This is a genomic window from Zoogloea sp. GDB6 (genome assembly GCF_056724105.1).
This window is the reverse complement of record NZ_CM161497.1, coordinates 5599233-5714575: the sequence shown is the minus strand read 5'-3', so window position 1 is coordinate 5714575 and position 115343 is coordinate 5599233. Positions and strand designations below refer to the sequence as shown.

At 62.5% G+C, this 115343-nt stretch carries 87 protein-coding genes and 3 tRNA genes (1 of these 90 only partly in view); 52 read left to right on the top strand and 38 right to left on the bottom strand.

Annotated features, from left to right (window positions below; all coding sequences use genetic code 11):
* The 3 genes from AC1PQG_RS26020 to AC1PQG_RS26010 all read right to left on the bottom strand — a co-directional run.
* Positions 1-447 carry the 5' end (the start) of a DnaJ C-terminal domain-containing protein gene (locus tag AC1PQG_RS26020; RefSeq protein ID WP_481123061.1) on the bottom strand. The gene continues 501 nt to the left of window position 1, outside the view, so only the first 447 of its 948 coding nucleotides appear in the window; the start codon lies at positions 445-447; the stop codon falls past the left edge of the window.
* Between the two features lie 2 nt (positions 448-449).
* Positions 450-1520: a flavodoxin family protein gene (locus AC1PQG_RS26015; RefSeq protein ID WP_481116765.1), complete on the bottom strand. Its 1071-nt coding sequence runs from the start codon at positions 1518-1520 to the stop codon at positions 450-452.
* A 167-nt stretch (positions 1521-1687) separates the two neighbouring features.
* On the bottom strand, positions 1688-10501 hold the full coding sequence (locus AC1PQG_RS26010) for a GH36-type glycosyl hydrolase domain-containing protein (RefSeq protein WP_481120611.1): 8814 nt from the start codon (positions 10499-10501) through the stop codon (positions 1688-1690).
* A 366-nt stretch (positions 10502-10867) separates the two neighbouring features.
* Here AC1PQG_RS26010 and AC1PQG_RS26005 point away from each other — a divergent pair, with 366 nt between their 5' ends.
* Positions 10868-11575 (top strand): hypothetical protein, encoded by a 708-nt coding sequence (locus AC1PQG_RS26005; RefSeq protein WP_481116763.1) that lies wholly within the window; start codon positions 10868-10870, stop codon positions 11573-11575.
* A 140-nt stretch (positions 11576-11715) separates the two neighbouring features.
* Positions 11716-11865 (top strand): lmo0937 family membrane protein, encoded by a 150-nt coding sequence (locus AC1PQG_RS26000; protein WP_481116762.1) that lies wholly within the window; start codon positions 11716-11718, stop codon positions 11863-11865.
* 28 nt (positions 11866-11893) lie between these two features.
* On the opposite strand, the gene AC1PQG_RS25995 is transcribed toward AC1PQG_RS26000, so the two are convergent.
* Both AC1PQG_RS25995 and AC1PQG_RS25990 read right to left on the bottom strand, forming a co-directional pair.
* The gene (locus tag AC1PQG_RS25995; RefSeq protein WP_481120610.1) at positions 11894-13534 is read right to left on the bottom strand and encodes an ABC transporter ATP-binding protein/permease; all 1641 of its coding nucleotides are present in this window, start codon (positions 13532-13534) and stop codon (positions 11894-11896) included.
* A gap of 132 nt (positions 13535-13666) precedes the next feature.
* The gene (locus tag AC1PQG_RS25990; protein WP_481116760.1) at positions 13667-14155 is read right to left on the bottom strand and encodes a hypothetical protein; all 489 of its coding nucleotides are present in this window, start codon (positions 14153-14155) and stop codon (positions 13667-13669) included.
* Positions 14156-14412: 257 nt separating this feature from the next.
* Here AC1PQG_RS25990 and AC1PQG_RS25985 point away from each other — a divergent pair, with 257 nt between their 5' ends.
* Entirely contained in the window at positions 14413-14814 is a 402-nt protein-coding gene (locus AC1PQG_RS25985; protein ID WP_481116759.1) for a DUF4398 domain-containing protein, read from the top strand.
* Between the two features lie 23 nt (positions 14815-14837).
* Positions 14838-15686: an OmpA family protein gene (locus AC1PQG_RS25980; protein ID WP_481116758.1), complete on the top strand. Its 849-nt coding sequence runs from the start codon at positions 14838-14840 to the stop codon at positions 15684-15686.
* Positions 15687-15740: 54 nt separating this feature from the next.
* On the opposite strand, the gene AC1PQG_RS25975 is transcribed toward AC1PQG_RS25980, so the two are convergent.
* From AC1PQG_RS25975 to AC1PQG_RS25965, 3 genes are read right to left on the bottom strand one after another with little or no spacing between them, the layout of a single operon-like run.
* Positions 15741-17855, bottom strand: a complete 2115-nt coding sequence (locus tag AC1PQG_RS25975) for a putative bifunctional diguanylate cyclase/phosphodiesterase (RefSeq protein ID WP_481120609.1) — start codon at positions 17853-17855, stop codon at positions 15741-15743.
* 19 nt (positions 17856-17874) lie between these two features.
* The gene (locus tag AC1PQG_RS25970; protein WP_481116756.1) at positions 17875-18099 is read right to left on the bottom strand and encodes a CsbD family protein; all 225 of its coding nucleotides are present in this window, start codon (positions 18097-18099) and stop codon (positions 17875-17877) included.
* A gap of 56 nt (positions 18100-18155) precedes the next feature.
* Positions 18156-18377 (bottom strand): ElaB/YgaM/YqjD family protein, encoded by a 222-nt coding sequence (locus tag AC1PQG_RS25965; protein WP_481120608.1) that lies wholly within the window; start codon positions 18375-18377, stop codon positions 18156-18158.
* A gap of 238 nt (positions 18378-18615) precedes the next feature.
* Between AC1PQG_RS25965 and AC1PQG_RS25960 the strand changes: the two genes are divergently transcribed.
* Together AC1PQG_RS25960 and AC1PQG_RS25955 are read left to right on the top strand one after the other, a co-directional pair.
* On the top strand, positions 18616-18951 hold the full coding sequence (locus tag AC1PQG_RS25960; protein ID WP_481120607.1) for a DUF1840 domain-containing protein: 336 nt from the start codon (positions 18616-18618) through the stop codon (positions 18949-18951).
* A 345-nt stretch (positions 18952-19296) separates the two neighbouring features.
* Entirely contained in the window at positions 19297-19740 is a 444-nt protein-coding gene (locus AC1PQG_RS25955; protein WP_481120606.1) for an antitoxin Xre/MbcA/ParS toxin-binding domain-containing protein, read from the top strand.
* A gap of 324 nt (positions 19741-20064) precedes the next feature.
* Here AC1PQG_RS25955 and AC1PQG_RS25950 read toward each other — a convergent pair whose 3' ends face one another.
* The 6 genes from AC1PQG_RS25950 to AC1PQG_RS25925 all read right to left on the bottom strand — a co-directional run bounded on the left by AC1PQG_RS25950 (position 20065) and on the right by AC1PQG_RS25925 (position 27495).
* Positions 20065-20655, bottom strand: a complete 591-nt coding sequence (locus tag AC1PQG_RS25950; RefSeq protein WP_481120605.1) for a malonic semialdehyde reductase — start codon at positions 20653-20655, stop codon at positions 20065-20067.
* Between the two features lie 37 nt (positions 20656-20692).
* Positions 20693-21862 (bottom strand): LLM class flavin-dependent oxidoreductase, encoded by a 1170-nt coding sequence (locus tag AC1PQG_RS25945; RefSeq protein WP_481120604.1) that lies wholly within the window; start codon positions 21860-21862, stop codon positions 20693-20695.
* Positions 21863-21932: 70 nt separating this feature from the next.
* Complete coding sequence (locus AC1PQG_RS25940; protein ID WP_481120603.1) at positions 21933-22616, bottom strand: class II aldolase/adducin family protein; 684 nt, start codon at positions 22614-22616, stop codon at positions 21933-21935.
* 35 nt (positions 22617-22651) lie between these two features.
* Positions 22652-23938: an MFS transporter gene (locus tag AC1PQG_RS25935; RefSeq protein WP_481120602.1), complete on the bottom strand. Its 1287-nt coding sequence runs from the start codon at positions 23936-23938 to the stop codon at positions 22652-22654.
* Entirely contained in the window at positions 23935-24969 is a 1035-nt protein-coding gene (locus AC1PQG_RS25930; RefSeq protein ID WP_481120601.1) for an ABC transporter substrate-binding protein, read from the bottom strand. The genes AC1PQG_RS25935 and AC1PQG_RS25930 overlap by 4 nt, the downstream gene beginning before the upstream one ends.
* Before the next feature lie 81 nt (positions 24970-25050).
* Positions 25051-27495: a TonB-dependent receptor plug domain-containing protein gene (locus AC1PQG_RS25925; protein WP_481120600.1), complete on the bottom strand. Its 2445-nt coding sequence runs from the start codon at positions 27493-27495 to the stop codon at positions 25051-25053.
* A 337-nt stretch (positions 27496-27832) separates the two neighbouring features.
* Between AC1PQG_RS25925 and AC1PQG_RS25920 the strand changes: the two genes are divergently transcribed.
* On the top strand, positions 27833-29005 hold the full coding sequence (locus tag AC1PQG_RS25920; RefSeq protein ID WP_481120599.1) for a sigma-54 interaction domain-containing protein: 1173 nt from the start codon (positions 27833-27835) through the stop codon (positions 29003-29005).
* Positions 29006-30280: 1275 nt separating this feature from the next.
* Here AC1PQG_RS25920 and AC1PQG_RS25915 read toward each other — a convergent pair.
* The 3 genes from AC1PQG_RS25915 to AC1PQG_RS25905 form a co-directional block, all read right to left on the bottom strand.
* Positions 30281-33220 (bottom strand): hypothetical protein, encoded by a 2940-nt coding sequence (locus AC1PQG_RS25915; RefSeq protein ID WP_481120598.1) that lies wholly within the window; start codon positions 33218-33220, stop codon positions 30281-30283.
* Positions 33195-35252, bottom strand: coding sequence for a hypothetical protein (locus AC1PQG_RS25910; RefSeq protein WP_481120597.1), 2058 nt, complete (start codon positions 35250-35252; stop codon positions 33195-33197). The genes AC1PQG_RS25915 and AC1PQG_RS25910 overlap by 26 nt, the downstream gene beginning before the upstream one ends.
* 994 nt (positions 35253-36246) lie before the next feature.
* On the bottom strand, positions 36247-37119 hold the full coding sequence (locus tag AC1PQG_RS25905; RefSeq protein WP_481120596.1) for an alpha/beta fold hydrolase: 873 nt from the start codon (positions 37117-37119) through the stop codon (positions 36247-36249).
* 317 nt (positions 37120-37436) lie between these two features.
* Here AC1PQG_RS25905 and AC1PQG_RS25900 point away from each other — a divergent pair, with 317 nt between their 5' ends.
* The 8 genes from AC1PQG_RS25900 to AC1PQG_RS25865 all read left to right on the top strand — a co-directional run bounded on the left by AC1PQG_RS25900 (position 37437) and on the right by AC1PQG_RS25865 (position 47429).
* A complete protein-coding gene (locus AC1PQG_RS25900) occupies positions 37437-38540 on the top strand; it encodes an alcohol dehydrogenase catalytic domain-containing protein (RefSeq protein WP_481120595.1) in 1104 nt (367 codons plus the stop codon).
* A gap of 9 nt (positions 38541-38549) precedes the next feature.
* Positions 38550-39104 (top strand): cupin domain-containing protein, encoded by a 555-nt coding sequence (locus AC1PQG_RS25895; RefSeq protein ID WP_481120594.1) that lies wholly within the window; start codon positions 38550-38552, stop codon positions 39102-39104.
* Positions 39101-40054 carry a 3-carboxyethylcatechol 2,3-dioxygenase gene (locus AC1PQG_RS25890; RefSeq protein WP_481120593.1) on the top strand — a complete coding sequence of 318 codons (954 nt, stop codon included), beginning with the start codon at positions 39101-39103 and terminating at the stop codon, positions 40052-40054. The genes AC1PQG_RS25895 and AC1PQG_RS25890 overlap by 4 nt, the downstream gene beginning before the upstream one ends.
* A 386-nt stretch (positions 40055-40440) precedes the next feature.
* Positions 40441-41418: a WD40/YVTN/BNR-like repeat-containing protein gene (locus AC1PQG_RS25885; RefSeq protein WP_481120592.1), complete on the top strand. Its 978-nt coding sequence runs from the start codon at positions 40441-40443 to the stop codon at positions 41416-41418.
* A gap of 66 nt (positions 41419-41484) precedes the next feature.
* Complete coding sequence (locus tag AC1PQG_RS25880) at positions 41485-43851, top strand: efflux RND transporter permease subunit (protein ID WP_481120591.1); 2367 nt, start codon at positions 41485-41487, stop codon at positions 43849-43851.
* A gap of 98 nt (positions 43852-43949) precedes the next feature.
* Positions 43950-45575 carry a DUF1302 family protein gene (locus AC1PQG_RS25875; RefSeq protein WP_481120590.1) on the top strand — a complete coding sequence of 542 codons (1626 nt, stop codon included), beginning with the start codon at positions 43950-43952 and terminating at the stop codon, positions 45573-45575.
* A 19-nt stretch (positions 45576-45594) separates the two neighbouring features.
* Positions 45595-46860, top strand: a complete 1266-nt coding sequence (locus AC1PQG_RS25870; RefSeq protein WP_481120589.1) for a DUF1329 domain-containing protein — start codon at positions 45595-45597, stop codon at positions 46858-46860.
* A 101-nt stretch (positions 46861-46961) separates the two neighbouring features.
* On the top strand, positions 46962-47429 hold the full coding sequence (locus AC1PQG_RS25865; RefSeq protein WP_481120588.1) for a GlcG/HbpS family heme-binding protein: 468 nt from the start codon (positions 46962-46964) through the stop codon (positions 47427-47429).
* A 55-nt stretch (positions 47430-47484) separates the two neighbouring features.
* Here AC1PQG_RS25865 and AC1PQG_RS25860 read toward each other — a convergent pair whose 3' ends face one another.
* The 7 genes from AC1PQG_RS25860 to AC1PQG_RS25830 form a co-directional block, all read right to left on the bottom strand.
* Positions 47485-48222 (bottom strand): aspartate/glutamate racemase family protein, encoded by a 738-nt coding sequence (locus tag AC1PQG_RS25860; RefSeq protein WP_481120587.1) that lies wholly within the window; start codon positions 48220-48222, stop codon positions 47485-47487.
* A gap of 41 nt (positions 48223-48263) precedes the next feature.
* Positions 48264-49022: an SDR family NAD(P)-dependent oxidoreductase gene (locus tag AC1PQG_RS25855; RefSeq protein ID WP_481120586.1), complete on the bottom strand. Its 759-nt coding sequence runs from the start codon at positions 49020-49022 to the stop codon at positions 48264-48266.
* Positions 49023-49048: 26 nt separating this feature from the next.
* Positions 49049-50503, bottom strand: coding sequence for an indoleacetamide hydrolase (gene iaaH / locus AC1PQG_RS25850; RefSeq protein ID WP_481120585.1), 1455 nt, complete (start codon positions 50501-50503; stop codon positions 49049-49051).
* Between the two features lie 41 nt (positions 50504-50544).
* Positions 50545-51933 (bottom strand): amidase, encoded by a 1389-nt coding sequence (locus tag AC1PQG_RS25845; protein ID WP_481120584.1) that lies wholly within the window; start codon positions 51931-51933, stop codon positions 50545-50547.
* Positions 51933-52814 carry an alpha/beta fold hydrolase gene (locus tag AC1PQG_RS25840; protein ID WP_481120583.1) on the bottom strand — a complete coding sequence of 294 codons (882 nt, stop codon included), beginning with the start codon at positions 52812-52814 and terminating at the stop codon, positions 51933-51935. Before AC1PQG_RS25840 ends, AC1PQG_RS25845 begins: the two co-directional genes overlap by 1 nt.
* Positions 52815-52889: 75 nt before the next feature.
* The gene (locus AC1PQG_RS25835) at positions 52890-54215 is read right to left on the bottom strand and encodes a M20 family metallopeptidase (protein WP_481120582.1); all 1326 of its coding nucleotides are present in this window, start codon (positions 54213-54215) and stop codon (positions 52890-52892) included.
* Positions 54216-54230: 15 nt separating this feature from the next.
* On the bottom strand, positions 54231-55259 hold the full coding sequence (locus AC1PQG_RS25830; RefSeq protein WP_481120581.1) for an FAD-binding oxidoreductase: 1029 nt from the start codon (positions 55257-55259) through the stop codon (positions 54231-54233).
* A 608-nt stretch (positions 55260-55867) separates the two neighbouring features.
* Between AC1PQG_RS25830 and AC1PQG_RS25825 the strand changes: the two genes are divergently transcribed.
* The 16 genes from AC1PQG_RS25825 to AC1PQG_RS25750 all read left to right on the top strand — a co-directional run bounded on the left by AC1PQG_RS25825 (position 55868) and on the right by AC1PQG_RS25750 (position 69029).
* On the top strand, positions 55868-56872 hold the full coding sequence (locus AC1PQG_RS25825; protein ID WP_481120580.1) for an AraC family transcriptional regulator: 1005 nt from the start codon (positions 55868-55870) through the stop codon (positions 56870-56872).
* Between the two features lie 183 nt (positions 56873-57055).
* Positions 57056-58393, top strand: a complete 1338-nt coding sequence (locus tag AC1PQG_RS25820) for a Rieske 2Fe-2S domain-containing protein (protein WP_481120579.1) — start codon at positions 57056-57058, stop codon at positions 58391-58393.
* Between the two features lie 171 nt (positions 58394-58564).
* Positions 58565-59386 (top strand): alpha/beta fold hydrolase, encoded by an 822-nt coding sequence (locus AC1PQG_RS25815; RefSeq protein ID WP_481120578.1) that lies wholly within the window; start codon positions 58565-58567, stop codon positions 59384-59386.
* Between the two features lie 48 nt (positions 59387-59434).
* The gene (locus AC1PQG_RS25810; RefSeq protein WP_481120577.1) at positions 59435-59860 is read left to right on the top strand and encodes a lipocalin-like domain-containing protein; all 426 of its coding nucleotides are present in this window, start codon (positions 59435-59437) and stop codon (positions 59858-59860) included.
* Between the two features lie 12 nt (positions 59861-59872).
* Positions 59873-60751, top strand: coding sequence for a VOC family protein (locus AC1PQG_RS25805; protein WP_481120576.1), 879 nt, complete (start codon positions 59873-59875; stop codon positions 60749-60751).
* Positions 60752-60815: 64 nt separating this feature from the next.
* Entirely contained in the window at positions 60816-61610 is a 795-nt protein-coding gene (gene dmpE / locus AC1PQG_RS25800; protein WP_481120575.1) for a 2-oxopent-4-enoate hydratase, read from the top strand.
* Positions 61611-61744: 134 nt separating this feature from the next.
* On the top strand, positions 61745-62659 hold the full coding sequence (locus AC1PQG_RS25795) for an acetaldehyde dehydrogenase (acetylating) (RefSeq protein WP_481120574.1): 915 nt from the start codon (positions 61745-61747) through the stop codon (positions 62657-62659).
* Between the two features lie 10 nt (positions 62660-62669).
* Positions 62670-63800 carry a 4-hydroxy-2-oxovalerate aldolase gene (gene dmpG / locus AC1PQG_RS25790; RefSeq protein WP_481120573.1) on the top strand — a complete coding sequence of 377 codons (1131 nt, stop codon included), beginning with the start codon at positions 62670-62672 and terminating at the stop codon, positions 63798-63800.
* 102 nt (positions 63801-63902) lie between these two features.
* Positions 63903-64880 carry an AraC family transcriptional regulator gene (locus AC1PQG_RS25785; RefSeq protein ID WP_481120572.1) on the top strand — a complete coding sequence of 326 codons (978 nt, stop codon included), beginning with the start codon at positions 63903-63905 and terminating at the stop codon, positions 64878-64880.
* Positions 64881-65040: 160 nt separating this feature from the next.
* Positions 65041-66270 carry a styrene monooxygenase/indole monooxygenase family protein gene (locus AC1PQG_RS25780; protein ID WP_481120571.1) on the top strand — a complete coding sequence of 410 codons (1230 nt, stop codon included), beginning with the start codon at positions 65041-65043 and terminating at the stop codon, positions 66268-66270.
* Positions 66271-66345: 75 nt separating this feature from the next.
* Positions 66346-67527, top strand: coding sequence for an OmpP1/FadL family transporter (locus AC1PQG_RS25775; protein WP_481120570.1), 1182 nt, complete (start codon positions 66346-66348; stop codon positions 67525-67527).
* A gap of 118 nt (positions 67528-67645) precedes the next feature.
* Complete coding sequence (locus tag AC1PQG_RS25770) at positions 67646-68152, top strand: flavin reductase (RefSeq protein ID WP_481120569.1); 507 nt, start codon at positions 67646-67648, stop codon at positions 68150-68152.
* Positions 68153-68209: 57 nt separating this feature from the next.
* A complete protein-coding gene (locus AC1PQG_RS25765; RefSeq protein WP_481120568.1) occupies positions 68210-68650 on the top strand; it encodes a bacteriohemerythrin in 441 nt (146 codons plus the stop codon).
* Between the two features lie 130 nt (positions 68651-68780).
* Positions 68781-68856, top strand: a tRNA-Asn gene (locus AC1PQG_RS25760).
* Between the two features lie 9 nt (positions 68857-68865).
* Positions 68866-68941: transfer RNA gene (locus AC1PQG_RS25755), tRNA-Gly, on the top strand.
* Positions 68942-68953: 12 nt separating this feature from the next.
* Positions 68954-69029, top strand: a tRNA-Lys gene (locus AC1PQG_RS25750).
* A gap of 37 nt (positions 69030-69066) precedes the next feature.
* Here the strand turns inward: AC1PQG_RS25750 and AC1PQG_RS25745 are convergent.
* Positions 69067-70725, bottom strand: coding sequence for a SulP family inorganic anion transporter (locus tag AC1PQG_RS25745; protein ID WP_481120567.1), 1659 nt, complete (start codon positions 70723-70725; stop codon positions 69067-69069).
* Positions 70726-70965: 240 nt separating this feature from the next.
* Between AC1PQG_RS25745 and AC1PQG_RS25740 the strand changes: the two genes are divergently transcribed.
* The 5 genes from AC1PQG_RS25740 (at position 70966) to AC1PQG_RS25720 (ending at position 74869) form a co-directional block, all read left to right on the top strand.
* Positions 70966-71784: an alpha/beta fold hydrolase gene (locus AC1PQG_RS25740; protein WP_481120566.1), complete on the top strand. Its 819-nt coding sequence runs from the start codon at positions 70966-70968 to the stop codon at positions 71782-71784.
* A 62-nt stretch (positions 71785-71846) separates the two neighbouring features.
* A complete protein-coding gene (locus AC1PQG_RS25735; protein ID WP_481120565.1) occupies positions 71847-72347 on the top strand; it encodes a hypothetical protein in 501 nt (166 codons plus the stop codon).
* Between the two features lie 205 nt (positions 72348-72552).
* Positions 72553-73032: a hypothetical protein gene (locus tag AC1PQG_RS25730; protein WP_481120564.1), complete on the top strand. Its 480-nt coding sequence runs from the start codon at positions 72553-72555 to the stop codon at positions 73030-73032.
* An 8-nt stretch (positions 73033-73040) separates the two neighbouring features.
* A complete protein-coding gene (locus AC1PQG_RS25725; RefSeq protein WP_481120563.1) occupies positions 73041-73577 on the top strand; it encodes a DUF1697 domain-containing protein in 537 nt (178 codons plus the stop codon).
* A 101-nt stretch (positions 73578-73678) separates the two neighbouring features.
* Positions 73679-74869, top strand: a complete 1191-nt coding sequence (locus AC1PQG_RS25720) for a hypothetical protein (protein WP_481120562.1) — start codon at positions 73679-73681, stop codon at positions 74867-74869.
* A 48-nt stretch (positions 74870-74917) separates the two neighbouring features.
* On the opposite strand, the gene AC1PQG_RS25715 is transcribed toward AC1PQG_RS25720, so the two are convergent.
* Positions 74918-76870, bottom strand: a complete 1953-nt coding sequence (locus AC1PQG_RS25715; RefSeq protein WP_481120561.1) for a PhoX family protein — start codon at positions 76868-76870, stop codon at positions 74918-74920.
* 132 nt (positions 76871-77002) lie between these two features.
* Here AC1PQG_RS25715 and AC1PQG_RS25710 point away from each other — a divergent pair, with 132 nt between their 5' ends.
* Complete coding sequence (locus tag AC1PQG_RS25710) at positions 77003-77443, top strand: GNAT family N-acetyltransferase (RefSeq protein ID WP_481120560.1); 441 nt, start codon at positions 77003-77005, stop codon at positions 77441-77443.
* A gap of 196 nt (positions 77444-77639) precedes the next feature.
* On the opposite strand, the gene AC1PQG_RS25705 is transcribed toward AC1PQG_RS25710, so the two are convergent.
* Positions 77640-78107, bottom strand: coding sequence for a DUF2846 domain-containing protein (locus AC1PQG_RS25705; RefSeq protein ID WP_481120559.1), 468 nt, complete (start codon positions 78105-78107; stop codon positions 77640-77642).
* Between the two features lie 308 nt (positions 78108-78415).
* Here AC1PQG_RS25705 and AC1PQG_RS25700 point away from each other — a divergent pair, with 308 nt between their 5' ends.
* The gene (locus AC1PQG_RS25700; protein ID WP_481120558.1) at positions 78416-78913 is read left to right on the top strand and encodes a DUF3015 family protein; all 498 of its coding nucleotides are present in this window, start codon (positions 78416-78418) and stop codon (positions 78911-78913) included.
* A gap of 101 nt (positions 78914-79014) precedes the next feature.
* Positions 79015-80880 (top strand): Lnb N-terminal periplasmic domain-containing protein, encoded by a 1866-nt coding sequence (locus AC1PQG_RS25695; RefSeq protein ID WP_481120557.1) that lies wholly within the window; start codon positions 79015-79017, stop codon positions 80878-80880.
* Here AC1PQG_RS25695 and AC1PQG_RS25690 read toward each other — a convergent pair whose 3' ends face one another.
* Positions 80881-81864, bottom strand: coding sequence for an alpha/beta hydrolase (locus AC1PQG_RS25690; RefSeq protein ID WP_481120556.1), 984 nt, complete (start codon positions 81862-81864; stop codon positions 80881-80883). It abuts the gene before it with no gap.
* A 239-nt stretch (positions 81865-82103) separates the two neighbouring features.
* Between AC1PQG_RS25690 and AC1PQG_RS25685 the strand changes: the two genes are divergently transcribed.
* Positions 82104-83069 carry a hypothetical protein gene (locus AC1PQG_RS25685; RefSeq protein ID WP_481120555.1) on the top strand — a complete coding sequence of 322 codons (966 nt, stop codon included), beginning with the start codon at positions 82104-82106 and terminating at the stop codon, positions 83067-83069.
* Positions 83070-83484: 415 nt separating this feature from the next.
* A complete protein-coding gene (gene blaOXA / locus AC1PQG_RS25680) occupies positions 83485-84258 on the top strand; it encodes a class D beta-lactamase (protein ID WP_481120554.1) in 774 nt (257 codons plus the stop codon).
* Between the two features lie 102 nt (positions 84259-84360).
* Here blaOXA and AC1PQG_RS25675 read toward each other — a convergent pair whose 3' ends face one another.
* Both AC1PQG_RS25675 and AC1PQG_RS25670 read right to left on the bottom strand, forming a co-directional pair.
* Positions 84361-86940: a PAS domain S-box protein gene (locus AC1PQG_RS25675; RefSeq protein WP_481120553.1), complete on the bottom strand. Its 2580-nt coding sequence runs from the start codon at positions 86938-86940 to the stop codon at positions 84361-84363.
* A gap of 110 nt (positions 86941-87050) precedes the next feature.
* Complete coding sequence (locus AC1PQG_RS25670; protein WP_481120552.1) at positions 87051-88100, bottom strand: substrate-binding domain-containing protein; 1050 nt, start codon at positions 88098-88100, stop codon at positions 87051-87053.
* Between the two features lie 440 nt (positions 88101-88540).
* Between AC1PQG_RS25670 and AC1PQG_RS25665 the strand changes: the two genes are divergently transcribed.
* Positions 88541-89518 (top strand): restriction endonuclease, encoded by a 978-nt coding sequence (locus tag AC1PQG_RS25665; protein ID WP_481120551.1) that lies wholly within the window; start codon positions 88541-88543, stop codon positions 89516-89518.
* Between the two features lie 360 nt (positions 89519-89878).
* A complete protein-coding gene (locus AC1PQG_RS25660) occupies positions 89879-91882 on the top strand; it encodes an ATP-binding protein (protein ID WP_481120550.1) in 2004 nt (667 codons plus the stop codon).
* A 334-nt stretch (positions 91883-92216) separates the two neighbouring features.
* On the opposite strand, the gene gstA is transcribed toward AC1PQG_RS25660, so the two are convergent.
* Positions 92217-92822 carry a glutathione transferase GstA gene (gstA, locus tag AC1PQG_RS25655; RefSeq protein ID WP_481120549.1) on the bottom strand — a complete coding sequence of 202 codons (606 nt, stop codon included), beginning with the start codon at positions 92820-92822 and terminating at the stop codon, positions 92217-92219.
* A gap of 312 nt (positions 92823-93134) precedes the next feature.
* Here gstA and AC1PQG_RS25650 point away from each other — a divergent pair, with 312 nt between their 5' ends.
* The 4 genes from AC1PQG_RS25650 (at position 93135) to AC1PQG_RS25635 (ending at position 97616) form a co-directional block, all read left to right on the top strand.
* Positions 93135-95300 (top strand): TonB-dependent receptor, encoded by a 2166-nt coding sequence (locus AC1PQG_RS25650; RefSeq protein ID WP_481120548.1) that lies wholly within the window; start codon positions 93135-93137, stop codon positions 95298-95300.
* Between the two features lie 81 nt (positions 95301-95381).
* Positions 95382-95654, top strand: a complete 273-nt coding sequence (locus AC1PQG_RS25645; protein WP_481120547.1) for a hypothetical protein — start codon at positions 95382-95384, stop codon at positions 95652-95654.
* 1 nt (position 95655) lies between these two features.
* Positions 95656-95946, top strand: coding sequence for a hypothetical protein (locus tag AC1PQG_RS25640; RefSeq protein ID WP_481120546.1), 291 nt, complete (start codon positions 95656-95658; stop codon positions 95944-95946).
* A gap of 14 nt (positions 95947-95960) precedes the next feature.
* Positions 95961-97616, top strand: a complete 1656-nt coding sequence (locus AC1PQG_RS25635) for a PepSY-associated TM helix domain-containing protein (RefSeq protein ID WP_481120545.1) — start codon at positions 95961-95963, stop codon at positions 97614-97616.
* A gap of 32 nt (positions 97617-97648) precedes the next feature.
* Here the strand turns inward: AC1PQG_RS25635 and AC1PQG_RS25630 are convergent, their stop codons facing one another.
* Positions 97649-98500 carry an SDR family oxidoreductase gene (locus tag AC1PQG_RS25630; RefSeq protein ID WP_481120544.1) on the bottom strand — a complete coding sequence of 284 codons (852 nt, stop codon included), beginning with the start codon at positions 98498-98500 and terminating at the stop codon, positions 97649-97651.
* A 91-nt stretch (positions 98501-98591) separates the two neighbouring features.
* On the opposite strand from AC1PQG_RS25630, the gene AC1PQG_RS25625 reads away from it, so the two are divergent.
* Positions 98592-99020, top strand: a complete 429-nt coding sequence (locus tag AC1PQG_RS25625; RefSeq protein ID WP_481120543.1) for a winged helix-turn-helix transcriptional regulator — start codon at positions 98592-98594, stop codon at positions 99018-99020.
* 3 nt (positions 99021-99023) lie between these two features.
* Here AC1PQG_RS25625 and adeC read toward each other — a convergent pair whose 3' ends face one another.
* The 3 genes from adeC to AC1PQG_RS25610 are packed head-to-tail and all read right to left on the bottom strand — an operon-like array spanning position 99024 to position 104802.
* Positions 99024-100418 carry an AdeC/AdeK/OprM family multidrug efflux complex outer membrane factor gene (gene adeC / locus AC1PQG_RS25620; protein ID WP_481120542.1) on the bottom strand — a complete coding sequence of 465 codons (1395 nt, stop codon included), beginning with the start codon at positions 100416-100418 and terminating at the stop codon, positions 99024-99026.
* Positions 100419-100428: 10 nt separating this feature from the next.
* Positions 100429-103593: an efflux RND transporter permease subunit gene (locus tag AC1PQG_RS25615; protein ID WP_481120541.1), complete on the bottom strand. Its 3165-nt coding sequence runs from the start codon at positions 103591-103593 to the stop codon at positions 100429-100431.
* Positions 103594-103605: 12 nt separating this feature from the next.
* Positions 103606-104802, bottom strand: coding sequence for an efflux RND transporter periplasmic adaptor subunit (locus AC1PQG_RS25610; protein ID WP_481120540.1), 1197 nt, complete (start codon positions 104800-104802; stop codon positions 103606-103608).
* Between the two features lie 206 nt (positions 104803-105008).
* On the opposite strand from AC1PQG_RS25610, the gene AC1PQG_RS25605 reads away from it, so the two are divergent.
* The 3 genes from AC1PQG_RS25605 to AC1PQG_RS25595 all read left to right on the top strand — a co-directional run bounded on the left by AC1PQG_RS25605 (position 105009) and on the right by AC1PQG_RS25595 (position 108536).
* Positions 105009-105671, top strand: coding sequence for a TetR/AcrR family transcriptional regulator (locus AC1PQG_RS25605; RefSeq protein ID WP_481120539.1), 663 nt, complete (start codon positions 105009-105011; stop codon positions 105669-105671).
* Between the two features lie 99 nt (positions 105672-105770).
* A complete protein-coding gene (locus AC1PQG_RS25600; protein ID WP_481120538.1) occupies positions 105771-106265 on the top strand; it encodes a phasin family protein in 495 nt (164 codons plus the stop codon).
* 303 nt (positions 106266-106568) lie between these two features.
* Positions 106569-108536 carry a multiheme c-type cytochrome gene (locus tag AC1PQG_RS25595; protein WP_481120537.1) on the top strand — a complete coding sequence of 656 codons (1968 nt, stop codon included), beginning with the start codon at positions 106569-106571 and terminating at the stop codon, positions 108534-108536.
* 217 nt (positions 108537-108753) lie between these two features.
* Here AC1PQG_RS25595 and AC1PQG_RS25590 read toward each other — a convergent pair whose 3' ends face one another.
* Both AC1PQG_RS25590 and AC1PQG_RS25585 read right to left on the bottom strand, forming a co-directional pair.
* Positions 108754-109200, bottom strand: coding sequence for an SRPBCC family protein (locus tag AC1PQG_RS25590; protein ID WP_481120536.1), 447 nt, complete (start codon positions 109198-109200; stop codon positions 108754-108756).
* Positions 109201-109264: 64 nt separating this feature from the next.
* Positions 109265-109504 carry a hypothetical protein gene (locus tag AC1PQG_RS25585; protein WP_481120535.1) on the bottom strand — a complete coding sequence of 80 codons (240 nt, stop codon included), beginning with the start codon at positions 109502-109504 and terminating at the stop codon, positions 109265-109267.
* A gap of 277 nt (positions 109505-109781) precedes the next feature.
* Here AC1PQG_RS25585 and AC1PQG_RS25580 point away from each other — a divergent pair, with 277 nt between their 5' ends.
* A complete protein-coding gene (locus AC1PQG_RS25580; RefSeq protein ID WP_481120534.1) occupies positions 109782-112928 on the top strand; it encodes a hybrid sensor histidine kinase/response regulator in 3147 nt (1048 codons plus the stop codon).
* Here the strand turns inward: AC1PQG_RS25580 and AC1PQG_RS25575 are convergent.
* The gene (locus AC1PQG_RS25575) at positions 112885-115167 is read right to left on the bottom strand and encodes a response regulator (protein WP_481120533.1); all 2283 of its coding nucleotides are present in this window, start codon (positions 115165-115167) and stop codon (positions 112885-112887) included. The two genes, AC1PQG_RS25580 and AC1PQG_RS25575, sit on opposite strands and share 44 nt — an antisense overlap.
* Positions 115168-115343: the final 176 nt, after the last annotated feature.

Sequence of the window (115343 nt, the reverse complement as noted above, 5' to 3'; positions counted from 1 at the left end):
GCGAGTCGCTCCCGTATAGGCATCTTCCAGGTCGATCTGCACGCGGGCGTGGTGGTCCTGGCCACGGGCGTGAAAACCACCTCCAGTGCGATACCCGCCGTGGGCACGGCGACCGTAGAGCGACGCAAAGAAATCGCTGAAATCACTGTCTTCGCCATCTCCGGCCAGGCCATCCGAAAACTCGAAGCCCGCGCTTCCGCCCGGCGGTGGCCGAAAGTCCTGGCCGGCTTTCCAGTTGCTCCCCAATTGATCGTAGGCGGCCCGCTTCTCCAGGTCCTTCAGCACCGCATAGGCTTCTCCGAGTTCCTTGAAACGGCTTTCGGCATCGGATGCCTTGCTGACGTCGGGATGATACTTGCGCGCCAGTTGGCGATAGGCGCGCTTGATCTCGTCCTGGGTCGCATCCCGCGCCACCCCCATGATCTTGTAGTAGTCCTTGAATTCCATGCTCACTTGGCGCGCGGACGCGACAGCCTGGGCTGCACCGCCTGGAGTCTTCCGGCCCGCAGCTCCTCGACAGCCTTGGCCACCGCGCGTGCCACATTGCGCACGTCCTCCTGCATGGGCTCATCCCAGTCCAGGGTGTTGTGGCTATCGGCGTAGGGCGCGTAATAGCCGATGAAACGGTCCAGGCGCGCCAACGGGCCGGCATCGATGAAGCCCATCCAGTCGAGCCAGTCCGACAGGCCGCGGCGGGAATCCTCGATGCCAGCCACGTCTCCATGGACCACCACCCCATAGACACGCCCGGCCAGATGCTGTGGATAGTCCCAGCCCGCCATCTCCAGTGCCTTCGCCTTGTCCGCATCCTTGCCCGAAGTCGTCGTCGGGTCCGGGTTGCCGCCATCGGCGCACACCAGACGGTCGATCATCAACTTCAGGGGGCTCGGGCTCTGGTACCAATACACCGGCGTGACGATGATCACCCCGTGGGCCGCGGCCCAGCGCTCGTAGATCTCGGCCATCCAGTCGTTGGTCTGCCCGAGGGCATGGTTCGGGTAACAGCTGCACGGCCAGTGGCACAGGGGCATCGCGGTGGACACGCAGGCCTTGCAGGGGTGGATCTTGCGGCCGTATTCGGAGGTAAGCAGGCTCAGATCGAGCACATCGGTGACGATGCCTGTCTTGTCCAGCAAGTCCCGCGCGATCTGCACCAAGCGGAAACTTTTCGACATCTCGCTCGCGCAGGACCCGTCGTTGCGCGCCGATCCGCACACCAACAAGACCCGCGAAGGGCTCGCCGGGTCGGCTTGGCGCGCCTGGGCCGCCTCGATGCGCTGCCGGGTCGCCACCCATTCAGCGGACAGGGACTGGGCCGGGTCTGCGTAATCGGGCCCGGCCATCTGCTGAAAGGGCGACTTACGCCCCTCCACATAAGCCTGCCAGGCGATCTCCTCCAGCCGCGCCAGGGCTTCGTCCTCCTCCCTGAAGGCCGGATCGGCGAAGGAGGCACGGAAGCGCTCCGAAAATACTGCCCGTGGCAAGGGCCCCGGGGCCTGCCCCTCGCGAACACGGATCATGCCGGGCTCACTCCGCCCGCTCATCGACGGACGTGACATGGGATGGTTTGTGGGTGGCACGAGCCGTCTCCTCACAGGATGAAGAACACCGGGAGCCGACCGTAACAAGGCGCGAGCCCGACCGTCCGTGCGCTCGCGAACACAACACGCGGCGTGCGGAGCCTCTTTCAGCCCTTCAGACTCAAATAGACCCGATGCACCCGGCCATCATCGACCAGATGAACCCGGCCGTCGTGTTGCGCGATGCCGTCCACGAACAGGCCTTTTTCTGCGTACTCGGCGCCGGCGGCCGTCTGCGAGACGTTGATGTGGAACTCCGTTTCCCCGTAGCGGTAACGGATCGTGTAGCCGGGCCAGTCGGCAGGCAGACGCGGGGACAGACGCAGCACGGCGCCTTCCCGCTGCAGCCCGAGCAGCGATTCGACGATCAGCCGGTACAACCAACCGGCGGCGCCGGTGTGCCAGCTCCACCCACCGCGCCCGACATGAGGCACCGCCGCATAAACGTCGGCCGCGATGACGTAGGGCTCCAGCTTGTAAACCGCCACACCTTCCGCCGAGCGACTGTGGTTGACCGGATTGATCAACCCCAGCAGCGACCAGGCGCGCTCCGCGTCGCCCAACTCGGCAAAGGCCATTGCGGCCCAGACCGCCGCATGGGTGTATTGCCCGCCGTTCTCGCGCACCCCCGGCACGTAGCCGCGGATGTAGCCCGGCGCCAGGGACGAGGTATCGAAGGGCGGGGCGAGAAGCTGGACCAGGCCATTCACGCGACTCACCAAGTAGGTATCGACGGCCTCCATCGCCATGCGCGCCCGCCCAGGATCGGCGGCGCCGGACAGCACAGCCCAGCTCTGTGCCACCGAGTCGATGCGGCATTCGGCATTGCGGCTGGAGCCCAACGGCGTGCCGTCGTCAAAGTAGGCGCGGCGATACCACTCGCCCTCCTCCCCATCCCAACCGTGCTCATCGAGCTTGGCGCGCAAACGCGCGCTTTCGCCTCGGCACTGCGCGGCGAAAGCTGCATCGCCATGAGTCTCGGCAAGTCCGGCGAAGTGGCCGAGCACTGCATACAGGAAGAAGCCCAGCCAGACGCTCTCGCCCTTGCCGTCGATCCCCACCTTGTTCATGCCGTCGTTCCAGTCGCCGGAGCCCATCAAGGGCAGGCCGTGGACGCCGAAGCGCAGGAGGGTGCGCCGAATAGCGCGCACGGCGTGCTCGTACAGGCTGGCGACCTCGGCCGAGGGGGCCGGCTGGTCATAATAGGAGTCCTCTCCCGGATTGACCGGGCGGCCTTCGAGAAACGGCACCGTCTCGTCGAGCACGCCCGCGTCGCCCGTCACCGCGACGTAGCGGCACACCGCCAGCGGCAGCCACAGGGCATCGTCGGAACAATGGGTGCGCACCCCCCGCCCCAGCGGCGGATGCCACCAGTGCTGGACGTCGCCCTCGACGAACTGGCGGCTGGCGCAAAGCAGCAGATGGGCCCGTACGCGGGCTGGTTCCGCATGGACCAGGGCCATCACGTCCTGCAGCTGATCGCGAAAACCGAAGGCGCCGCCCGACTGGTAATAGCCGCCGCGCGCCCACAGCCGGCAGGCCAATGCCTGGTAGATCAGCCAGCCATTGACCAGCACATCGACCGCGGGGTCGGGCGTTTCGATGTGCACCGCGCCGAGCGTGCGGTGCCAATAGTCATGCACCGCATCGAGAGCCCGGTGCGCTTCACCGACGCCCTGGACCCGCGCCGCCAGACGGTCGGCCTCCTCTGCGTCGCCGGCGACACCGAGACGGAAGGCGATTTCCCGCGCCTGGCCGGCGGCCAGTTCGAAGCCCGACTGGATCGCCGCGCAGGGGTCCAGCCCACCGCCGACCCGCCCCGACAGCCCGGTACGCTGCATGGCCGCGGGTTTGCGCAGGGAACCGTTGCGACCGATGAATTCGCTGCGATCGGCACTCAGGCCGACCACATCGTCCGCGTGAAAGAAGGCAATACGGCCAGGGAAGTCGATGCTGTAAGCGTTGCGGGCAGACAGCGCACCGCTGCGCGGCGCGACCTCGGTGATCACGTGCATGGCCGATTTTTCGCGCAGATCACCCAGCACCCATTCCACGTAGCCGGTGGCCGAAAGGTAGCGCCGCCGCCCAGACTCGTTGCTCAACTTCAGCAGCGAAAACTTGACCGCCATGTCCACCGCAACAAACACCGTGAGTTCCGAGTGGATACCATCCACGTGGGTTTCAAAGACGCTGTAGCCGAAGCCGTGACGGATCGTGTAGGTCGCGTCCGCCGGCACCGGCAAGGGCGTGGGAGACCACACCCGGCCACTTTCCTCATCGCGCAGGTAAATCGCCTCGCCGCTGGGGTCGCACAGCGGGTCGTTGTGCCACGGCGTCAGGCGGAATTCGTGAGCGTTCTCGCTCCAGGTATAGGCACCGCCGCTTTCCGAGATCAGCGTCCCGAAGTGCGGATTGGCCAGTACGTTCGACCACGGGGCCGGCGTTGGAGCGGCAGCGTGCACAGTGATGACGTATTCGCGGCCATCCGGGGTGAAACCGCCGAACCCGTTGGAGAGGATCAGCTCATCGTCTGCCGACGGCACCCGGCCCGGCGCTTCGGGACGGTAGGGGCGGATCGGCACCAGCGGCGGCATGTTGGTGAGCGCCAGCATCCGGTGATCGAGCTGCTCGGCCAACGTGCCCCGGCAATCGGAGAGGATGACGCGGGCGACGGCCTGGAACAGCAGCCGGTCCTCGACGGAAATCTGCTCCACCGGGCGGACGAATATGTTCCCCGGCCGGTCGCCCAGGCCGCCGCTGCCCGAGGCGACGAGGTCGATGATCTGCTCCTGCAGGCGTTGCCGGTAACCGGCGTGGTCCTCGTTCCAGATCACCAGGTCCACCGCCAGGCCCTTCAGACGCCAATAGGCGTGCGCCTGCACGAGCTGGCGTACCAGCTCGATGTTGGCGGCATCGCCGATCTGCAGCAGCACGATCGGCAGGTCGCCGGAGATGGTGTAGCCCCACAAACCCGACTGACCGCGGCGGTTCTTGACGAGGAGCGCGGTGTCGGCGCGCAGTGCCGGGCTGGCGTACAGCACCGCACCGGCCAGGCGGGCATAGAGCCGGGCATCGGCCTCCACCGCGTTGAGCTGCTGCAATTCGACCTCGCTATGGGTCCACGCCAGGTCGAAGACGCGGTCGGCGAGATGGCGATCCCGATACTTGCCGGCCAGGCACACGGCCGCATCGCGGCTGTCGGCCATGCCGGTGACGATGTCGACGCTGGCAGACTGCTCCGGATCGAGGAAGAAGCGCTGGCGGATGGCGACGATGGGATCGAGCACCGGCCCCGCGCTACCGGACAATGCGCCGGTTTCGCTCAGGGCCATGGGAGCCGCGGTGGTCCGCGTGCGTCCGATGAAGCGGGCGCGGTCGGTCTCCCACGATACGGCATCGGCATCGACTTCCACGCCATGCACGGCCATCCCATGCAGCATCCACGGCGTCGCCTCCTCCGGGGAGCGCGGCCGGCGCATGCACAGGATGGCTTGATGCTGCGGCAGGATCTCCGTCTGTACGAACAGCTTGCTGAAGGCCGGGTGAAGGGCATCGGCGGCCGGCGGAGCGATCACCACTTCGGCGTAGCTGGTGATCTCGACCTCCCGGCGGCGCGACGAGCGATTGGTCAGACGCACGCGGCGCAGCTCGATATCGTCCTCCGGCGAGACGACGATCTCCGTATAGGTTTCGATGTCGCCGTCGGGCTCGACAGGATCGCAGCGCCGGAACTCCACCCGCCCTTCCGAGAGGATCGCTTCGTAATCGGTCGGCCGGTGGCAGGTCGGCTGATGGGCGGTGGACCAGAACAGGCCACTGGCCACGTCGCGGATGTAGCAGAACGAGCCCTGGTCGTCGCACGCGCCGTCTTCCCGCCAGCGGGTGACCGCCAGATCGCGCCAGCGGCTGTAGCCGCTGCCGGCGTTGTTGATCATCACCTGATAACGGCCGTTGGACAGCAGCTGAACTTCGGGTGTGGGGGTGTCCGGCGTAGTGAACATCCGCACCGGCGCGGCCTGCGGCACGATCCGCGCGCGCAAGCCCGAGAGCTCGGCCGCATGGGAGAACAGGCCCGCCGCCCGCGGAACGCGCTCCTGGAGCAGCGGCATGACCGCCTGGAACAAGCGCTCCGACTCGAAGCGACGCTGCATCGGGCGATCCAGAATGAGCCAGGCCAGGGCCAGCAGGCTCATGCCCTGGTGGTGGGCCATGAAGGCCCGCACCACCGCCCTGGCCTGCCCGCGGCGCTGGCGGGCAGGCGTGTAATCGATGGCCTCGAAGAAGCCGAACTGGCCCATGAAACCCTCGGCGGCCAAGCGCTGGAGATTGGCGCAGGCGGCCACGGGGGCGACCATCAGCGCCATCACCGAGGCGTAGGGAGCGACCACCAGATCTTCGACCAGGCCGGGCTTGAGGCCCAGCCCGGGCACGCCGAAAGCGCGGTACTGGTAGATCAGCTGGGCATCGACGGTGTTGTAGGCCGATTCGGACATGCCCCAGGGCACCCCGCGTTGCCGGCCGTATTCGATCTGGCGGGTGACCGCCGCCCGGCTGGTCTGGTCAAGCAACGTGCGTTCGTAGGTCGGCATCACCAGCTGGGGCATCAGATATTCGAACATCGACCCGCTCCACGACAGGAGCACCGGCTCGCCGCCGGCCCGGGTGAGCAGGCGCCCCAGGGCAAACCAGCTTTCCTTCGGCAAGGCCCCCTGGGCGATGCCGACGAAACTCGCCAGGCGTGCTTCCGAGGCCAGCAAGTCGTAGCAACTCGCATCCGCGCGCCGGTTCTGCACGCTGTAGCCGATGCTCAGCAGGTGCCGCGAGGCGTCGAACAGGAAGTCGTAGTCCATTTGTGCCAGCGCCACGCACTGCTGCGCCAGGGCTTCGATGACGGCCATGCGCTCAGCGGCGCGGGCGCTCCCTTCTGCGAGCGCGTGCTGGAGATCCATGAGCCAGGTACGCTGGGCTGCGCTGCCCGCGCCGTCGAGCCGCGCCTGCAGCGGCGGACCGAGCACACGGTCGAGCGTCACCAGCGTGCGCAGGGTCGGCAGTCCGATCTCGCCGAGCAGCCAATCGGGCACGTCGTCCAATCCAGGGGGCGGCTTCCCGAGGACGAGCCACGGGGCCAGAAACTCGATTTCGCCCCGTGCGCTCTGGAGCGCCCCGGCCAACGCCTGGGCCCAGCGGCTTGCGTCCTGCGCGGAAGGGCCCGAGTCGCCACCGGCGAGCCAGCTTGCGGTGTGTGCCACGATGCCGTCGGTTCTGTCGCTCAGTTCATCGAGAATCGCCCGTAGTAGCGGCAAGGTGCCAGGCGGCGTAGCCGCCGCCGCGTCCAGCGCGTCCCGCAACGCCGTCACCAAACCCTCCGCGGCCGGGGCGATGGTCTCGGCAAGCAGCGCGGCGGTGTCGCCAAGGCCGTCGAACATCTTGGGCGACGCGATCCGTTCATCGGCAAGGGCCAGCAGCCCCGCCCTCAGGGTCAGCAGATGCCCGGCGAGGTTGCCGCTGTCCACCGTCGACACGTACAGCGGTTGCAGGGCCTGCAGGGTCTGGGTGTCGTACCAGTTGTAGAAATGGCCCCGGTAGCGCTCCAGCCCCTCCAGCGTGCGCAGGGTATTGGCGGTCCGTTCGACGAGCGGGCCACCGGGGATGTAGCCAAAGTCGTAAGCGGCCAGATTGGCCAGCAGCGCCAGCCCGATGTTGGTCGGTGAAGTGCGGTGGGCCAGCGTAGCAACGCGATACTCCTGGTAGTTGTCGGGGGGCAACCAGTGATCGGCCGGGCCGACGAAGGTATCGAAGAACGACCAGGTGCGCCGCGCCAGCCCGCGCAAAAAACGGGTCTGCTCGGCGGTGAGCACAGGCTTTCGGACCGCCAGCGGACGACTGATCCACCAGGCCAGCGCTGGCGACACAAACCACAGCAACAACACCGGTCCGGCCACCCACAGGGCGGCGGGTGCCGCCGCGACCAGGCCGAGCGCAATGGCCACGCTCAGCAGCGGAGCGCTCGACATCCGCCGGTAGGACGCGCTCAGGCTGTTGCGGGACCGGGTGTCCAGCACGCGCTCGATCTCGCTCGACGGACACCATTCGAGCAATCTGCGGTGGCTCGCCCCCATGCGCCACAGGGTGCGGGCGATGGCATCCAGGCTGAAGGAAGCCTCGTAGGGCAGGCAGGCAAACTCGAAGCCGAGTTGGGCGAGCCGACGGGACACGGCATTCAGCACGGCCGCCAGGTGCTGCATGAGCAGCATTTCCTCCGGCCGGCGCAGCAGGTCGACGATGGTCGCGCACAGGCTGGGCAACAGCAGGATACCGAGCAGCGACGCCGTCCACTGCAGGGATGGTTTCAGGAACAGCCAGCCCAGCACCAGCAGGAACAGCAGCGCGCCCGGAACGAGGCTGCGCCGCAGATTGTCCGCCAGTTTCCACTGGGACAGCAGCGACAGCGGATTGGCCTGGCGGTGGGCCGCGCCCCCCCTGGCGCCCTCGGAGCCGTCCTTGCAGGCGCAGGGCACCTTGGGCAGCAGCCAGGCCAGAAGCTGCCAGTCGCCGCGGATCCAGCGGTAACGGCGGCTCACGTCGACGTTGTAACTGGCCGGGTAGTCTTCGTAGAGCAAGCTGTCGCTCAACAGCCCGGCCCGGGCATAGCAGCCTTCCAGCAGGTCGTGACTGAGAATCCGGTTGTCGGGAAAACGGCCGCCCAGCGCGCGCTCGAAGGCGTCCACGTCGTAGATGCCCTTGCCGATGAAGGAGCCTTCGCCGAACAGATCCTGGTACACGTCGGAGACGACCCGCGTATAGGGGTCGACGCCCGCCTCGGCACCGTACAGTTGGGCGTAGCGCGACCGGTTCGCGCCGGGCAGGCTGATACCCACGCGGGGTTGCAGGATGCCGTAACCGGCCACGACCCGCCCTTTCCGGTCGTCGTAGACCGGCCGGTTGAGCGGATGGGCCATGGCGCCGACGAACTGGCGTACCGCGTCCTGGGCCAACTGGGTGTCGGTGTCGAGGGTGATGACGTACTTCACACCGGCCAGGATCGCCGTATCGCCGACGATGGTCGCAAAGCCCTCGCCGCCGCTGCCGCGCAACAGTGCGTTGAGATCGGCCAGCTTGCCGCGCTTGCGCTCACTGCCCATCCAGCTGCGCTCCTGCGGGTTCCAGCGCCGTGGCCGGTGGAACAGGAAGAAGATGTCCTGCCCCTCCGTGGCATAGCTCGCATTGAGGGCCTCAATGCCGGCGCGCGCCTGCGCCACCAGCGCATCGTCCGCAGGGAGCGAGGCCTGCGGTGCATCGAGGAAATCGGTGAGCAAACCGAAATGCACGCTACCGTCCCGGTTGGCCAGGAAGCGGACCTCCAGCGCTTCGAGCAGGTTTGCAACGCCCGCCGGGTTGCTCAACATGGTCGGCACCACCACCAGACTGCGGCATTGCGGCGGGATACCGGTCGAGAAATCCATCCGTGGCAAGGAACGTGGCTTGACCAGCAAGGTGGCCAGCCAGTTGCTCAACGCTACGCCGAGCTGGCTGGTGACCGGTAGCGTCAGCAGCGCAAACGGCAACAGCGCCCAGACCGGCCATTCGACCGCCAGGGCTGCGTACAGCAGCGCGGCGCTGACGATCATAGTAATCAGCGCGATGGCGCCCAGGTACAGCGGCAGCGCCGCGCGGGATGCCACCCGGCGCAGGCGCTCCGCGGCACCGGCGTGGGTCCCTGCGACCCGCTCCAGTTCAGGCCGCCCGGCATCGATGAGGTAATAGCCGACATGGGCCGTCCTTCCCCCTGTGCTCGATGCCGCAGCCCGGGCCAGGTCCACCGCCTGCCGCGCCACCTCATGCTCGCTCAGGGAGCTCGCCTTGGCGATCTCCTCGGTAGCGTGGCGATAACGGTCGCGGGTTGCGAAGTCCATCCGGGCATAAACGCCGCCAGGATCGTCGCGCAAGGTCTTCTCGACCAGGCTCAGGCTCTCGACGAAATCCCGCCAGTCCATCGCCCCCAGTACGCGCAGGCTGCCGATGCTGTTGCTGATGGAGACCTGATCGGCGGCCTGGCGCTGGTTCTCCGCTTGCACCACACCGGCGATGGTCAGGCCGGACTGCGCCAGGCGCTGCTCGACCCAGCTCAGCGGTAGGGCCAGTGCAGGACCCCGTCCCTGCAGGCGGCGCGCCAACTCGGCGACAAAGGCGCCGGCCATCGGTGGCTCCGAGCGGACCATGTCGGCGACAACCAGGATCAGGTCCTTCCCATCGGTCTCAATGGCCTCGCTCATCCGGTCCGCCCAGCTACCGGCCAGTGTCCTCTCGCCCCAGCCGGCTGCGATCCCCGCACTGACCCGCCGTAGGTTCTCGATGACCGCCAGGCGCAGCATGATCGGAATCGCCCACAGCTCCCCCAGCTTGAGCGGCGCGACACGCTGGTAGCTGGCGACGAAGCGGCCCAGGCTCTCCGCATCCACCCGGCCATCGCCATGGGCAACGGCCTCGAGGGCGATGTCGTACACCCGTGGCCGCCCGGCCAGGACCGCGGCGCCATTCAGGTGCGGAAGTTCGCGGCTGTACCCCTCCGGCAGCAGGCGCCGGGCCATGCGGATCTGCTCTTCGATGAGATAGAAATTGTCGAGCAGCCACTCTCCGGCCGGCGCAATGCGCCGATTGTCGGCGACCGCCTCGGTGAGCAGACGACACACATCGAAGAGCGTGCGCTCATTGTCTGCCAGGCGGGCCAGCAACCTGTCGGGCACGAACGGCCCGCGGGCCAGGGTGTGGGCACCGGCAAGCGCGTTGCCGTGCAGGGCCATCTGGTCGGCGCTGAATAATTCGGCCCGCAGCGGGGGCTCGTCAACCACAGACTCGTGGTCCTCGAGCTGACGGACGAACAGCGTCTTCAGCGACCTGTAGCGCATGTTTGGTGCGCTCACGGCAAGACTGCGTGCGACAAGACCTCGAGCGCGAGGAGTGCCGCCCCAGTCATCCACCAGGACAGTAAGAGCATGTTGTCGTACAGACGGGCGGGGGACGACGGGTATCGGAGCAGGATTGTCGGCATCGGGAACCTTCCACCGTTCGCCATACAACGGCTGGCGATGGACCGGAGTGCCTGGCCTTCGACCGCGCTTGCGGCAAACAGGCATGTTCCCCGCGCTACGGCTGGGCCAACCCGCAGCCGTCGTAAAAGCGCATGCGAGCATGGCAAAACCTCCCGCGAAGCCTATCGCTACACCCCGCGTGGGTCGGTGCGCTCTCGCACATAAGGATGGCGTGCGGATGCGGGAGTCATTGCCTGTGTGTTCCAACGCACCGACCCCACCAAGACCAGGCCCCATTCTTCAACTGCGCCGCAGAACCGTATCGGGCACAAGCACCGAACGGTCTCCGGATGCATCACATCAATGCGTAGCCATAAAGGATCGACAATGAAAAACCTCAAACTCGCTACCGTCGCAACCAGCCTCTGCCTCGCCTTCAGCGCCGCCGCCATCGCCGCACCTCTGACCAAGGCCGAATACCAGGCCGCCAAAGAGGAAGCATCAAACAAGTACAAGTCCGACAAGGCCGCCTGCAAGTCCATGAGTGGCAACGCCCAAGACATCTGTATCGAAGAAGCCAAAGGCCGGGAGAACATCGCCAAGGCCGAACTCGAAGCAAAGTACGAACCGTCCGCCAAGCACAGCTATGAGGTCCGCCTGGCCAAGGCCGAGGCCGCCTACGCCGTGGCGAAGGAAAAGTGCGACGACGCAGCCGGTAATGCCAAGGACGTGTGCCGCAAGGAGGCGAAGGCTGCCTATGTGACCGCAAAGGCCGACGCCAAGGTGGCCGAGAAAACCTCCGATGCCAACTCGACCGCTTATGAAAAAACCAGCGGCGCCCGCCAGGATGCGGCGACAGAAAAACGCGATGCCGCCTACGCCGTGGCGAAGGAAAAGTGCGACGCCCTCGCGGGTGATGCCAAGGCAAGCTGTATCAGCGCGGCCAAGACGCGTTACGGACAGTAAGCACCGAGATCCCCGTCCGGGCATCCACCTGACACGGGAGGAGCAATCCAGGGTGGATAGCCAGTCTGGTCCTGTTCCCCCATTGGTGGACGGACGGGCCGCCCGACAGATACACCACAAGCTCAACAATGGAGGACGCCATGCTCTATACCATCGCCATCATACTGCTCGTCCTGTGGCTGCTCGGCCTGGTCACCTCGACCACCATGGGGGGCTTCATCCACATCCTGCTGGTGATCGCCATCGTTGTCGTCCTGCTCCAGGTGATCAGCGGACGCCGCAGCGGCTAATGCACGTCCGCTGGACTCACGGCCTGGTTCAGGCCAGGGGATGAACTGACTTACTGTAGCGCGCCCCCTGCAACACCCAGCGTCCTGCTTCGCCGAACTCCAATATCTGGCGATGGTATGGCCGGATCGAGGCGCGGTGGGCGACGCTGACAAAGGCAATTCCACTGGCGGCGAGCAACCTGTAGAGATGCTCCTCGTTGGTTGCATCCAGCGCACTGGTTGCCTCGTCGAGGATGACGTAACGGGGAGCGAGAAGCAGTACACGGGCGAAGGCGACCCGCTGCTGCTCACCCATCGACAGCACCTTCGTCCAATCCAGCTCCCCGTCCAGGCCGCCGACACGCGCAGCGAGATCCGGCAGGTTGGCCTGTGCCAGTACATCCAGCAATTCCTCGTCCGACACGGGCCGATCCTGCCGCGGGTATAGCAACTGGTTGCGCAGGCTGCCCAGCAACATATAGGGACGCTGGGGCAGGAACAGCATGTCCCCGGCAGCCGGACGGGCTATGCGCCCCGCGCCGGCACGCCACAACCCCGCAATGGCGCGGAGCAAGCTGCTCTTTCCGCAACCGCTGCTGCCGACGATCATCAGGCTCCCGCCTGGCTCGACTGACAGGGAAAGATCGACGATCAGCTGCCTTTCCCTGTTCGGTGTCCATAGGGTCAGGCGGTCGATCACCACCCGGGAATCCTCGACGATGGCAATCCCCTTCTCCATGGGCACCTCGGCCCGTCCATCCATCACGCCGGCAAAGCTGTCCAGGCGCTCGATTCCCGCCGCAAATTTGCTGAAGCTCTCGAAGTTGTCGACGATCACGGTGAGAGCAGCCAGGATCGCCGCGAAGGCGCCCGCAGCCTGGATCGCGCGCCCGACCTCCAGCTCGCCGGAAATGACCCGGTCGGCAATGATCGCGCTGGGCAGGATGATGGTCATGAAGCTGTAGGCGTACTGGAAGATGTTCAGGTTGAGCTGCACCCGGATGAGCCTGCTGAAATTGCTGAACACCTCGCCGAAATTCCGCTCGACCTGCTGGGCCTCCAGTTTCTCGCCGGCGTAGAAGGCAATGGCTTCCGCGTTCTCACGGATGCGCACGAGGCTGAAGCGGAAATCCGCCTCCCGTTTGAGCTGGTAGAAGTTGAGCCCGATCAGCACCTGGCCGAACAGCACGACGGTGATGAACGTCCCGATGAAAGCGTAGATCACCAGGAAGAGAACCAGGCCCCGGGAGATGGACCACAGCACGCCGGCGAAGGCCGCGAGCTGCAATACGGCGCCAGCCAGCACCAGCAGGAACTGGAGTGACTTCTGGGTGAAGGTGTTGATGTCTTCGGCAATCCGCTGATCGGGATTGTCGATCCCCGAGCTGGCATCGAGCCGGAAATAGACACCGTTTCCCAGGTAGGAAGCGAGGTAGGCCCGGGTCAGCCAGCGCCGCCAACGAAGACCCAGGGTGTCCCGCACGTAATAGTAGAAGGCATAAACCGGGACGCCCAACAACAGCACCCCGAAACACCGCTCGATGGATGCCCAGAACCGCGCCCCATCCTTCGCCGCCAGTGCGGAGGTGAACTCGCCGGTCTGCCCGTTGAGCATTACCGCGAACAGAGCCTGACCCAGCAGGAGCAGCACCAGCAGGGCCAGCAGCGCCAGCAGCGCCCAGGCGCGCATTTTCTCTTCACTGAACCAGTAGGGGGCCGCAATCGCCCGGAAGCTTGCCAGGAGCGCCCGGTCAAGGAGAATCGTCCGCTTTAGCAAGGCACCTCCCCACGCCCGACCAAGCCCCTGCGCCATGTACTTCGATCACCGGCCTGTCGCCACAAACGACATCCGCACGGGCTGCCCGGTCGCATCGACCTGGAGACGCTGGCGCTGCCATACACCGTCGATACGGGCGGACACCCGGTAGTCTCCTGGTGGTAGCTTGAGATAAAGCAGCGGCCCTTCGCTGACGGCGGTATAGCTGCGCCGCCCACCCGTCCCCTCCACGGTGAAGGGAATATTCGCCAGATAGTGACCACTGCGGTCGCTGAACACCACCCACACATTGTAGGCCGCAGCCGACTTGCGCATCTCGTCGCGATCCGCCTCTCCCACCCCGCCACTCATCCATCCGACGCTCTCCGACGGGGCGCTGACCACGGCGCTGCGGATAAGCGGCGGACTCCCTTCGCCAGCCTGCACCCGGGCGCCGCAGATCAAGGACAGCAAACCGACCAGCCCGGCCGGTACGGGCCGCCGGAGCCCTACCCGGCACAAGCGAAACCAGAACCCCGATAGCTTGATTTTCATCGTTCGCTCCTGAAGGTGTCGGGTATGGATGGTTTGACTTGCTGGATGCATTCACCCGATGGCGCAAGCCTAAGCCTGGCCTCGGAGAGGCTCTGTCTGGCGCCGAACATAGGCGCGTCGTCGCTGCACCGTGTACGCCAGCGTACCGACCCGCGATTGCTTCCCACCCATGCTGCGTCAGTGATCCCCCGCGGAAACGAGCCTCACCCTCTGCGATCAGGCCGATCACCCGATTAACTCCATGAAGGGAACAGACCATGAAGACGCTTTGCAGGCCAAAGTGCTACCCCGGCACGGGGCGAACAGCTCTGCCGGTCCTGATCCTCGGCGCATCGATGCTGCTGGCCGGCTGCGCGAGCACCCCGGCACCAACCGAGCAACTGGCCGTTTCGACGGCGGCGGTCAGCCGGGCCGACAACGCTGGCGCTGCTGCGCTGGCCCCCGCCGAGATGCAGATGGCGCGGGAAAAACTCAACCAGGCCCACGCGGCAATGACGCGGGAAGACTTCGATAGGGCACGCAACCTGGCCCAGGAGGCCCAGGTGGACGCCCAGCTGGCCGAAGCCAAGTCCCGCTCCGGTAAGGCCCGTAAAGCCGCCGAGGAATTGCAGGAAGGGGTTCGCGTGCTGCGCGAAGAACTCGACCGCAAGAACCAGTGATTACCCGGACAAAAGGAACGACCATGACCGAACACCGGATCTTCGTAATGACCCTCATCGCGCTGGGCACCCTGGCCAGCTGCTCATCGCCGCCACCGAGAAACGCCCTGTTGGAACAAGTCCGTGGCGACTACCAGATGGCCCAGGGCACCCCCGAGGTGAGCGAGCTCGCCAGCGGCGAGCTGAAGCAAGCCAGCGACGCCTTGAATCTGGCCAACGAGGCCGCCGCACGGGGCGAAAACTCTGCCGAGGTGGATCACCTGGCCTACCTGGCCAAGCAGCGGATTGCCATCGCCCGAGAGGCCGGCAGCCAGAAGGCTGCCGAGCGGACGGTGAACAACGCCGAGGGCGCCCGCGACAAGGTACGCCTGAGCGCCCGCACCACCGAGGCCGACATGGCGCACCGCAGCGCCGACGATGCCCGCATGGATACCCGCGACGCCCAGGCCCGGAACCTTCAGCTCGAAAGCCAGCTCCAGGCCCTCAACGCCAAGCAAACGCCCCGCGGCATCGTGATCACCATCGGTGATGTGCTGTTTGACACCGACCGTGCCGAGCTCAAGGCCGGCGGCATGCGCAATATGGAAAAACTCGTCGCCTTTCTCAAAGACAATCCACAACGCAAGGCGATGATAGAAGGGTTCACCGACAGCTCCGGCAACGACAGCCATAATCAGGCGCTGTCGGAGCGGCGCGCGGATTCCGTCATGAACGCGCTGGTGAGCATGGGGATCGGCAGTGAGCGCCTCAGCACCCGGGGCTATGGCAAGGGCTACCCGGTGGCAGGCAATGACAGCGCCAGCGGTCGCCAGATGAACCGGCGCGTCGAGATCATCCTGTCGGATGAAAGCGGCAATATTTCTTCCCGTTGATCGAGCCGTGGCCTCCCGCTTTGCCCGCCGACGCCGGGCAGCGGGGCCCAGATCTTAAGCAACCGGCGGACTCAACGGGTGCTTTCCATTCGCCAACAAAGCCCCGAAATCCACGGCACCCAGGGGATGGCTGAACTGGAAACCCTGCCCTTCGTGGCAATGCTGGGCGCGCAGAAAGGCCAGCTGTTCAAGGGTTTCCACCCCTTCGGCGACGACCCGCTGCTTGAGGTTACGCCCCATGCCGATCATCGCGCTGACAATGGTGGCGTCGTCCGCGTTGGTGGCGACATCTCGGATGAAGGACTGGTCGATCTTGAGGGTGTCGATGGGGAAACGCTTCAGGTAACTGAGGCTTGAATAGCCGGTCCCGAAATCGTCGATGGCCAGGTGCATGCCCATGGCCTTGAGAGCAATGAGGACCACTGCCGACGCTTCGGCGTCATGCATCAGAATGCTCTCCGTCAGCTCCAGTTCGAGCAGCTGTGGCGCCAGGCCGGTGTCTGCAAGGATCAGGGCCACGCCCTCCAGAAAACCCTTGTGACGGAACTCCATCGCCGAGATGTTCACCGAAATCGGAACGGTCCTCAAACCGGCGTCCTGCCAGACCCTCAGTTGCCGGCACGCCTCCCGCATGACCCAGCGCCCGATCGGCACGATCAAGCCCGACTCCTCCGCGATGGGCACGAACTGTGCCGGCTGGACGAGGCCCTGCTTCGGGTCCTGCCAGCGGATCAAGGCTTCGGCACCGGTCAGCACCCCCGACATCAGGTCGATCTGCGGCTGGTAATGGAGCACGAACTCATCCTGCCGCAATGCACGGCGTAGGCTGCTTTCGATGAACTGACGCTGCACGGCGCGGGTGTTCATGTCTCCGCGGAACAGCTGCCAGTTGTTCCGGCCGCTGGCCTTGGCGTGGTACATGGCCGTGTCGGCGTTCTGCATCACGCTTTCCGGATTGTCGCCATCATCGGGAAAGACACTGATGCCGATGCTCAAGGTCACGTGGAGTTCATGCCCGTCGATCAGCTGCGGCTGGGAAAAAACCTGGAGCAGCTTGTCGGCAACCCGGGTGGCGTCCTGGAGGTGCTCGATCTCCGACAGCAGGATGACGAACTCGTCGCCCCCTTGCCGACAAACCGTATCGGTGATGCGCACGCAGGTCATCAGGCGCTCCGCCACCGATTTCAGCAGCTGATCACCGACCGCGTGCCCAAGGGAATCGTTGATGTGCTTGAAGTAATCCAGGTCCAGAAACAGCAGCCCCACCTGCTTGTGCCGGCGCCGGGCCAGCCCGATGGCCTGGGCCAGGCGCTCCGTCAGCAGGGCCCGGTTGGGCAGGCCGGTCAGAAAATCGTGGTGAGCCAGATGGAACATCTTGATCGCCATGGCGCGAGATTCGCTGACGTCGTGAAAGACGAGTACGGCGCCCACCACCTGGCCGTCCCGGTTGTGGATGGGTGCCGCCGAATCCTCGATGGACGCCTCCGCACCATCCCGCCGCACCAGCATGCAGTCCGCCGCCAGCCCGACCGTGCGATCCTCGTGCATGGCCAGGTGGGCCGGGTTGGCCGCTATTTCTCCGCTGCTGCCGTCGACGATGTGGAACACTTCGGCCAGCGGTCTCCCGATGGCCTCCTCCCGCGACCACCCGGTCATCCTCTCCGCCACCAGGTTCATGTAGGTGACGTTGCCCGGGATGTCGGTCGTGAGCACCGCGTCACCGATGGAATTGAGAGTCACCTGGGCCCGCTCCTTCTCGGCAAACAACGCTTCCTCCGCCACCCTCAGCACGCTGTCGGCAGACTTGCGATCCGCGATGTCCTCCACCGTCAGCACATGTCCAAACGGCGGCCCCACGCCATGCCTGGCCGCGTTCAGACGTATCCACGCCAGGCTGCCGTCGGCACACAGCAGGCGAGCCTCCACCCGGAAAGGCTGGTGCTCTTCGGCAGCCGCCCGCCATTCAGCCAGAACGCGCGTCTGATCCTCCGGACAGATGAAGCTGCGCCAATCGCGGCCCAGCAACTGCGCCTCCCCGAAGATCCGTCGACAGGCGGGATTGGCATGGACACACAACCCTTCGGCATCGGTGACCAGAACACCCAACGGGATGGCCTCGACGATGCCCCCTAAATCGCCCCCCGAAGCGACGGCTGGCTGCGTGGTCATGGCGACGGCAACAGCAGGATCAGGACGGGCTTTTCGGCGTGGCATCCTTGTTGAGCTCCTCAAAGCGCTTGATCTGCGCCTCGGCCTCATCCTTGGTGACGCCGTAGGTCTCCTGGACCTTGCCCACCAGCTCGTCGCGCTTGCCGGAGATCACATCCAAATGGTCGTCGGTGAGCTTGCCCCACTGCGCCTTGACCTTACCCTTGAACTGCTTCCAATTGCCCTCAACGATATCCCAGTTCATTTTCGACTCCTCATGTTCATAAAACGGACGGCAGGATTGCCGACCGAAGCCGCAGATCAGCGGCGACTGAGCAGAAAACCGATCAGGAAGCCGGCGACGGCCGCGCCGCCCAATACCTGCCAGGGATTCTCCTTGACGTAATTCTGGGTGGCATCGGCAGCACGGTGAGCGTGGTTTGAAAGTCGGTCCCGGGTGCCGTCGTAGCAGGCTTGAGCCTTGTCGAGCACATCACGGATGCTGGAGTCGGTACCCGGAGCTGCGGTGGTTTCAGTAGTCATCATGTCTCCTCATAGGGATGGAACGATGGAACGCATGGGCGAACGGCGGAGCGACACCCATGACGACACCTCGGCAAATCGTCCTACCGCAGCATCAGCGTGTCGGTACGCAAACGTACAAAGTTGGAATGAATGTGATTTCGAGCAAGCGCGCCGGGGGCTCCATGTGCGCTAACGAACGGATGGTATCCATGGGCTGCGGTCACAATGAGCCGTTGCCGAATGGAGGAGCCACGCCATGCTGATCATCTTCAAATCCGCCGCCTGCAGCGACCTCATCACCTTCGAGAAGGACGCCCGGCAGATGCTCGACGTACTCGGCAAGGACAGTAACGACGGGCAGGGCATCGTGACCGTGGAACAGCTGCCCGCCGCAATCAGGCAACTGCGTCAGGCCATTGATGAAGACGTAACTGTCTGCGCAGCAAAAGGCAGCAAGATGCCGCTATCGACAGCCGACGAAGGTAGTGACAAGGACGGCGATGCCGTCAGCTTCCACCAGCATGCCGTACCTCTGCTTGAATTACTGGAACGCTCGTTGAAGGACCAAGTTCCAGTCACGTGGGGCGTGTAGCAGAGCGAAGTTGCCTTCACAGACCGTGGCTTCGGCCGAGATTCTGCACAACCTGCAGGCGCTCACACCTCTTCAGACTGCAGTGCTGCGCGGCTTGCCGAGAGTGGTACGGACTGTCATACATTCAAGGCCGCCCCCTGGGAAGATATTTTAGGGCCGACGTTTCGTCCGAGGCTGCGGCATAGGTCGATGTCCCCTCGATACTGGCTGCACTCTGGGGCTTAGAAGAACGATCCCTTGTCTGGCGTACGTCACATGGCATCTATGATTGGGAGGATCCCGCAGTACCGGATATCTTACTCGTGCATACTCTGAGAAACTCAGTTATCAGAAGCGGAGATGGCTTTGGAGCCCGACATCACCACGTTTGCGAAAACCCTCTATCGAGCCTCGCCGGCTGAACGCGTCAGCCTCATCCATGCCAGAGTGCCAGCCTCCCGCATCCAAGAGCTCGTGGCGACGATGCAGGTCTCGCGAGAAAGCCTACTGCGCATGCTCAATCTGCCTGAAGCCTCAACCAGACAGAAGCCCCGTCAAAGAGCCATGCTTTCGACGGAGCAATCCGAGCGCGTAATCGGGCTGATGCAGCTGATTGGTCAGGTCGCGTTCATGGTGAACGACACCGGCGACGCAACTGACTTTGATGCCGCCCGATGGGTCGGCGAATGGCTTGAGCAGCCGGTCCCCGCGTTGGATGGAGCAAAGCCGTCAGACTACATGGATACGACGACAGGACAGAGGCTTGTCTCCAACCTGCTTGTACAGTCGCAGCTTGGCGTGTTCGCGTAATACGGGGGACGGGCTGATCGTCTGGGGATTTGTGCTCGGGGTTATCCACCACGTCTATTACGGCGGATGCCGGAATCCGAACGCTGGATGGATATGCTCGCCGTCCTTAACGGCGGACCGGGACACCGATCTGTGACGCGAAACTCGGCGCTCATGACCTTTACGCAGCCCGTGTTGTCCGAATTTCCGTCGCAAAAGGTGCCAGCACACCGTACTGCTCGGTGATGCCACTGCTATTAGCAGCGGCATCACCGAGCCAGACGCCAAGGACGCTCAGTGCCACGTTGGATCGGCCCCGTCGGGTAGAGCTCGGAGCAGCACCAATCAGAGCACCTGCACAACTTCGTCGAACGCCAAACGCTCAGCCCGCTCCCGAACCGATGCCGGATCCCCATGTCCCAGATTGGCGATGAAATTGACCTTGTAACGGCCATCGGGGAAAAATGCACGGTCAAGCGCATCCGCATCGAAACCACTGATCACGCCTACACCAAGTCCCAACGCCCGTGCAGCCAGGATGAGATAAGCCCCCTGCAGTGAGCCGTTGCGCAGCGCCGTCGGCTCCACGATGTGTGGAGCTTTCTCAAATAAAGCCTTGGCGTTGGGCGAGGCACTTAATCGAGGTAGATGCTCAAAGAAATGCGAGTCGTAAGCAACGATCACATTCAAGGGTGCCGACAGGGTCTTCTCACGGTTGCTGCCATAAAGAGTAGCGGCAAGCTTCGTCTTCGCCTCATCCGAACGCACAAAAACGTAACGTGCGGGCTGCGCGTTGAAAGCAGTCGGCCCCCATTTGACGAGTTCATATAACTGCCGAATGGTTTCATCCGGGACGGGGTCTGGATGGAACCCGCTAAAGGTCCGGGCATTGCGGAAGAGTTGGTCAAGAGCCGCGTCGTCGAGACAGATACCCATGTCTGTTCCTTCTACTGATCACTGAAGTACCCGGCGCCTATACGCGGGGACGGGCGAGAACGGGTGCCGGATGTTCAAGCGGCAACAACGGGAGCAACAAGTCCTTTATCCACTGGGCCTCTTCGATCAAGGGCCAGCCCGACAGAATGAAGGCATCAACCCCGAAATCGTCGCGCAGTTCGAACAGCCGTTCAGCCACCTGGCGCGGATTGCCCACGATATAGGTACCCGGCCCCTTGTCGAGGAGGTCAAACTGGTTCCACGGTGCCAGACCTGCGTAAGTGTTGGTATGGACCTTCAGCTCATCCAGCGTCGGCAGGTGGCCGCTGCGCAAAGCCTCGATGCGGGCCTGGACCTGTGGGTTGTCGCTGGACAGACGCTCAAGCCCACCAGGCACGCCAACCCGGCTTTCCAGGCTCACGTGGATCTGCCTTGCCAACTGCACCGGATCGCTCTGGCGCAATAGCCACTGGAAGTGGGCCAGAGCCTCCTCCTCTGTGTTTCGCACGATAACGCTGGTCAGCACACCAAGAGTAAAGCGACGTCCCTCCGCGGCAGCGGCAGCCTTCGCTGCGGTGAACTGCTCGCGCAGCTTCTCCGGGCGCTGGAGGAAAGCGAGATAGGTATCCACTACCTGCGCCGCGTGCTTCAGGCCCGCCGGCGATGCACCAGCCCCCCATAGGGGCAGATTGGGTGCTTGCACCGGCCCTAAGGGCAGCTGGGTGGGCTGAAATTCCCTGTCACCCAGGCTCGCGAGATTGAAATACTTGCCCTTGTGCCGGACAGTCTCGCCAGCATAAAGCTTCTTGAAGAGCTGCCAGTATTCAGCGCTCAATTCATAGCGCTCATCATGGGGGGCATGAACACCGTACTGTGCCAAGGTGCTATCGGTGCCATTCACCAGGTTGAACAGCAAGCGTCCACCCGAGTAGTCGTCGAACGTGAGGGCCTGCTGAGCGAGCAGAGCCGGCGGTGTAACACCCGGGTAGACTGGAATGAGGAAGCGCAACTTCTCCGTGAAGGGGAAGAGCGAGGTAACGGTCGTGAACACATCGTGGGCATAGGTGCCGACGAGAGCGCCAAAGTAGCCGGAACGATCAAGCAGATCTGCCAGGCGGCGCAGGCGATGGTGGTCCACTGGATAGCGACCCACATCAAGCCAGGGATAGCGCCCGTCTACCGGACTGATGTACCAAAGAACCTTCACGGGGGAATCCTTCAATGAAAGGCCCGGCAAGCGACCGGGCAAAAAATGAAATCAGATGAACAGCAGAAACTCAGGCAAGTGCTTCGATGGCGTTACGGATACCAGCCTGGATGGATTCGTAGGCCCCTTCTGGCAAAGGCTTGCTCCCCCCCAACTGCTCAGCGAGAAACAGGATGCGGGCACCCTCTTCGAGGAAAACATTCACCCGGGCGGCCTCCGAGATGGACTTGCCGAACACAAAAACACCGTGATTGGCATGCAGCACAGCCGGGGCATCTGACGCTTCTGCCAGGGCGCCGGCAATCGTGGTGCCGTCATAGCGGGTGCTCCAACCAGCCAGTGGCACCTCAGTACGCACACCGAAGCGCGGCAGAGAGAGGTGGTGGTTGGGCAGGGCACGACCAGCCACGGAGAAGGCCGCTAAATAGGGAGTATGAGTGTGCACAATGGCCTGCACATCGGCGCGGGCCTTGAAGGCAGCGCTGTAGATGGGCACAACCTCGAACAGGCCAGGGTTGATCCGTCCCTCAACGACCTTACCGTCGAGATCGAGAATCACCACCTCCTGAACCTTCTCGACCAAGGGACCGTTGAGACTACCAATAGCGAAGTGGTCCGGCTCGCCAGGCAGCCGCCAACCACCATTGCCGATCAATACAGGATAGCTGCCGGACTCCCTGAAGATACGGGTGGCCTCAATCAGTTCCGCTTCGACAAGCGCCTTGAAGGCGGAGCGGGTCTCGGGGGATGTCATAGTTTTCTCCAGGATGTGAAAGGAAATGAAAGAGTTCAACGGGACACCGGAGCACCAACAGTGACCGGAGCAAACTCGGCCAGCCGGCGCTGGCGCACAGCCAGCACCAGCCATAGACCCACGGAAAAGGTAAAGAAGGCCGGCACTAGGAACATCGCCGTGGCCAAGCCGTAACGGTCGGACAGATAGCCCATGACCTCGGTCTGGAGCAGCGTGCTGCCTACCATAGAGATCGAGATCACCAGCGACTGGGCGGTGGCTCGCAATTGCAGAGGCACCAGTTCGAGCAACAACGGCGTCGACACACCCAGCCCGGCGGTGGAAAAGAAAATCTCCACGAAGAACCAGATTTTGGCCGTTCTGGCATCCCCCGCCAACAGGGCTGGGATCACCGTGGCCACGCAGACGGCAGCCACCAACGCCGACCAAGCGGCGTAGGCCCCCGCAAAACGACGACGCAAGGCACCGGCGACAAAGCCCCCGGTCAGTGTGCCGGCCACCCCCGCCAAGCCAAAAGCGAGCCCGAAGAAAGCCGTGCCCTCCTGGTTGCTAAGCCCGTAGACCCGGTGCAGCAATGCCGGCCCCCAGAAACTGACGCCACCAAGGGCATACAGCTGGATGGTGCTGCCAAGCACAAAGATCAGAAACAGGGGTTCGCGCAACAGAGCAGCGGCCTCGCGCAGGGTCGGCCGGGGCGGTGGTTCAGCCCGTCCCTCAGATTGGCCACGGGATGGCTCCTTGAGCAGCAGCACCGCAACCGCCAGCAGCAGACCTGGCAAGCCCGAAATGTAGAAGGCCACACGCCAACCGTATTGGGCTGCAAGCCAGCCACCGACCACATAGCTGACCGTGTAGCCGAGGATGCTGACACCCGAGTAAACCGCAAAGATCCGCCCCCGCTGGTTAGGCGCAAAGACGTCCGCCAACCAACTCGGCGCCACGCTCTGATAAGCCCCCTCACCGCCGCCAACGGCAGCCCGCCAAACCAGCAAGGAAATGATGCCGGTAGCAAAGCCTCCGCCGATGGAGGCAATGCTCCATAGCACCAGGCCACCCAGAATCAGGGGTTTGCGCTTCACATGGTCGCCAAGGAAACCCAGGATCGGCACAATCAGCAAGTAGGCCAACGTAAAGGCCATGCCGGCCCGCGCCACATGCTGATCGGTCAGAGCTAGATCTGCCTTTAAGGGTGTGAGCACCGCACCGAGGATGAAACGGTCCACCGCGCAGGCGAAAGCCAGCAAACCGAAGATGCCCAGGGTGGACCATTGATGCCGGGTCAGGGATGTGGTGTCGGGCGCGATACCGGACGCGCCGCTCATAACTGACTCCTGGTGGCAGACATCCGCTCGCTGAGGGTGCGACGAGCCTGGGCCAAGGGCTCGGGGGCCAGCCAGGCATCCACATCGAAGCGCCGCGGCAGAAACCCCAGTTGGTCCAGGTAATCGTGCTGGGCATGAAGAGCCGCGACCTTGAGGGGATCGAAGTCCAATGCAAGAGTCCGCTGCAAGTCAGTGGCAAAAGCCTCGCCGGCAAATCGCTCAGCGGTAGTCTGTTCCCGCGCCACCAAACGCAAGGCCTCAAGCGGATTCGCCGCAGCCCAGCCCTCAGCCTCCAACACGGCAACCAGCAGGCGCTCCACCAGATCAGGACGCTGCTCGACCAGATCGCCATTCACCGCAAGCACCAGCGGCGTACTGTTATTGGCCCGCAGCAGTTCGTCCTGCAAATCGAAGAGATCAAACACCCGCCGAAGACCAAACAGAAACTCCATCTGGATCGTCGGCGATCCGATGGTGCCCGACGCAATGGCATCAACCTCCCCACGAATCAGCGGAAACAGCAGATCCGTATAGCGCCCCGCGGGCGCGACAGTACCGGCGCACCCCGCCTGGCTGGCAAGGGGACTGCGACTGTCAGCGATGAAACCACGCGACTGCTCTTGCACTACCAGGGTGACATCGTCCAGGCTCAAGCCCACTGACGCCAGGGCCTGCTCGTAAGTTCGCAGGGCCGTGGCATACACGAAGTCGATAGGCTCGTGGGGCCGCCGCTGCAATAGCAGGCGCTTGCCCTTCAGATCGGCAGCACTGCGGATACCGCTCTCCGGCAGGGCCAGGACGGTTTGCGGCCCGCGCACGTAGGACAGGCCAATGACGCGAGTATCGGCACCGTTGGAACGGGCCCAGATAGCCGGATAGTTACCCCCTTGGCGGAACACGTTGGGCTCCGCATGGGTGAAATGCGCCTGTAGGACGCCTGGATCAGCCGCGCTCTGCAAGAGCACCAACTCGGCCTCCGGATCACCCAAGAACGCCTGATCGAGAAGGCCTAAGTGGATAGCGATGCCCAAGCCAGTGGGCACCGGGCAGCGGGTGTACCAGAGACGCAGACGGCTGCCTGTCGTGCGGGATGCAGTCACGATGGAGCCCCCTTACTGGAACTGATAAGCGACGCGGACGTAGTAGAACGCCCCGTCATAGCCGGCCGGCGACAGCGGCGAGTACTCGGTCTGCCCTAGGGTCCGACGCTGGGCGATCTGCTTGTCCGGGTAAGAGTTGAAGAGGTTCAGGGCACCAGCGGCCAACTGCCAGCCGGGCGCAGGCGCGTAACCCACCTCCAGATCGGCGATCCACTGGGCGGCATAGGTCTGGTCGTAGACCGGATTGCTTGCATCCCGATCTACGTAAGTCCCGTAGCGAGTTTCGGTGGCAGTCACGCGCCACTTGCCCTGACGGTAGGTCTGGCCGAACACCCACTTGTTGCGCGGAGCGGCATCTTCGATATAACCAATCGCCTGACGACCGAAGAGGGTCAAGCCGCTGGCCGCCAGCGGGGCCGGATTGGCCTTGACGCGGGTTACCGAGGTATGGGCCTCGCTGAAGGCCGCATTAAGGTCCACCTTGGCGCCATTGCGTAGCTCAAAACGATAGCGGCCGGTCACGTCCACACCGGTTGTGCGGGTATCCAGGCCATTGGCGAAAAAGTTCGCCACAGTAACCTGGGGATAGCCGGCGGCCGTCAGCAGGCTCGTGACCGTCGGCCCCCCTAGGTTGTCGGACAGGGTGATGCGGTCACGGATGTCGATCTGATAGGCATCCACAGTGATCGAGGCATTCTCAATGGGGCGCAGGACAACACCGACAGACAAGTCACGGGACTTCTCTGGACGCAGATCGGTGGCACCGAGTGCACGAGCCGCTGGGTTATCCACCGGCAAACCGCGGGTTTCGACGAAGTTGAGGCCGGTGCCCGCCTGGATACCGGTAACCGCATACCCCGACTGGCCCAGACTCGGCGCCCGGTAGCCGGTGCTGTAGGAACTGCGCACCGCCACCTTGGGAGTAAAGTCGTAGCGGACCGACCCCTTGCCGTTTACCGTAGTCCCCGAGTCGGAGTATTCGTCGATGCGCCCGACAGCCCCCAGTTGCAGCTTCTCAGTGACCTGAGCCTCCATGTTCAGATAGGCTCCAGTCACGCTACGCTGGTAGTCCACCACGTCCTGAGGATACAGGCCGGTATTGCCCCGTGACCCGATGGACGGCACCTGACCGGCGTTGGGGCCATCAAGGATCAGTACACCACCATTGGCCCACGAACCGTATTCCCCCGCCTTTGTGTAGAAGCGCTCGCGGCGGTGGGAAACCCCCGCAGCCAAATTAAGAGGCTTCGCCAGACCCGCGACGGGCAACTCGCGGGTGTAGTCGAGAGAGTAGGCCCTCAATTCATTGACGCGGGTTGAGATATCAAACGCACGGGGGCTCGCCAGCCCCAAGGTAGCGTTCACCGATGGGCTGGTACGCAGCTTCTGTGTATTGGTACCGTAATAGGTGCTCAGATCGAAATGACCGAGTTGGTCGTCTCCGAACTTGATGCCGGTACTGAGCGAGAAATCGTCCTTGGTAAAAAGGCCATGGGGTTGGAAACCGTCCGGATAGAGCGCACGTACATTTCCCCGGTCGTTGGGCGGGATGAAGTTCTCCGGCGCATCGTTGTCACTGTTGGAATAGCTCAGCACCGCGTAGGCCCTTGCGCTGCCGCCAATCCCCGTTTCGCCATTGACCAACAGGTTGTAGCTGTCCCGATCCGGCAGGTAGGCCCATTTGACCCTGTCCTTACGGGCCGTGGCTTCACGGGGATCACCATTGAAGTACCACTGGCGGGGGTCAGCCACACCGCTTTCCGGGTGGCGCTCCCGGTAGGTGTCGAAGCTGACAGTCAGAAACCCATCGTCGCCGAGCGAAGTGCCAAACCAACCATTCACCGCATTGTTGAGTTCCCCCGAGTTGGCACCATACACACCGGTCTGGGCGGCAATACCTGCACCACTGGCAGCCTTGCGGAGCACCACGTTGATGACGCCAGCGAGCGCATCGGAACCGTACTGCGCCGATGCTCCGTCCCGCAGGATCTCAATGTGATCGATGGCGCTGATGGGAATCGTGCTCAGGTCGGCAGGCTGAGCGCCACGCCCGAAACCGGAGGTGTTGACGCCTGCGCTGGCATGACGACGCTTGCCGTCCACCAGAATCAGCACCTGGTCAGGAGACAGGCCACGCAGCGTGGCGGCCTTCACTCCATTATTGACATAGCCCCCCTGAGGAAAATTAAAGGAGGGAGACAAGGCCTGCAGAGCCTGATCGAGGCGAACGGCCCCCGTGCTCAGCAGCTTCTCGCGGCCAATCACGTCCACCGGCGCAGAGCTCTCGAGAGCCTTCAGATCCCGCCGAGCAGTACCCAGCACGACGACGGGCTCCAGATTGACCTGATCGGCCTCGGGCGGATCGGCAGCCCAAGCGAATTGAACAGGGCTGCATACGCCAGCCACGGCGGCAACGATAGCCAACCTGGAAAAGTCCTTTGAATGTCGTTTTTTCATTACTGCGCTCTTGAGTGGGGTTGTATCGTGGGGGAGTCCGGCCACCATCGATGGGAAGGCGGAATCACCTGGACCTGACAGGCCTCATGGAGCTCTGTTATTGCAGACCCCGTGCCAAGAACGTCTTTTTTTAATAAACAAATACTTAGCACCAAAAACCCGGCTATGGTGCGTAATTTTCGACGAATGGAAGCAATAGATTTCGACAGATAGCTGTAGAAATCTGACCACTACAGGAATCACTCATAACCTAATGAACTATTTGAAATAATGGGTGTAGGCATAAGCCTTAATATGGAGACAGTCCTATTTGGCGACTCCCCGCGGCTCACTCCGTATGACCACCTCAATCAGTACCCAGCCCGTCTTTCAGTTGGATTGCCGAAAAGGCGTTTTCATTGGAATGCACAGCAGTGCAACCCATGACCCGTCGTCGCCCTCCCTGCACGCCGGCCAGCCAGAGCCCAGCAGCACAACAGCCCAGGACAAAGCTAGCGCCATCGTTTATGCCGATCCTCGCTCCCTCGCCCTGCTGGAGTTGATCCGCCGCATCGCACCGAGCGACGCATCCGTGCTGGTCATCGGTGATACGGGAACGGGTAAGGAACTGGTGGCTAGGCAAATCCACGGCCTTAGCAATCGTGCCAACAAGCCCTTTGCCGCCATCAACTGCGGCGCGTTTCCCGAGAATCTGTTCGAAAGTGAGCTGTTCGGCCACGAAAAGGGGGCGTTCAGCGGAGCCACCCACACCAAAACGGGCTGGTTCGAAACGGCCAATGGCGGCACCCTCTTCCTAGACGAGGTCGGCGACCTTCCCTTGTCCTTGCAGGTCAAGCTACTTAGAGCGCTACAGGAGGGCGAAGTCATCCGGGTCGGTGGACGCAGGACTATCCCGGTGGACGTGCGCATCATTGCAGCCACCAACAGGGATCTGGAGCAGGCCGTCAAGGCCGGCCGCTTCCGTGAAGATTTGTACTTTCGTTTAAAGGTCGTGCGAATTCCCCTCTCGCCGCTACGGGAACGTCCCGGAGACATCGTTCCACTCGCACGGCACTTCATGTGCAAATACGTGCGCAGCCTTGGTCTACCGCCCATTCGCCTCACCCAGGATGCGTTGAGCAAGCTGAGCCGCTATAGCTGGCCCGGCAATATCCGCGAGCTGGAAAATACCATCCACTCCACCCTGCTGACCTTCACCGGAGAGTTCATCCGCGCCAAGGACATCGATCTGCCGGAACTGGACCGAGATACGCCCTTTGACGTGCCCTCCTTGAGGTCTGCGGACAATGTGATTCGCCTTTCCGCACTTGAACACTTCCTGCGCGACCAGATGAGCGCACACATACCGCAACTGCTGGATTCGGTCATAGAAGCCACTGTTCGCATCGCCTTCGAAAAGACGGGCCATAATCAGGCACAAGCAGCACGCATCCTCGGAATCTCAAGGAGTGTGTTACGGACGCATCTGAAGAACATCGGGCTGCTCGCTCCCTCGCCGAACAACTTGTAGTCAAGACGCATCAAACTCACTTGACGGGGTGCCAGTTACTCGCGCAAGATAACGAGACTCTCAGTTAGCTTATGCTTACTGAAAGCAACACAAATGATGTACACATCGTCTGACGCATACCGCCGTCAACGCATTCAAAAGCATCTTCACAATAGCAAGCATACTGTGTCTGCCAAAGGCACAGACTATTCGCTTGCTGCCCAAAAATCGGGACAGAAAATGCTGCCCCGTCATCACTCAGTTCAAAAGCCTACAAATTGCGCATTCGCCTTCGCAGAGTAAACGCTGCCAGCGACTGCTGATCCGCTCCGAATAATCGCGCCAGCGAAATAAGATCGGATAGTGAATCAAGAGCTTTTTCATTTCTTATTCGTCTGAGCGACGAATAAACCATCACCACACAAACGCTGTAACGATGAGACGTGCTCGATCGAGCGCCCCTCACCGGTGGTAGCTGCACTATCCACCGGCCAACAGCCTTGTTGTTGGCCAGGCTCCTCTCAATCTAAAAATCTGCAGCGGATAAAGCGCCAACACGTTTACCTACGTGAGGCGCAATATGCCAAGCACCCCTTTAATCAAACTTGTAGGACATAACTCCAGCGCAGCCACAAGTCACATAATCACAATTGTTCGTGCTCTCCTGATTTGCAACTATTCTGAATTTCGGGGTACCACAGACATAAGGTTTAGTGAGAGCAACAAGGGAGAGGCAATAATATACTTATCGCACGACGAATCATTCCCAGATGCCTCATCGATCGCGCTCCTTATGCAAAAAATGATGGAATGGACGCTGGATGAGATATATGCAGAATGCACGCACATCGGCACCCCAAGCCTTATTATCAACAAGCCAACCCAGGCTAAAATGACCTTAAAAAAATCATGCTCGCGACACATTCGCGCACAAATGATTAGCATTCAAAATATAGACGGACCCCCAACTTGGCTCAAGATCGAGGCCACAACGGGATATGCAATTAACGTTCTAATTGGAGCGCAATCAACACCGGCACCGCCTGAGGAGGTTGCGTGCCTATCGATTACAAGTCGAGCAAAGGCGCGTACAGGAGAGGTCTACAGGCTCCGAACAAGCAACGGCAAATGCTCTGTCGTCCTACAGCATAGTTACTGCAGACTGACACTTGAGCCAGGGATGTTGATTAAAACAAAGCGAATAGCTGGTCAGATATCTCGCGCAGTTGTCTCAGTCGTAAGACTCCAACCCAATCTCTTTGATCTCGCGAAGGAAAAATAACTTATCCTATTTTCTTATTCCTTTTCTACATCTCCATAGACGCAGAAAAGGAATAAGACCAACTCCATCCAAGTAGTTTTGTATTTCTTTCCATCAACACTTCTTGAAAAAAGGTTCCGATATCCTGCAGAGCTTGTGGACGAGGTCAAGCTACGGAGCCCTGCAGCACGCAATTTATCCTCGATTTGTGTCGCAACTCCCGCGGGCAATCGTGCCTGCGAGCGGGCATTACTTAGACCTTCCACAAACTGAGGCAGGAATTTGACAAATACGTCATCCTTTTCGAAACCCGTCCAAATCCGATCAATCACGCATTTACACTCATCATCAAGCTCAGGGCGACGGGACCTCGGCGCCACCAGTCCTTTTTGCTCCAATGCCCGTACCCTCCTCCACAGAATTTTGGCACAATCATCGTCCTCAATCTGTTTCCCCACTCGAGCCATCGCATATATTTTCCACGCGGCTCGCCAATCCATGCGACTCAATGACTGCGACACAATTGGGGCAGAGACTAAAAAAGTGTAGGCTGCACGCCCTCTCGGCAATACCAAGAATTTTGCGCATGGGAAATTTTCACGAAGGGCCACCAAATATTTTTCTGCGATATGGTTTGAGGGGCTATTCGCCACTCTGAGCAGCTGGCGTTCAAGGCTGCGCTCGGCATTCCCTGCAAGACGAGACAACAACCCCAAAGAGGCCTCTGCGTCCAGCAACCGGCAGGTGTAGTAATAATGGGCGACTTCAGCAAGATGCGTATAAGATATTATGCCCGTATCTGGCGAAGCATGTCCTGACATCCACGTGCGCTGCCATTCATCCCTCCCGAGAGAGCCCTCTTCCCCATTAATATTATTTCGACCACCAACAAAAAGATTCGAGACAAATGTGTGTCTAAAATGGCGAGCTCGTAAGTTCGGATCCCCAGACACTTCGCGCAACATCTCGACGACAAATTGCATCGCCTGATTGGCAGCCTCCAAGCGGCCAGCGTTGGACGGATCAAAAAGATATGCCCCGCCTCTCTCACGCTTCCGACCGCTTGCACGTGCGAGACGCTCCTTTACAAAGCACTGCAAATACTCGTACTCATCAAAAGGCAACTTGACTGGACCAACTGTGCGCAATGCGTTGCCAGACTTTCGACTGGTTAATTGGGACCGAGTGACTCTGACACTTACGCACAAGTCCGCATTACACTCGATCGCACTGGCAGTCAATTCAACAGCCTCGCCCGTGCGCAAACCAAAGTGGTACATAACGATCAGCAACACGCCAGCCATTTGGGCAAGCGCGCCGCTCTGAGCCTGTTCCGCTACGCCCTCAAAAAGACAGCGGTAAAGCACTTGATCGATCAAGTTTGCATCCGCTTTCGGTAAATGCTTTTCCAGACTGCGCCCAGGGATAAGCCCCCAGTCGACCTCGTCTTCCAAGTCCATATGGCGCAAGATGCTGCGCTCAAACCCCTCAAAAGCGGTACGCAGATCGACGTAGCCGCGTTTAAATCCGTTCAAGCGGATGGCGTTGCTATATTCCTCCGCCCGCTCCGCAGTATCCAGTCCCACTAGATTCTTGAAACGCAGCCCCTCCAGATGATTAAAAATGTGAGCCACATAGTTCGCTATCGTGCTGGCAGCCAATTGCGCACGCTTCGCTCCGCCAAGCTCAATCAGATCCTTGGCATAGCAGATCAATCCAAAGGCAAAGCTCTGGCGCTCTATACCTAATTGCCCAGCCCCTTTGAATACAGCGATAAGCGCTTGCTCTTGCACACTGAGGGCACGCAGAGCTTTTGTGTGGAAACTCAGTCCATTTCGAGGTAGTTCTTGTGCATGCCCTTCTTGGCGCAGCACTTTTGCATTAAATGCAACCGCATCCCTCACCCCTTCGATGACCTTAAAGAGTCCCAACTCCATCAGCGTGGTTACCTGAGATCGCGAATGGAGTTGGGGTGCCCGGAGCACGATCCGTTCACGTGGAGCAGCGTGTCGTGTTCCCATCAGCCAGCGCATCCAAGGTTCGTGCGGAACAGGCGTATTAGCGATGACTCCCTGCCGAATCGCCGCAACATCGGGCGGAAAATAGCGGCTATGCATTGCTATAACAGAGCGAGCAATAACACGTCCAATCGTAGCGGGCGCTGCTGATAAATCGAGGAGCTCTTTCATTGCTTTGCGCAGCACATCGGAGCTTGGCATGTTCCCCTTTATTGGCAAGAGCTGCCTTGTCAGCAGCTGTCTCAGTAACCCCTCAGTCATCGGATCCGCAATCCATCGACATGGAGTGGGCTCGTCCAAATCAAACCAGATGATCCTGCCGTCTGATTTGAGCGGATGGGCCAGGGACGCCACTACCCCCTGCCACTGCGCCTCAAACGGTAAAGCCCCATAGAGCGCGGCAGATGATGCAATTAACGCCAGGCATTCGACAGACGTGATGGAGTCTCGCGTATCGTCCAAGACAAGACGAGTTATCGCACCGCCGAGAGCCTTCGTCCACTGGCGGTAATTCGCCAAGTCAATGAACAAATCGCCATTGAGCACCCCATCGTCGAGGGAGAATTCTCGGATGAGGGGGATACGGATCTCGCGAAGTTGATGCTCCCTGCAGTACAACCTAAAGCGCCGCGAAAAGTACTCCAGGAAAATTCGTGCTTTATGCACGGGCATCCGAACGCGAGATTTATTTTTTAGATCAGAATCCGCTGACTGCAGGAATCTTAGAATGGCTTCTGAAACAACCTCCTCGTCCAAGCCTGGGACGGCTGCATTACGTGCAAGCCTCTCATCAATAGTCGCGAGCACACCATAGAGATCGTGCCGATGCCGATACAACAGTCGCTGGTCAAGCCACCTGTCGAGCGCGGCCCCTGGGTCGGGCTTGGCCGCCGCCGGTTTCTCTAACCGCCAAGGCCATACCCAGTCACACTCATGCATCGTCGAAACCGAGTTCATCCAAGAGGACTTCAAGCAGCGGGGACCAATCATGTAACCCATCCCAAAGAAGCCCTTTGGCATAAGGCACATCAGCACTTGCGTGCTTGGGATGATGCGCCATCACGCGCCGCAACCAAGATGTTGGACAGCCCAAATCCCAAAGTTTGGAACGAAAATGATGCCGGAACACATCATGAGACCACAGCCAACGCTCTGCGAAACCTGGCACCAAGCGATTCATGGCTTCGAAGGTTGGTGCGTGCAACATGCCATCGGCGTCACGGAGCATAAAAATCGGCGCATCATTTCCGGGTGCGCAACAGGTCAAACGTTTATCGTCGCACCAAGCAGCGAAGTCCTCGACAGCATCACAGACACGCGCAACCAGCGGTACCAGTCGTGTTGACCGATAGCCTACCGCGTCCTTATCGGAGACGATCGCCACACGGTCAGACGCGGAGTACTCGGAACGCTGTGGAAGTACATAACCAGTTGGCCGAGCACCGGTTGCCGCAAGGTACATGAGGGTGATGTACGCAACGCGGCAGTTGTAAGCTTGCATGCGCTGCTGATCGCTTGGACGTCCTCTTGGCAACGTGCTACAAGCCCATAGATGGCGAACCAGTTTTCTCACCGCGGCCGGATCAGGGCGAAATGAGTAACCGAAGTAAGGAAACTCGTTAGCTGGAGGCACCGAGATGCCCTCTGCAAGCACCTCCCAAAACAGTCGTTCCGCCAGCCCCTCAACGGTCCCCTTGAATCGCTGCTGCAGTATATCGGTAGCCGGTGAGAAATAATGTATTGCGGCATCCCGCCCCGGGTCAGCCTGCATGCCAAGTAGCGTGACCAAAGCAATGTCAGGCACAGCATTTTCGAGCTCAACCTCCAGGCAAGCAGTCAATTGCCCAAGCGTTGCACTCTGCCCAGTGGTTTGTCCGAGCCACTTGAGCAAGCGTGACAACTCAGACAACGCCGTAGCGCCACGGCCTGACTGGCACAGATCGATCAGCCCATGCCCCAGCCTCCTTGGGAGCGGCAAATGCAAGGTACGCCCGACAGCCAAATGACCTACATCGTCAGTCTGCCGAACCAAAGCACGTTGCGGCGGTAAGGTGCGCTCGACCCAAATCTCTTCACCAACCCGCACCAGCCGGCAAGACGAATCTGTGTTGTCAGACTTGAGCACATGTCGGCCAATCCGCCCCAGAATCAAGCAAGCTTGCAAGGCAAGACGCTCATCGTCCCCCCAACGTTTTGCCGCCTGGAGCACCCCCTCTAGCACCGCTTGACTCGGCATCCGATCGACGAGTGGCGTGTGATACGTCCTACGCTGACCTACGGAGATGACACCAATGTCCCGAGCAAATCGATTAAGTTGGATGCGCGATGGTATCGGCCGCGGTGGAATTTTAAGATCGTCCTCCAGCTTGAGCAGCGCAGCCAGATTATCCGGGTGTGCGTCCTCTGCCCTCACTGGCGGTAACTCAGCAAGAACTCGCACTGTGTCCCGTAGAGCGGCTAGCACTGATCGGTCTGCCTGCCCAATTTCCAACCCACGGACAAGAAGTTGCATCCGTACCAGCGGTGATCGTTGTCTGCAGGGCAGGACGCTGGCAAAGCTGACACCATACAATAGCGCCTCGGAAAGCACCTGGATCGCGTCAGGACTGGGAGCCAAGAGCAACCGCACGACCAGCGCCTCCCGCAGCGTGATGGTCGTCCACAGCTCGGACGTCCGGCGCAACGGTAGCCCCCGGTATCCTGGATCGATCGTAATACCTACTGGAAGTCGCGCCAAATCCGGGTAAGTATCGTTGCTGTAGGCCGGATTGACTTTCAGTAGCCGAAGTAGCGCCCTGCATAAATCTCGGGCCTCAATCAATCGCGGGGCATCGACAAAATCACAAACTGAGTTGAGGGCCTCATCGCACGTATCCGCGACAGCACCAAGCCGGTAACAACCACGAGGCACCTGCAACGAGGCAAACAAGCTGGCAGCACCCGGATAATCCGGCTCCAACTGGCTAATAAGTTCGTCGAGCAGTGTCACAGTCGATAGAGTCCAAGCCGCCAACAGTGGCGAGCAGGGGTCATGCCAAGCCCACGCAGGCAATGCCATTATCCTACCAAAATGCTTCATCAAGAGACAATACAACGACTTTAAGTGGCTCAGTTAGACACTCAAAGTCTCATCTTTAAGTATATTAAAATACTGATTAATAACAACTATCAACCATCAAGCCAGCACCATTGCGACACATATCTATACACTTCCTGCACCGCTAGTGGCCTCCGAAGGCAGGGGCGGACGTTCGAATCGTCTCGGGCGCGCCAAACACAGCGGAAACAAGCATTAAGCTCAATGGGTTAGGTCTAAGAAACCTGGCCCATTTTGTTTTTGGCGCATCCTTGGACCAAATTCGGCCTTCCTCTGGCCTACAGCCTCCTCCCCTCCCTGCGAAAGGGCTTTTCGCCCTCCCACTCTCCGTGGCCAAGAGTTCTGTGGGGACAGCCTCAGCCTGCGATATTGCAGGCCAGTACATCGATTACGAAGGCAAAGAGCCAGAACCGATCGAGCCCTCGCGCCTACAAACTGCCGACGCTCCACCGACAGGGCCAGCATGCGCCATCCCAACAGTGCGTTCTCACTGAAAGTCGCACATCTTTGATAATTAAATTTATCAATTAATAAACACAATCAAATCAGTCTCCAGCAAGCTGACGTTACTCTATCCCCTGTCTCCTCCACCCTCCTCCTTTGGTGTGGAATTAAGCCCAGGCCCCAACGTGCCTGGGTTTTTTTTGCTTTTTACTCACTGAGTACGGGTTATCCCGTACGGAAAACAAGATTTGTGTTAGAGTCCCGCGCGATACGGAGGAGCGCAGGACGAGCATCAGGACAACAACAGACAAGGTGCCTTCCTGCGGCTGGAGTGAGAGATGGGACTGCTCAGAGTGCTGAGCAGTCCCTTTTTGTTGCCCTGTGGCGGATCTGGCTCAAGGCCGAATGAGCAATGCTGCAGTCTTGCAGACTTTACTCAAGCTCAACTCGGCGCTAGAAACGACAATGCCAAGCCATTGAACTTGCTTGCGTGTTCCCACTGCGCCCAATGACCACAACCGTTGAAGATGTGCATTTCGGCTTTCTGAATCCCCGCCATCAAGCGCAGACCAAGGTCCAGGGGGACGAACCGATCCTCCCTGCCCCAGACTATCAATGTTGGCGCGATGATTTCATTAAGCCGGCTCCCCTGATCCGGAAACTGTTTCGGATTGGCCTGCAGACTGGCCACGAAGTTGCTGAGATGGGCCCGGTTCCCGAGCATGTTGGCCAGGCGTGAGCGAAGGAGTTCTTCAGTCAGACTGCCTGGGTCATAGACGAAGATGTCCATCATCCGCTTCAGGTTGTCGATTGTCGGTTCCCGATAAAGCGCGTTCAGGCAACGGATACCTTCCGTAGGCATGGGGACGAGCAGACTGGCGCCTCCGGTTCCGCCCCCCATCAAGATCAGCTTATTGATCCGTTGCGGATATGCGAGGGCGAAGGCCACCGCACTGTGTGCCCCCATCGAGTTTCCGATCAAATGCGCGGACGCAATCTGCAGACCGTCCAACAGCGCGCACAGGGTATCCGCATTGAGTTGAGAGCGAGAGCCGGTCGAAATAATTGGATCGCTTTTCCCCCAGCCTAGACAATCCATCAGGACGACCCGATAGCCCGCGCGGGAGACCGCTTCTATATTCCGGTGGAAATTGGCCCAACCAGTTGCACCCGGGCCGGAGCCGTGAAGCATCACCACCACCGGCCCGTCGCCCCCGGTGTCATTGAAGTGCACCCGGTACGGATCCCCATTGAGACTGATCTGCATGAAGCGGCTCGTTTGTTCATCAGTCAGGGCCGGGATGGATTGAATCATTTAAATGCCTCCGCAATGTGATCACAAGGAGGAGTCTAAGTCCTTGAGACTACAGGGATCATATCCGGAAAGCGAAGCACCTATCCCGGTAGCGCAGAGTTCTACGCGTTAGAACAAGAGGAACCGCTGCAGACATTCTCTATGGAGTTCCGGCACCACACGGATCAGTAGCAGGCAACTCATTTTCATTCATGCGTTGAGAGGATAAGTCGGGGATTGCGCGGAGTGCGCAATAAGGAACACACCAATAACTTCATGTCCGCACTCACCGAGATCCCACTCAATCCCGGCCCCCGATAAATAAAAGGAGACAATCGATGCAAATGATGAAAGCCGCCCGCCTGCACGAAATCGGCGGGAGATTCCGGATCGACGAAGTCCCTGTGCCTACGCCAGGACAGCACGATGTTCTAATTAAAGTCGAATCATGCGGAATCATCCCCAACCTTCGGAATGTGGTAACCCATTTTCCGACCTGGTACCCCTTCCTGCCACTGCCAGCACTGCCGGCGATTTTTGGTCTGGATGCGGCGGGAACAGTCGCTGCCGTTGGCGAAGGGGTCAGTTCATTCAAGGCGGGCGACCGGGTGTATGTCAATCCCGGGGTTGGCTGCGGTGAATGCCGCCACTGCAAGCAGGGCGAGCCCACGCGCTGCGAGAGCTACACATTCATGGGCTATTTCGGGTTTGGGACAGAGTCCCAGTCCATTTTCAGGAAGTACCCCTACGCGGGGTATGGCGAATACACCGTGGCGCCCGTGGCCAATCTGGTGCGTCTTCCGGAAGCCATGCGGATCGAGCACGGGGCACGCCTTGGCTACCTGGGGACAGCCTACTCGGCAATTCGCAAATCGGGGCTGCGTCCGGGACAGGACATTCTCATTCTCGGTGCAACGGGAACGCTGGGCGTCGGCGCAACGCTATTGTCGTTGGCCTTCGGTGCCGGCCGCGTCATTGTCGTGGGCCGGGATCCCGCCGCACTGAAACGCCTGGTGCAACTGGATCCACTGCGGGTGATCCCGATTTGCTGGAGCGATGGACCTATTCACGAGCAGGTGCGCACAAGGATCAGGGCCGGCGTCGACGTCATGCTCGACACACTCGGCGCAAAAGCCTCGGTAGATCTCTCGACCGATGCAATGCAGGCCGTCGCCCGTGGAGGACGCATTGTGCAGATTGGTGGCGTGGCCGGGCCGATTCCAATCGACCCCCATCCTTTCATGTGCGCGCAACTCCAGTACATCGGCTCCCTCTGGTTCACACCTGCCGAGGGCGATGAAATGGCTGCCATGATTGCCGCGGGGACGGTGGATCTGGGCATCCTCGAGCCCCGGCCTTACAGCCTCGAAAAGATCAACGAGGCCCTGGAGGACATCGAGCGGAACGGCAACGGCTTCACGAATTTCCACATTGCCTATTAGGCCAATGCCATGACCTTTATTCGTATCGTCACCGGACACGATCCGTCCGGACAGGCTGATCTCAAGATCATTGGCACGCCTCACAATTCAGGCCCTTTCGAGCATGCGCCGGGTTTCTGGGCTGCATGTATATGGCGTACGTCTCCGAACCCGCTAATCGAACCGACGCCACGGGATGAAACGTCAGTATCGCGTTCAGTCCTCCCGGAATGCGGTGGCACAAGCGCCTTGATGGTCACTTTCCCACCGGACAATCAGGTCACGAGCCCAGACTTCGACCCCCAAAAAGCCGCGATGGAGTTTGGCGAACGGTTGCCAGGTCTTGCCGAGAGTTTTGAACCCAACGGTTCGGGATACCACGCGACCACTACGATCGATTACGGCGTCGTCGTCGAAGGCGAAATCGTGCTCGACCTGGGTAATGGGCGAGAGAGGTCGCTCCGGCAAGGAGATGTAGTGGTTCAGGTGGGCACCCGCCACGCATGGAGAAATCGCAGCGGCCGCCCCGCGCGCATGTTCTTTGTGCTGATCGGGGCCAAACGCCCCGGCAAGGAGCTGCCATGAAGACACTGCTCCAGTGCATGTCGCACACACCCCTGAAGGGCTATCTGGATCCTGCGACGGAGGTCGTGACAGAGGTCGCCAACTGCATCAGCGCGGTGCGCAAGGAAATTGAGGCATTCGATCCGGAGATCATTTATCTATTTGCGCCGGACCACTTCAACGGCTTCTTTCTTGATCTGATGCCACAGTTTTGTATCGGCATGGCGGCAAGCTCGGTTGGCGACTATGCGACTCCGGTGGGCATGCTGCAGGTTCCCCAAGCCCTGGCGGAGGCTTGCGCCGAAAGCGTGATCGGATCCGGTATCGATCTGGCTTTCTCATATCGGATGCAGGTCGACCACGGATTCACGCAAAGCCTGATCGAATTGACCGGGGGGCTCGATCATTATCCTGTGATTCCCATCATGCTGAATGCCGTTGCTCCGCCACTGGCAACATTCCGCCGGGTACGCCAATTGGGCATCGCGATCGGAAATTTCGCACGCAGCAAGAACCGCCGCACGCTTTTTATGGCATCGGGAGGCTTGTCCCACAATCCACCGATACCCAGGATCGCGACGGCAACGGACCCTGAGGTCATTGAGCGCCTCATTTCAGGACGGAACCCAACCCCTGCCGCACGGGCTGCCCGACAGCAACGCACGATCGACGCGGCACACCGCTTCTCTGCCGGCGGCAGCGACTTGCACCCGCTGAACCCCGAGTGGGATCAGACATTCATGGAGCGACTCTGCCAACGGGACTGGCCAGCCATCGATGCATACGGCAATGCCCAGGTCACAGCGGAAGCAGGTGCCTCGACGCATGAAGTACGTGCCTGGGTTGCCGCAGCGGCGGCAATTGATTCTGCTTCAAATGGCAATTGGTCTGGACGACAGAACTATTACCGCGCCATTCCAGAATGGGTTGCAGGTTTTGGGTCCCTTTCCGGCCAAGGGCTTGCCCAATAAGCGGATACCGTAAGGTTTTGCGTATCCCCAAAAAACGCCGGCCATCCGTTTGCGAATGATGGCCGGCATATCTCTTGATTCATCCAAAGCCCCTGAAACCGGCAATAAATTTAATTGGCATTATTCCAAAAGCAAAAACACGGTTTAAATCGGACATATCTTTCCAAGCCTGAAAAAATCCCCTGCGTCCAGTGGACAGTTCCTGCACTAGCCGGATAGTCGCCTCCCTCTCCCGATCCTTAGATTGACGCCATGTTCTGGTGGCCCGAATTCACGGGTTTCCTTCACCTAACTGGATATCACGACCTATGGATCGCATTTCCTCTGCCGTCGAGCCAGAGCTCGCAAGCGCTGAAATTCCACGCAATCGCCTACGACGCAAGATTGTGAAAGTCACGGTTTCAGGCGTGCCGTGGCTGATCATCAGCGGCCTGCTGTGGGCAGGACTGTTCATCAAGCCCCAACCCGTAGGCGGCACCGTACATCCGCCCGTTCTGGAGCGCCGTGACCATTTCTACGGAATATCCCCCGCCCCTGGTAAAGGCATCTGGGTAGCCGGCTCGGACGGCAAGATCGTGGAGATCAATGATCAGGGGCATGCCAAGCCTCTGATCCCGGCCACTGACCAGACACTACAGGACATCGCAGTCTGGGATAAGGCCCATGGCGTCGCCGTAGGTAATGAAGGGGTTGTGCTCATTACTTCCGATGGCGGCGCGCACTGGAAGAAAGTGAATGAGGTCCCCCATTCAGCGGTGGCCAACAAACTCACCAGAGTACGCGTGGCCGCCGGTGGCAAGGCCGTGGCCACCGGCGAAATGGGCGCTCTTCTCTATACCGCGGATTTCGGCGCCACCTGGACCCGCCTGCGCAGCGAAGAAGACGTGGCCTGGAACGACGCCACCTTGCTACCGAACGGCAGCCTCGTGGTGGTCGGCGAGTTCGGCCGGATTCTCGTCAGTCCGGATGGTGGCAGTACCTGGCACACCCCGGAAGTTCCGGTGCAAAGCTCCCTGATGGCCGTCGCCTTCCGCAGCCCCACAGACGGAGTCGCTGTCGGCCTCGAGGGCGTGGTGCTCACCACCCGCGACGGCGGCCGGACATGGCGCCAGGAAAAGCTGGACAGCCGCGCCCACCTGTTCGACGTGGCCTGGGACGACGCCAATCAACGCTGGCTGGGCGTCGGCGCCCTGGGCACCTGGCTGGAAGCCAGCCCCGACGCCAGCGACTGGCAGAGCGGCCAGTTGGATGAGCGGGATCTGGCTTGGCACACCCGCATCCTGCCCATGGGCAAGGAAGCCTGGCTGGCCGGCGCCAACATCGGCCGCTGGGACGGCAGGCACTGGCATGCGCTGGGCCGTTGAAACGGGCCGCCCCTGCCACTTCGTCCTCTTCTTCCCACGATTCATCACTGTTCGGGATCCAAAACCATGATTGAAAAAATCGCGGCATTCTGCATGCGCCGGCGAGCCTTGATTGCGGGCGTCATTGCCTGCCTGACCCTTGTGCTCAGCTGGTTTGCCCTGCGCATCGAAGTGCGCACCGTGTTCGAGGACATGCTTCCGTCCCGCCACGAGTACGTAAAGACCCACCAGAAGTTCAAGGACACCTTTGGCGGCTCGAACATGGTCACGATCATGCTCGAGGTGGACAAAGGCGACATCTTCGACATGGAGGTACTGGAGAAGGTCCGCGCGCTGACCCTGGGCCTGCGCGAGGTCTCGGCGGTCAATCCCTTCCAGATCACCTCCCTTGCGTCGAAGAAGCTCAAGGAAGTGCGGGCCTCGACGGACGGCATCGAAACCCGCCCGCTGATGTGGCCCAAGCTGCCGGCCAACGCGGAAGAAATGACCAGCCTGCGGCAAGCGGTCCTGCGTAACCCGCTGGTGTATGGCCCCTATGTGTCCAAGGACCTGCAGGCCACGCTGATCACGGTGGACTTCATCGACCGGGAAGTGAACTACTCCAAGGTCTTCGAGGAAATTGGCGCCTTGGTGAAGAAGGTCGAAAACGACCGGGTTCATGTGCGCGTGGTGGGGGCGCCCATCCTGTACGGCTGGGTCGAACACTACCTGCCGGAGACCCTCGAACTGGTGGCCATTGCGCTGGCGCTGACCCTGACCATGCTGTTCCTGTTGCTGCGCACCTGGCGCGGCGTGTTCCTGCCCTTGCTGGCCGGCGCTGTCAGCGCCATCTGGGCGCTGGGAATCTGCAACCTGCTGGGCATCCACTTCGAACCCCTGGTCATCGTGGTGGCGATGCTGATCACCTCCCGGGCGGTGTCCCATTCGGTGCAGATCGTCAATCGCTTCGATGATGAACTGGAGCACATCGCCGACGGCAGCGAAACCTCCCGTCAGGCGGCCTACGTTGCACTGGTCGACCTCTTCCGGCCGGGCATGGTCGGCGTGATCGCCGACGCGGCCTGCATGGCCGTGGTCGCGCTGAGCCCGATCCCGATGCTGCAGAAGCTGACCCTGCTGTCCGTGGTGTGGGTGATGACCCTGACCATCAGCGCGGTGATCCTGACTCCGGTGCTGCTGTCCTGGATCCGCAAGCCACAAGGCACGGCCCATGGCCTGGATCTGGCGCCGCTGCTGCGCAAGGTGCTGGATTTCGGCCTGTGGATGGCGCTTTCCCGCTTCCGCTACGTAGTCATCGGCTGCAGCCTGCTGGTGCTGCTCGGGTCCGGCTTCTACGCCTTCAAGCTCAAGGTCGGCGACGCCAACCCGGGCTCGCCCATCCTGTGGCCGGACGCCGTATACAACCAGGACTCCACCGCCATCAACAACCGCTTCGACGGGGTGGACCGCATGTTCGTGGTCGTGGGCCAGGACGGCAAGGATGGCCTCGTCAAGAGCAATGAAGTCCTGCAGGCCATGAACCGCTTCCAGCGCTTCATGGAGGTGCAACCCGAAATCGGTGGCTCGATCTCCATCGCCGACGTGGTGCCCGTGCTCAACCGGACCCTGCGGGAGGGCAATCCCCGCTACGAGGAACTGGGCGCGACCGCGACCATCAATGGCAGCCTGATGGCGATTCTGGAGTCGGTTTCCGAGCCGGGCGACATGGACCGCTTCGTGGACGGCCCCGCCGCCAACGGCTCCGTCACCCTGATGTTCCGGGACCGCCAGGGCGAAACGATCCGTACTGCGATGGCCCGCATCAAGGAGTTCGTGGCCAATAACCCGCTTCAAACCGGCGAATGGCAACTTGCCGGCGGCCTCATCGGCATTACGGCGGCCATGAACGAAGTGATTCTCGCCAGCCAGATCGAAGGCGTCGCCCTGGCCCTGCTGGTCCTGATGATCATCTGTACTGTCGTCTATCGCTCGACCGTGGCCGGGATGCTCTTCATGCTGCCGGTGATCATCTCCAACACCCTGACCTTCGCCTTCATGGCCTGGAAGGGTATCGGGATGAGCATCAACACCGTGCCGGTGGCCGCTCTCGGCATCGGTCTGGGGGTGGATTACGCCTTCTACATCGCCGATCGCATCAAGGAAGAAATCGCCATCGGCAGCACCCCCGAGAACGCCATCCGCACCGCCCTCCACTCGGCCGGCATGGGCGTGCTGGTGACCGCCAGCGTGCTGATCCTCAGCACCCTGTTGTGGTGGGCTTCTTCCTTGCGATTCCAGGCCGAAATGGGCCTTTTGATGGCGATCTGGCTGGGCGTCTCGGCCATGTCCGCACTGTTCGTGATGCCTTCCGTCATCTACGTGTTCCGCCCCGACTTCATCTTCGGGCGCAAGGACCGGTCGGTTCTGGCCGGCATCCAGCCCCAGGCGCACTGAGCCTTATCCGCTGGCGGGCGCTCTGCCCGCCAGCCGGCTCCGATTGTCTTCAATCCGCCGGAGAACCGGCACAACCCCCAGCAGTCCAGGAGAAGTAAATGGCAAATGGAAACATGCGCAGCCAGCGGTTTGCGTGCAGGCCCAAGAGCGTGGCCCTTGCGGTGATGCTTACCGCCACCCAGGCTGCAAGCGCCGGAGAACCGGGTGACGTGAAGCTCGACGGCTTCTTGAGACAGGAATTTTCCTGGAACACGGCAGACTGGAAGGACACACCGAACTACAACGACCGCGGCAAGCTATCGATGGCCCGCACCACGGCCCGCCTGAACATCGACTGGACGCCCGTCCGGGACGTGTCGGTGGTGACCAAGCTGCGCGCCGTCGGAGAGGCCAAGACCTCCTTCCTGGACCATCTGGAAAAGATGGGCGCCTACAACTACGGCGACGCCAGCGGCCGCGGCGACATCATGGCCCTCTACAACAAGAACGACATCGGCGACGTGATCCGCGAGATGTACGTGGATTTTCCGGTTGGCGAACGGGCACGTCTGCGCCTGGGCAAACAACAGATCGTATGGGGCGAGACGGACTTCTTCGCGGCTAACGACCTCGTGCATGGCTTCGACTACACGTGGCGCTCCTTCCTGGAGCCCTCCAACGAAGAACTGCGCAAGGCCAACCTCATCGCCAAGCTGAACGTCGACGTGCCCGAGCTGGACGGCGGCATCGAAATGTTCGTGCGCCCGGGCTGGGATCGCAAATCGGACATCGGCACCGAGTTGGATGTATACGGCGGTCGCTGGTCCAGCCAATCGGTAGTCGGCGTGGATTTCCGCAACATCGACCCCTATGACTTCCGCAATTCCAAGGGCAATGCCCGGGAAGTCACCGGCGGTATCCGCTGGACGGGCCTGGCCCATGACATCAACTACTCGGTGTCCTACCTCAAGACCTTCTGGCCCAGCCCCATGCTCAACGCCGCCAGCACACTCAAGCTGTTTGGCCTGCCGGACACGCCGTCAGGGGCGACGACACTGGGTCGCGCCAATAGCCTGGGCGTTGCCGGCGACCTGATCTATCCCACCGTGGATGTGTACGGCGCCACAGCCAGCGGGTATGCCAACTGGGCCGACGCGGTATTCAGCACCGAAGTGGCGTTCATCAAGGACGCGCCCTACCAGTTCCAGAACGGCCCGCTGGCAGGCCCGCTGTCGCAGGCGGTGGCGCCGGGCTTCGATGGCATCAAGCGCAAGGACCTGATGGCGTGGATGCTGCGCATGGACAAGAACATCGCTGCCACCCAGCCGTTGCTGGGCACGGAAAAGCCAATGTTCTTCTCGGTCCAGCTCTTCGACAAATGGCTGATGAACTATGACAAGGGCGAGCGCCTGCTCAACGCCGTGGGGGCCGGCCAGCTCACCAAGGAGCACTCCTTCCTGCTCACCGCGATCTTCGACCTCTCCTACGACAGCGGCCGGGTCAAGCCCAACCTGGTGGTGGGAACCGACCTGACCTACGGCGGCGGCTTCATCGTTCCCTCCATGACGATGGAACTCAACAAGCAATGGCGCTGGAAGGTGGAGTACGACAAGTTCTGGGACGACGAACACCGCGACCTCAGCAAGTGCCCTGCCGGCAATGTGGCCGTCTGCGACAGCGCCAGCCTCTTCGGCTACTTCCACCGGCGCGACCAGCTTTACACCAGCCTGACCTACCTCTTCTGACCCCATCGGAGCCAACACCATGACCCTACGCAAACCCATCGCCATCAGCGCCTGCGCCGCGCTGCTTGCCCTCGCTTTCAGCAGCAGCCATGCGGCCGAACTACCGCCGGGCACAGTGATCTCCGCCGAGAACCTCGACAAGATCAAGAACGACACCTTCGAAGGCCACACCATCGCCAATCTGCTGACCGAAAAGATGGAATGGCGTATCCGCAACAACGGCTGGAAACTGCCCCTCGCCAAGTCCCAGAAGGTCAAGCTCGATCCGAAATGGCTGAAGGCCTCCGAAGCCAACGCCGGCAAGACCAAGATCAATACCGAAAGCTGCCAGGTCGATGGCTGGAACGCGGGGCAACCCTTCCCCAACATCGACATGAAGGACCCCCAGGCCGCCGAGAAGATCATCTGGAACTGGCATCTGGGACAGTTGATGGGTGACGTGGCCATCGTGCCCCTTTACACCCAGGTCCTCATCGACGGGCAGAAAGGTGTGCACGCAGAACCGGTCGCCGAGTTCACCCGCTACGCCATGAAGGGACGACTGTCCGGCGAGGCCACCCAGGGCGACGGCACCCAGCGTGGCCGGCAACTGCTGTACTTCAAATCACCGTCGGACATGAAAGGCATCGGCACCTTCACAATCCAGTACGACTCCGTGAAGGTCAATGACGTCTGGGCCTACGTGCCGGCCGTCCGCCGCGTCCGCCGCCTCTCGGGCGGTGCATGGATGGACCCGGTGGGCTCCTCCGACCAGCTCCAGGACGACCTGGAGATCTTCAACGCCCGCCCCTGCTGGTATAAGGGCTACAAGCTTCTCGGCAAGCGCTACGTCCTGGCGGTGATGCACAGCAAGCACCCCCTGTGGAATGCCAAGGGCGACAGCTTCGAGAAGAAGTACCCGGTGCTCGAGAACAAGCCACCGTACTGGAACATGAACAACAACAACTTTGAGCCGCGGGAAGTCTATGTGGTCGAAGCCACCACGCCGTCTGAGCACCCCTACAGCAAGAAGGTGCTCTACATCGACACCCAGTTCCCGCGCATCCACTACGGCGAGGCCTACAACCGCAAGGGCGAGTTCTGGAAGTTCATGGAATGGCACTCCTACCCGGGCAAGGCCGAGGATGGCTTCCTGGACATCCGCACCAGCGCGGGCGCAATCATCGACTTCCAGCGTAACCACGCCACCGTATCCCTGATCGATAGCGCCTCCTGGAAGACCAATCCGCCGGGCGTGAAGGAGTCCGACATCTCCCTGCAGACCCTGCAGGCTGCGGGTCGCTGAACAAGCGCACTGCGGTGTGACACAGGGGCGTCGCTCGTCAGCGGGCACGCCCCTTTTTCTTTTTAGTGCAGCCCGGCAGGAAGCCGTGCCAGGAGTATCGAATGGAACACACGAACACGAATGACACATCCCTTCAGCTGGCCGTGACCCAGCTGAACATCAGCCGCCATGCAGCACAGCACATGGCCAGCGCCGCCCTCGACGAAGCAGAGCGACTCGGCATCCACGTGAATGCCGCGGTGGTGGACCGCCACGGCACGCTGATGGCCTTCCTGCGCATGCCTGACTCATCCCTGTTCTCGCTCCAGACCGCCATGGACAAGGCCTACTCGGCCGCCAGCGCGCGGATGCCGACAGCCCAGTGGAGCGACGCCCTGTCGGGCTACTCGCCCCTCATCCAGCACAACATTCTCCAGCGCCCCCGGCTGGTGGTGTTTGGCGGTGGTATTCCAGTTGAGGTGGACGGCGAAGTGATCGGTGCCATCGGCGTGTCAGGAGGCAGCGTCGAGGACGACGAGCGCTGCGCGGAGGCCGGTTTGAATGCGGTCTTCCCCGCCGCGCCGCAATGAAAAAAGCCTGGTTGCGGGCTCCCCCGCAACCAGGCCAACCGCCGAGGAGACAGACTTAAATGCCGAAAGCCACGTCCTTCAAAGCTTCCGGCGACGGAAACGCCTTCTTGCTGTGGGCGATGCCCAGATCGAGGAACAGCTCGCACATCTTGTAGGCCACAACGCCGGGGTTCAGCACCGGCACCGGCAGACGGGAGGCCAGGTAGGCATGGGACTGGTGCATCGTGGTGGAGCCGAGCACGATGGCGTCGGCGCCATCCTCGTGGATGGCCTTGAGCGCGGCTTCCTCGAGCCGGGCGAACACGATGTCCTCCTTGCCTGTCAGCAGTTCCACCGTATCCGGGCGGACTTCGATGGCGCGCATGGAAGCGAGACGGGACTCCAGGCCGTATTCCTTCAGGGTCTTGCGGTAGAGCGGGAACCAGCGCTCCCACATGGTCAGGATGCTGAACTTGTGGCCGAGCATGGCGGCCACATGGAAGGCGCTCTGACCTGGAGAAAGGACGGGAATGGTGAGCCGGGCCCGCAGCGCGGCGAGACCGGAATCGCTGACGGTGTTGATGCACACCGCGTCGAACCCCTCCTCTTCCGCCTGGATGCCGGCCTGGATCACGGCCAGCTCCATGATGGCCATGTCGTAGTAACTGTCAGCGAGGGTCATCGTGCTGCCGGCACCGACAAAGCTCACGTCGATATCGCTACGCCGGAACTCCGGCGGCAGCTGGGATTCGACCATCGGCCGGGTGGCCTCGCTCATCGGAACGGGGAAAATCATCTTGACTCGCTTGCCCATGGATTGCACTCCTTTTCTGTCTGTTAAATCGGGGGCCGGCATCAATTGGCCGACATGCCGCCGTCCACCGGGATGAAGCCACCGGTCACGTAGGACGACTGGTTCGACAGCAACCACAACACGGCATGACTGACCTCCCTCGGCTGGCCGATGCGGTGCATCGGAACGCCATCGTCGTACATGTGGTCGTCGCCGCCGGTCACGCGGTCATAGCTGGCCGTCTTGATCGGGCCGGGGCAGACCGCATTCACGCGGATGCCCTGCTGGGCGTAATCGAGCGCGGCCGCGCGGGTGGCGCCGATGATGCCGTGCTTGGCGGCGACGTAATACGCCAGGCGCGGCATGGCCTTGAGGCCGAAGATGGAGCTGTTGTTCACGATGCTGCCGCCCCCGCTGCGGAGCATCGCGGCGGCCTCGTACTTCATCATGTACAGCATGCCCTTCAGGTTGATGTCGATGACGTCCGAAATGTCGGCGTCGGGGGTCTCGTGGATGTCGCAGAAGTCACGCTGCAGGCCCGCGTTGTTGAAGGCACCATCCAGCCGGCCAAAATGCCCGACTGCGCGCTCCACCAGCGCCGCACAGTCCTCAGCACGGGAGACGTCGGTAGGTTGGAAAACAGCCTGGCCACCGGCTGCACGGATCTCTTCGACGATGCGCTCGCCTTCCTTCCGGTTGCGGTTGCCGAGGACGACGCGCGCGCCCTCCGCAGCCAACGCCAGGCAGGCGTCACGGCCCATTCCGCTGCCGCCACCGGTGACGATGAAAACCTTGTCCTGCAGGTCGGGATAAATGCTCACCGCTTGTCTCCTTTTTCTCCGGGGAATCACAAGAGAGCTGGAGCAATCCGCCCCAGCACGTTTTCGAGGGCGATGCCGATGGCCAGCAGGCGACGATCCTCGCCGCCATGGCCGTCCAGCTCCATGCCGACGGGCAAGCCCGTCGTGGCGCCGAGTCCCACCGGGAGTTGGATACCCGGCAGGCCGGCACTGGCCGAGGGTTCGGTGTTCTGGATCAGCAGGGAGAAGTTCTGCGGCTCGCTGACGTCCGGCTTGGCCAGCGGTGCCACGATCGGCGTGGTGGGAAAGACGAAGGCATCCAGGCGATGACGCTCGAAGAGCGCCTGATAGTGAGCGCGCAACGCCGGGCGGCCGCTGCGCTGGGCCTGCTCGTAAAGAGGAGCGGAATCGACGATGTTGCCCTCGACGTCCAGCGCCTTGCGGGGCAGCACGAAGGTGTCGTAGATGCCGGCCACGTCCAGGCTGGCAATCCCGGCGCGGAGCGCTTCGATGGAGATGCCGGGCCCCTGGGTAGCCAGGTAGTCCACCATGTCCTGATACGCCTCGTGGAACACCACCGGGAAGCCCACGGCGTTGTTGAGGGCCATGATCTCCTTGTCGTCCACTTCGACAAAGGTCACCCCCGCGTTCTCGAGCTTGAGTCGCACGCTGGCCATGATGGGCGCCACTTCGTCGTCCATGTTGGCCCAGAAATCAGGCACGACCCCCAGACGCAGGGTCTTGAGCTGCACAGGCGGCAAAGCCTGCTCGCCGGTGATCAAGCCGTCCAGCAGGGCCACATCGGCCATGCACAAGGCCATGGGCCCGGCGGTGTCGCGGCTGCTGGCAATCGGCGTGATACCTTGGGACGGGTAACGGCTGGCGCTGGGACGCAGGGAGCTGCAGCCGTTGAGCGCAGGGGGAATGCGCATCGAGCCACCGGTATCCGTTCCCAGGGCGGCGGGCGCCATGCGGGCGCCGAGGGCTGCAGCGCTGCCCGACGAGGAGCCGCCGGCAATCCGGGTCGAGTCGTAGGGGTTGCGTACGCCAACCACGCCAGGCGAGTGATACGCGGCGTTATAGCCCGTCGCACCAAAGGCCAGTTCATGCATGTTGGTCTTGCCCAGCATGATGGCACCCGCCTCCCGCAAGCGGCGCACCACCGGCGCATCTTGGGCAGGAACGAAGCCGGCAAGCGCTGGCGTGCCGGCGGTCGAGGGCATGCCGGCGACGTGGATGTTGTCCTTGACCACCACCGGAATGCCGGCCAGGGGACCAAGTGGCTGGCCCGCGCGGCGGGCGGTATCCACGGCCCGCGCGGCCTTCAGCGCCCCCTCTTCGTCCAGCGTGATGAAGATGTTGAGGTCACCATGGGCGCGGGCGCGCTCGATATAAGCCTTTACCAGGGCCTCGCTGCTCAGGCGGCCGCTGTCGAAGAGGCGCAGCGTCTCGGCAAGGGTCAGCGCGTCGATATCAGCTGGAGTCGGGGAAATCTGGGACATGGGATGCATCCTTCTTGGGTTCTCTGTGAAGTTGGGTTGGATCAGCAAGCCGGATGGGCCCGGTGCCAGTCGGTGGCCCGTTGCAGGGCCACCCCGGCCCCCAGCAGGGTCTGCTCGCCGCCCTTACGGGCGACGAACTGGAAACCGATCGGCAACCCGTCAGCGGTCAGCCCGCAGGGCAGGCTCAGGGAGGGATGGCCGGAAATATTGAAAGGCGCGGTGAATTGGATGAGCCGCTGGTTGGCTTCGGGGTCGGCAGCCAACGCGCCCAGTTGCTCGTGGGTGGGCGCCGCGACAGGCTGCACCGGCACCAGCAACAGATCGACGCTCTCCAGCAGTACATTCACACGGCCGGTGAAGGCCGCGGCGGACAACAACAGGCGCTGATAGGTGGAGCCACCGAGGCTACGTCCCACGTCGATCAGCCGGCTCAGCGCCGGGCCATACTCCGCCGCACGGGCGGGATAGGTGTCGGCGTGGGCAACAGCCGTCTGGACGCCGCACTGGGCTTCCCATTGGCCAGCGATGTGCCAGGCATCGGGAAAGCGCACCTCCTGCACCTTGGCCCCCAGACTGCGCAAAGTCGCGAGGACGTTCTCCAGCGCGCGCTGAGTCGCATCGTCGGTGCCATCGGAGTTCCAGTAGGGGTCGAGCCCGATGGTCAATCCCTTGAGGGCGACAGCGCGGGAACGCCCCCGCAGGGTGCTCACATCCGACGTGGGATCGAGGGGATCGTGGCCTTCGATGGCGTTGAACAGGATGCGCGCATCGGCGGCGCTACGCGCCATGGGGCCCACGTGATCGAGCAGCGCGGCCAGTTCGAAGGTGCCATGCCGGCTGACCCGCCCCCAGGTCGGTTTGAGCCCGGTAAGCCCATTGGCGGCGCAGGGAAAGCGGATCGAGCCGCCCGTGTCGGTGCCCAGCGCGGCACAGCACAGGCCTGCCGCCGTGGCCACGCCAGAGCCGCTGGACGACGCACCGGTCCAGTGGTCCGCCCCCCAGGGATTGACTGGGGCGGGAATCGACGGGTGGTGGGTCGCAAAGGCCCCCTCGGTCATCTGCAGCTTGCCGAGGATGATCGCGCCGGCATCGCGTAGACGACGCACGACCGTCGAATCCTCCGCAGGGACGAAATCCCGATGGACAGTCGTCCCGGCCGCCGTGACGACACCCTTGGTCCAGAACAGATCCTTGACGGCCAGCGGAATGCCATCCAGCGGACCGCGATAGTCGCCGCGCAGGATGCGCGCCTCGGCGGCCTGGGCCGCGGCGCAGGCGTCATCAGCCATAACCCGGGCGTAGGCATGCAGCCCGGGATCGAGCGCCTCGATACGATCGAGGAAAACCTGGGTCAGCTCCACCGGCGACAGCTTTCGGGCGCGGATCAGCGGGGCCAGCCGGGAGATCTCCTGGTAGTGCAAGCGGCGCATCACCGCCCCTCCAGAAAGGCCAGCAGGTGGGCGTTGAACGCCTCTGCACACTCGCTTTGCAGATGATGGGCTGCATTGCCCATGACGTGCAGGCGCGCATCGGCAAACTGATTGAGCATCAACATGGGCACGTCAATGCCGCCGAACCAGTCGTGCAGGCCCCAGAAGATCAGCGTGGGGGCCTTCACCGCAGAAAAGACGGGCGCCAGGTTCTCCCACTCGCCAAAGGCGCCGGGGGTCTGGAGCAGCGCACGAAAACCGGGGTGGATGCTGGCCTCGTAGCGCAGCCGGACGTTGTCCTCGGTCACCTGCTCGTCGTCGTGGTATTCGAGGCGGGCGATCAAGGCGCGCATCTTGTCCAGGCTCGGCCCACCGTCCGCCACGAAGTAGTCGTGCATGATGTTGCGGGCATGCTTGCTGAACAGCGGCAGCGGCGCCATCACGCCACGCGCCACCGGCTGAGAACCGATCAGCGTGAGGCTGGCGACGCGCTGCGGATGATCGGCCGCCAGGCGGATGGCCACACAACCGCCGAAGGACTGGTTGATCAGGTGCGCCCTGGCGATCCCCAGCGCATCCATGAATCCCCGCAGCTTGTCGGCCTGCCACGAGAAGACCGGGCCGGCGATCGGCACCATGTCCGATTCGCCGAACTGGGGGAAGTCGATGAAGTAACAGCGCCGACCGGCTGACACGGCCGCGGCGCTCAGGCGGAAATTGCTCCAGCCGGTGCTGCCGGGCCCGCCGCCATGGGTGAAGATGGCGGGAATCGCCTCATCGAGCCCTTCAACTTCGCGGTAATGGATACGGATTCCGTCCACTGTGACGAAACGGCTGCTGCTGGCAGGTACGGAAGGGCTGCCTTGGGTCGTCGGGGGCATGGAAAATCTCCTGGAAACAGCTGAAGGGGCCAGTGCAAGACGCTCTCGGGCCGGCACGACGCCGGCCCCAGGGGCTTACAGCCCCAGGTCCTGACGCTTGCGTGTCAGGGTGTCGATGAGCACGTACATGATCTTGTGCGCGCAGGGGATGAGGTCCGGCACGTAGGTCGCCCCCATCCCGCCCAGGCCCTCGGCAACCGGCAGCGGGGGATTCGGCGCCGGCCAGGGCCAGCCGATACGCACGGTGGGAACCCCATAGCGGCGCAGAGCCGTACCGTCGGTCTGTCCGCCAAGCAGGTCCGGCATGCCGTGGGAGCGCTGCTCGATGTGCTCCCAGCCCCGCTTGGCCGAGCGCACGATCCAGCTTTCGGGATCGGTGGTGCCGCCAGGGACGGAGCCGTACATTTCCCAGTCGAGGACGATGTCCGGGTGGCGCTGGCGAAGATCCGCCACGAATTCCGCGAACTGGGCCTTCACGTTGGCCGGCGACGTGCGCGGGTTGATCCGGATGTCGAAGAAGATCTCGGTGACCGCCGACGGAAAGGCCGGACGTTCCGGATCACCGGACCGTACCCCAGCAATCCACCCATGGGGCTTGATCACGCCGGAGGTATTGCGGTCGGCGTATTCCAGCAACCACGCTTCGAGCTCCTGAATCACCGTGGCGGCGGGCACCACCGAGCTGCGGAACGCGGGCAGGTCATGGGGCACACCGGCATAGCCCAAGGTGCCGTGCACCCGGAGCTTGAACCAGCCCATGCCCGGCTCTTCGTGATAGACCCAGTTCCAGGGCTTCATGATCACCGCGAAGTCAGCCGCGGCCCCCCGGTTGAGGAGATGCAGCACCCCATTGGACATGCCGCCATGATTGCGGGCGGAAATATCCACCGGCATGCCCCCATCGGCCATGCCCACCAGCAGGTCGCCCACGATAGGCACTTCCGCCTCGATCAGCGCGGTGGCGATCTCCGTGAGGGTGGCCACCATCGCCTTCGGGTTGGATGCGCCCAGGCCGAAGACCCAGTCGTCCAGCATCTGCGCGCGGGGCTGCATATCCGCCTCACCTTTGGCGCCGGTCCATTCGCTTTCCGCTTCGGTCAGATCCAGGTGGGTATCGATCGGCGCGTAGAGCATCAGCGTTGCACCGCCGCCGCTACCGCGCAATTCAGCCAGCACGTTGCCGCTGGTCTCGGTCATCGGCTGGTAGCGGGCCTTCAGCCCCACTTCCGACAGGTGCCTGGCCATGAACTCGCTGGCGGCGCGGGCGGCACCGGTCGGACTATGGATATCCACGATCGAGAAGAGGAGTTTCTGCAGACGCTGCGGGTCGATCTTGGCGCATGCCTTTTCGTACCAAGCCTGTTGCTCGGCGCTAAAGGCCGGCACACTGGGGGTGCTCATGGTGTTTCTCTCCGGTTAGTGGCTAGCGACGAACTGCTCGCTGTAGATATGTTCGGGCGACATGCCCAATTCGATCAGGCGCTGGGTGGCGGCGTCGATCATCGGCTGGGGGCCGCAGAGATAGGCCACCGTGTCGGGGCCGGTGACATCGCCTTCCCGCAGGGCTGACACGGGACTGCCGGACAGCAGCTCGCCGTCCGCTCCGCGGTCAACGGTGATCCGGGTTTCGAGCGTTGGCAGCCACTGGCGGCGCAGTTCCAGCTCATCGAGGCAGAACAGGGCGTCCGGCGTGGCACAGCCAAAATTGAGAAGCATCTGGGGCTTGCGCCCACCCCATTGGCGGATGCCGTCGATCATCGACAGCACCGGCGCGAGGCCCGTCCCGCCGGCCACGAAGATATGCTTGGCGCGGCGATGCTCCTCGCGCAGGAAGAAAGCGCCGTAGGGGCCGTGCAGCTTGACCACGTCATCCGGCCGGGCACACTCCTGCAGCCACGTGGACATGGCGCCGCCCGGCAGGAGACGGACAAGCAACTCCAGCTGTGGCAGGTCTGCAGCAATGCTCGACGGGGAATAGCTGCGCACGACACCGGTACCCGGAACTTCAAGCTGCAGATATTGGCCAGGGCGGAAATCGAGCCAATCGCCTTCCGCCAGTTCGAGAGTGAGCCTGGCCACGTTGGAAGCGACACGCACGACTTCATTCACGAAGGCATTTGCGATAACCGGCGCAATCTGGCCCGCCGTGCTGGTGTAGGGCAGTTCGAACACGCAGTCGGTGTTCGCCTGAGTCACGCACAACAAGCGCTGTCCGGCAGCGTATTCGCTGCTCAGCAGGCTGGGCGTGGCGCCGGGCTGGGTCGCAGCATCGCCCGCGCACAAGGTGGCAATGCAGCTCGAGCAGCTGCCCGAATGACACTGATGTATGAGCGGCGCGCCCGCCTGGAGGGCGACATCGAGGACGGAGCGACCACTTTCCGAATGGACCGTATGAGTGGCGCCGTCCGCGAAGCGCAGCGTGATTTGGTGCGTTTGATCGTTCATGAGGCTGGATTCCATGGCTTGCATTCACACTCGTGGAGTGCGCGAAGGACCGCGCGTGGAACGCATCCTATGAATCAGCCCCGCCGACGTCGCTCCAAATCAGGCAAGGCTTTATCCCGGCAGTGCAGTTTTCCGATTAAGAAGGGTGCCCGGTGCTTGTCCCGGAATAGACAGCTTCAAAATGCCTCACGAAGGAATAAGCAAATGGATTGATTTTTTTGAACACCCGATAAACGCTATACAAAAAGTGCACCGACTATCCGAAAAGTGCACTTTTATTTATCTCCGGCAATCACCGGAGATGCCACATTCGGCACGGCGCTTGCCTCTTTCAAACACGTACAAAGACGTCAAGGCCTGATTTTTAAGGCTTTCTCCAGAAAATGCCTGACAGAGGAATGCGACGATGCACCAAATTGAGAAAATGCTGCACCGCAAGAGTGCTTTTTGGTTCGGACAATGTTCAAATCTCGACGCGCTGGAAATAAAGACAAAAACGCGGCGCAACATTGCACTTAATTCGGACATACGCATCCAGAGAGAACGATGTCCAATTCCGCTCATAAGAACAGGCAGACATGAGCAATGTTCCAACGGAGGAGACTGAAATGGAACTTATTGGTCATAAACCGGAGCCGAGCGCACTTCCGCTCATGGCCGGGACAAACCTTTTCCAGACCCAGAGTGTGGAAGAAGCGCGCCAGTGGGGCGTGCGCACCTTCTGCGAGAGCCGCCTCAGGAAGCTGGACGGCCTGCGTCCCATCAACGCACGGCTGCACTACCGCAAGGTGCGCGACGTGGGCTTCGGACGCATTACCTACGGCGGAGCGGTGGATATCGATCCCGGCTGTTTCGACTCCTTCTATCTGGCCCAGGTGCCGCTGAGCGGACGCGAAGTGATCGATGTCGGCGGTCAGACGGTCTGCTCCAGCGGCAAGGCGGGCTCGGTCATCAACGCCACCTCACCCTCCGTCATCCATCACGAGGTCAATACCGAAAAGCTGGTGGTGCGCATCGAACGCGAGGTACTGGAGCGCAGCTGTATCCAGCACCTGGGCCGCGCCCTTCGCCAGCCCATCGAATTCCTGCCGTCCATGATGCTGGATGGCGTTGCCGGCAGCCGGTGGACCGGGCTTCTGCGCTGGATCTACGAATCCCTGGCCCTGGACGAGCAGTGTTTCGACTCCCCGATCATGGCGGCCCAGGTGGAACAGGCAGTCATTGCCACACTGCTCACCTGCCAACCGCACAATTACACGGAAGAATTGACGGGTGAAGAGCGCTCGATTGCGCCGGCTTTCGTCAAACGTATAGAACGCTATATCGAGGACAATGCCGATCAGCCGATCACCATCGTCGATCTGGCAGAACACGCGGGAGTCAGCAGCCGCTCCATCTTCAATGGCTTCCGCCGCTTCCGGAATACCTCGCCGATGCTGTATCTGAAAGAGGTACGCATGCGCAGGGTCAATGAAGAACTCAAGCGTTTGTCCCCTTCCGACACCACAGTAACGGCCGTGGCCTATCACTGGGGCTTCACCCATCTCGGCCATTTCACCACCGATTACAAACGCCGCTTCGGCGAAAGCCCTTCGCAGACCCTTGCCCGCTAAGGACGGGCAGTGGGCTTTCCCGGCAGCGGGGAAGCCCATTCGACGCTCCCGAAGATGCCATATTTCATTCGTGCACTAAGGGGATAAGCAGAGCAGTAAGTGGAGCGTCGACTCAATTCCCGCCCAATACCATATCTCCCAGATTCACCGCGACCTCATTCAATCAGCAATCGGGAGATCAAGATGTCGGAGCAACCCATCATTCGTCGGCGCACCCAGAAACTGAATACCATCAGCGAAGAGCGTGTCAATAATCAGAAGACCCAGAGCCAATACCAGCCTTACAAGGACGCTGCCTGGGGCTTCATCAACCACTGGTATCCCGCCCTTTTCAGCGATGAGCTCGCGGAAGACCAGGTCCAGGGTGTGCAAATCTGCGGTGTCCCCATCGTATTGCGCCGGGTGGATGGCAAGGTATATGCACTGAAAGACCAGTGCGTTCACCGTGGCGTGCGCTTCTCCGAAAAGAAAATGTGCTTCGACAAGAAGACCATTTCCTGCTGGTACCACGGTTTCACCTTCGACTTGAAGGATGGCAGCCTGACCACCATCGTCGGCAACCCCGACGACAAGCTGATCGGCACCACCGGCGTGACGACCTATCCGGTGCATGAAGTGGCCGGCATGATCTTCGTCTTCGTGCGCGAGGACGATTATCCGGACTCGGACGTGCCGCCGCTGGAGCACGACCTGCCCTTCCGCTTCCCGAAGAGCAACGAGCGCTTCCCGCACCCCCTGTGGCCGGACACCCCCAGCCTGCTGGACGAAGGTGCCGTGGCGATGGGCATGCACCGTACCGGCTACGGCAACTGGCGCATTGCCATCGAAAACGGCTTCGACAACGCCCACATCCTGGTGCACAAAGACTGCAGCATCGTGCAGGCCATGAAGTGGGTGCTGCCCCTGGGTATCGTGCCGACTGGCGACGACGCGATCACCGTGGTCGAGGACGAGAACGGCCCGAAGGGCATGATGCAATGGCTCTTCACCGACAAGTGGCAGCCCATTCTCGAGAACAAGGAGCTCGGCGTCGAGGTGAAGGGCGTCAATGCGCGTCCCTACCGCACGTCCATCGTGATGCCCGGCGTACTGATGGTGGAAAACTGGCCGGAAGAGCACGTCGTGCAGTACGAATGGAACGTGCCCATCACCGACGACACCCACGAATACTGGGAAGTGCTGGTCCGTGTGTGCAAGACACCCGCGGAACTGGAAGAGCACAAGTACCGCTTCGAGCGGGTGTACAAGCCCCTCGCGCTGCACGGCTTCAATGATTGCGATATCTACGCCCGGGAAGCGATGCAGAACTTCTACGCCGACGGCACCGGCTGGGAAGACGAGCAACTCGTGGCCACCGACTTGTCCCCGATCACCTGGCGCAAGCTGTGTTCCCGCTGGAACCGCGGTATCGCCAAACCCGGCCGCGGCGTAAACGGCGCGACCAAGACCTCGTCCATTCGCTTCCGCGAGACCGCCGACGGCAAGCCGCCGCGCTACAAGGTGGACAAGGTGGAGTTCTGAGCCCCTCCGTTGCATGTCGGCGCGACGATATCGATCGGCACGCAACGGGCACTCAATCCCATGGCGCCGGCCGGCGCAGCATCGAGACAGGATTTCGTTCTGTCATGCAGGCGCCGGCCAGTCCCCCGATACGGGCTCAGGGACCCGCATCCCTAAAGGATTTCAGCAACTATGCAGCAGAACCCGGAAATCGGTCTTTCCATCGATATCGATGGCGTCAGGACGAACTATCACGATCTGGGCGAAGGCCATCCCGTTCTCATGATCCACGGCTCCGGCCCGGGCGTGAGCGGTTTTGTGAACTGGCGCCTGGCAATGCCGGAACTGGCCAAGAGCAGCCGGGTAATCGTGCCCGACATGCTGGGCTTCGGCTACAGCGCCCGCGCTCCGGAAGGGCAGTATTCGCCGGAGCGCTGGGTTTCCCAGGCGGTGGGGCTGATGGACGCCCTCGGCCTGGAACGGACGGACATCGTCGGCAACTCCTTTGGCGGCGCCCTGGCCCTGATGCTGGCCATCCAGCATCCCGAACGCGTCCGACGGCTGGTGCTGATGGGCGCTGCAGGCGTGGAATTCGAACTGACACCCGGCCTGGACGCGGTCTGGGGCTATGAGCCGTCGATGGACAACATGCGCCGGATCATGGACATCTTTGCCTTTGACCGCTCGCGCATCACCGAGGACATCGTGCGCTCCCGCTACGAGGCCAGCATCCAGCCCGGCGCCCAGGAAGCCTTTTCTGCCATGTTCCCGGCACCACGCCAGCGCTGGGTCAAGGCGCTCGCCAGTGCCGAGGACGCGATCAAGGCGATTCCCCACGAGACGCTGATCATCCACGGCCGCGAGGACAAGGTGATTCCCCTCACCAACTCACTACGCCTGTGCGAGTTGATCCCCCGCGCTCAGTTGCACGTTTATGGCCACTGCGGCCACTGGACGCAGATTGAACATGCCGGACGTTTCGCACGACTGGTGCGCGACTTCCTGACCGAATAAGCCCATTCACGCCCAAGCGCTTAGTGATGGGTGACGAGGAGTTGAACGATGACCGATGACATCAAGGGACGCTGGTACATCCAGTCCTGGACGCAAGAGTACGACGATGGACGCGTCGTCCATCCCTTTGGCGAGAAGCTGGAAGGCTTCATCGAATACGGCGACGGAACCATGTTCTGTCTCGTGACCCGCTCGCCGCGCACGCTCTTCGCCAGCGGCGGCCAGTGGGATGCCAGCGATGCCGACAAGGCTGCCGCCTACAACGAATATCTCTCCTACGCGGGCGCCTACTCGCTGGAAGACGATTACGTGACCCACCACGTGGAGCTGGCCATCTTCCCGAACTGGCAGGGAGGCAAGCAACGTCGCAAGATCGTCCGCGGTGGCAACGGCGAACTCATGCTGGTCGCCCGCCTGGAAGAAGGCACGCCCGAAGCCCGCACGGCCCGGCTGACGTGGCGCCGGACCCGCTGAGGAGACATGGCGATGAGTCTGGTAAAACGCCTGGCCTACGTGGAAATCGAGGCCTCCGACCTGGAACGCTGGCGCGTCTTCGGCAGCGACGTATTCGGCTGCGAAGTGGCGGAAGACAGCAGCCCCGACTGCCTGAAACTGCGGATCGACGCCCGCCCGTGGCGCATCATGGTGTCCCGCGGCGAGAGGAATGACCTCAAGGTCATTGGACTGGAAGTAGCCGACCGGGCCGGCCTGCAAGAAGTCTGCGCCCGCCTGGAGCAGGCTGGACATCCTTTCCGCATGGGCAGCCGCGACGAATGCGCCGCCCGCGGTGTCTATGAGATGTGCCTGCTGACCGACCCCTCCGGCATCGACGTGGAGGTCTCCTACGGCAGCCTCCTCCAGCCCCAGCGCCCCTTCTGCGCCGCGGTGGGCCACGGCGGCTTCGTGACCGGAGAGCAGGGTCTGGGTCACCTCATGCTGGTCGTGGACGATCCGCTGCGCGTACAGCAGTTCTATGGCGAGATCATGGGTTTCGTCACCAGCGACTACGTGTCCACCAAGAACTATGGTGGTCTGGCTGGCGACTTCATCTTCATGCGCTGCAATCCACGCCATCACACCCTGGCCTTCGGCCACCTCCCCATTCCCCGCCGCCTCGGACACCTGATGCTGCAGGTCAATCGCATCGACGATGTCGGGCTGACCCTCGACCGGGTCCATGCCCACGGCTTCCGCCAGACCCGCTCCATAGGACGCCACGTGAACGACAACATGTTCTCGTTCTACGCGGAGTCACCGTCGAAGCTGCAACTCGAATGCGGCTGGGGTGGGCTGGAAATGGCCCCCGACGACACCGATGTGAAGCTCTTCGACGTGACCAGCGTCTGGGGACACAAACATCTGTAGGCAGGCCCGAAGGCCGCTTCCACAAACACGCGCGGGGTCCGGAGAGGCCCCGAAGGAACAAGGCATGCACTCCATCACTGACCAGAAACTCACGGACCACCTGGCCGAAACCCTCTACGACGCCTTGCGCCAGGGGGTGATGGTCAGTCCTCTTACCGACCGCTACCCTGCCCTGACTATTGAAGACGCCTACGCGATCCAGCAGAAGCTGATCGCCCTTCGCCTTCAGGACGGTGAAAAGATCATCGGCAAGAAGATCGGCGTCACGTCCCGCGCCGTGATGGACATGCTGGGCGTCGGTCAGCCCGACTTCGGTCAGCTGACCGACGCCATGGTCTACAACACCGGCGACCCGATTCCCATCGACACGCTGATCCAGCCCAAGGCCGAAGGAGAAATCGCCTTCGTGCTCAAGCACGATCTCATGGGGCCCGGCGTCACGGCTGCAGATGTGCTGCGGGCTACCGAAGGCGTGATGGCCTGCTTCGAGATCGTCGACTCACGCATTCGGGACTGGAAGATCCGCATTCAGGACACGGTGGCGGACAACGCCTCCTGTGGCGTGCTGGTACTCGGCTCCCGCCTGGTGGATCCCCGCGAACTGGACCTGGTGAGCTGCGGCATGGTGCTGGAAAAGAACGGCGAAGTAGCCGTAACCGGCGCTGGCGCAGCCACGATGGCCTCGCCAGTGAACGCCGTAGTGTGGCTCGCCAACACCCTCGGCCGCCTCGGCATTCCGCTGAAAGCGGGCGAAATCATCCTCTCCGGTGCGCTCGGCGCGATGGTGCCCGTCGCTGCCGGGGACAACCTGCGCCTCACCATCGCCGGCATCGGCGGCTGCTCGGTGCGCTTCGTCTGACGTGAAGAGTTTGCAGCTGCGCGGTTTCCGTCTTCCTCCCTGAACTCCCTGGGCGGAAGCCGCGCAGTCTGCATCCCCAGACAAGAACAGAACACCAGAACGGGAATGCCCGTCACCCAACCGAGAGAAAACCCATGACCAAGAAAATCAAATGCGCCCTGATCGGCCCGGGCAACATCGGCACGGACCTGCTCGCCAAGCTGCAGCGCAGCCCGGTGCTGGAGCCGGTGTGGATGGTCGGCATCGACCCGGAATCGGACGGCTTGAAGCGCGCCCGTGGAATGGGCCTGAAGACCACCGCCGACGGCGTGGACGGCCTCCTGCCCCACGTGCTCGCCGACGGCGTGCAGATTGCCTTCGACGCCACCAGCGCCTACGTGCATGCCGAGAACAGCCGCAAGCTCAACGAGCTCGGCGTGCTGATGGTGGATTTGACGCCGGCCGCTATCGGCCCCTACTGCGTGCCGCCGGTGAACCTCAAGCAGCACGTCGGCCAGCGCGAGATGAACGTCAACATGGTCACCTGTGGCGGCCAGGCGACGATCCCGATGGTCGCCGCGATCAGCCGCGTGCAGCCGGTGGAGTACGGCGAAATCATCGCCACCGTGTCCAGCAAGAGCGCCGGCCCCGGCACCCGCAAGAACATCGACGAATTCACCCGCACCACCGCCGGTGCGGTTGAGAAGGTCGGCGGCGCCAAGAAGGGCAAGGCCATCATCATCATCAACCCGGCCGAGCCCCCGCTGATGATGCGCGACACCGTGCATTGCCTCGTCGAGGGCGAACCGCAGCAGGACGCGATCCGCGAATCCATTGCCGCGATGATCCAGGAAGTGCAGAAGTACGTGCCCGGCTACCGCCTGGTGAACGGCCCGGTCTTCGACGGCAACCGCGTGTCGGTTTATCTCGAGGTCGAAGGCCTCGGCGACTACCTGCCCAAGTACGCCGGCAACCTCGACATCATGACCGCCGCCGCCGCCCGCACTGCCGAGATGTTCGCCGAGGAAATCCTCGCCGGCAGCCTGACCCTCCAACCCGTCACCGCCTAAGGAAAGCACCATGGAACTCAAAGGCAAGCAGATTCCGCACGAGCCCGCCGCACGGCCGCCCGAAGGCGGGCGAGATCCCCTCGGGGGATCGGCGGCCGTACCCGGCCGCCGAGGGGCCGTCACTGTGCATGACATGACCCTGCGGGACGGCATGCACCCCAAGCGTCACCTGATGAGCCTGGAGCAGATGAAGAGCATCGCCACCGGCCTCGACGAAGCCGGCGTGCCGCTGATCGAAGTCACCCACGGCGACGGCCTCGGGGGCAGCTCGGTGAACTACGGCTTCCCGGCCCACACCGACGAGGAATACCTGTCCACCGTCATCCCGCTGATGAAGCAGGCCAAGGTCTCGGCGCTGCTGCTGCCGGGCATCGGCACCGTCGATCACCTGAAGATGGCCAAGGAGCTGGGCGTGTCGACGATCCGCGTCGCCACCCACTGCACCGAGGCCGATGTGTCCGAACAGCACATCACGATGGCCAGGAAGCTCGACATGGACACCGTCGGCTTCCTGATGATGGCCCACATGAACAGCCCCGAAAGGCTGGTCAAGCAGGCCAAGCTGATGGAGTCCTACGGCGCCAACTGCATCTACGTGACCGACTCCGCCGGCCACCTGCTGCCGGAAACCGTCAAAGCCCGCCTCAGCGCGGTGCGTGAAGCGCTGAAGCCGGAGACCGAACTGGGTTTCCACGGCCACCACAACCTGGCGATGGGCGTCGCCAACAGCATCGCCGCCATCGAAGTGGGCGCCACGCGTATCGACGCGGCCGCCGCCGGTCTGGGCGCCGGGGCCGGCAACACGCCGATGGAAGTGCTGATCGCCGTGTGCAGCCTGATGGGCATCGAGACCGGCGTGGATGTCGCGAAGATCACCGACGTCGCCGAAGACCTGGTGGTGCCGATCATGGACTTCCCGATCCGCATCGACCGCGACGCGCTGACCCTCGGCTACGCCGGCGTGTACGGTTCCTTCCTGCTGTTCGCCAAGCGCGCCTCCAAGAAGTACGGCGTGCCAGCCCGCGACATCCTGGTCGAGCTGGGCCGTCGTGGCATGGTCGGCGGGCAGGAGGACATGATCGAAGACACGGCCATCACGATGGCGCGCGAGCGGGGGATTATTGCAGCCAATCAGGTCTGATCAGTTCTTTCACCGCTACCGACGATTTAAGCTGAGACATTGAAGACAAGCCGGCAGCCTGCAAGATAAAGCGGGTCGCTGTCATTTTGCTCGGGGTGCGCAATGCAGAACAATCGCCTGACGACTCTGGATCTCCTGCAATCAAGGGATCTCGATGAGGCCCGGGTATTGGTCGCGGGGATATTCTGTGATCACCGCCTTTCCCTGATGGATCGGCGTGGGCAATTGAATTATCGGCACCGCTATTTGCGGACACCGGCCATGAGCTTCAGCATCATGAGTTACGGTGCGGATGTCCACGTAGCGCCCCAGGAGCTCGATGCATTCTTTCTCGTTCAATTGCCATTGCGTGGCGAGGACAGAATCGAGTCGGGCAATCAAGCCCGATTAAGCCAACCCGGCAGTGGAACAATCCACTGTCCGGGGCAGTCTTTCTCCATGAACTGGAGCTCAAACTGTTCAAAGCTGGTCGTCCGCATCGAGCGTGAAGCCTTGGAACGCCATGCGACAAACCTTATTGGGCGGCCATTACGCCAGGCCCTGCAATTCGACACGGACCTGAATACCCGAAGCGGCGGCGGACAGGCCTGGGAAACGACCATCCGCCAACTTCTCCGCAGTCTGCAGCAGAACCCCGATCTGGTGGCGCACCCGTTGATGCGCGCGCAATTCGAGCAGCTGATCATGTCAGGCCTGCTGGTATGGCAGGGCAACAGCCTCAGCGATCGCCTCGACAGGCCAGATACGGAAGTCCTGCCCCGGCATCTCAAGGTGGCGGAAGAGTACATGCACGCCCACCTGGATACCGCCATTACCAACGAACAGCTGGCCGAGCTGACGGGAATCAGCCTGCGCACGCTGTACAACAGTTTCAGGAAGTTCCGCGGCGTCAGCCCCATGCGCTACCTCAGGGATTTGCGCATGGAAAAGGTGCGTCAGGAATTGCTGGATACCGGAAAGCTCCGGAACGTCACCAGCGTGGCGACACGCTGGGGTTTTTTCGAACTCGGCCGTTTTGCAGCCGAATACCGGAAGCGCTACGGAGAGTCGCCCAGCGACACCCTCAAGCGCGTTCCATGAGTGAATATTTCCTTTTGTCTCAATTCTGACAAAAAAGTGCAAATTGCACTCACTGCACACATTCTGCAATAAGCGCATAGCCAATAGATTGTACTTGCCCGAAATTGACATCGCCTAGACAAATAGGTCCCAACAGACTTCAGAATCGGAGCAAGCGAACATGCGCAATATCACCATCGTCGGAGCAGGCCAGGCTGGGCTTCAACTGGGTATTGGACTTCTTAATAAAGGGTATACGGTAAGGATCATATCCAACCGCACTGGTGAGGAGATTGCGAAGGGCAAGATCCTTTCCAGCCAGTCCATGTACGACATGGCACTGAACCACGAAAGAGAATTGGGAATTGCTTTCTGGGATGCGGAGTGCCCGCCGATCGAAGGCGCCCACATCCGCGCCGGCAATGCGGAAACGGGCCCCATGCTGGATTTCCGTTCACGCATGTCGGCCAATGGGCAGTCGGTGGACCAACGGATCAAGATGCCCCGCTGGATGGACGAATTCGAACGCCTCGGCGGCGACCTGGTGATCGGCGACGTGGACATGGCCGAGCTGGAGCGTCTGGTGGATACGTCGGACCTGGTACTCGTGGCGACCGGCAAGGGCGAACTGGGGAAGCTCTTCGAACGGGACAGCGCACGCTGCACCTTCGATCGCCCCCAGCGCGCCATTGCCCTCACCTACGTCCATGGCATGGTGCCGCGGGAAGACTTCACGGCCCTGAACATCAACATCAACCCTGGCGTCGGCGAACTGGTGCATTTCCCAGCCCTGACCCACACCGGCCCCTGCGACATCATCAACATCGAATGTGTGATCGGCGGCCCGATGGACCGCTGGGATGCCGTGAAGACCCCGGCCGACCATCTGGCCATGACCAAGGCCCTGATTGCCGAGTTCTTCCCGTGGGAAGCCCCGCGTTTCAGGGACATCCGCCTGACCGACGACAACGGCATCCTTTTCGGCCGCGTGACGCCCACCGTGCGCAACGCGATCGGCGTACTGCCCTCCGGCCGGACGGTGCTCGGCCTCGGCGACGTACTGGTGCTGAACGACCCGATGACCGGCCAAGGCTCGAACAACGCCTCCAAGGGCGCCAGCATGTATCTCGAGGCTATTGTGAGCCACGGCCAGGCCGGCTTCGACCGCGCCTGGATGGAAGCCCTCGCAGAACAGTACTGGGACTACGCGCAATGGTCTGCCCGCTTCACCAACAGCATGCTCGTTCCGCCGCCGCCCCATGTCATGCAGTTTCTGGGCACTTGCTGCCAGAACGGGACACTGGCCCACAGATTTGCCGACGCCTTCAATGACCCCAAAAGCCTGTCCTCCTGGTTCTACGACCCGGAAGCAACCGCTCGTGTCATCGAAGAAACAGCACTCTCAGCCTGAACTCCGACCATCGCCGGCAAGCTAACGGCCGGCGGCCAACGCACTGGCAAGAACAAACGCATTCCGGAGCCCATCATGACCTACCCCCCAACCCGACGTCCTTCCTGTCCTGCCCGCGTACGCCTGGGCGCGACAGTCGCGGCCCTCGCCCTCTTTTCGTCCGCTCATGCGACCAACGGCCCAATGCCCCACGGCTATGGCATCAAAGCCATGGGCATGGGCGGCGCATCCATTGCCCTGCCCCAGGATGCCCTCGCCGCTGCCAACAACCCGGCCGGTATGGCTTTTGTAGGTAATCGCCTCGATCTGGGGCTGTCCGTGGTGATCGTGGATCCCAAGTCCAGCTTCGGTGGCACCGAGTTCAATGGAGATGGCGTGAAAGCCGTCCCCGTGCCTGAACTGGGCTACAACCGGGTCATCGACGATCACCAATCCATCGGAGTCTCGGTCTATGGCAACGGCGTGAGTACCGTGTATGACACCCCTCTGCTGGGTGGCCGCGACAAGGACAGCGCCAAGCTGACCCAGATCATCGCCTCCCCGACCTATGCCATCAAGCTTGCGCCGGGCTATGCGCTCGGCTTCTCGGCCGACTTTGCCTATCAGCGCTTCAAGGTTGACGGTGTCCCCGATGCCCTCGGTGTGGAAAGCCCGGGCGCGGATTCATCCACTGGCGTCGGCTTCAAGATGGGCTGGTCCGGCCAGGTGAGCGAGCAGGTTACCCTGGGCGCGATGTACTCGTCCCGCATCAGCATGGGCAAGCTCAAGAAGTACAGCAACCTGCTGGCCCATCGCGGTGAGTTCGACATTCCGGAACGCTACGGCATCGGCGTGGCCTGGCGCCCGACGGAGAGCATCGTGATGGCTGCCGACGTGATGCGCATCAATTGGGGCGACCTGGACTCCCTGGCCAACGCACTGACCGCCAGCGAACCCGGCTTCGGCTGGCGCAGCCAGACGGTGACCCGTGCCGGTGTTTCTTGGCAAACCACGCCTGCCCTGACCCTGCGCAGCGGGGTCAGTCATGGCCAGCAGATCGTCAGCCGGGAAAACGCGACCCTCGACTATCTGGCGCCAGTCACGCCCCAGGATCACTTCACCCTTGGCGGCACCTATGCGCTGAGCAAAGACACGGAGATATCCGTCATGTATGCCCGCGCCTTCGGCTCCGAGGTCCGCGGCAGCGGGCCGAGCAGCGGGGTGAATGTCGATATGTCCCAGCACTGGGTCGGCGCCGCCATGGCCTTCAAGTGGTGACGCGGCCCTCAACAGAACAGCCGTAACAAGGGTGGAGCCCACGCGGCTCCACCCGTTCAGGACAGCGCTGCAACACTTGGCAGCCTCTGTCCGAGTACGCTCAGAAAAGGAAACCTCCATGGTCAGCATCGACCTTTTCCGCGATGGCATGGCCCGCCTGACCGGCGCCGTCAATGTCATCACCACCGATGGCCCAAAGGGCTTCGCCGGCATGACCGCCACGGCCGTCTGCAGCGTGACCGACCTGCCTCCCACCCTGCTCACCTGCATAAACCGTTCGTCCTACGCGCACGCCCTGTTCAGCGGCAATGGCGTGCTCTGCGTCAATGTGCTGGCAGCAGAGCAGCAGGATGTGGCCCAACTCTTTGCGGACCGCAATGTGACGATGCCCGAACGTCTTGCCCAGGTTGCCCACGAACGGCTCCTGACCGGCAGTCCAGCCTTGAGCGGGGCACTGGTCAGCTTTGACTGCCGCGTCACCCAGCAACAGCAGTTGGGCTCCCACGATCTGTTCATCTGTGAGGTCCAGGCGGTCAAGATCGGAGACCCCACCGCAGGATTGACCTATTTCGGACGCAAGTACCATTCGATCGGCCTGCCCGCCCTGGCTTCAGCCCTTGGCTGACTTGCGAATGGCTCCCCAACCACTGGACACATTCAACAGCAACGAGGAGACACGCTGATGACCACGATTCAGAGATTCACCTGGAGTGACCGCTACCTGCTGGGCCACCAGTCCATCGACGACACCCACCGGGAATTTGTCGAACACGTGCGCACACTGCAAGAAGCGAGCGATACCGATATCCCAGAGGCCCTGGAGGCCTTCATTCGTCACGCCGAAGCCCATTTCACCCAGGAAAACGGCTGGCTGAACGCTCCAGATTTTCCTGGCGGCGGCGAATGCCATATCGAGGAGCACGAAAAGGTGCTGAGCTCCGCCTACGACGTGCGGGAGGTCGTGGCACAGGGCCGATACGATGTCGCCCGCGCCTATGCCCAAGCACTTGTGGACTGGTTTCCAGGACATGCGGACTACATGGACTCCGCTCTTGCCACCTGGCTCGTAAAGCGCAGTCATAACGGGCGACCGCTGGTATTCCGCCGCATGGAAGCGGTGTAAAGAAGACCGAGGCCCTTCCTCTTTGCACAGGGTTTAGCGCATCGGACAACGCCACATGTTCACAAAAGCGTTAAATGCATGCTAGAATTTTCAACTCGCTGAAGACATAGTTCGAAAGCGAAAAAACTATTCCTCGATAGCTCAGTCGGTAGAGCGCCGGACTGTTAATCCGTAGGTCCCTGGTTCGAGCCCAGGTCGAGGAGCCAGAATTCAATGCGGCAGTAGCTCAGTTGGTAGAGCGCAACCTTGCCAAGGTTGAGGTCGAGAGTTCGAGACTCTTCTGCCGCTCCAGTTTCAAGAAGTGGGTTGTTAGCTCAGTTGGTAGAGCAGCGGACTCTTAATCCGTAGGTCGAGTGTTCGAGCCACTCACAACCCACCAAGCATCACCGACAAAGGCCACCTTCGGGTGGCCTTTGTCACGTCTGGCGTCCCCCGCTCGCGCCCTTCCGCAGCCGCGTGGCCTGCACGGCGTCATCCACACTCCAGTAGGCTGCGATGGCGTGGTCGATCTCGCCGACCAGGCCGGCGCGGGCCAGCGCGTCGCGGATGCGGTCCTTCACACGGGCCAGAGCCAGCTCGATGCCGGCGCTGCGCAGGTTGGTGGCCAGTTCGGCGAGCGCCTCGCCAGCCGTCACGTCCAGCTCGTCGCATACCTCCAGGCTCAGCACCACCACACCAGGCTGCCGCTCAAGGGCCATCGTGCGCACCGACTGGAAAGCCTGCTCCGCGTTGGCAAAGAACAGTGGTTCATCAACCCGCAGGATCAGCAGCTCCGGCGTGCGGATCGCTTCTGCGTGGCGCTGGCAATCCTGATAATCGCGAGTGCCTGGCAATTGCCCCAGTTCCACCACCACCGGCTGCGCGAAGCGATGGATCGCCAGCAACAAGGACGAACCGACAGCCAGCAACATGCCGAACAACACCCCGAAAGCCAGTACCGCCGCCGCCGCCATCACCGCCAGCCAGGCATCACCCCCCATCCGCAGGCCGGTGATGACCGCCTTCGGCCACAGGTTGTGGGACAGAATGCCGATCATCACTGCCGCCAAAACCGGCAATGGCAGCAAGCCAAGTGCATCGCGGGCGTGCCACAACAACAGGCCCAGGGTAAACGCCGCGGTGAGCCCGGCCGCCTTGCTGCGTGCCCCCGCCGAATAGTTGGCCGCCGCCGCCGAGAAGCCCGCCCCCACCGGCAGCCCCTGCAGGATGCCGCTCAACAGATTGCTGGCACCGATGGCCAGCAACTCCCGGTCCGCGCTGAGCGTGTCGCCCTTCTGCAGCGCCAGCGAACGCACCGAGCCCCAGGACTCGGCGAACAGGATCAGCAGCAACGCCGGCGCCCATTCGGCCATGCGCAGCCAGCGCTCGGCGCTCAGGGACGGTAGATCCAAAGCCAGGCTGCGCCACTCGATATGCCCCACCAGGGCGATACCGCGACTGCCCAGGTCGAAGGTGGCGGACGCCACGATGCCCAGCGCCAGCACCAGCAGCGACTGGGGCAGGAAGACCACGCGCCGCAAACCGTGATGCACCGCCAGCCACAGCAGCAGCGCGACGGCACCGAGCCCGACGCTGGGCCAGTGGATCGCGTCGGCCGCATCGATCAGCCCGACCAGCAGCTGCCAGGCGTTGCGGCCTGGCACATGGACGCCGGCCAGATGGGGCAACTGCTTGAGCACGATGGTCACCGCCAGGCCCCACGCAAAGCCGCGCAGCACCGGCCGCGAGATGAAAGCACCGATGGAGCCGGTATGCAGCAGGCCCGCCATCACAAACAGCGCACCGGTCAGCAGCACCAGCGCGTAGCCCATCTCTGGCCCGCCCACCGCCACTGCGGTGGCGAAGATCGCAGCGGCGGACGAAGTCGGTGCGACGATCGCGAAACGGCTTGAGCCGAACAGCGGATAAACGATCAAGCCCACCAGCGCGGCCAACAGCGCGTGGGACGGTGGCACGCCAGCAATCGCCGCATAGGCCACCGACTCCGGCAGCAGCACGCCGGCCACCGACAAACCGGCGAGGATATCTCCCCACGGCAGACTGGGCGCGGCAGGCAGGGCTCGGAGCGGCGACATGGCGAACGGGGATCTGCGTCGGATGAAGCATTATCCCCATTCCGCGCCCCTGGGAGACGGACAATCGCGCAAAGCCGGCAAGGGTTATCCCTAGAGGGATTTACCGGCCACGCTGAGTTACGTTAACGTCAACATTATAAAAAGGCGCCGCCCGATATCCGTTCCGTCGCCGGAAGCCACGCCCGGCACGGAAGGGAAGCTATCGACAGCCCGCCCCCGATACCGCCAAAGGAGAACCCCATGTCCGAATTCGACACCCCCCGCAGCACCGCCCAGGACATCTGGGTCGATCATCCCCGCGGCCGCCTGTTCTCCCGTGTGTGGTCACCCACCGACAGCGACACCGGCGTACTACCTGCCGAGCCCATCGTGCTGCTGCACGACTCCCTCGGCTGCGTCGAGCTGTGGCGCGACTTTCCGGCCGAACTCAGCGCCGCCACCGGCCGCCGCGTGATCGCCTACGACCGCCTCGGCTTCGGCCGCTCCGACCCGCGGGACGACACGCTGAACCTCGACTTCATCGCCGACGAAGCCCGCAGCTACTTCGCCACCGTACGCCGCCACTACGGCTTCGCGGGCTTCATCGTGCTGGGGCATAGCGTCGGCGGCGGCATGGCCGTCAATTGCGCGGCCCAGTTTCCCGACGACTGCAAGGCCGTCATCACCATCGCCGCCCAGGCCTTCCTGGAAGACCGCACGGTCGAAGGCATCCGCATCGCCAAGGAACAGTTCCAGGACGACAAGCAGGTCGACCGCCTGCGCAGATACCACGGCGACAAGGCCCGCTGGGTGCTCGACGCCTGGACCGAAACCTGGCTCGCCCCCGCTTTCGCCGACTGGTCCCTGCATCCCGTGCTGCCGAAGGTGAACTGCCCCCTGCTGGCCATCCACGGCCTCCACGACGAATACGGCTCGACCCGCCATCCCGAACTGATCGGCGAACTGAGCAACGGCCCCGCCCGCGTCGAGATCATCCCGGACACCTTTCACATGCCCCACCGGGAAAAGCCGGAGACCATCGTCACGCTGGTCACCGATTTCATTGCGGCGCTGCCGTAAGCCATTGCCGGCATGGACCATAATCGGCGGCCCTTGAGAACACACCTCGGACGGACCACGGCATGAAACCATCCCCCGGCACCCTCGCCTTCCTCGTGCTGCAGGCCGTGCTCACCGGCTTTGTCTGGCACAGCGCCCAAACGCTGCCGCCGGTCGTCGCATCGCACTTCTCGGCCTCCGGCATCGCCAATGGCTTCATGGCACGCCAGGCCTATGTGATGGGCTTCTCGCTGCTCCTCATCGGCATTCCACTGCTGATCGCCTTTCTACCCGGGAGCCTGGCCCGCCGCAGCGGCTCCCACCTCAACATCCCCAACCGCAGCTACTGGCTGGCCCCCGAACGCCGGGACACCACGCTCTCCTTCATCAGCAACCATGGCAAATGGTTCGCGGCAGTCATGAGCCTGTTCCTCTGCTACGTCCATTGGCTCGTCGTACAAGCCAACCGGCTGCAGCCACCGACGCTCTCCAGCGCCGACATCCTCGGCAGCCTGGGCATCTTCCTGCTGGCAGTCGTCATCTGGTTGGCCGGCCTGTACCTGCGCTTCAGGAAAACCAGCTGAAGCAAGCTCAACGAGCCCACCGTTGCCCGTATCGAGGCTCAGTGCGCAATTACCAAAACGACGAGTGGACTAATCCGTAGGCGACGCGAGCTGCACTCCATAGACTGCCTCCATCGCCATTAACGGCATCTTTCATCGATGGGCCCCGCGCCGCGTATGGATCGCTGTGCCTGCATCCCTTGATGCCCGAGGAGTCTCCTCCCCTGTGACACGCATTACCTTCGCCTTGCTGCTCGGCCTCCACGGCCTTATCACGGCCGCTTCGCCTATATCGGCCCAAACGCTGCCGCCGCCCTCCCGCACCGTCTTCAAATGCGACCAGGGCGGCAAGACGGTCTACTCCGACTCGCCCTGCCTCGGCGCCCAGCGCATTGAAGTGGAGCCCACTCGCGGTGTCAGCAAGCTGTCCGGCAAGGAGCGCATCGGAGCAGACGTCCAGCATGAACATTTCAGGGAGCAGATGTCCGACGCCATCAGACCGCTCAACGGCATGGACCGCAAGCAATACGCCACCTTCGAACGCCGCTTCAAGCTCAGCCCTGAGGCCCAGCAGGAATGCCGACGTCTCGACACTCACCTCCCGCCCCTGGAGCGCCAGGAACTGCAAACCAGCGGCGCCGAATTCGCCGGTGTGCAGCAACAGCTCTTCGCACTGCGCAAGCGCTTTCGGGAACTCGGCTGCTGACGACCACGATGCACACCTACATCGCCCTGTTCCGTGCCATCAACGTCGGCGGCAAGAACACCCTGCCGATGAAATCGCTGACCGCCCTGCTCGAAGGCATCGGCGCGACGGACGTCAGCACCTACATCCAGAGCGGCAACGCCGTATTCCGCCATGCTGACGGCGAGGCCGCACCGATTACCGCATGGCTGATGGCAGCCATCGGGGAACAGCATGGTTTCGAGCCCCAGGTGCTGCTGCTGCGCCGGGAGGACATCCTGCAGGCCTGCGAGCGGAACCCGTTTCCCGACGCGGAGGCCGACCCCACGTCGCTGCACCTCGGCTTCCTGGCCGTCACCCCAACCGCACCGGACCTGAAAAAGCTGACAAGCCTCAAGAAAGACAACGAGCGCTTCCTGCTCGACGGCCGCGTGTTCTACCTCCACGCCCCCGACGGCGTCGGCCGCTCCAAACTGGCCGCCGCCAGCGAGCGCCTGCTCGGCGTGCCGATGACGGACCGCAACTGGCGGACGGTCTGCAAGCTCCGCGAACTGGCCGAGCGCTAACACGCCACACCATTCCACGCCTCCCCGGGGGCGGCGCCCGGCGTGGGCAAAGCGCTTGCGGTTACACTGCGCCCGATACAAAACAGGTGGCAGAATGTTGCATGAATGATCGTATCGCCGCAGACACAGCGCAGACACAGGGCACCAACGCGATGCGCCGCCGGCTCCCCAACGAACCGCAGGCACTGGACTCACCCACCCAGGTCGCACTGACCCAGCACTTCCTGCTACCGGCCCTCGCCGAACTGGAAGCCTTCTTTCTGGCCGTACGCGCGCAGGTGGACCCGGTGCTGCAGACTCGTCAGCCGGTCAAGCTGGGCAAGCCTTATCCGCTCGGGCAATGCCTGGAAATCTCCCTCGCGGTCCAGAAGCAACTACGCAGTGTGGATGACAGCCGGCTGACCAGCGCCGCAGCACAGGGCCACGCGGCCTTCAGGGCCTTCCTGCAAGCCGGCGGTGAATTTCGCCAAGTGTGGGGTGATCTGCGCGGCAGCTATTTCCAGAACGCCTTCCAGCTCGGCACCCTGTACCTGGATGTCTCCAACGACACGGTAACGCCCACCAAACCGAAAGTGGAGATCCTGCCCTTCGCCGACGCCCAGTTCGTCGCCATCCGCGACTATCGGCACTTCAGCGAGGTCGCCCGACGCTACTGGCAAGGCGAGCTACACCCCAACCACGTACTGCCCGAGCTGGCGCCCTACTGCCCACTGATCCACGTCAGCCCGGCAGGCATCGTCACGCTCCGCGAAGCCACCGGCTACATGCTCGGCCTCACACAGAGCCTGGGCTTCCAGCCCAGCGACGCGATCCTGTCCCAGCCCCCGATGCCGCTCGCACTCTTCAAACGCATCGCCCACTACCTGGCCGACCAACGTGGGCTGACGCTTGCCGGCTCTCCGGAACAGGGCCGGCTGCAGGCGCTACGCCATTGCCGCCAATACCGAGCCAAACGCTGGCACCACTCGGTCGATCAGACCGAAAAGGCAATACAGACGATCGGAAACGCCAATTGCGCGCTGGCGCGCCACAGCCGCCCCGGCATCACGCACACCGTCCTCCAACCTCCCCCCCGGAACCCTGCGAACATGGCCACCATCAAGATCGACAATCAGGAATACAACCTCGACACCCTTTCCGCCGACGCCCGCACCCAGCTGGCCGGCATTCAGTTCGTGGATCAAGAACTGGCCCGCCTGCAGGCCCACGTGGCAGCGCTGCAGACGGCCCGCAACGCGTATGCGAGAGCCCTGAAGACGGCATTGGCGGAGACACCACCCGGGGCCGCGTAGCATGGCGCCATGCAAATGGCGCCATGCCCACTGCAGCAGTTGAAACGCTTACTTCGCCAGCTTGAACTGCTTCAGCTCTCCGGTCAGGTAGCCAACGGCGGCACCGAACTTGTTCTTGTAGTTGGCCTTGATCAGCGGGTCCAGCGTGTCCTTGACGACGTTGTGGATGCTGCCCCAGTCGCCCGGGTGCTGGAAGTTGCTCATGATGTAGGTCCAGCCGTTGATCTCATCGACGGCGTGCAGGCCGGTCGATTCCCCGCCAGCGGGGATCGACATGATGCGCGACAGCGCCTTGGTATCGATGTTGTAGGCCCACAGGAAGTTATTGACGTGCTGGCCGCTGTCCTCGCCGATGAACAGGGTGCGCATCTTCTCCGAGAACTTGAGGTTGTCCGGGTTGGCGACCTTGTTCGGGTTGCCGGTGTTGCCCAGCGCGTCGGCCGTGATGTCCTCACCGACCAGCAGCGCCTTGGTATCCGCCGGCATCCACTCGCTGTTGATGGCCGCGCCCTTGTCGTCCTTGAGGCCGCCCTTCAGGTTGAGGGCCATCACCGCGCCGGCCTTGAGGGCCTTGTCGATGGAGATGCCGTTGCCGGCGGTGTAGCCCTTGCCGCCGACGACCATCGAGTCCTGGCAGTTCTGCAGCGCAGAGTAAGCCACCTTGTCCTTGATGTTGACCGTCGTGCCTTCCATCTTCGTGAAGCCCATGCTGGCGCCCACGTAGGCCGCGTAGCGGTGGGTTTCCAGGAAGGCGGCGGCCTTCTCGTTGATGACCTTGATCCACTCGGTCTTGCCGTTGGCGGTCACCTTCCTGAAAGTCGTATCGGCGGGGTCGGTGCTGCGCACATCCATGATGTCGGTCGGCTTGATGCCGCCGTCCACCAGGGCCTTGATCTCGGCACTCGTCGCAGAACCCAGCTTGATCCACGACAGCGCCGCCGCAGACGCAGCCGGATCGAGGGAGAAGCCCGCGCCGACCTTGGCCACGTACAGCGAACCGGCGGACAGGTCGTTCTCCTTGTCGGCGACGAACACGAAATAGCCGCTGTTGGTCGCATCGTCGCCCATGAACACCGTGCGGCGGTCGGGCATCACCTGCACCAGCTCGTGGGAAATCCGGCCCACGCAGTAGTGCTTCTTGATCGAGCCGGTGCCGTCCGCATTGACGGTGACTTCCGGCAGATGGCCGTAGTGGTAAGGGTTGGCGGTCGCCTCGTTGCCGAACAGGTTCTTGCTGAAGGCCTTGAGCTGCGCATTACTGGCCACGAAGGCGTCCGGCTCGTACTCCTCGCTCGACAGGTGGGTGCCCCACGGCGACAGGCTGGCGCCGCAGGTGATCCACAGGCCATTGACCTTGGAGGTATCCACGTTGTGGTATTTCACCAGGGACAGCTTGCCGGTAGCCTGATCCTGGTCGAGGGTCAGCACGGCAATCGGCGACGGCAGCTTGCCATACATGTCGGTCGTGCCGTCCTGCGCCCAGGTCGTGTATTCGAACTGCACCACGGCGAACACCGGCTTGCCCTTCACGCCGTCGACCTTCGCGCCCTCGACGGTCAGCAGTGAGGTGCCGTCCGGGGAATCGGAGAAGAACTGGCGCTCCTGGCCGACCACCGTCCTGTCGATGATGGGCTGGTTGTTGATGTCGTAATAGCCGCCGGCCAGGATCTTGCCGCCCTTACCGTCGGCCACCAGGTCACCGGTGATGAAGAAGGGCTGATAGGCCAGCGTGTAGTCGAGCTTGCTCGAATCGGCAAAAGTCACCGACATCACCGAACCCACCGTCGTCGTGGCCATTGCCGCCGGGTTGGCCAGCGTCGGCGCCGGTATGCTGCTGAAGCTGACGCTGGAGAGCGCCACCGGCGCGTCGGAACCACCACTGCCGCCACAGCCGCCCAGGAACGCGGAAGCCCCCGCGATGGCAGAGGAAAACGGCAGCAAGGGAGCGCCCGACATGAGCTTCAGGAGGTGGCGACGGGACGAATCCGGCAAAGTGTTCATAGCAGTAACGACTCCAGTGAGATGGCGGAAAGGGCGCAATCTTCACTGGCGATCATGAAAGCTTTATGAAAGGCAGGCGATAGCTTTGCCCCATCAGCTTGAAACATCCCTTACCACCCAACATCCCCAGCCATGCACCTAACCATCCGCGAATACGAAGCAGACGACCGCGAAACCCTGCGCCAGCTCTACACCGCCGCCCGCCGCGCCGCCTTCACATGGCAGGACGCCAGCGCCTTCCAGCCCGCCGATTTCGACGCCGACACCGAAGACGAATGCATCCTCGTCGCGCTGGCCCATGGCCAGCCCGTCGGCTTCGCCTCCATCTGGGAGCCCGACAGCTTCCTGCACAACCTCTTCGTCCATCCGGATTTCCAGCATCAGGGCGTCGGCAAGACGCTGCTCACCCACTGCTCGGCCTACTTCACCGCCGCCACGCCAACGCTGAAATGCCTCAAGGCCAACACCCCGGCTATCGGCTTCTACCTCCACCAAGGCTGGCAGGCCATCGCCGACGGCGATTCGCCGGATGGGCCTTATCTGCTGTTCGCGCGGCCGGCCGAGGGGGCGTGACGGGATAGCAGGACTCCCGATACTGCCTGGCGCTCCAATGCGCAGCGGCAATGGGGCAACGTCGCTGCGATCAGGATGACGCCTCTCGGGAAGCCCTTTTCTTCCATTAGACGGGCCTCGGATACCCGCCTCCTGCGAAGCGCACGGCGTTAAAAGGCACCGCAAGCAGTGCCTTTCAGTGCTTAATTCACGACACTCATTTTGTTAGGGGCGCGGCAAGCGAACATTCGTTCACTCCGTTTCTGCCCTCCTCCTCGGCGACAGCTTCCAGATTGGCGCCACCGACAAGGAGCCCCATTTTTATGTAGTTACGGAAGTAGTGCAGCTTGCCACCTTCGGCAACGAACTCAACGCTGTTGTCCCCAAACTCGGACTCTGTCGTGACCGTATGTTTTCCAGGAGCGATTTCCTTGTAGAAATAAGTCTTGGACGCTGACTGGAAAAGAGGATTGCCATCAAGAGAGACCAGTTTCTTGAGAGCCGCACCAAATTGGCTATCCCGGAAAATGTAAATCCCCGCCTTGTCGCTGGCCGGTGCCGCAAAAGTCTTTGCCGCCGCATCCTGCTCTTTCGCCGCCATTGGCACCGAAGCACAGCCCGCAAACATCATCGACGACGCAAGAACCCCTGCAAGCAGCAGCCCCTTGAACATGTTCTTTTTCATATGAGCCAAGATCTCGAATTAAAGACGAAAGCCATTATACATTCGGCGTATTTGATGTGACTCATCATACGCAGCATGACTCGCCGAGATCCGCACCACAACAGGCTTTAAGCCACACCAAAGACTCACTGTCAAGGAAGCGCTCCACAATATGGATCGATGCATGCATCCGAATCTGAAACAAACGAACAAATATCCTATAAATGTTGATGACATTAAGCAGATATATTGTTGAGATTTTTTTGTTATGCGAGAATTCTAATTCCATGGAATTTCATGGATTACCAAACACTCAGGGAACATACAAAATGAAGAATAACCTTCTGAAACTGTCCATCCTTGCAATTGCGACAGCAGCATCGATCCCTGCTTTTGCGGCAGGTGAAGTTGGCTCCGGCCCCAACCCGTATTCCGACTGCGGCATTGGTGCGGCCCTATTCAAGGAAACGGCATGGGCGGCCGCCACCTCCAACGTGACCTGGGACCTGGGCCTTACCGCCATCACCTCGGCCACCGTCAGCCCCGAGACCTGCACGAAGCGGAACATCAAGGCTGCGATGTTCATCCGGGACACCTACGCCCAGATCGTCGAAGATGCCGCACGCGGCAACGGCGAGCACCTGACTGCCGCGCTGGAGATCTTCGAATGCAGCGCCAGCAAGCAGCATGCGGCAGTGAACGAAGTCCGCAGTGGCATGAGCAATGCCGTTGCCAAGCCGGGCTTCAATGAGCAGCAGCACCTGGAAAAAGCGGGCCAACTGTTCAACATCATCAACGACGCCGCCCGCAAGAACTGCTCCGCCTGAACGCAGCAGCCCGGATAAGCATCAGCGTCCGGTCCTGTGCCAACGCCCTCGGCTCATCGAGGGCGTTTTGATTTCCGCCCGCGAAATTCCGATTCCATATCTTGCCGAAGATAATTTTCGCCTTCCTTTTGTGCTGCTCGTGGCTGTGCGATGCCGGCGCAGCCAGCTTGACGCAACATTCGCGGGCCAGCAGCTGGCTCCGGCTCATTCACTACGAATCCGACATAAGCAGTCCTACCGGGCTCAGGAGCGCGATCCACAGCCCCGAGTTCTTCCTGTCCAGGTCAGGACAGACCGATCCGGAAGCCGAATTGGACGCAAGCCTTGCAGCCATGCTGGAACCCGTCTCCGGCAACGACGATGCCCATGCCAAGTGCCGCTTTCCCACACGCCTGCTCTGGCTGAGAGAACACCTCCCGGAGCACCGCGAAGCGCTGGAGCCCATCCACTGCCCGGAATTCGCCGCATGGTCGTCCATTGACGACATCGACTCGCTCAGCCTGGTATTTGCCAACGGCTACCTTGGCAACCCGGCCTCTTATTACGGTCACCTCTTCCTCAAATTCAACACGAGGAAAGAGAAGGAAAAATCCTACCTCATCGACCAGACCCTGAATTTCGGTGCCATCGGCACCCAGCATGACGGTCCATTCAGCTATATCGTCAAGGGAATAGCCGGCGGCTACGACGGCGGCTTCAGCCCGGTCAACTTCTATTTCCATGACGCAAACTATGGCGAAAACGAGTTGCGCGATCTTTGGGAATATCGGCTGAACCTGCCGCCCGCCGAGGTGCGCTATATCGTCTCCCACGCGTGGGAAGTGACACAAAAGAAGTACGTCTATTATTTTTTCCACGACAACTGCGCCTTCCGGGTGGCCGAATTGCTGGAGATCGTGGACGGTATCGAAGTCACCCCTCGATACCGCCCCTGGATCATCCCGCAGGCGGTGCTGCAGGAAGTTTCCAAGGCCACCTATCTCGGACGGCCGCTCCTCGCCGGCAAGAGCTTTCATCCGTCGCGACAGACACGCCTCTACCAGCGGTTCGCCAGCCTTGATGCCGACCAGCGAACGCTCGTAGCGGGAATCATAGAGAGGCGCATCCGGATCGCCGGACCTGAAATTCAAGGTTTGCCGATCTCTGGGCAACAAGCGGTGATCGACACCGTGCTGGATTACCACCAGATCCAGAAGGGCAACCCACAGCAGGGGATAGGAAAGATGTCTCCGGCGTACGTCGAGGCACTCTCTGCCCGGCTTCGCCTTCCGCCGGGCGACGCGTCCAAGCCAGCAGATGCGCCCGTTTCACCCGATGCGAGCAACGCCCCCGGTTGGGTTCAAATTGGCATTGCCCACCGGCAACACGACACAGACACCCAGATGCTGCGGATTCGCCCAGCCTACTACGACGCTCTGGACGTCACCGGCACTCAGGCCCGGAACAGCGGCTTGAGCATGGGCGACATGCTCCTGGAACTGGAGGGGCAGCGCGTGCATCTCCGCCATCTCGATCTCATCTCGATCGACAGCATGACCCCCGCCGTGACCGGCCTGCCTGGCGACCGTGGCGTTGGCTGGAGACTGAAAGCAGGCCTGGAGCAACAGCGCCTGGCATGCACCAACTGCCTCGCCACACGCATCCAGGGTGACTATGGCATAGGCAGCCTGATCGGCTCACCCAGGGTATTCGGCAGCCTTCACGCCGGTGGAGCCCTGCAAGCGCAGACCGACATCGACGGCCTCGGCTTCGCCCGGCTCGGCGCATCGCTGGTTGTCCGGCCGACGCCAGACATTGGCTTCAGGATCGACCACGAGGCTCGGCGCCCCTTCGACGCTGGCCGCGCCCCATACACGGTGACGTCAATCGAGGCGCGGACAGCCCTCGGAAAAGATTATGACCTCCGCGCGCGCTGGGACCGGGACCAGACAGGCCGGATTTCCCTTGCGGTAGGCAGATACTGGTGACTACCGGGTCTCCAGCTCAACCAGATATTGCCTGATCAATGCCATGCGTTCCTGGTGCTTCTCGATCGACGAATCCATGAAGGGATGCGCAAAATCCGGTCGGACCACGGATTTCCCACCTCGTTGCTCGATCATGGCGCGGAGATCCTGGGAGTCTTTGGGCTTGACGATGCGATCGGCCCCTCCGGTGACGACCAACATCCGGGAAGCATTCTGCGGCACATTGGTCACCGCGTCGTACTTCGCTTCACAGCCATGATCGGACAGACGGCTTGGCGACGAGTCGATTACCGCACCATCAAACTCGACGCCGGAGCCGATCACATTCGCCACGATGACACCGCCAAATGAAATGCCGTACAAGAGTCTTTTTCCCTCCTTTTTGGGAATGAGATTTTCAAAGATCTCCCTGTAGTCGCTGACAATCGCTTTGAGCCGGCTCTTGCCATTCGATTGTCCGTAACCACGATAGTCGAAAACATAAACGTCCATTCCCGCTTCGGACAGCCCCACCATGGACCATAAAAGCTGCTCGGCCAACATGGCATTGCCTTGGGCAAGCAGCACACTTCCGCGGACAACGCCGTCCTTCGGCATGGCTTTCAGCTTATAGCCGCGCAGGATCCGCCCATCGGACGTTTCATAGGCGAGCGCCTCAGCATTCTTGATTTTCTGAGCGAGCAGTGGATTCGATTTGCCTGCACTGCGACTCCACAGCCAGAAGACCAGCGGCTCCTTGAGCGTGCCGCAGACGCTTTCCTCGAGGCTTTCCGGCTGTGGGCCCAAGGAAGCGCAGGATGCCAAGACAACTGGCAAAACGAGAAGAACCAGCGTTGATCGCATTTCCAATCCCCCGTATCCGAGACAGCAGATTGTTGGTTCATGCCGGAAGCTTTTTTCCAAGCATAGAACTGCCAGATTCAAATCAGAAACAATAGTTCCCCATGGGATGACCGACATGATCATCGTCGGCAGCAGATTCAAGCTGACAGCCTTCCAGGAAGCGGCCACCGGCGACTACCGGACCGATGACGCAGCGCCAATCGGACAACGGAGGAGTTTGATCCAATTCAATACGGCAATTGCATGGCCGTGCTAAGCCACGTTTAGCGTCTTATTTGGCTTCAATTTCAGAGGACAATTCTCACAACCCCATTCGCATCTAACAGAATTTCACATGGGGAGATTGATAGGATTTTCGCTCCGAATAAGAAGGCATAAAAATGAGACTGACTTCCGCACTGCTTTCCGCACTGCTCGCTTCCACCACCTGCAGCGCCGCGACGCTCGAATCGATTCTCGAGCCCTTTCCGGTTCCGGCCTCTGGCGACTACACGGCCAATGAATGGCCCATGCTGAACAAGATCAAGGGCGTTAAGTGGAAGAAGAAGGAAGGACCGAACGGCCCTAACTGGGGCGAAACCAGGCTCGACAAGCTCGGCCCCGCGATGGTGTCCGCCCAGGGCCCGCGGACCATGGTGTTCGAGTTGAGCGTGTCGATATCGGAAGGCCAGGGCAAGATCTTCGAGCAGGACCAATTCGACGACGTGCTGCGCGCGCAATTCTCGTCCGACACAAAGATCCGCAAACTGCGCGGCGTCTGCGCGGAAGACGCCGGACGGCTCAGTGGTGGCGCCGTTTATGAAGTCACGCTGAAGGACAAGAAGCCGATCTTCGCCTTCGTCTCCACGGATGCCGGCGGCAATTCACCCAATAGCCGTAGCTCCAGCTTCGATTTCTCGGTACAGAACGAAGCACGCTGGAAATGCTCGGAACCCACGCCGGAACCCCCGAAGCGGACGGCACCCGTGCGCCAGGCCCCTGTGGCAGCCCCCAGCCAACAGGCGGCCAAGGCCGGCAACCGCCTCTTCGGCGCCTGGAAGGCCACCCACTGCGAATTCTATGTGAATGACCAGCTCGCTCCGATCCAGAACTGCAAGCTCAATATGGAGCTCGGTTTCCGCTTCTCCCCCGACAAGTTCGAAATTGACGCCCAGGGCCGAGACCCCGAGATCAGCATCGCGCCCAATTACCAGGACACCCAGAACTGGGTCGACGTGACGGACGCCAAGGGCCGCATGACCCGCTTCGTGCTGCTCGCGCCGGACAAGGCTTATGTTGCCTCCAGCAAGAAAGACAACAAACAGACCAAGTTCTACCTGACGAAAGTTTCACTGCTCGCCGAATAACGGCGCACGCGCCTGTTGCCCGGCTCACAACGCGGGCCTCCGATTTGAACTCTTGATGCACCGAGCACCGAAGGTTCAAATCGGTGTTGAACCCGCGTCCCGCGGACATGAACCATTTCAAACCTGGGTTGAACCAGTCCATCTCCGATTTGAACTGGCTCACCTCCGACATGAACCCGTTCATCTCCAGGCATCGACAGTTCAAGTCCGAGCCCCGACAGGTCAAGTCGCCGGGACGAAAGTTCAGCTCCGAGATGACCCAGTTCAAGTCCGGGCATCTCGAGTTCAAATCCGGACTGCAAGAGTTCATCTCTGAGCATCAACAGTTCAAATCGGCAAAATGTGAACTGTTCCGTAGCAGCCGCACCGGTTGTCGTGCGATACCTCCCCGATCGCCACGACATAGCCGTACGCAATGAAACCCCTGCTGCTGATGTTCGCCCTCGCGCTTCCCATGCTGGCCCAGGCCGAAGACGAGGGCATCGCCAGGATCTTCCAGGCCCACGGCGTGGAAGGCACCATGGTCATCACCGCCCTGCCCGGCGGCCAGACCTACATCCATGACGACGCCCGCGCCGCCCGGCGCTATCCACCCGCCTCCACCTTCAAGATCCTCAACACCCTGATCGCCGCCCAGGAATGGGTCGTCGCCGACCGCGACACCCCCTTCAAGTGGGACGGCCGCGAGCGCGAGATGCCCGACTGGAACCGGGACCAGACCCTCGCCTCGGCCTTCAAGGTCTCCTGCGTGTGGTGCTACCAGGACATCGCCCGCAAGGTCGGCACCGACACCTACCGCCGCTACCTCGGCCAGGTCGGCTACGGCGTCCTCGCCGACCCCTTCGACCTCACCACCTTCTGGCTCACCGAGCAGCTACAGATCAGCGCGCAGGAACAAGTCGCCTTCCTTAAGAAGGTCACGCAACGCCAGCCGCCCTTCGGCGCCCACGCTTACCAGGTACTGCAGGACGTGATGCTCGTCGAACGGACCCCGAGCTACCGCCTCTTCGCCAAGACCGGCTGGGCCGCCCGCAGCCAGCCGCAGATCGGCTGGTATGTGGGCTACGTGGAACGCCAAGGCGAGGTCTGGCTGTTCGCCACCAACCTCGACGTGCGTTCCGACAAGGACCTGCCCCTGCGCCAGGCCATCACCCGCGCCGTGCTGGAGGAAAAAGGCGCCCTCCGCTGAGGGCGCGCAAACGCCAACGTGAGAAACAATCCGCGCCGACGGAACGACTCGATGCTCCCCGGCCAGTGAGCGCGGCACTGGCCGATGCAACAAATCGCATCATCACCTGCATAGCCATCGGTATAAGGCCGAGAACAGATCGTCCGGCACAACCGGCTTGGCGATGAAGTCATTCATGCCAGCCTCTTTGCAACGCTTGCGATCCTCTTCAAAGACGCTGGCCGTCATGGCAACGATGGGCACATCCCGGTAAGGCTCCAGGCCCCGGATATGCCGGGTTGCTTCCAGCCCATCCATCAGGGGCATCTGCATGTCCATCAGGATCAGGTCGTAGGCCTGCGATCTCGCCAGATCAACGGCGTCCTGCCCATTGTCGGCCGTTGTCACGACAAGGCCCAGGTCCCGCAGGATGAAGGCAGCGACCTCCTGGCTGGTCGGGTCGTCCTCAACGAGCAGGATTGCTTTGCCGGAACACACTGCCTTGAGCAAGCCTTCCTCGTGCCCCGCCAAGGGCTCGCCGCCTCTGAGTTCTGCAGTCACTCCCTTTTCAAGGCATACGGTGAACCAGAACAGGCTGCCTACCCCAGGTGTGCTGCTAACGCCAGCCTGACCGCCCATCAACTCCGCCAAGCGTTTGCTGATCGTCAAGCCAAGACCGGTTCCGCCGTACTTTCTCGTCGTTGAATCGTCCGCCTGCTCAAAGGGCGTGAACAGTCGTTGCATGGCCTCAGGCGTGATCCCGATACCGGTATCTTCCACTTCGAAACGCACGGTCGCGGTGCTCGCGTCTTCCGCCTCCAGTCGGGCACGAACAATGATGTGACCGGTATCGGTGAATTTGATGGCATTACCCGCAAAATTCAGCAAAGCCTGTTGAATGCGCGTGGGGTCGCCAATCAATGTTTGCGCTTGGACGATACCGTTCTCGACGATCACCGCGAGGTGCTTCTTTTCCGCCCGCTCCGCCATCATCGACATGACACTCTCAAGGATCGACCCGATATCGACGTCGGTGTGTTCCAGGCTCAATTTGTCAGCCTCGATCTTGGAAAGATCGAGAATGTCGTTGATCACTTCCAGAAGATGACGACCGGCGGTGTCGATTTTGAGCAGGCGATCCCGCTGTCCTTCAGTGAGCTGGGACCGGCGTAGCAGGTGCACCATGCCGGTGATCGCGTTGAGCGGCGTGCGGATCTCATGGCTCATGTTGGCAAGGAAACGGCTTTTGGCGAGGTTGGCCGCTTCGGCAGCCTCCTTGGCCATCTGGAGGGCATGCGCCGCCTCCTTCCGTTTTGCAATGTCCATCATGAAAGCAATCAGCCGCGGCGATGAGCTCATGCCGCCCGGATGATAATAAACCGTCATCTCGACGGGCAGCAGGCGCCCGTCCTTCGTCTTTTGTGCCGTTTCGAATTTGATGGAGCCCTGCTGGCAAAGCTGTTCGCTGACCTGCCTGAACGCTTCCGGCGGGAACCGTGGATCTATATCCGAGACGGACAGCTGCAGCATCTCGTCCACCGAATAACCCAGGAAACTCGCGTGATACTTGTTGGCATAGATGAAACGCCCGCTTTCCAGGTCGGCCCATGTGATGCCGATGCCGACGCTATCCATGGCGAACTGCGTGTCGAGCAATTGCTCGTTGACCCTTTCGAGTTCCGCTGTTCGTTCGGAAACCAGTCTCTCCAGGCTCGTCCGGTGTTGCTCCAGTTCAATCTGATTCTCGATCTGCTTCGTGATGTCCCGCGCAATCTTGGAGGCACCAACGATCTCCCCATTCAGACCGAAAATCGGTGAAATCGTGGCCGATACGTAGATTTGTGTTCCGTCCTTGCGAAGCCGCTTTGAAACGATGTGATCAACCACCTCCCCGGCACAAATCTGGCGCAGGATATCGGCCTCCTCGTCTTTTAATTCTGCAGGGAATAGCCGATCCATCGGCTTCCCAATCATTTCAGCCGCGCTGTAGCCGAATATGATCTCCGCACCGGGATTCCAGGTCGTCACGATGCCATCCAGGGTCTTGCTGATGATGGCATCGTCGGACGATTGGATGATCGCCTCGTAGCGACGGGTCTGGAGCTCGGACTGTTTGCGCTCCGCGATGAAATCGTTGATCGAATCCGCCAGGACGTCGATTTCATCGTGTCCACCAATGATTCTTCGCCGGTCTACTTTCAATGTCGGTGCATCCCGAATGTCTCCGAGCTGCATTACATCATTTGCCAGCCGATGAAGATGCCTGGCGACCAGTTGATAAACGACCGCGAAGAGGGCGAGTGCCAATCCGATGATCTTGATCAGATCAATGATGACCAAGGTCTCGAAGCGCTCGGCGACCAGTGCATCAACCTGGCCATAGGATTCCGAAATCCGCAAGGTGCCGATTCGCCAACTACCGTCCGGCGCCGTGATCGGCAAGGTCCATGTGCGCTCCGGGCTGCCAGCAAAACCCGGCTGGGCGATGTTGACAATGCGCCGGTCGAGATCCATCACTTCGACCCTGACAAGCGACCCCGAACGCAACATCCCGGTCAGCAAGGCCTTCATGCCGTGGACATCGTACTGCCACAGGGAAACGGAAATGGCCGAGAGGCTCTGATTGACCGAAGCCTCGACCTCTGCGTGAGCCGCCTGGAGCGCCTTCTCACGTTCATGCACAAGCCCGAAGGCGGTGGCCATCGTAAAGACGACAAGGCTCGTAAACATGACAAGGGCCAGTATTTTCAGTGCAAGCGCCGACCCCCACCTGGCCCTTGCCGCTTCTCGCTGCCGAACCGGACAAACCGAGTTCATTTCTTCTTCCAGATTTCTTGATAGGCGACGATCGCCTCACGCGTTACCGCGTCTTCATTACCGTCACCTGTTTTCATCCGCTCGGTCGTGACGAGAACCGGCATCGATTGAAATCCGCTGGCGGGCACCCCGGCAAAGGCCCGGTTCAACTCATCGGCCAACTGGTAACCCTGGAGCCTGAGCGGCTCGGCAATGGTGGCAACTTGCAGGGAGACACCGGCAGCGATACGACTCATCGCCTTGGCGGAGCCATCCCCCGCTGAAATGTTGGCAATATCCGTCCTGCGGAGCGCCATCAGCGGAAAGGAGATTTCGTCGAAATAGGCGTCATTCACCGCCAGACTGTATGTCCAGGCGCTCCCATACTTCGAATTGAGCCTGGCAACGGCCGCGGGCATCAAGGTCTTCACATCGGAGATCGGCACATTCTCGATTGAAAGCACCTGGCACCCAAGCTTATGCCTGCAAGCAGCCATACCTTCCTTCATGGCTTCCGTCTTGGCGTTTGCCACCGCATACTGGGCATCGTTGAATATGACAACGCCCACCGGCTTTCCCCTTGCCACGGCATCTTTCAATACAAAGTCCACCGCCATCTCCGCCACATCGAGGGGGCGGGTTGATATGTTGGCAAACAGATTTCTGGTGTGACCAGACGATTTGTCTGCATGCCAGCCGACAAGCACGATGCCGCGCGCCTTTGCAGCGCTCACCGCGGCGGAGAAGCCATGCGGATCGAAGCCACCGAAAACAAGCCCGTGGATTTCGGTCGAGACGGATCTGGACACGAGTGCCGCCTGGATCTTCTTCTGGCCCTGGCCATCCTCCAGGATGAGCCGCCACCCCAGCTTGCGTACGGCCTCTTCAAAGCCGCGATACGCCCCCATCACGCCCCCGTTCCTGAAATCCGCGGCCACGAAAACGACCGTCTTGTGTGATTGTCCGGTAGGGCCAGGCGGTGGCCCCTGATGGATATCCGCGGCAATCCCGTGCGGCGGACACACGCTTAACAAGATGCAGACAAACGAACCGATTGCGGTCTTCATGGCGGTTCTGGTTTTTAACTCCGCCTGACTCTACGCCATTCGAACTTCCGTCATCAATGAAAAAGACTATTTGAGAATCGCTTTCACTGGTACGCGCGATGCTCCGATTTGAGTGGATTCGAATCCTGGCATCTCGGGTTCAAATCCCGACTGAACAAGTTCACGTCCGAGCATCAAAAGTTCAAGTCGGTGCAGCAAACGACACCGGCCGACCCGGCCCGAGGACGACAGAAACCCCAAAGTCCCACCATCTCTGCCAAATTCGAAAAATGTGAACTGTTCCGTAGCGGGCCCGCCGGCAGCCGTGCGATATCTCTCCCCATCGCCACGACATACCCCGACGCCATGACCGCCCCGCAGCCCCCCGCCCTCGCGCTACCGCCCCAGGCCCCGGCTGCAGACATGGCCCACGCACCGGTCTAAAAAGGCAGCGTCCACCGATGGCCCGAAAACACTACCGCAAGAAACAATCCCCGCTGGCAGACCTGCTCAACGCCCCGTGGCCGGTGAGCGCGGTACTGGCCCTGGTGGTCTATGCCAGCCTCAAATGGGCCCTGCCCGCCTATGGCGCCGGCAACATGATCCTTCAGCCGCTCACCCTCGCCTTGTCGTCCTTCGCCGAACTCGCCGGCGGCGGCCTGCTGCTGATCGCCGTACTCGCCTATCTCCGCGCCGTCGTCAGCGCCAGGAAAGCCACCGAAGCCGGCGCGCCCAGGCTCGCCCCGGAACCCGCAAACGGCCCCGTGCATGCGCGGGTCTTCCACCCCAGGCAGGAACCCAGCCTCAAGAACCCCGCCGCCGGCGACGAGCCCGTCAGCGCCTCCTCAGCGCCGGAACCCCAGGCCGCCGCCCGCCCCGGCGCCTGGAGCATCGAGCTGATCCGCGACCTGGAATGGAAACGCTTCGAGGACGTCTGCCAGCGCTTCTACGCCAGCAAGGGCATCGAGAGCGCCACCACGCCCCTCGGCCCGGACGGCGGCATCGACATCCGCCTCTTCCAGAGCGCCACCGAAACCGACAAAGGCAAATGCACCGCCATCGTCCAATGCAAAGCCTGGGGCGAGCGCCTCGTCGGCGTCAAACCCGTGCGCGAACTGCTCGGCGTGATGACCCACGAAAGAATCCCCAAAGCCTTCTTCATGACCAGCGGCGGCTTCACCCCCGACGCAAAGGACATCGCCAAGGCCAACCACATCACGCTTATCGACGGCGAGATGTTCCTGCTGATGATTCTCCGCTTGCCGGAGGATGTGCGGCAGGAATTGCTTAATTTCGCAATTGAAGGGGATTACAAGGTACCGACGTGCCCGAGCTGCGGGATAAAGATGCGGGCGGTGGCGGGGAGCAAGGGGAAGGCGGGGTTTTGGGGGTGTTTCAATTATCCGCGGTGTCGACAGGTGTTGGGGATGAGGAGGTAAGGTCCAGCATATATTAGGAATAATTTCGCTATTAGACTGCAGCAGACGGTGAGGGCTTCGGGTTGGTAGTCAGCTTGCGTCCAAAAGTGACCGGTTATCAGCCGATCCAGATAGCGTCCATTCGGACGGCACGGTATGCCATAAAACAAAATGCCAAATGATTTTGTCGATCAGCTATGCCAACAGCAACCACTTTTCCTGCCTTCTTATTTTGTCGTGTGCATAGTCCCTGCTTATAAAGAGTAACTTGCAGAACATGTTATCCGGCATTCCTATTTTATGCGGCACAACTGTCGCCCTAAAACAAAGTTGGGCTCTAACTTCGCGCCCGTTTCTATCTCAATACAACAAGGACGCCCAGTGATTGACAAAAGCGTAACGAATCCAGGGTTTCATAAGCAGTTTTCAAAGAACCGCTTCAAAGGTGACGAGCTTTCCATACTCAATGCATTATCAAAGACATGGTACCTGACCAGCTCTGGCGAAAGTGTTCGCGCGGCGCTGTCTGAGTACGACTACTTTTTGATGAAGCCCTGTCCCCGAACAACAGAAATGTTCAACTTAGAACGTGAACTGATCTGCGTATTCAGCGATTACCCAAATTTCGAGCCACGATCCCTCGACATCTTCGACAAGGTCGTAGAACTACTTCCAAAAATGAGGACGGAATCCGTCTGCCAAGTGCTAATAAGCCGTGCCAAAAACGTCGAAGAAAAGGTAGACGCCCTTCTCAAATCGGACCCCGAACATCCAATAGTCATTCCCCTTACTTATGACGAGTTATTGACAGGAGATGCTGCTAGCGTTATTGAGAATCGCTTTCGCAAACATTTTTATTCACGAGACCTTTTCTCATTTCTCTCGCCGCTCAAAAAGGACACTTACTTTTTTGGGCGCTCCAATCTGATCAACGAGATTGTTAATCGATATCAGTCTGGCGAACATACCAGCCTTTTTGGCCTTCGAAAGAGTGGCAAAACCTCAATCGTTTATGCGTTAGAACGACGTCTGCTGGCTAATGGTGCACTTGTGCTTTCACTTGACTGCGAAAGTCCGTCAGTCCATTTAATGCGTTGGAACGAACTTCTTGAACGATTAGCAAAGAAGTATCACGAACTCCGCGGATCTAAGATCAAGCTAGATACGACAGGACGTTACGATCAATTAAATGCTGCAGAGAGCTTTGAGGCGGACGTCTTACGAGTTTATAAGTCCAAGAAGGCTGCTTCAACTCTGTTTATTTTTGACGAAATCGAACGACTAACACCAGGAACCGCATCCTCTCCACATTGGCGGGATTCCACGGACTTTGTTTACTTCTGGCAGACGCTTCGAAGTTTCTATCAGAAGCACCCTCAAGTATTCTGCTACATGGTGGTAGGCACAAATCCAAGCTGCATCGAATCGCCAGTTCTTAATGGGCACGAAAACCCCATATATGCGTCAATCCCAAGCCAATACGTACCACCGTTCACGGTTGAACAAGTAACTCAAATGGTGTCGCGACTGGGCGATTACATGGGTCTTAAATTTGATCCAATCATCTTCTCTAAACTAACGGAAGATCTTGGCGGCCACCCTTTTTTGATCAGACAAATGTGTAGTTTGATCAATCAGCGTGCCAACCAAACTCGCCCAACGATGATTGACAAGGCGCTATACCAAAAAGCCAAGAATGCCTTTCAAAACGAGTCTCTTGAATATCTAGAAATGATGGTTCACGTCTTACGCGAATGGTATTCTGAAGAATATGAAATGCTTAGATTCCTTGCTCAAGGAGACATGGAGAGCTTTAATGAATTCTCGGCTGATCACGCAAACTACACTCGCCATCTAATTGGCTATGGCCTCGTACAAAAGAGCGACCATGGCTATTCGTTCAGCCTTGAAAGTTTGGCCGACATTCTTCGGAAGAAACATAACCATGAGCGACTGCATCTCACTCAAGAGGAAAAACTTCAAGAGATCTCGTCGAGACGCGTCAAGTTAGAGAAAAGGCTGCGCACAACATTACGGGGCTCTCTCCGGGTAACGCTCGGACTGAAAAAAGCTGCCGAGGCGGTGCTAGCCTCGCTGCCTGAGGCGCGGCGCTTGACTCTTAATACCTTAGATCTAAATGCACTTCTAGATAAGGATAAGTCACCACTTTACCTTCTCGATTTGGTTAACATAATTAAACGAGAGTGGACATCTGTCGAAAATCTATTCTCCGTAGAAAAAACTAGGCTTACTGTGATGCTAGAGGAAATTAACTCAAAAGGACGACCGGAAGCGCACGCCAAGTCAATATCGGAAGACGACTTTACGCAATTACGCCTCTACTTCAAGAAACTTGAAGAGCAACTTGATGAGTTGGACAGCTAATGTCGTCCTAGCGCAAAAGCGAAAAGATTGAATTATCCAAACCATCACACCACCGGACCTGCGCGAAAAGCCGCGCAAGCCGGTGAATTGAGACGTTAGCCCTCATTAGGAGACCTCATACCTTTCTTCAATCCGACTGAACAAGAAAAGTGCAGCTATATGAGCCTTCTTCGCCACACAGTTTTTGAGGAACCTATCCGTCTTGTTCGCTTTACCGACTCAGCTCGCAGGCACGACGCAGCATACGGTCGCAAAGATCCTAAAACAGGCCTCTATGCTTCGTATTGGAAGTACGCTTCAAATGCCGGCGCTTTCGCGCCGGCTTCGTAACACCTTAAATCAACCCTTCCGCCTTCATCGCCGCCTGCACTGCAGGCCGCGCGGCTACACGCTCCTGGAACGCGATCAGGTTCGGGTAGGGGCTGAGGTCGAACTTGATCATCTTCATCCAACCCAGCGTGGTGAACAGATAGCCGTCGGCGACGCTGAAGTCGTTGCCGAGCAGGTAGGGCTTGTCGGCGAGGTGCTGGTTCACGTGACCGAGGCGGCGTTCCAGGTTGAGCTTGGCGGCGGCTTTCCAGTCGTCCTTGCTCAGCGGGTGGAAGAAGGCGGTCACCGACTTGTGGATTTCGGTGGCGATGAAGTTGAGCCAGCTTTGCAGGCGGTAGCGCTCGATGCTGCCGTTGGGGGGCGCGAGCTTCTTTTCCGGGGCGAGGTCGGCGATGTACTGGACGATGGCCGGGCCTTCGGTGAGGACTTCGCCGGAGTCGAGGACCAGCGCGGGCACGTAGCCCTTGGGATTGACTTCGAGGTAGTTGGCGCCGCTACCGGTGACCTTGGTGGCGAGGTTGACGCTTTCGGACTCGTACTTGAGGCCGGCTTCTTCGAGGGCGATGTGCGGGGACAGGGAACAGGCGCCGGGTTTGAAATAGAGCTTCACGTAGTCTCCTTGGTGCGCGCGAGGCGCGGTTTTTGTGGTCTGGAACAGGAACCGGCCGGCGGGCTACCCCGACAGGGGGCACTGCCGGCCGGTCGCTAAGATAGCAGCGGATCAAGACAGCGTGCTAACGGCGCAGCTTGCTGCGGAGCAAGAACGGATGGTTCACAAGGTCTTTTGTTGATAACCGTTCTCGTTTAGAATCTTCGCATGATGTCTGACGGTCATCGACCGGCAAATCCATTCTGACCAGGTAAACAACCACAGCACACAAGCCAGCCCTCGCCAGCCAGTGTTTATTCAAGGAGAAACACGATGCGGCGAATGACTCCGCTCGCGCTGGCGATGAGCATGCTTGCGCAATCCCCCTGGGCGGCGGCACAAGCGCTCCCCGATGCAGTTACGGAAAACGAGGCGACGCTGCCGGCGGTGAAGGTTGCCGCCAGCACGGAGCGCCCGTCCGATACGCCGGCCCCCTACGCCGGCGGCCAGGTGGCCAAGGGCGCCCGCCTGGGCGCGCTGGGCAATCAGGAGCTCATCGACACCCCGTTCAACATCACCGGCTATACCGCCGAGCTGATCGCAAACCAGCAGGCGCGGACGCTCTACGATCTGATGGCCAACGACCCCTCGGTGCGCTTCACGACGTCGAGCGGCCACGCTTATGAGAACTACCGGATACGCGGCTTCGATGTGAATTCGTCCGAGCTGGCCATCAACGGCATGTTCGGGCTGGCGCCCGTGGGCCATGCGCCGCTGGAAGCCGTCGAGCGGGTGGAGGTGCTGAAGGGGCCGAGCGCGCTGTTCAGCGGGATGCCGCCGGGCGGTGGGGTCGGCGGGGTGATCAACCTGGTGCCCAAGCGGGCGGCCGACGATCCCCTGACGCGCCTGTCCGTGGGCTACCAGTCCAAGGGGCAGTTCGGCACCAGCATCGATGCGGGGCGCCGCTTCGGCGAGCGCAAGGAAGTGGGCGCGCGCATCAACGGGGCCTTCAGCGACGGCGACACCGAGCTGGACGGCCAGACCAAGAAGCGCGAGTTCCTGTCGGCGGCGGTGGATTACCGCGGCAGCGCGCTGACCGCGTCCCTCGATGCGTACTACAGCAAGGAGTCGTTTGCCGGCGGAACACCGGCGATGTACTGGTTCCAGAGCACGATCCCGGTGCCGAAAGCCGCCGATCCGCACACCAACCTGTTCCGCGGCGCCAGTGGCACGCTGGAGAGCAAGGCCGTGATGGCCCGCGCCGAATACGAGTTCAATTCGCAGCTTTCTGCCTTTGCCGGCGTGGGGGTGATGAACTTCGAGTCCACGGGTTTCATCAACGGGACGCATGCGCGGATGATCGCCGCCAACGGCAACTTCACGGCGGCAACCAATGGCACGCGGAGCTACACGGACAGCGTGTCGGCCGAGGGCGGGCTGCGCGCACGCTTCGGCACCGGCCGTGTGGCGCACGAGTTGGTCCTGCACGCCAGCAACCTGGAGCAGGAGAGCGGCTCGGCCACCAATTCGGCGAGCGCCACGTCGAACATCTACAACCCGGTCACCACGCTGGTGATGCCCACGCCGCCGGGCGTGGCGCCCAAAACCAGCGACACGACGCTGTCCAGCCTGGCCCTGATCGATACGCTGTCGCTGCTGGACGACCGCCTGCGGCTGACCGTGGGGCTGCGCAACCAGAACATCAAGACCACCAACTACAACGCCACGACGGGGGCGGTGACCGCCGAGTACGACAAGAGCGTGGTCACGCCGGCGCTGGCTGCCGTCGTCAAGCCCTGGGGGCCGAAGGTTTCGCTGTACGCCAACTACGTGCAGGGGCTGAGCAAGGGCGACACGGTCACCGATACGCTGGCGACCAACCGGAACTTCGTGTTCGCGCCCTACAAGACCGACCAGAAGGAGGCCGGCGTCAAATGGGAGGTCGGCACCTTCACCAATACCGTCAGCCTGTTCGAGATCACCAAGCCGACGATGGTCGCGCTCGGCAGCAGCAGCAACCCGACCTATACCGACGACGGCGAGAAGCGGGTCCGCGGGCTGGAGTGGAATACCTTCGGTGAGCTGACGCGCACGCTCCGCCTGCTCGGCGGCGCGACCTATTCCCAGGGCGAGCAGACCAGGACCGCCTACGGCCAGTACGACGGCAACGTGGCCATCGGCACGCCGCGCTGGCAGGGCAACCTGGGCGCCGAATGGGACACGCCGTGGCTCTCCGGGCTGACCCTCAGCGGCCGCGTCGTGAGCACCAGCAGCCAGTATCTCGATGCCGCCAACCGCCAGCAGATCCCCAGCTGGACGATCCTCGACGTCGGCGCCCGTTACGCCACCCGGATGGATGGCCGCAAGGTGGTGCTGCGCGTAAACATCAACAACCTGTTCGACAAGCAGTACTGGTCGGGCAGCTTCAGCGACAGCTATTCGATCGCCACCCTGGGCGCACCGCGGACGATCACCGCGTCCGCGACGATGGACTTCTGATGGCCGCGCGGCAGTTGTTCCTGGAACACGCCCGGTAAACGAACGGACCGCATCCGGTCCGAAAGGCAGGACTCCTTCGACATGAAGACATTCACCTTGATCGGCCTGGCCGCGTCGCTGCTCGGCTGCGCCGGCCTCTACCTGGCCTCCCCCAACCAGCGCCTGCTCGCCGCGCAGTGGCCGGCCCGCCCGGCGCGGGTTGCCGGCACGGCCCTGCTGGCCGCCGGCTGGCTGGGCCTGGCGCAGGACATGCAGACTCTCACCGCCAGCTTCACCTTCGTCGTGGTGCTGATGCTGGCGTTTGCGCTGCTTCCGTATGTCGGCGCGCTCTGCGGCCGCGGGAAGGGGCGCTGACATGGCCACCGCCAAGCATTCGCCGATCCGCCGCGACTGGCTGTCCAAGACCCTGGCCGGACTGGTGCTGGGCGCCGTGCTGGCGCTCGGCGGCAGCGGCCTGTTCCTGCAGTTCAGCACCGACATGCCGCTCTCCGTGCGCGGGCAGCTGGCCATGTGGATGGTGCCCCCCATCTGGCTGGGCGTGCTGGGCAGCGTGTTCTTCTTTGCCAGCGGCCTGCGGGCCTGGCTGTGGCTGGGCGGCACGGGGGCGCTGGTGCTGGGCGCCCTGTCCGCCCTGCGCCTTTCCTGACCGGATCTCACACCATGAGAAGCGAGTTCGTCCGCATCTACAAAGCGGCCCATACGTGGACCGGCATCATCGCCGGGATGGCCTTGTTCATCGCCTTCTACGCCGGCGCACTCACCGTCTTCAAGGAGCCGCTGGCGCGCTGGGCCTCGCCGCCCAACGCAATCCGCCCGGTGGGGCTGGAAGACGCACAGCAGCTGATCGTCGGCACCCTGGCCACGCATCCGGCGGCCGCGAGGGATTTCACCCTCTATGTGCGGGATGCCGAGAACGTGCCGGCCCGCCTGGGCTGGCAGGTGCGCAACCCGGATGCCGACGATCACGACGACAGCCAGGTCCGCCACTACGCGGCGACGCTGGACGCCCACGGTGCGGCGCAGGTGGAGGAGACCCACCCGTCACGGCTGGCGTCCTTCATCGATACGCTGCACCGCGTCGTCGGCCTGCCGGCGGACAGCGATCCGAACCGCTGGGTGATGGGCGTCGTCGCGGCGCTCTACGCGCTGGCGCTGGTGTCCGGCGTGGTGGTGCTCCTGCCGTCGCTGGTCAAGGATTTCTTCGCGCTGCGGGTCGGCAAGAACCTGAAGCGCATGTGGCTGGACGCCCACAACGTGGTGGGCATCGTCAGCCTGCCCTTCCATCTGGTGATGGCGCTGACGGCGGTGGTCTTCGCCTATCACGACGGCATCTATGCGGTGCAGGACAGGCTGCTGCACGACGGCAAGTGGGGGACCGCCTTCCAGCGGCAGCGGCCGGCGCCCGGCGCGGCCGAACGCGATCCGGCGACGATGCTGCCGCCGCTGGAGATCCTCGCCCGGGTGCGGGAATTCTCGCCCGGCTTCGAGCCCACCATGCTGCAGTACCAGCAGGTCGGCGGGCCGCGCGCGGTGGTGCGGGTGTGGGGCAAGGACGCGGCGGCCGTCTCGCCGCGGGCGCGGGGCGGCTTTGCGGCGGTAGATCCTTACAGCGGCAAGGTGGTCGGCAGCGATTCCCTGCCCGGCCGGCAGAGCACGCCCAATCTGTTCATCAGCAGCTTCTTCGCCCTGCACATGGCGGCCTTCGGCGGCACGCCGGTGCAGTGGATGTACTTCCTGCTCGGGCTGGCCGGCGCCTGGCTGTTCTATAGCGGAAACCTGCTGTGGGTCGAGAGCCGCCGCAAGAAGCAGGCGCGCCAGGGCGGCGAGCTGCCAGCCCAGCGGCTGGATGTGCGCCTGATGGCCGCCGCCACCGTCGGCGTGTGTCTGGGCTGCATCTGCGGTGTCTCGCTGGCGATTGTCGGCAGTAAATGGCTGCACGGCCTGGCCGGCGATGCCAACGCATGGCTTCCGGCGCTGTACTACGGCGCCTTCTTCGCCAGCATCGGCTGGGCCTTCCTGCGCGGTGCGGCACGCGCGTCGGTCCATCTGCTGTGGCTGGCGGCCACCCTCACCGCAGCCATTCCGCTCACGTCCCTGCTCGCCTGGAGCCTGCCGGCCCTCGGCATGTGGACGCACACGTCGGCGGCCAGCCTGGGGGTGGATGCCACGGCGCTCGCCGGCGCCGCAGCCTTTGCGTGGATGGCCCGGGCGACGGCGCGACGCGTCCGCAGCGGGGCACCGGACAGCGTGTGGTCCGCCAGCGGTGCCCGGGCCAGGCCGGAGGCTGGCGTGCCGGCGGCCCAAGCTCCGCGCTGACGGGCCGGCAAGGCGCCGGCCCGCGCCGCCGCTTATTGCAGCGCGGCCTTGACCAGCGCCGCCAGGCCGGCGGTGGGGCGGCCGATCAGCTGGCTGAGCTGGTGGCCGTCGTCGAACAGGCCGCCCTTGGAGGCGCCGATGTCGGACTCGGCCAGCAGCACGGCGAGGCCTTCGGGCAGGCCGGCGCCGAGCAGCGCGGCCTTGAAGTCGGCTTCGGGCAGGTTCTGGTAGGCCACCGCCTTGCCAGACTGGCGGGCGATCTCGGCGGCCAGCTCGGCCAGCGTGTAGGACTCGTCGCCGGCCAGTTCATAGACCTTGCCGGCCTGGCCGTCGCGGGTGAGGACGGCGGCCGCGGCGGCGGCGTAGTCGGCACGGGCGGCGGAGGCGATGCGCCCTTCGCCGGCACTGCCGAGCACCACGCCGTATTGCAGCGCGGGCGGGATGCTGGCGAGGTAGTTCTCGGTGTACCAGCCGTTGCGCAGGATGACCGCCGGCAGGCCGGCTTCGGCGATGAGCTGTTCGGTGGCCTTGTGCTCGGCGCCCAGCGGCAGCGGCGTGGTGTCGGCGCGCAGCAGGCTGGTGTAGGCGATCAGGCCGACCTTGGCGCGCTTGGCGGCGTCGATCACCGCGCGGTGCTGCGGCAGGCGGCTGCCGACTTCGCTGGAGGAGATCAGCAGCAGCTTGTCGGCGCCGGCAAAGGCGGCGTCGAGGGTTTCCGGCCGGTTGTAGTCGGCCTCGCGGACCTGCACGCCACGCGCGGCGAGGTCGGCCACCTTGGCCGGCGTGCGCACGGCGGCGACGATCTGGGCGGCGGGAACGGTTTGCAGCAGGTTCTCGATGACGAGGCGGCCGAGCTGGCCGGAGGCGCCGGTAACGACGATCATGATGCGACTTCCTTTATCTGGGAGGGAGGAAGCGGCAGAATATCCGCCTGACTAACTTTTAGTAAGTACGCACCAAAAGGTAAGTGCAAGCATGAATACAGACCACGACGACGGGGCCGAAGCGCGCCCGACCCTGGCCGAGATGATGCGGCGCGGCGACGTGTTCGCCGAGAAGTGTCCGTCCCGCGAGGTGCTGAAGCACGTGACCAGCCGCTGGGGCGTGCTGCTGCTGGTCGGCCTGCTCGGCGGCACGCACCGCTTCAGCGACCTGCGCCGCAAGGTGAACGGAATCAGCGAAAAGATGCTGGCGCAGACGCTGCAGCAGCTGGAGAGCGACGGCTTCGTCGCGCGGGTCTCCTACCCGGTGGTGCCGCCCCACGTGGAATACACGCTGACGCCGCTGGGCGAGCAGATCGGCCGCAAGGTCGAGGCGCTGGCCGACTGGATCGAGCTGAACCTGCCGGAAATCCTGGCCGCCCAGCAGGCGCGGGCGGGCCAGGAAAGTGAAGTGACGACCTGAGGCTTACTGCGCGCCGCCGCCGAGCACCTTGTACAGCGTGACCTGGTTGCTCAGCCCGGCCAGCCGGACGGTGATCAGGCTCTGCTCGGCGCTGTACTGGGCGCGCTGGGAGTCGAGCACAGCCAGGTAGCTGTCCACGCCCTTGTCGAAGCGCGCCTTGGACAGCCGATAGCTGGCCGCGGTGGCGTCGACGAGGGATTGCTGGGCGGCCAGCTGGCCTTCCAGCGGCGTGCGCAGCGACAGCGCATCGGCGGCTTCGCGGAAGGCGGTCTGCACGGCCTTTTCGTACTGGGCCAGGCCGATCGCCCGGTCCGCCTCGGCCACCTTCAGGTTGGCGCTGATCCGCCCGGCGTCGAAGATCGGCAGGGTGATCTGCGGCGCGAAGCTCCACGCCCCGGCGCCGCCCTTGAACAGGTCGGACAGCTGGCTGCTGGCGACGCCACCCTTGGCGGTCAGCGTGATGCTCGGGAAGTAGGCCGCCCGCGCCGCGCCGATGTTGGCATTGGCGGCCTGCAGCGCACGTTCCGCCTGCAGCACGTCGGGGCGCCGCTGCAGCACGTCGGCCGGCACGCCGTCGGGCACGCCGGCCAGCGCCGAGACGCTGCCCAGTTCGCCCGGCTGGGCCAGCTCGTCGGGCAGCGGCCCGCCGATCAGCAGCGCCAGCGCGTTGCGGTCCTGGGCCAGCTGGCCGGTGTAGCGGGCCACGTCCACCCGCGCCGAGTCGACGCTGGTCTGGGCCTGGCGCAGGTCCAGCTCCGATGCGCTGCCCAGCTCGAAGCGGCGCTTGGTGAGGTCGTAGGAGCTCTGCTGGCTGGCGCGGGTTTCCTCGGCCAGCTTCAGGCGCTCGTTGTCGGCGACCAGCGTCAGGTAGGCGCTGGCGACCTCGGCCACCAGGCTGATCTGCGCGCTGCGCCGGGCTTCCTCGGTGCCGAGGAACTGGTACAGAGCCTGATCCTTGAGGCTGCGGATGCGGCCGAAGAAGTCCAGCTCGTAGGACGCGAAGCCGAGGCCGGCGGTGTACTGGTGGGTGGTCATCGCCTGGCCGGTGGTGGACAGGCTGGCCGGCGTGCGCTGGCCGGTGCCGCCGGCCGTCGCCTGCACGGTGGGGAACAGGTCGGCGCGCTGGATCTGGTACTGGGCGCGGGCCTTCTCGATGTTGAGGGCGGCGACGCGGAGATCCCGGTTGTTGTCCAGGGCCAGCGCGATGAGCTGGCGCAGGCGGGCATCGGTGAAGAAGTCCTGCCAGCCGATGTCGGCCGCGGCGGCGGCGGAGGCCGCTGCCCCCGCGTCGGCCGGCCATTGCTGCGGCACCGGCGCGGCCGGCGTCGCGTAGTCGGGCGCCAGCGTGGCGCAGCCGGCCAGCACGGCGGAGGCCAGCGCCGCGGCGAGAAGAGTCATGCGGGGCATCTCAGCGCACCTCCTGGGCGGGGATGGATTCGGCCGGGGCGGTATCCGGAGCGGTCTTGCCCCGGAACACCCGCCGCACGGCCACGAAGAACAGCGGCACGAAGAGCACGGCCAGCACGGTGGCGGACAGCATGCCGCCGATCACGCCGGTACCGATGGCGTTCTGCGCGCCGGAACCGGCGCCGTTGGAGAGGGCCAGCGGCAGCACGCCGAGGATGAAGGCCAGCGAGGTCATGACGATCGGCCGCAGGCGCAGGCGCACCGCTTCCAGCGTCGCGTCGATCAGGCTCTTGCCGTGTTCCATCTGCTCCTTGGCGAATTCGACAATCAGGATCGCGTTCTTCGCCGACAAGCCGATGGTCATCAGCAGGCCGACCTGGAAGTACACGTCGTTGGACAGCCCGCGCATCATCGCCGCCAGCAGCGCGCCAATGATCCCCAGCGGCACCACCAGCATCACCGCGAACGGGATGGACCAGCTCTCGTACAGCGCAGCCAGGCACAGGAACACCACCAGCAGCGAGATCGCGTACAGGGCCGGCGCCTGGGAGCCGGACAGGCGCTCCTGGTAGGACAGGCCGGTCCATTCGAAGCCGATGCCGTCCGGCAGCTTGGAGGCCATGTCTTCCATCGCCGCCATCGCCTCGCCGGTGCTGTGGCCGGGTGCCGCGGAGCCCATGATCTCCGTCGACGGCAGGCCGTTGTAACGCTCCAGGCGCGGCGAGCCGTAGGTCCAGTGGGCCGACGCGAAGGACGAGAAGGGCACCATGTCGCCGTTGCTGTTGCGCACGTACCACTTGTTCAGGTCTTCCGGCTGCATGCGCGCCGAGGCGTCACCCTGCAGATAGACCCGCTTGACGCGGCCCTTGTCGATGAAGTCATTGACGTAGGCGCTGCCCCAGGCGGTCTGCAGGGCGTTGTTGATGTCGGCCAGGGACAGGCCCAGCGCGCCAGCCTTGGCGTGGTCGATGTCGAGCTTGTACTCGGGGGTGTCGTCCTGGCCGTTGGGGCGCACGCCGACCAGCAGCGGGTTCTGCGCCGCCATGCCGAGCAGCTGGTTGCGGGCGTCGATCAGGGCCTGGTGGCCGAGGCCGGCGCGGTCCTGCAGCTGGAAGTCGAAGCCGCTGGCGTTGCCGAGCTCCACCACCGCCGGCGGCGCGAAGGCGAAGGCCATCGCGTTGCGGAAGGTGGAGAAATAGCCCATCGCCTTGCCGGCCACCGCCGCCACCTTCAGGTCGGGGCGCTTGCGCTCGCTCCAGTCCTTCAGGTTGATGAAGGCGATCCCGTTGTTCTGGCCGCTGCCGGCGAAGCTGAAGCCGGTGACGGTGAAGATGGACTCCACGGCCTCCTTCTGATCGTCCATGAAGTGGTGCTCGACCTTCTCCATGACCGCCAGCGTGCTTTCGGCGGTGGAACCGGCCGGCAGGATCACCTGGGACATCAGGAAACCCTGGTCCTCTTCCGGCAGGAAGGCGGTCGGCAGGCGCAGGAACAACGCGCCCATGCCGATCACGATGAGGCCGTAGATCACTAGGTAACGCTTGCTGCTGCCCAGCATGCGGGCGACGACGGAGCGGCTGCCGGCGTTGCTGCGCTCGAAGGCGCGGTTGAACCCGCCGAAGAAGCCGCCCAGCAGGCCGCCCTCGCCGGCCGTGTGGCCCTGGGCCACCGGCTTCAGCAAGGTTGCGCAGAGGGCCGGCGTGAGGATCAGCGCCACCACCACCGACAGCACCATCGACGACACGATGGTGATCGAGAACTGGCGGTAGATGACGCCGGTGGAACCGCCGAAGAAGGCCATCGGCACGAACACCGCCGACAGCACCAGCGCAATGCCGATCAGCGCACCGGTGATCTGGTTCATCGACTTGCGCGTCGCTTCCTTCGGCGACAGGCCTTCCTCGCTCATCACCCGCTCGACGTTCTCCACCACCACGATGGCGTCGTCCACCAGCAGGCCGATGGCCAGCACCACGCCGAACATCGTCAGCGTGTTGATCGAGAAACCGGCCGCGGCGAGCACACCGAAGGTGCCGAGCAGCACCACCGGTACCGCGATGGTCGGGATCAGCGTGGCGCGGAAGTTCTGCAGGAACAGGTACATCACCAGGAAGACCAGCACGATGGCTTCGACCAGGGTCTTCACCACTTCCTCGATGGAGACCTTCACGAAGGGCGTGGTGTCGTAGGGCGTCACCGCCTTCACGCCCGGCGGGAAGAACTTGGACAGCTCGTGCAGCTTGGCCTTCACCGCGTCGGCGGTGTCCAGCGCGTTGGCACCGGTGGCCAGCTTGACCGCCAGGCCGGTGGCCGGCTTGCCGTTGTAGCGCGCCACCACATCGTAGGATTCGCCACCGAGCTCGATGCGCGCCACGTCGCGCAGGCGCACGGAGGCGCCGTCGGCGGTGGTGCGCAGCAGGATCGCGCCGAACTGCTCGGGCGTCTGCAGGCGGCTCTGGGCGGTGATCGTCGCGTTGAGGCGCTGGCCCTTCGGCGACGGCATGCCGCCGAGCTGGCCGGCGGAGACCTGGGCGTTCTGCGCGGTGATGGCGGCGCTGATGTCGGCCGGGGTCAGCTTGTAGTTGTGCAGCTTGGCCGGATCGAGCCAGATGCGCATAGCGTACTTGCTGCCGAACAGCTGGGTTTCGCCGACGCCGTTGATGCGCGAGACGATGTCCTGCACGTTGGAGGCGACGTAGTCACCCAGGTCGATGTCGCTGAGGCTGCCGTCTTCGGACACGAAGCCGACCACCATCAGGAAGTTGGTGGTGGCCTTGGCGACCTGCACGCCCTGCTTCTGCACCTCTTGCGGCAGCAGCGGGGTGGCCAGCGCCAGCTTGTTCTGCACCTGCACCTGGGCGATGTCGGGGTCGGTGCCGGCGTCGAAGGTCAGGGTGATCGTCACCGAGCCCGACGAGTCGCTGGCCGCCGACATGTAGGTCAGGTGATCGATGCCTTTCATCTTCTGCTCGATCACCTGGGTGACGGTGTCTTCCAGGGTCTTGGCGGAGGCGCCGGGGTAGGTTGCGCTGATCGACACCGCGGGCGGGGCGATCGGCGGGTACTGGGAGATCGGCAGCGTGCGGATCGCCAGCACGCCGGCGAGCATGATGACGATCGCGATGACCCACGCGAAGATGGGCCGGTCGATGAAGAAACGGGACATGCGCGTGCTCCCTTAGCGTGCCGCGACCGCCGGGCCGGCCGGCGTCGGCGCCTCGGCCTTGGTGGCCGGCACCGGCTTGACCGGCGCACCCGGATGGATCTTCTGCAGGCCGTCGACGATCAGCTTGTCACCGGCCTTCAGGCCTTCGCTGACCAGCCACTTGTCACCCAGCGCGCGGCTGGTCTTGAGGGTGCGCAGCTCCACCTTGCCGTCGGCGCCCACCACCATCGCGGTCGGGTTGCCCTTGGTGTCGCGGCTGACGCCCTGCTGCGGCACCAGGATGGCCTGCTCGTCGACGCCCTCTTCGAGCACCGTGCGCACGTACATGCCGGGCAGCAGATCGCCCTTCGGGTTCGGGAAGACGGCGCGCAGCGTGATGGTGCCGGTGCTCTGGTCCACGGTGATGTCGGAGAACTGCAGCTTGCCGGGCAGCGGATAAGCGCTGCCGTCCTCCAGTACCAGCTTGACCGCCGCCTGGCCGGCGCCGGCCTTCTTGAGCTGGCCGCTGGCCAGGTCGCGCTTGAGGCGCAGCAGCTCGGCGCTGGACTGGGTCACGTCCACGTAGATCGGGTCGAGCTGCTGCACGGTGGCCAGCGCAGTCTGCTGGCTGGCCGTCACCAGCGCGCCCGGCGTCACCGTCGAACGGCCGATGCGCCCGGCGATCGGCGAGGCGACCTTGGTGTAGGCCAGGTTGATGCGCGCGGTCTCGACCGCCGCCTTGGCCGCCGCCACATCGGCCTGGCCCTGCTTGAGGGCCGCCTGGGCGTCGTCGTAGTCCTGCTGGCTCACAGCTTTGATGGCCACCAGCTCCTCGTAGCGGGACGCCTTGCTGCGCGTACTCGCCAGGTTGGCCTCGGCCTTGGCGAGGCTGGCACGGGCGCTCTCGAAGGCGGCCTGGTAGGTGGCCGGATCGATCTGGTACAGCGGCTGGCCGGCGGCGACGTCGCCGCCCTCGGTGAACAGCCGCTTCTGGATGATGCCGCCGACCTGCGGCCGCACGTCGGAAACCATGTAGGCGGCGGTGCGGCCAGCCAGCTCGGTGGTCAGCGCGACCTTCTGCGGCTGGACCTCGACCACGCCGACTTCGGTCGGTCCCATCGGGTGCTGTTCACCAGCGGCCTTCGGCTCGCCGCAACCGCTCAGGATGACGCAGCCCAGCGCCAGCAGAAGCCCGGCGGAACACATCGCCTTGTTCATTTCGATCTGCATATCCAACACCTTTCCTGCCTAGAGTGGGCGCCAAATCAGCCCGTTGGGGAGAGCAAACAATATTCGGCGCCCATAAAAGAATGAACGCTCATTCTAGTTCGAGCGCTCATTCTATATTAGAATCCGCCGTATAAGCAAACGCCTGCAGACGGCAGACCCTCAACGCAAGGGTCGCCCCATGACGCCAGGATGAGGAGAAAACAGCCATGAACACACAGACTTACGCCCAGCAGGAGCAACCCCGCGCCGAAGCCCGCAAGGCCCAGGTGCTCAACGCTGCCACCGACTGCTTCCGACGCCAGGGCTTCCACGGCGCCAGCATGGCGCAGATCTCGAAGGCCGCCGGCATGAGCGTCGGCCACATCTACCACTACTTCGAGAACAAGGAAGCGATCATCGCGGCGATCGTCGAGCGCGATCTGCTCAACCTGCTGACCATCACCCAGCGCATCCGTTCCGCCAGCGCCGACGGCGACATCCTGCGGGCCATGGTGGACGACGTCCAGCACTGCACCGCAGACCTCGACAACGACGACGCGCCGCTGATGCTCGAGATCGTCGCCGAAGCGGCGCGCAATCCGGGCGTCGCCACCATCGTGCACACCGCCGACCGCACCGCCCGCGAGCGCCTCGTCGAACTCATCCGCGAAGGCCTGCACTTCCGCGGCGTGAGCTGCACCGACGCCCAGATGGAAGGGCCGCTAGAGGTTTTATACGCGGTCTTCGAGGGCCTCACGGTGCGCATGATCCGCAACCCGGACCTCGATCTGCAGATCCTGCTGGCGCCGCTGCGCAGCGTGCTGGAACACATCCTCGAAGAACTGATCTTCAAGGCCGCCGACAAGACGGCCCTCGGCGAAGCCATCTGAGCGAAGGCGTGGCACGCACGCTCATTGATATCGAGCAAGCGCCGCCCATCGGAAAGCGCGTAGCGTGAGGGCTCCCACGCTCACTCCGCGGAGGTCCCCATGTTCCCGCTACCGAACGTCTACACGCCTGCTGGCGCGGGCCGGCGCAACGACCTGCTGTCCTTCTACCAAGGCTCGCTCGTCTGTGCACAGCGCCTGGTCTCCCTCAACCTCAAGGCTGCGCAGTCGCTGATGGAAGGTAATCTGGAAACCGTCCAGACCCTCGCCCGGGCCCGCGACCCGCAGAGCTGGAACGAGGCCCAGCTGGCGCTGACCAAGCACGTCATCGACCAGGTCATCGGCTACGCCGGCGATTTCAACGAAGTGGTCGCCGCCAACCAGCACGAGATGGCTGAGTTGCTGCACCTCAACGCCGATACGCCGGGCACGACGCCAGCACTGCCGCCATCGATGCTGGGCGCCGGCCCCGCCATCGTCGGCGAGATGTTCCGGACCCTGCTCGACGCCGCCGTCAAATCCCGCGACGCGATGCTCGACATAGCCACACAGGCGGATGCCAGCATGCGGGGCAAACGGGGCCGCGAGCGTTCCTGATCGCACCTCTGGAAGCGCGGTGAGTGATCCCCGCGGTTCCACTTGCCAACTGCAATTGTTTCTAAATATTCAGAATATAAGAATATTTGAAAATACGATTGAAGCAGTTCACATCTCCACCTAAAATCATTACCACACTGCTGTCATGGTATTGATTTCCACTGTTTCATTGGATTTACCACCTGACTTCAGCTGACAAGAAGGCTTGAACGCAGCAGTCACGACCGTGCCACTCCCGGTCGTGCGCCGCCACAAGCCCGTTTGAATCCACTGCGATCCAACCAGCCAAAGGCGGGAGCATCCATGCACACGACAAATTCACCGGCGAGGCGCAAGCGGCGCCTCGGCATCACCCTGACCTTTCTTGCTGCCAGCGTACTGGGTGGCCTGGCTTACGCCGACACCACCTGGCTGCAAAAACTGTTGCCCCGCACCAACGCGCAACAGACTCAAACATCGGAACGCGGCCCTCAGACGAGCGGCAGCACGACAGCGAACAGCAAGCGCAGCGACGGCACCTTCAGCAACAACTGGTCCGGCTCCGCCAACCCCTTCCTTGGGACCACGTCGATCTCGCCGGCGAGTGTGACCACGCTGAGCGCCAGCAGCACGACGACTACCGCCACAACCGGCAGCTTTGCGTCCCGCTACGCGCTGCTGGCCTGGAACGACCTGGGCATGCACTGTGTGGACGGCAAGGACTACTCCATCATGTCCATCCTGCCGCCCTACAACAACCTGCACGCCCAGCTGATCGACCGTCAGTCCGGCAAGCAGGTCACCTCCGGCGTGACGCTGAGCTACGAGTCGCTGCGCGATCCGTCGGGCTCCATCAACACCTCATCAGCGGGCAAGACCAACTTCTGGCAATACGTCAAAGCCCTGTACGGCGGCGCGCCGGCACCCAACCGCGGCCTCAATTTGAGCAACCCGGCGGTCAGTAACCCGACGCCGAGCACCCAGCCAGCCGCAATGAGCTACAACCAGGTACAGAGCTGGTACGAAGCAGAAGGCCTGCCCATCCTGCCCTACGACGACACCCTGACCAGCAACGGGTACAACAAGAACTACTACCCGATGGTGAAGGTCGTCGCCAAGAGCAGCACCGGCACCGTGCTGGCCAGCACCCAGACCGTACTGCCGGTGTCCGACGAGATGACCTGCATCAGCTGTCACGCCAGCAACTCCAACAAGGATGCGGCCAAGCCACCGCTGCGCGGTTGGGCCAATTACGGCGCCGATCCGGAAAAGGACTGGAAGAAGAACGTACTGCGCCTGCACGACGACAAGCACGCCAACGACCCGGTTTACCAGGCGGCCCTGCTCAAGCTGCAGCCGGTGGCGACCGCCGGCCTCGCCCAGCGCGCCGACCAAGGGACTCCGACCCTATGCGCCTCATGCCATGGCTCCAACGCGCTCGCTTCGCCGGGCTTCACCGTCACGGCGAACGGCCAGACCGTGAAGATCTCTGCCCTCACGTCCGCAATGCACCGCTTGCACGGCCAGGTGAAGGATCCGATCAAACAGATCGCACTCGACAGCATCGGCAACCGGGACTCCTGCTATCAGTGCCACCCGGGCTCGGTCACAAAGTGCTTGCGCGGCGCGATGAGCGACACGCCGGGCCTCGACTGCCAGAGCTGTCACGGCAATCTGGGCGCGGTCGGCAAGGCCAGCCGGGTCGGCTGGCTGCAGCAACCCAACTGTCAGGCTTGCCACCACGACGGCAAGCGTGAAACCGCCGCCGTCACCGACGTGACGACCGGCGCGCTGCGCGTGGTCACCGACACCCGCTTCGCCACCAACGCCAACACGCCGAAGACCGGCTTCTCCCTGTTCCGCTTCAGCGTCGGCCATGGCAAGACCCAGTGCGAAGCCTGTCACGGCTCCACCCACGCCGAGTACTCGTCGAAGAACCAGACCTGGGCGAGCAGCCACGACAACGATCTACTGCAATCGAAGGCCATCCAGGGCTACGCCGGCACGATCACCGAATGCACGGTGTGCCACGCCACGGTGCCCCTCACGAAGAACGGCGGCCCCCACGGCATGCACACCATCGGCCAGGCTTGGGTCAACGCCCACGGCGACCAGGTTGAAGCGAGCGGCGCGTCGTCCTGCACCGCCTGCCACGGCGGCGACTACCGCGGCAGCCCGCTGTCCCAGCTGAAGATCGCCAAGACCTTCACCCACGACGGCAAGTCCTATGCGCTGGCTGCCGGCACCAAGGTCGGCTGCTACACTTGCCACAACGGCCCGAAGGGAGACTGAAACCCGCTCTTGCCTTCCACCGGTCAGCACAAGGGGCGCACCATGCGCCCCTTTTTTACTGGACTGCCGTCACTGCGGCCGGACCGGCACACAGAGCTGTGCAGTCGAAGATGCCGGTAGCCGGATCGTGATAAGTGGCTGCCGGATGGACATCAACAATCGGCACATCCATGCCCTACTCCCCGAAGAAAACCGGCATCGGCGCCGCGGCACGCAATCAGCCCGGTATGTCGGCTTCGACCAGCTGCGCGAGCAGCTGCAGCGACTCCTGCCAGCCCAGGTAGCAGGCCTGCGCCGGGATGATCTCCGGGATGCCTTCCTGCACGATGTTCAGCTCGGTGCCGCAGAACACCGCGCTGAGCACGACCGTGGTCTGCATCTGGCCGGGCAGGTTCGGATCGTCGAAGACCCCCGTGTAGCGCAGCCGCGCAGCCGGCTCCAGTTCCAGGTAAGTCCCGCCGAAGCTGTGGCTGTGCCCGTTGCCGAGGTTCGTGAAGGACATGCGGTAGGCGCCGCCGACCTGCGCATCCAGCTGGTGGACGGTGCCGGTAAAGCCATGGGGCGGCAGCCACTTGGCCATCGCCGCGGGATCGAGAAAGGCCCGGTAGATGCGCTCCGGCGGCGCGCGCAGCACACGGTGCAGACGGATGGTGTGGGTGCTCATGCTCACTCCTGGGTGGAAAGGGGTCCCTGAACTGTAGTCGATGGCGTCCGATGACGCCGACGGTTCACTTGCCAAGCGTCTCGATGCGGAAGCGCATGTCGAAGATGGCCGCCTGCAGCGCCTGCTCCGCGCCACGCCGTCCGCCGGGCCGGTCCGGATAGTCGGTCCAGTCCCCGTAGCGCAGCTGCCAGCCGTTCAAGGACGCGTCATCCACCCGCAGGATCAGCTCGGGCACCAGGAAGACGTCGCCGGCCGCGGTGAACTGTTCGCGCAGCGGAACCTGGTCGGGGGACTCGATGAACATGGCGGGGCACTCCGTGCAAGGACACAAGGCGCGCAGCATACCGTGTCGGCGGGCACGGGATCAGCGCTGCCGGACACGCGGCGCGGCGCACCCGGCGCCAGCCGCTCGGGCAGGGCGCGGCATGTGTCAGATGGTGACAAAAGTCCTGCCGCGCGCCTGCTCCTCCCTCACCGCCACCAGAATCGGAAACAATACGCGGCCGCGGCTGCCATACGGCCCCGCTCCCGGCAGAACCCAGGGAGGAACGGTGTTCCAATCGCTCAATGTAAGAAAACAATTGCTTCTCGTCGCCGCGGTGGTGTGCGCCCTCTTCGTGGGCTTGGCCGTCCTCGTCTGGAGCGCGACGCAATCGATCATCGACGCCGCCCATGGCATGGCCCAGGGCAAGGACATCGTCGCCGACGTGCTGCCGCCGCCGCTGTACGTGATCGAGGCCCAGCTGACGGCCCTGCAACTCGGGCAGGCCCGGGCGGAGGAGCGCCCTGCGCTGCTGAACACGCTGACGACGCTCAAGCGCAAGTACGACGAGCGCAACGCCTACTGGGCGCAGCAGGCCCTCACCCCGGAGCTGCGTGACGCATTGCTTGCAACCGAGAAGCGCACCGCGGATGCGTACTGGCGCTTCCTGTTCGACGACTATGTCGCCGCCCTCCAGCACGACGATACGGCGGAAGCCGCCAACCTCCAGCAGACACTGCGGGAACGCTACGAAACCCATCGGGCCGCCGTCGATGCGACGGTGGGAATCGCCTCGGCCTTCGCCGACCGAACTTCGGACAACCTCTACCTGACGGCAACCCGCGTCCGCCTGCTGGTCGGCGTACTGACCGCCGGCGGCGTGCTGCTGGTGGGGAGCCTGATGTTGCTCAGCACCCGCGCCATCCTGCGCCGCCTCGGCGGCGAACCCATTGCGATGCAAAAGGTGGCCCGCCGGATCGCCATGGGCGATCTGGGCGCGGAAGTGGAAGTTGCCTATGGCGACGATCACAGCCTCGCGGCCTCGCTCCTGCACATGAAGGACAGGCTGCGCGAATCGATTGCCCTACTCGAACAGGAACGCCGGCAGCTGCGCACACTGATCAACACCCTGCCCGATCTGGTCTGGCTGAAGGATCCCCAGGGCGTCTTCATCACCTGCAACAACAAGTTCGAACGTCTTCTCGGGGCCCCCGAAAGCGAAATCGTCGGCAAGAGGGATCACGACTTCATCCCGACCGAACAGGCCGACACCTTCCGGCAACACGACCTGCATGCCATCGAGAGCGGACAGCCCTGCGTCAATGCGGAAACGGTGACCTACCGGGACGATGGCCACGAAGAAATGCTGGAGACGATCAAGACGCCGATGTACGACGACGCGGGCCGCCTGATCGGCGTGCTCGGCATCGCCCGCGACGTTACCCGCAGCCACCGCCTGATGGCGGAGCTCGAAGCCGCGCGCCAGGAGGCCCTCAAGTCGAACACCGCCAAAAGCGCCTTCCTGGCCAACATGAGCCACGAGATCAGGACCCCGATGCACGCCATCATCGGCATGGCCGACCTGGCGCTGGCGACCCCGCTGCCCCCCCGGCAGGCCAACTATGTCGGCAAGATCAGGGCGGCGTCGGAGAGCCTGCTCACCATCATCAACGACATCCTCGACTTCTCGAAGATCGAGGCCGGCAAACTGGACCTCGAACACGCCCCGTTCGTACTGGAGACCGTTTTCGAACGGCTGTCCGGCATCGTCGCGCTGCGCGCCGAGGAACAGGGCATCGAACTGCACTACGACATCGACGACGACTCCCGCCTTCTGGAAGGCGACGCGCTGCGGCTCGGCCAGATCCTGACCAATCTGGTGTCGAACGCCCTCAAGTTCTCCACCGGCGGCAACGTGGTGGTAGCGGTGGAAACCGCGCCGACGCAACAGGACGCGGTCGAACTCCACTTCTCCGTCCGCGACGAGGGCATCGGCATCAGCGAAGAACAAGTGGCACGCCTGTTCACATCCTTCACTCAGGCCGACACCTCGACCAGCCGGCGTTATGGCGGAACCGGCCTCGGTCTGGCCATCTGCCGTCAGCTCGTCGACATGATGGGTGGCCGCATCTGGGTGGACAGCGCCCTGGGCGCCGGCAGCACCTTCCACTTCACCACCCGCTTCAAGGCGCTGGGGCCCGATCGCCGGCGCGGCATCGCTGAATTCGGACAACAGCTGGCGGCCCATGCCGCTCGTCCAGTTCTGGTGATCGACGACAACCCCGTGGCACGGCACATCCACGCCCATCTGTGCCAGCAACTGGGCTTGCAGGTGGAACTCGCGGTAAGCGGCGACGAGGTCCTGGCCCGCATGGAAGCGGCGCCGCCCCCTGACTACCTGTTATGTCTCGTGGACTGGCGAATGTCGGGCATGGACGGCATCGAGACGATCCGGCGCCTCAAATCGGTCTATCGCGACCACCGGATGAAATGTCCGCCGATGTTGCTGGCCACCGCCTTCAGCCATCACAAGGAACTCGACGCCGTCGCCGGCGAGATCGACGGCCTGCTGGCCAAGCCCGTCAGCGCGCGCCACCTGTACGTCGAGATCGCCAACAGCCTGGGCTTCCCGGACGAGGGCGCCCCCGTGATCGAACGACGCGGCGCCACCACCCGGCAATGGTCACGTTTCCACGGGCTGGACGTCCTGGTCGTCGAGGACGTGGAGATCAACCGGGAAATCATCGGCGAACTCCTGGGCAACGTGGGCCTGACGGTGCGCTTCGCCGCCAACGGCCAGCAAGCGCTTGAAGCCGTCGCCACCAGACGACCCGACCTGATCCTGATGGACGTGCAGATGCCGGTGATGGATGGCTTCGCCGCGACGCGCCTGTTGCGGCAGCAAGCCGACTGCCGGGATCTGCCGATCATCGCCCTGACCGCCAACACGATGGCCGACGAGAAGGACGCCTGCCGGCAGGCCGGCATGAATGCCCACGTGGCGAAACCGATCAACATGGATACGCTGTTCGACGAGATGGCCGCCCACGTGCCAGCCGAACGCATCGCCGCAGCGGTGATCGTCGAGGACGAACAGCCGGTCGCCGTCTATCCCGAGCTGCCGGGAATCGACGTGGCGGTCGGCCTCACCTACATCAAGAAAGCAAAGTCGCTATACCGTCTCCTGGCCAAGTTCCGCGACACCCACGGCAAGACCTTCGAGCCCAGCTTCGCGCAGGCCATGGCCGCCAGCGACTGGGGCAGCCAGATCCGGCTCGCCCACACCCTGAAAGGCGTCGCCCGCACCCTTGGGGCTTACGATCTCGGCGAAGCGGCTGCCGCCCTTGAGGCCGCGGCGAACGACAAGGACAGGGAACGTACCGCTGCACACTTCGCACACACCGTGGATCGGCTCCAGCACGTCACCGGCGGGTTGCTGGGGGTGGAGGCGCTGATCGCGGCATAGTCTCGTAAGCAGACCCGAGGCCGCCCCCGGCATCTGCGGCGACCAGATCCAGCCAGCGGTCCAGCAGCGCGAACAGCACGTCCGGCGCCACCGGCTTGGCGATGAAGTCGTTCATGCCGGCTTCCAGGCAGCGGGCCTTGTCCTCGGCGAAGGCGTTGGCAGTGAGGGCCAGGATCGGCACGGCCTTCCGGCCAGGCAGCGCGCGGATGCGGCGCGTGGCTTCGAGGCCGTCCATACCGGGCATCTGCATGTCCATCAGGATCAGCGCGTAGTCGTTGGTGGTCGCCATGTTCAGGCCCTGCACGCCGTCCTCGGCGGCATCCACCAGCAGCCCCACATCACCGAGCAGGCTCAGCACTATCTCCCGGTTGACCGGCTCGTCCTCCACCAGCAGTACGCGGCGGCCCGCGTGGCGGCGCGCCAGGCTCTGCTCCGCCGCCTCGGACGCACCGGCCAACCCGACCGACAGGTCCTGCGCACCCTTGCGCAGGCGGGCGGTGAACCAGAAGGTACTGCCCTGCCCGGGCACGCTGGTGGCGCCGGCATCACCACCCATCAGCTGCGCGATCTTCTTCGTGATCGCCAGCCCGAGGCCGGTCCCTCCGTACTTGCGCGTCATGCTGTTGTCGGCCTGCTCGAAGACGTTGAACAGGCGCGGCATGGCCTCCGCCGCAATACCGATACCGCTGTCCTCGACGACGAAGCGCAGCACGACGCTGTCCGCGCCCTCCTCCTGCGTATCGACGCGCAGCGCGATGCCGCCGGCCTCGGTAAACTTCACCGCGTTGTTGGCGTAGTTGAGCAGAGCCTGCTGCAGGCGAGTTGCATCGCCGAGCAATACACAGGCCGGCAACTGGAGCTGCACATCGAGCCGCAACTGGCGCTCCTCCGCCTGCCCGCGAATCATGTCCACCACCGCACCGACGATGCGCTCCACCTGCAACGGCACCTCGTCCATGCTGAGCTTGCCGGCTTCGATCTTGGTCAGCTCCAGCACCGCGTTGATGATGTGCAGCAGGTGCACGCCCGCCGCCTCAAGCTTGCCGAGCTGCTGGGTCTGGCGCACATTCAGGCCTCCGCGCCGCAGCAGGTGGGCCATGCCGATGATGGCATTGAGTGGCGTGCGGATCTCGTGAGACATGTTGGCCAGGAAGGCGCTCTTGGCCAGGTTGGCCCCCTCCGCCGCCCGCGTGGCCTGCAGCAGTTCGCCGGTGCGACGGGCCACCGTGTGCTCCAGGTCCTGCCGATAGCGGATCTGCCGCCACAAGAGCGTCCCAAGCAGGGCCAGACAGGCCAGCGTGGACACTGTCGAGATCAGCGCCGTGCGCCACCACTCGGCAAGGAAGTCGCCCGTCGCCAGCCCCACAGCAACATAGAAAGGATAGGCGCCGACACGCTTGTAAGCGTAGATGCGCTCCTGCCCATCGAGCGCCGCCTGGAAACGGATGATCCCCTCCCGGTCGCCCTGCTCGATGCGCATGTGCATCGGATTGTTGATGATCGCCTGATTGACCGCTTCCGGCCGCTGCGGGATGCGCATCACCAGCCGCGCATCGTCGCTGCGCCGCCAGGTGACGGCACCGTGCTCGCCGAGGTCGATGGCGTTCACCAGCGTGGACAGGTAATCCAGTTCGAGCGGCGCCATTGCCGCCCCGACGAAGCGCCCCTGAACATCGCGGATCGGCAGCGCGGCGAAGAGCTGCGGCCGATGGCTGATGCGTCCGACACTGACCTCGGAAAAGAACAGCGGATGCTCCGGTTGCTGTTTGAGGATCTCGAAATAGCTGCGCCCCCGCGCACTGGGTGGCGTACCCGTAGCAATCCCCTCAGAGAGATACAGCACGTTGCCGTCCCGGTCGATCAGGCGCAGCCCGCTGATTTCCGGGAAGCGCTGGGCCCACGCGGCGAGCTTGCGGTGCAAGTCCGGCGCATAGCGCTCACGGGCAACCAGATCGAGGGCCTCGACGGGGACTTCCTCCGCCAGCGCCGCGAGGGTCGTCTCGGTACGCCGCAGGGATACATCCAGCCGCGCCTCAAGTATCTCGACGAGATTGCGCGCATTGGCAGTCGCCAGCCGGATCTGGCCCCGGTAGCCCTCCGCCAGAAAGAAACCCAACAGCAGCAGCACCGCGACGGCGAACAGCAGGAAGCCGCCAAGGGACTTGCAGCAGGACAGCCTGGATGCGGATCCTGGACCTTCACACTTCGACGGCTCGGACAACGACTGGAAAGTCCGCATGGGGATCGACTGGGCCTCGGAATCGCGGGATCTAACTACCAGCCGATCATAACGCCCCGACCATCCCCTTGCACGCCACCGCGCCGTGCGTATCCATTGTTTGCTCATAGATATCGAACATCTGGCCGGCGCAGTGGAAGCTGGGCGATAGTGCATGTTAACTTCCGCCCCCCGTC

Bases quoted from the DNA above. Each gene is read 5' to 3' on its own strand.
- AC1PQG_RS26015 (WP_481116765.1), bottom strand. From the start codon at position 1,520: ATGATCCGTGTTCGCGAGGGGCAGGCCCCGGGGCCCTTGCCACGGGCA.
- AC1PQG_RS26000 (WP_481116762.1), top strand. From the start codon at position 11,716: ATGCTCTATACCATCGCCATCATACTGCTCGTCCTGTGGCTGCTCGGC.
- AC1PQG_RS25995 (WP_481120610.1), bottom strand. From the start codon at position 13,534: ATGCGCGCCTGGGCGCTGCTGGCGCTGCTGGCCCTGCTGGTGCTGCTC.
- AC1PQG_RS25990 (WP_481116760.1), bottom strand. From the start codon at position 14,155: ATGAAAATCAAGCTATCGGGGTTCTGGTTTCGCTTGTGCCGGGTAGGG.
- AC1PQG_RS25985 (WP_481116759.1), top strand. From the start codon at position 14,413: ATGAAGACGCTTTGCAGGCCAAAGTGCTACCCCGGCACGGGGCGAACA.
- AC1PQG_RS25980 (WP_481116758.1), top strand. From the start codon at position 14,838: ATGACCGAACACCGGATCTTCGTAATGACCCTCATCGCGCTGGGCACC.
- AC1PQG_RS25975 (WP_481120609.1), bottom strand. From the start codon at position 17,855: ATGACCACGCAGCCAGCCGTCGCTTCGGGGGGCGATTTAGGGGGCATC.
- AC1PQG_RS25970 (WP_481116756.1), bottom strand. From the start codon at position 18,099: ATGAACTGGGATATCGTTGAGGGCAATTGGAAGCAGTTCAAGGGTAAG.
- AC1PQG_RS25965 (WP_481120608.1), bottom strand. From the start codon at position 18,377: ATGACTACTGAAACCACCGCAGCTCCGGGTACCGACTCCAGCATCCGT.
- AC1PQG_RS25960 (WP_481120607.1), top strand. From the start codon at position 18,616: ATGCTGATCATCTTCAAATCCGCCGCCTGCAGCGACCTCATCACCTTC.
- AC1PQG_RS25950 (WP_481120605.1), bottom strand. From the start codon at position 20,655: ATGGGTATCTGTCTCGACGACGCGGCTCTTGACCAACTCTTCCGCAAT.
- AC1PQG_RS25940 (WP_481120603.1), bottom strand. From the start codon at position 22,616: ATGACATCCCCCGAGACCCGCTCCGCCTTCAAGGCGCTTGTCGAAGCG.
- AC1PQG_RS25935 (WP_481120602.1), bottom strand. From the start codon at position 23,938: ATGAGCGGCGCGTCCGGTATCGCGCCCGACACCACATCCCTGACCCGG.
- AC1PQG_RS25925 (WP_481120600.1), bottom strand. From the start codon at position 27,495: ATGAAAAAACGACATTCAAAGGACTTTTCCAGGTTGGCTATCGTTGCC.
- AC1PQG_RS25920 (WP_481120599.1), top strand. From the start codon at position 27,833: ATGACCACCTCAATCAGTACCCAGCCCGTCTTTCAGTTGGATTGCCGA.
- AC1PQG_RS25915 (WP_481120598.1), bottom strand. From the start codon at position 33,220: ATGAACTCGGTTTCGACGATGCATGAGTGTGACTGGGTATGGCCTTGG.
- AC1PQG_RS25905 (WP_481120596.1), bottom strand. From the start codon at position 37,119: ATGATTCAATCCATCCCGGCCCTGACTGATGAACAAACGAGCCGCTTC.
- AC1PQG_RS25900 (WP_481120595.1), top strand. From the start codon at position 37,437: ATGCAAATGATGAAAGCCGCCCGCCTGCACGAAATCGGCGGGAGATTC.
- AC1PQG_RS25895 (WP_481120594.1), top strand. From the start codon at position 38,550: ATGACCTTTATTCGTATCGTCACCGGACACGATCCGTCCGGACAGGCT.
- AC1PQG_RS25890 (WP_481120593.1), top strand. From the start codon at position 39,101: ATGAAGACACTGCTCCAGTGCATGTCGCACACACCCCTGAAGGGCTAT.
- AC1PQG_RS25880 (WP_481120591.1), top strand. From the start codon at position 41,485: ATGATTGAAAAAATCGCGGCATTCTGCATGCGCCGGCGAGCCTTGATT.
- AC1PQG_RS25875 (WP_481120590.1), top strand. From the start codon at position 43,950: ATGGCAAATGGAAACATGCGCAGCCAGCGGTTTGCGTGCAGGCCCAAG.
- AC1PQG_RS25870 (WP_481120589.1), top strand. From the start codon at position 45,595: ATGACCCTACGCAAACCCATCGCCATCAGCGCCTGCGCCGCGCTGCTT.
- AC1PQG_RS25865 (WP_481120588.1), top strand. From the start codon at position 46,962: ATGGAACACACGAACACGAATGACACATCCCTTCAGCTGGCCGTGACC.
- AC1PQG_RS25860 (WP_481120587.1), bottom strand. From the start codon at position 48,222: ATGGGCAAGCGAGTCAAGATGATTTTCCCCGTTCCGATGAGCGAGGCC.
- iaaH (WP_481120585.1), bottom strand. From the start codon at position 50,503: ATGTCCCAGATTTCCCCGACTCCAGCTGATATCGACGCGCTGACCCTT.
- AC1PQG_RS25845 (WP_481120584.1), bottom strand. From the start codon at position 51,933: ATGCGCCGCTTGCACTACCAGGAGATCTCCCGGCTGGCCCCGCTGATC.
- AC1PQG_RS25840 (WP_481120583.1), bottom strand. From the start codon at position 52,814: ATGCCCCCGACGACCCAAGGCAGCCCTTCCGTACCTGCCAGCAGCAGC.
- AC1PQG_RS25835 (WP_481120582.1), bottom strand. From the start codon at position 54,215: ATGAGCACCCCCAGTGTGCCGGCCTTTAGCGCCGAGCAACAGGCTTGG.
- AC1PQG_RS25830 (WP_481120581.1), bottom strand. From the start codon at position 55,259: ATGAACGATCAAACGCACCAAATCACGCTGCGCTTCGCGGACGGCGCC.
- AC1PQG_RS25825 (WP_481120580.1), top strand. From the start codon at position 55,868: ATGGAACTTATTGGTCATAAACCGGAGCCGAGCGCACTTCCGCTCATG.
- AC1PQG_RS25820 (WP_481120579.1), top strand. From the start codon at position 57,056: ATGTCGGAGCAACCCATCATTCGTCGGCGCACCCAGAAACTGAATACC.
- AC1PQG_RS25815 (WP_481120578.1), top strand. From the start codon at position 58,565: ATGCAGCAGAACCCGGAAATCGGTCTTTCCATCGATATCGATGGCGTC.
- AC1PQG_RS25810 (WP_481120577.1), top strand. From the start codon at position 59,435: ATGACCGATGACATCAAGGGACGCTGGTACATCCAGTCCTGGACGCAA.
- AC1PQG_RS25805 (WP_481120576.1), top strand. From the start codon at position 59,873: ATGAGTCTGGTAAAACGCCTGGCCTACGTGGAAATCGAGGCCTCCGAC.
- dmpE (WP_481120575.1), top strand. From the start codon at position 60,816: ATGCACTCCATCACTGACCAGAAACTCACGGACCACCTGGCCGAAACC.
- AC1PQG_RS25795 (WP_481120574.1), top strand. From the start codon at position 61,745: ATGACCAAGAAAATCAAATGCGCCCTGATCGGCCCGGGCAACATCGGC.
- dmpG (WP_481120573.1), top strand. From the start codon at position 62,670: ATGGAACTCAAAGGCAAGCAGATTCCGCACGAGCCCGCCGCACGGCCG.
- AC1PQG_RS25785 (WP_481120572.1), top strand. From the start codon at position 63,903: ATGCAGAACAATCGCCTGACGACTCTGGATCTCCTGCAATCAAGGGAT.
- AC1PQG_RS25780 (WP_481120571.1), top strand. From the start codon at position 65,041: ATGCGCAATATCACCATCGTCGGAGCAGGCCAGGCTGGGCTTCAACTG.
- AC1PQG_RS25775 (WP_481120570.1), top strand. From the start codon at position 66,346: ATGACCTACCCCCCAACCCGACGTCCTTCCTGTCCTGCCCGCGTACGC.
- AC1PQG_RS25770 (WP_481120569.1), top strand. From the start codon at position 67,646: ATGGTCAGCATCGACCTTTTCCGCGATGGCATGGCCCGCCTGACCGGC.
- AC1PQG_RS25765 (WP_481120568.1), top strand. From the start codon at position 68,210: ATGACCACGATTCAGAGATTCACCTGGAGTGACCGCTACCTGCTGGGC.
- AC1PQG_RS25745 (WP_481120567.1), bottom strand. From the start codon at position 70,725: ATGTCGCCGCTCCGAGCCCTGCCTGCCGCGCCCAGTCTGCCGTGGGGA.
- AC1PQG_RS25740 (WP_481120566.1), top strand. From the start codon at position 70,966: ATGTCCGAATTCGACACCCCCCGCAGCACCGCCCAGGACATCTGGGTC.
- AC1PQG_RS25735 (WP_481120565.1), top strand. From the start codon at position 71,847: ATGAAACCATCCCCCGGCACCCTCGCCTTCCTCGTGCTGCAGGCCGTG.
- AC1PQG_RS25725 (WP_481120563.1), top strand. From the start codon at position 73,041: ATGCACACCTACATCGCCCTGTTCCGTGCCATCAACGTCGGCGGCAAG.
- AC1PQG_RS25720 (WP_481120562.1), top strand. From the start codon at position 73,679: ATGAATGATCGTATCGCCGCAGACACAGCGCAGACACAGGGCACCAAC.
- AC1PQG_RS25715 (WP_481120561.1), bottom strand. From the start codon at position 76,870: ATGAACACTTTGCCGGATTCGTCCCGTCGCCACCTCCTGAAGCTCATG.
- AC1PQG_RS25710 (WP_481120560.1), top strand. From the start codon at position 77,003: ATGCACCTAACCATCCGCGAATACGAAGCAGACGACCGCGAAACCCTG.
- AC1PQG_RS25705 (WP_481120559.1), bottom strand. From the start codon at position 78,107: ATGAAAAAGAACATGTTCAAGGGGCTGCTGCTTGCAGGGGTTCTTGCG.
- AC1PQG_RS25700 (WP_481120558.1), top strand. From the start codon at position 78,416: ATGAAGAATAACCTTCTGAAACTGTCCATCCTTGCAATTGCGACAGCA.
- AC1PQG_RS25685 (WP_481120555.1), top strand. From the start codon at position 82,104: ATGAGACTGACTTCCGCACTGCTTTCCGCACTGCTCGCTTCCACCACC.
- blaOXA (WP_481120554.1), top strand. From the start codon at position 83,485: ATGAAACCCCTGCTGCTGATGTTCGCCCTCGCGCTTCCCATGCTGGCC.
- AC1PQG_RS25675 (WP_481120553.1), bottom strand. From the start codon at position 86,940: ATGGCCACCGCCTTCGGGCTTGTGCATGAACGTGAGAAGGCGCTCCAG.
- AC1PQG_RS25670 (WP_481120552.1), bottom strand. From the start codon at position 88,100: ATGAAGACCGCAATCGGTTCGTTTGTCTGCATCTTGTTAAGCGTGTGT.
- AC1PQG_RS25665 (WP_481120551.1), top strand. From the start codon at position 88,541: ATGGCCCGAAAACACTACCGCAAGAAACAATCCCCGCTGGCAGACCTG.
- AC1PQG_RS25650 (WP_481120548.1), top strand. From the start codon at position 93,135: ATGCGGCGAATGACTCCGCTCGCGCTGGCGATGAGCATGCTTGCGCAA.
- AC1PQG_RS25645 (WP_481120547.1), top strand. From the start codon at position 95,382: ATGAAGACATTCACCTTGATCGGCCTGGCCGCGTCGCTGCTCGGCTGC.
- AC1PQG_RS25640 (WP_481120546.1), top strand. From the start codon at position 95,656: ATGGCCACCGCCAAGCATTCGCCGATCCGCCGCGACTGGCTGTCCAAG.
- AC1PQG_RS25635 (WP_481120545.1), top strand. From the start codon at position 95,961: ATGAGAAGCGAGTTCGTCCGCATCTACAAAGCGGCCCATACGTGGACC.
- AC1PQG_RS25630 (WP_481120544.1), bottom strand. From the start codon at position 98,500: ATGATCGTCGTTACCGGCGCCTCCGGCCAGCTCGGCCGCCTCGTCATC.
- AC1PQG_RS25625 (WP_481120543.1), top strand. From the start codon at position 98,592: ATGAATACAGACCACGACGACGGGGCCGAAGCGCGCCCGACCCTGGCC.
- adeC (WP_481120542.1), bottom strand. From the start codon at position 100,418: ATGACTCTTCTCGCCGCGGCGCTGGCCTCCGCCGTGCTGGCCGGCTGC.
- AC1PQG_RS25615 (WP_481120541.1), bottom strand. From the start codon at position 103,593: ATGTCCCGTTTCTTCATCGACCGGCCCATCTTCGCGTGGGTCATCGCG.
- AC1PQG_RS25610 (WP_481120540.1), bottom strand. From the start codon at position 104,802: ATGCAGATCGAAATGAACAAGGCGATGTGTTCCGCCGGGCTTCTGCTG.
- AC1PQG_RS25605 (WP_481120539.1), top strand. From the start codon at position 105,009: ATGAACACACAGACTTACGCCCAGCAGGAGCAACCCCGCGCCGAAGCC.
- AC1PQG_RS25600 (WP_481120538.1), top strand. From the start codon at position 105,771: ATGTTCCCGCTACCGAACGTCTACACGCCTGCTGGCGCGGGCCGGCGC.
- AC1PQG_RS25595 (WP_481120537.1), top strand. From the start codon at position 106,569: ATGCACACGACAAATTCACCGGCGAGGCGCAAGCGGCGCCTCGGCATC.
- AC1PQG_RS25590 (WP_481120536.1), bottom strand. From the start codon at position 109,200: ATGAGCACCCACACCATCCGTCTGCACCGTGTGCTGCGCGCGCCGCCG.
- AC1PQG_RS25585 (WP_481120535.1), bottom strand. From the start codon at position 109,504: ATGTTCATCGAGTCCCCCGACCAGGTTCCGCTGCGCGAACAGTTCACC.
- AC1PQG_RS25575 (WP_481120533.1), bottom strand. From the start codon at position 115,167: ATGCGGACTTTCCAGTCGTTGTCCGAGCCGTCGAAGTGTGAAGGTCCA.